We start from the raw sequence: 115,343 nt of genomic DNA on the forward strand, positions 1-115,343 counted from the left end.
GATGCGCCGGGTTCCTGCTGGAGACACGCAGGAACTACGGGCGGGGATTCGCTGGCCCGCCGGATTTCCGACGCACGCACGCGGGAACTGGGGGCGGGTTCGCTGGTCGTGATCAGGGGGAACTGGTTGCGGATTTCATCGGCGGATGCCGCAACCAGTTCCCGGTGATCGCTCTGCCGGGTTGAGGGTTGCCCGGTCAGAGACGGCGGAGGACCCGGTCTACCAGGTCGGGGGCGGCGCCCAGGTAGTTCTCGGGGCGGAGCAGGTCGGCGAGTTCCGGTTTGGACAGGTGAAAGGCGATGTCCGGGGATTCGGCCAGGATGTCGGCCAATGGGCGGGCGGTCGATTGGGCTTCGAAGGACGCCGATTGCAGGGTTTTCTTGGCGACCGGTTTGCCGAGCAGTGGACCCAGGCGGATCGAGAGGCGTTCGGAGACAATCTGGCCCGCGCTGAGGGCCAGGTTCGCGGTCATGCGGTCGGCGTCGGCGGTCAGGCCGTCGGCGAGTTCCACGGCGGTGTGGGCCGCACCGCCGACCAGGAGCAGGCAGTCCCGCAGCGGACGCCATTCGGCATGCCAGGCCCCGGCGGGGCGCTCGTCCTCGGCGAGCAGCGTCCCGAAGAGGGTGGACGCCAAACCGGGGACTTGCAGGGCCGCCGCGCGAATCATGGTGCTGAGCACCGGATTTCGCTTCTGCGGCATGGCCGAGGATTCACCGCGGCCGGCCGCGGCGGGTTCGGCGAGTTCGCCCACCTCGCTGCGGGATTGGGAGATCACGTCCACCGCGAGCTTGCCGAGCACACCCGAGGTGAGCGCCAGCGCCGAGGCCAGATCCGCGATGGGCGTCCGAGCGGTGTGCCAGGGCATGGGGCTGGTGGCGAGCGAGAGTTCCGCCGCGAATTCCGCGGTGAGCCGCTGGGCGATCTCGGCGGCCGGGGCCTGGGCGAGTTCGGACTCCGCGCACCGGGCGCACTCCACATAGGAGGCGAGAGTGCCTGCCGCGCCGCCCAATTGGACCGGCAGCGTGGCACGGACCCCGGTGAGCCGGTCACGGGCGTCGAGCAGACCCTGCATCCAGATCGCCACTTTGGCGCCGAAGGTGGTGGGGACCGCGTGCATGGCGAGGGTACGGCCCGCGATCGGCGTGCTGCGATGGTCGCGTGCCAGGTCGGCGAGCGAGGCCAGCACACAGTCCAGGTCGGCGATGATGACCGAGAGCACCCTCGAGGCGATCAGCATGGCGGCGGTGTCCAGGATGTCCTGACTGGTGGAGCCGTAATGCACGTAGTCGGCACTGACCGGATCCACCTCGGCGACCGCGCGATGCAGCCGCTCCACGAAGCACACCACCGGATTCGCCGCTCCCCGTGCGGCTTCGGCGATCTCGCGCGGATCGAACTCGTGCTCGCGCACCGCGATGGCGAGGTGTTCGGTGACGGCCGGCGGCACCATGCCCAGCCGCGCCTGGGCCCGCGCGAGCGCCAGCTCCACCTCCAGCATGGCCTCGATCCAGGCATCGTCGCCCAGCAGGGATTCCACCGGCGTGCCCACGCCCACCGGGGTGAGCAGGCCGCACTCGACCGTCATATCGTCTTGCCTTTCAAGGGAATTCGCTGATTCTTGGTAGCGGTGGGCGGTGAGGATCTCGCGGGCGATGGCATCGCCGTCGGCGAGGGTCACCGAATTGACGCCGGGGCGCGGCCCGGCGGCGGTCACCCAGCGCACCGCCTCGGTCGGGACGCCGAAAGCGAAGCGGCGCGGGTGAATCCGGCCACCCGCCTCCACCACGTGGTGGGTGCCGGGCGCGACGGCCAGCCCGCCGGTGCGGTAGGCGCTGCCGTCCGGGGAGCCGATGACGTAGTCGCGGGCCTGTTCGCGGCGGACCAGGTTGCGCAGCAGGGGATCCGCGGTGCGCCGCAGGTCCGGGGCAGGCAGCCAGGCGTCGATGAGGGTGCGGCCGGTCACGACCGAGCCCCCGACCTGCGGTGAGCGCGCCACGAATTCGGGCCCGTCGATACCGACCCGCATACCGGGGCCGACCACCCGCACCACCCCGGCCCGGATGAGCGCCGCCAGCTCGGCGATCCGCCCGGCCGGCGGGCCGATGGAGAGGAAGGCGTTCATCGGCGTGTACCAGCGGTCCAGATCATCCCGATACGACGACCCCGCGATACCGCCGTAGTCGACCACGAGCCGGACCTCGTTGCGCAGATCCCGCAGCACATCGAGGGCGGCCTTCACCGGGCCGCGCACATTCCCCAATCTCGCCTGGCGCACATCGGCGTCCAGGTAGGCCAGCAGCCAGTCCTGGAAGGCCGCCGGATCGGTGAAGCGCTGCCCGCCGGTGGGGTCCACCAGGCTGAACCAGTCCCAGCGCTGCCGATCGTGAATACCGAAGCGCCCCAGCAGTTCTCCCGCTTCGACGGCGGTGGGAGCGGCGAGATAGCGGGCCCGGAAGGATTCCAGCCGGAGCGGGCTGAGCCGGTCGGCCAGCAGTCCGGAGTAGTACACCGACTCCACCTCGCGGGCGATCAGCGGCCACACGTCCTTGCGGAACGACACATCACCGGATTGCCGTGCGCGGCGGCGTAATTCGGCTATCCGCTCCGCATCGAGCAGCACCGGCAGGTACCGCTCGGCCACTCCCTTCTGGTTCTCGCCCCGCGCGTGATGCGGCACGCCGCGCCGGCAGCCCGCTATGATCTGCGGTTCCCGGCCGGACGGGATGTACTCCATTCCGGCATCGCATTCCTTGAACCGGCCGCCGCGCCCGGCGGTGAGCAGCACCAGATAGTCGAAGAAGGTGAGCCCGAGGCCGCGGATGAGCAGCGGTTCGCGCTCCGGAATCCGGTCGAGGTCGATATCGGCGGCATTGGCGGGCGGCACGTAGCCGAGGCCGAGCCGCCGCGCCGAATCCGGCAGCGCGCCGGGCTGGTTCGCGCCGAGTTCGGCCAGATGCCCCTGGGCCAGCACCACCGCGTGCAGTCCGCGCAGGCGTTCGCCGGTGCTCAGCTCCAGTTCTTGCAGGCCGCCGGGTCCGTCCCGCAAATCGACGGCGGTTGCCGTGATTTCGCGTGCGTGCACCCATTCCGCATAGTGATCACGAGTGCGTTCGAATACCCAGCGCAGGTAATGGCCGTAGAAGTAGCGCGGCGGATAGCTTTCCGGGCGGATGCGCTGCGCTTCCCGATAGGCGGCGGCGGGCAATCCCGCGAAATTGCCTATCTTGGCCAGAAAGTTGGCCCATTCGTACAGACTGGGTCCGCGATCGACCGGTCCGGCCATATCCACGCTGTCGTCGGTGAAGGCCGTAACCTGCTCTGCCACCGTGTTCATCAGCAGGTGGGCGGGTTGACCGGTACGCCATACGGCTCCGGTGCCGACCCGCGCGGAGTCGATGAGCACCAGTTCCACGCCCGCGGAATTACCTAACTGCCGGGCATTGGCACAAATTCGTTCGAAGACATTAAGACCACGCGGCCCCATTCCTACGATGGCAATCCGCAATGCGTTGCCGAGCATGCACTCTCACCGATCACGCTGAGAAATCATGCCCGGTAGCGGGCACGTCGCCGAGGTTAGCAGCGCCCGAATTATCCCTCAAGAACGCGCGGTTTCGAATGTCGGAATAGTCCCGAAAAGTGCTAATTTCCAGTCTCTCTCACGGGGACGCCGGTTTACCATTGAGCGATGACGGTGACCCGGAAGGTCCTCTGGTGCCTCATCGCGGCGAGCGCGGTCACCGCCGGCTGCGCGCCGGAGGACACCTCCAGCCCGCCGCGGGCCACCGAGACCACCTTCTCCGACATCACCACCACCGCACCGAGCCCGACCGGGCAACCGGCCACCAGCTCGGCGACCACGGCGCCGAGCGCGACGATCACGACCACCACCGCACCCGGCGGGCTGTCCGCCTGCCGGACACAGCAATTGGCGATCACGCTCGGTAGCGGTCAGGGTGCGGCGGGGCATCAGTACTTCCCGATCGTGTTCACCAATACCGGTACCGAGCCGTGCTCGATCCAGGGCTATCCCGGGGTGTCCTACACCGGCGGACCCGACGGCGGGCCGATCGGCGACCCCGCCACCCGTGACGGTGGCGACACCCCGGCGGTGCGACTGGAACCGGGGGCGCGCGCCGCATCGACCCTGGGGACCGTCACCAGCGTCGATGTCTACCCGGTGGACCAATGCCTGCCGGTGAACGTCGCGGGATTGCGGATCTATCCGCCGAACAACACCGAATCCGCCTTCATCGCCCAGGCGCGGACCTGGTGCAGCAAAGGCGGGAGCATGACCGTCAAACCGGTCGCGGCGGACAAATAGCCTTCCGCGCTGACATACGAGCAGGCCCGCTCACCGGCAAAGGGCAAGCGGGCCTTCGGGTTTCAGGGGCGATCAGCCTCGTGCGACGGCGAGCTCCGCGGGTGCGGCCACCGGCTCCCCGGACCGCCCCCGGCGCTCCAGCGCCGCCGACAGCACCGCCAGCCCGAGCGCGGCGGCCGCCATCGCCGCACCCACCCAGTTCGGCGCGGTATAGCCGAACCCGCCCGCCAGCACCAATCCACCCAGCCACGCGGCCAAGGCATTACCGAGGTTGAAGGCGCCGATGTTCATGGCGGAGGCCAGCGTCGGCGCGGAGTGCGCGTGGTCCAGCACCCGCTTCTGCAAGGACGGCACGCTCGCGAAACCCAGTGCGCCGACCAGGAACAGGGTGACGGCGGCGAGCACCTTGACGTGCGCGGTGACGGTGAACAGCATCAGGGTCAGGCTCAGGGCGGCCAGCGAGCCGTACAGCATGGGCATCAGCGCGCGGTCGGCGAACCTGCCGCCCAACAGGTTTCCGGCCACCATGCCCAGGCCGAGCAGGATCAGCAGCCAGCTCACCGAGGTGTCGGCGAAGCCCGCGACGGTGGTCATCATCGGGGCGATATAGGTGATGGCGGCGAATACCGCGCCGAAGCCGAGCACGGTCATGCCCATGGCCAGCAGGACCTGAATATTGCTGAAGGCGGCCACTTCCTGGCGTACCCGTACGTCCTCGGGTTTGGGCAGCTCCGGGACCAGCTTGGCGATACCGACCAGTCCGGCCACGCCCAGCAGCGCGACGACGGCGAAGGTGACGCGCCAGCCCACATGCTGGCCGATCAGCGTACCCAGCGGCACGCCAACCACATTCGCGATGGTCAGGCCGGTGAACATGGTGGCGATCGCGCCCGCCTTCTGGTCCGGCGCGACCAGCTCCGCGGCCACCACCGCGCCGATGCCGAAGAACGCGCCGTGCGCCAACGAGGCCACGATCCGGCCCAGCAGCATGATGCCGAAGGCGGGGGCGACGGCGGAGAGCAGATTGCCGGCGATGAACAAACCCATGAGCAGCATCAGCATTCGCTTGCGCGGGACCTTGGTGCCCAGCACGGTCATGATCGGCGCGCCGAGCACGACGCCGAGCGCGTAACCGGTGACCAGCCAGCCGGCGGTGGGGATGGTGACCGCGAACTCCCCGGCGACCTCGGGCAGCAATCCCATGATGACGAACTCGGTGGTTCCGATTCCGAAGGCCCCGATGGCCAGGGCGATCAGTGCGAGCGGCATGAGCCGATCCTTCCCGAACGATTGCAAAAGCGCTTAACGTGCACTCACAATAATTGCAGGCGCGGGTTATTTGCAAGCGCTGGCTATTGCGGGCGAGTGGTATCGTGGTGACAGCCGCCCTGACCAGAGGAAACGCCGATGACCGCCACCGATCCCGCCATGACCGTGCTCGCCCAAGGCTGGTGCGCGCTCTCACTGCTGCACGGCAGGATCGAAGCCCACATCGAACGCGCCCTCGAAGCCGGGCACGACCTCAGCGTCCGCGAATACTCCCTGCTCGACGTGCTCTCCCGGCAGCACGACGGCGACGGCGGCATGCTGAACATGAAGCAGGTGGCCGATGCCATCGTGCTGTCCCAGTCGGCCACCACCCGACTGGTCACCCGCCTCGAAGACCGCGGCCTCTGCGAGCGCTACCTCTGCCCGCACGACCGCCGCGGCATCTACACCAAGGTCACCGACGCCGGGCACGCCCTGCTCGCCGCGGCCCGCCCCACCAACGACGCCGCGCTGCGCGAAGCCCTGGACGAAGCCGCCAAGAATCCGGAACTCGCCCCGCTGGTCCGCGTGGTCGAAACCGCCACCGTCCCAGCCTGATCCGGAACCTCGCCGGAACCGCTCCATGCCCAGTAGATTCCGGCCATGCCACTCGGACACCTCGGCATCAATGTCAGCGACCTGACCGCCGCTCGCGCCTACTACGACGAGCTGATGCCCCTGCTCGACTACGAACCGTTGCTCGCCGACGACACCCAGTTCGCCTACTGGCCCGCCGCCCGCAAAATCGGCACCTACGTGTTCTTCTACCCGGCGGAGCGGCCCGGCTACTCGCGCGCCCTGCCGGGCCTGCAACACCTGGCCTTCATGGTGCCCACCCACGCGGCCGTCGACGCCGTGCACGACTGGGCGAAACGGCGCGGCGACGAAATCCTGCACCCGCCACAGGAATTCCCCCAGTATCCGCCGCCGTACTACGCCACCTTCTGGACCGGATTCGACGGCGTCATGCTGGAAGCCGTCTGCCACAAACCGGTGTGAGGCCCGCGCGAACAAAAGGCCCGCTTCCGGAGTGGAAGCGGGCCTTGGACTTACGAGGGAAAGCTGATCAGCAGTAGTAGCAGACGCCGTTGGCGGGGAGCTCGGTGAAGCATTCGGCGCACATGGCCTTGCGGACCTGCTCGGGCTTGATCTCGACGGGGGCGGGGGCCGCGGGCGCCGACTGGATGCGGATATTGCCGCCGGTCTTGGGGATGAGCGGGGGGATGCCGGGCGGGACGTCGGTGCCGTAAGCCGAGTAGCAGGCCCAGCGGGCGTAGGCGGCGTGGATCTCGAGGTCCTCGGGGACGGGGAGGACATTCAATTCCAGGACGTACTTGTAGCTTTCGGTGACCTTGTGGTTCTGCTTCAGGCAGAGCGAGGTCAGCGGGGGTTCGCCGGCATTGTGGGCGCGGCGGGCCACCTTGCGCAGGATGGCGTCCATCCAGGTGCGGGTGGGAGCGTCGGTGCGGATACCGGACATCTCCTGGATGCGGTCCGCAAGATCGTTGACGGTGATGAAATGGCCGTAGCCGGAAGCGGTTTCGATGAGCACCTCGTGGGCGGCCAGAGCCCATGCGATCGATGCTTCGCGGAAAGTCACCGCGGTGTGGTCGTCGGTCCGCCAGGCCCCAGAAGTCATTGTCGCAGCATCCCTCATAGCTCATCAAAGATAGCGACTCGAGCCGCAATACCAAAGTCAACGCGGTCTGTTTCGGATGTGATGAATCCTGGTGTGTCGCAGTAAATCTCCGGGACTCGCGTCCCAGACGGAATGCGCCTATGGGCAGGCCCACAAAAGAAAGAACGGCCCGCTGCCCTGACGGGCAGCGGGCCGATCGCATCAGGAGGGGAAGCTCCGCCGATCGGCCCACAATGAATTGGGTCCGCCGCTACATAAGGCCAGGCAGTGGGTCATCGGGCAGCGGGCCAGGCCACCGAACAGTCGGCCACCGCGGCCCGCCGACAGCGGGCCGATGTCTCCTCCCCCAAAAACACCGGCCCGCTTCCCTACTGGGAAGCGGGCCGAAATGTTCTTACGACGATCAAGTCGTGGAGAGGCTTACTTGGCCTTCTCCAGGACCTCGACCAGACGCCACCGCTTGGTGGCGGACAGCGGACGGGTCTCCATCAGCTGCACGCGGTCGCCGATGCCGGCGATCTCGTTCTCGTCGTGCGCCTTCACCTTCGAGGTGGTGCGGATGATCTTGCCGTAAAGCTTGTGCTTCACGCGATCTTCCAGCTCGACCACGATGGTCTTGGTCATCTTGTCGGAGACGACGTAGCCGATGCGCACCTTGCGCTGGCCCCGCTCCTCCTGCTTGGCCGGCGTCTTGGCCGGGCCCTTTACGTCGCTCATGCGGCGTCTCCCTTGCCTTCAGGACCGGAGGCCAGGCCGAGCTCGCGCTCGCGCATGACCGTGTAGATGCGGGCGATCTCATGACGGACCACACGCAGGCGACGGTTGTTCTGCAACTGACCGGTCGCCATCTGGAAGCGCAGGTTGAACAGCTCTTCCTTGTTCTCGCGCAGTTTGGCCACGAGCGCGTCGTCGTCGAGCTCGCGGAGCTCTGCGGCCGGATTAGCGGTAGCCATCAGAACTGCTCCTCCCTGGTCACGATGCGGCACTTCATGGGGAGCTTGTGCATCGCGCGGCGCAGGGCCTCACGAGCGGTCTCCTCGTTCGGGTAGGACATCTCGAACATGACCCGACCGGGCTTCACGTTCGCGATCCACCACTCCGGCGAACCCTTACCGGAACCCATGCGGGTTTCGGCCGGCTTCTTGGTGAGCGGGCGATCGGGGTAGATGTTGATCCAGATCTTGCCGCCACGCTTGATGTGGCGGGTCATCGCGATACGCGCCGACTCGATCTGACGGTTGGTCACGTAAGCCGGCTCCAGAGCCTGGATGCCGTACTCACCGAACGACACCGCGGTGCCGCCCTTGGCCATACCGGAACGGCCCGGGTGATGCTGCTTACGGTGCTTGACCTTGCGAGGCATCAACATAGGTCAGCCCTCCTGGGTCGTCTCTGCCGGAGCGTCCGCGACGGCAGTCGCGGCACGGCCGGCCTCAGTGCTGGTAGCCGTGGTGCCCTGGGCACCGGAACGACGGGGACGGCTCGGCCGCTCACGACGCTCGCGACGATCGCCCGACGGAGCGGCGGTCGCGGTGACCTCACGCTTGCCACCGACGATGTCACCCTTGTAGATCCAGACCTTCACGCCGATACGGCCGAAGGTGGTCTTGGCCTCGTACAGGCCGTAGTCGATGTCCGCACGCAGGGTGTGCAGCGGCACGCGACCCTCACGGTAGAACTCCGAACGCGACATTTCCGCACCGCCGAGACGGCCGGAGCACTGCACCCGGATGCCCTTGACGTTCGGCGAACGCATGGCCGACTGGATCGCCTTACGCATCGCGCGACGGAACGCCACACGGTTCGACAGCTGCTCGGCCACACCCTGAGCAACCAGCTGCGCATCCGACTCGGGGTTCTTGACCTCGAGGATGTTCAGCTGAACCTGCTTCTTGGTGAGCTTCTCCAGCTCGGCGCGGATGCGGTCGGCCTCCGCGCCACGACGGCCGATCACGATGCCCGGACGCGCGGTGTGGATATCCACACGGACGCGATCACGGGTGCGCTCGATCTCGACCTTGGAGATGCCGGCCCGCTCCATGCCAGTGGCGAGGAGCTTACGGATCGCGACGTCTTCCTTCACGTAGTCCGCGTACTGCTTGTCCGCGTACCAACGCGACTTCCAGTCCGTGGTGATGCCGAGGCGGAAGCCATGGGGATTGATCTTCTGTCCCATTTACTTTGCCCCTCCCTTCCGGTTACGAGTGGTACCGGCAGTGGGCACGCTCTCGACCTCGATGGTGATGTGGCTGGTGCGCTTGCGGATCCGGAACGCACGGCCCTGGGCACGCGGCTGGAAACGCTTCATGGTGGCGCCCTCATCGACGAACGCGGTCGAGATGACCAGCGTCGCCGGGTTGAGGCCGAGGTTGTTCTCGGCGTTGGCCGCGGCCGAAGCCACCACCTTGGCGACCGGCTCGCTCGCGGCCTGCGGAGCGAACTTCAGGATGTTGAGGGCGTCCTGGACGGAACGGCCGCGGACCAGGTCCACGACACGGCGCGCCTTCATCGGCGTCACGCGAACGTGCTTGGCGGTCGCGCGCGCGGTCAGGTTCTGAGTTTCAGTGCTCATCGCCGCTTGCTCTTCCGATCTTCCTTGACGTGGCTCTTGAACGTACGAGTCGGCGCGAACTCACCGAGCTTGTGTCCAACCATGTTCTCGGACACGAACACCGGCACGTGCTTGCGGCCGTCGTGGACCGAGAACGTGTGGCCGATGAAATCCGGAATGATGGTGGAACGACGCGACCAGGTCTTGATGACCTGCTTCGTGCCCTTCTCGTTCTGAACGTCCACCTTCTTGAGGAGGTGTCCGTCGACGAACGGGCCCTTCTTCAGGCTACGTGGCATCTTTAACCTCCTCCTTAACGCTTCTTGCCGCGGCGGCGGACGATGAGCTTGTCGCTCGGACGGTTGGGCTTACGGGTGCGGCCCTCGGGCTTGCCCCACGGCGAGACCGGGTGGCGACCACCGGAGGTCTTACCTTCACCACCACCGTGCGGGTGGTCGACCGGGTTCATGACCACACCACGGACGGTCGGGCGAACGCCCTTCCACCGCATACGGCCGGCCTTGCCCCAGTTGATGTTCGACTGCTCGGCGTTGCCGACCTCGCCGATGGTGGCGCGGCAGCGCACATCGACACGACGGATTTCACCGGAGGGCATACGCAGGACGGCGTAGGCGCCTTCCTTACCCAGCAGCTGGATGGACATGCCCGCGGCACGAGCCAGCTTGGCGCCACCACCCGGACGCAGCTCCACGGCGTGCACCGTGGTACCGGTCGGGATCGAGCGCAGCGGCAGGTTGTTGCCGGGCTTGATGTCGGCGCCGGGGCCGGACTCGATCTTCGTGCCCTGGGCGATGCCCTTGGGCGCGATGATGTAGCGCTTCTCGCCGTCCGCGAAGTGCAGCAGCGCGATGTTCGCGGTGCGGTTCGGGTCGTACTCGATGTGCGCGACCTTGGCCGGGATGCCGTCCTTGTCCAAACGACGGAAGTCGATCAGACGGTAGGCACGCTTGTGGCCGCCACCCTTGTGACGAGTGGTGATGCGGCCCTGAGCGTTACGGCCACCGGTCTTGGTGAGCGGACGCAGCAGCGACTTCTCGGGGGTCGAGCGGGTGATCTCGGCGAAGTCCGAGACCGAGGCACCGCGGCGACCCGGGGTAGTCGGCTTGTATTTACGGATTGCCATGAGTTCTTCTCTACTTTCTGAAGTCCCAGACGCTTACGCGACCGGGCCTCCGAAGATCTCGATGGGCTTGCTGTCGGCCGAGATGGTCACGAGCGCGCGCTTGGTGCTCTTGCGCGTGCCGTAACCGAAGCGGGTCCGCTTGCGCTTGCCCTGACGGTTGGCGGTGTTGACGGAGGTCACCTTGACGCCGAAAACCTTCTCGACGGCAATCTTGATCTGCGTCTTGTTCGAGTCCGGGTGCACGATGAAGGTGTAGGTGCCTTCTTCGATCAGTCCGTAGGACTTCTCGGAGATCACCGGCGCGAGCAGAATGTCGCGGGGGTCGGCGATGGTGGTCACTTGCTCTCCTCCTGTGCAGCTTCGGCAGGGCCGTGCACGAAGGCGTTGAGCGCCTCGACGGAGAAGATGACCTCATCGGCCTTCAGCACGTCGTAGGTGTTCAGCTGATCGGGAGCGATCGGGTGCACGTTCTGCAGGTTCGCCACGGACTTCCACGTGGTGACGTCCTCGCGGCCCACCACAACCAGGAGCTGCTTGCGGGTCGAGAGCTCGGCCAGGAAGCTCTTGGCGGCCTTGGTCGACGGGGTCTGACCGGCAACCAGTTCGGTGATGACGTGGATGCGCTCGTTGCGGGCGCGATCCGACAGGGCGCCACGCAGTGCGGCGACCTTCATCTTCTTGGGCAGGCGCTGGGTGTAGTCACGCGGCTGCGGGCCGTGGACGGTGCCACCGCCGGCGAACTGCGGCGCACGGGTCGAACCCTGGCGCGCGCGGCCGGTGCCCTTCTGGCGGTACGGCTTCTTGCCACCACCGCGGACTTCACCGCGGGTCTTGGTGGCGTGCGTGCCCTGGCGAGCCGCGGCCTGCTGGGCCACGACGACCTGGTGCATCAGCGCGATGTTCGCGGTCACGTCGAAGATCTCCGCGGGGAGCTCGACGGTGCCCTCGGTCTTGCCGCCGGCGGCCTTGACCGTGAGGGTCAGGTTGGTCTTGGTCTCGGTGCTCATGCCCGGGCACCACCCTTCACTGCACTCTTGACGATCACGACGCCGCCGGTGCGGCCCGGGATCGCGCCCTTGATCAGCAGCAGGCCGTTCTCGGCATCCACCTTGTGGACCGAGAGGTTCTGCGTGGTGACGCGGTCGTTACCCATCCGGCCGGACATGCGCATGCCCTTGAACACGCGGCCCGGGGTGGAGCAACCACCGATGGAGCCGGGGCGACGGTGCACAGCCTGCGCACCGTGCGAGGCACCCTGGCCACGGAAACCGTGACGCTTCATGGTGCCCGCGAAGCCCTTGCCCTTGGAGGTGCCGGTCACGTCGACGTAGCTGCCCTCTTCGAAAGCGTCGGCGTTGATCTCCTGGCCGACCTCGAAGGCCGAGGCGTCAGCGACGCGCAGCTCGGCGATGTGGCGGCGCGGGGTGACACCGGCCTTGGAGAACTGGCCGGAGACCGGCTTGTTCACCTTGCGCGGGTCGATGGCGCCGAAAGCGACCTGGACGGCGGAGTAGCCGTCGCGCTCCACGGTGCGGATCTGGGTAACGACGTTCGGACCGGCCTTGACGACGGTCACGGGAACGACGCGGTTCTTTTCGTCGAAGACCTGGGTCATGCCGAGCTTGGTGCCCAGGATGCCCGCGGCCGGACGAGTCTTGTTGTCAGTCATATTCGAAGTCCCCGTCACTGAATGTTGACGTCGACGCTGGCCGGCAGGTCGATACGCATGAGAGCGTCAACCGTCTTCGGCGTCGGGTCGAGGATGTCGATAAGCCGCTTGTGCGTACGCATCTCGAAGTGCTCGCGCGAGTCCTTGTACTTGTGCGGCGACCGGATGACGCAGTAGATGTTCTTCTCGGTAGGCAACGGCACCGGGCCGACCACACGGGCGCCGGTACGGGTCACCGTCTCGACGATCTTGCGCGCAGACGCGTCGATCGCCTCATGGTCGTAGGCCTTGAGCCTGATGCGGATCTTCTGTCCCGCCACGCTGAGTGTCCTTTTCTCCGCTTACGTTGTGATCCAAGAGGTTTCCCTCTCGAACCACCCTCATTTGCACAGCCCGAACACACGAAGACGCATCAGCCACAACACACACGACCGGCCCCTCGGGACCCGTCCATCGCCGCTGTTCATCTGTCATGGTTCATCCGGTCCACGCGGTCGGGCGTGTCGCGCCGCCGCACATTCCTCAGCCCTGAGCAAATCTCCACGAGCCTCGGAACAGTGTCCCGGACGCACCCACGCCGCTTTCAGGCGGGGTGCAAAATTCGGTCTTGCTTGCCTGTCACCTGCGCTGATCCAACGGAAAAGACGCAACCCGGTGTGGGCAACCCGAATAGTATGCCTCGAGCCCCGGGGCGACTTCAAATCGCCCCTCCCCCGGACTCCGGGGCGATGGCCCTGGTCACACCGGGTCGTCAGGGTGACCGAAAACGATCGGCCCGCAGCACAATCGGTGCCGCGGGCCGAAGTTCGGGAGAGCCGATTACTGGTCGAGCACTTCCACGACCATGTACGGGTGGCCGTTGTTCCAGCTCGGGTTGACCCAGGCCAGACCGAACTCACCGAAGCGGGAGTGCGCGACCTCCGAGATGACGTCGGACGGGTCGGCGTACACATAGTCGTCGTCCTGCGGCAGCCGCGACGCCGGATCCAGAATGTAGGTCAGATTGTCGCCGAGGAAACCGTTCAGCATCCCGGGCAGCGGGCTGTTGTTCAGCGCCGCGGCCTCGTTGCGATCCAGCGAAACTCCGGCATAGATACCGATGCTGGGGTCGCTGAACGGAGTGATGGCGGCAGCCGAGCCGGCCGAGCAGGTGGCGGCGGCAGCAGCGCCGGTGAGCGCCAGTCCCAGGGTCGCCACGGCGGTGCGAATACGCATGTTTTTCGAGATCTCCAATCCCCAACCGACCGGTGAATCGGCACCGGGACCACCCGTGTCCCGAGACACGGCTGCTCAAGCTAGCAATCGCCGGGCGATTCCATATCCGTCAGCGAATCGGTCATTGTTCACATTTCACCCATGATTTACCGCGGCCGCCACCCGCCTCCGCCGACCGGCCGCCTGCCGGACAACCTGTTGTTCGTCGTGGACAGCGAAACCATGGAAAGCATCGACCGCGCGCTGCGACGGCTACTCGATCTCCCGTAGTGACCGCGTATCTTACTTCTGAGTAAGATACGCGGCATGACCAAAGAGACCGCCACCTACCGCGGCTGGAAGAAGCTCCCCGACAACCGCATCGGCCACACCCTTTTCTCGCTCGGCATGGTCGCGCGCGTCCCCTACTTCGGCACCGTCCTCCCCAGCGTCGTCCGCCTGGAACCCGGCCTCTGCGAGGTCACCGCCCCCAAGTGGTTCGGCATCCACAACCACTTGGGTACCTTCCACGCCATCGCCGCCTGCAACCTGGCCGAGGTCGCCATGGGCATGCTGTCGGAGGCCACCGTCCCGGGCACCCACCGCTGGATCCCCAAGGCCATGAATGTCCAGTACTTGGCCAAGGCCAACTCCAGCCTCCGCGCCGTCGCCAAACTCCCCGAGGTCCCCGACTTCGACAAGATCACCGAGGGCCAGGAGCTCGTCGTCCCGGTCTCCATCTACGACAAAACCGGCCTCGAGGTCGTGCACGCCGACATCACCACCTGGGTGACGCCGAAGTAGGGGAACTCGGCAAGTCTGTTGCGGCCCAACGGACTTGCCGTATTCACCGGGTGGTCGCGGTTCGCCGCGTCCAGCCCGTGACCGTTGTCGGCTAGCCCGCTTGCCAGTTGCCTCGAATTCGCGCGATCGCAAGTGGGTGCGGGGTGGGGCCGGATTGATGGGATGCGGTCTGGTCCGGGGGTGGGTGGGGCTGTTTGAATGCGGGTATGAGTGGGCTGGAGGTCGGCGGGGCGGCCGATGTTTGTGTGGTGGGGCTGGGGCCTACGGGGCGGGCGGTGGCGCATCGGGCGATGGTGGCCGGGTTGCGGGTGGTGGGGGTGGATCCGCGGCCGGAGCGGTTGTGGGGGCCTACTTATTCGTGCTGGGTGGATGAGTTGCCGGAGTGGTTGCCGGGGAGTGCGGTCGGGAGCCGGATCGAGCAGCCGACGGTTTGGACGGGGGCGGCGCATCGGATTCCGCGGGCTTATTGCGTGTTGTCCAAGCAGGGGTTGTGGGATGCGCTGGCCTTGGATGACGCGACGGTGATCGCGGGGCGGGCGCGGATCGTGCAGCCGCATCGGGTGGAGTTGTCCGATGGGCGGGAGATCCGGGCGGCGACGGTGATCGATACGCGGGGGCAGTCGGGGCCGGGGCGGCGGCGACTGGCCAGTGCGCACGGGATCTTCGTGGATGCGGAGCGGGCCGCGCCGATGGTGGGCGAAGGCGAAGGGCTGCTGCTGGATTGGCGGGACGAGAACGGGGCCGGCAAGGATGCGCCGCCGTCGTTCTTGTATTCGGTGCCGCTGGGGGACGGCACGGTGATCTTCGAGGAGACCAGTCTCGGGCTCCGGGGTGGGATGCCGCAGCACGAGTTGCGCAGGCGGACGTTGAATCGGTTGAAGGCGCACGGGATTCGACTACGAGGGGATGAACCTACCGAGGCGGCGCACTATCCGCTGGATTGGGTGCCGCCGAAAGCCGGTCGGGGGCAGGTGATTCCGTTCGGGTCGCGGGGCGGGATGATGCATCCGATCACGGGATATTGCGTGGCGGATTCGCTGGCGCTGGCGGATGTGGCGGTCGGCGCGATCTTGAACGGTGAGGATCCGATCGAAGCACTGTGGCCGTGGCAGGCGCGGCTGGTCTATTGGATGCGGATGCGGGGGGTGTACGGGCTGGGGCGCTTGACGACCCCGCAGTCCATCGCCATGTTCGACGCGTTCTTCACGCGACCGCCCCGCCAGCAGCGCGCCCTGCTGTCGGCGCATGACGACTACACCGCGCTGGGCACCGCCTTGTTCATGACGGTGGCCACCACCTGGCCGTTCCGGTGGCGGTACGACCTGGTGGGCTGGACGAACCGGAATCGCTGGGTGGATTGGGATTTCGGGGATCCGCGGGATCTGGCGGAGCAACTCGCCGATGAGCTGCCCGGGCAGCCCTAGACCCAGTTCTCGATCCAGTATTTCCAGATGACCGGCGCGTAGCCCGCGAGCGGCGGCACCTTGATATCGGTGCCCGCCAATGCGGCTTCGGCGTGCCGGGATTCGAAGCAGCAGCTGAGCTCGCTGTGTTCGATGACCTCCATCGGCATCCCGATCTGCCGCAGCGCCCAGCCCATGCCGGGCACGCGCAGGGTCATGTCGAGGGTCTGTTTGGGCATGACCTCGACCAGATGCGGTGCACCGGCTTCGTCGGCGAACAGGTTGAACACGTCGGCCACGCTCTGCCGCCGCGGATCGACCAGGTGATAGGTGGTGTCCTCGCCGCCGGTCCGGTGCGCGATGTGATCCAGCGCCCGAGCCACGAAATCGACCGGCACCATATTGGTTTCGCCGAGCCGCGGCGCGACCACCGGCAGAATGCGCGGCAGCTGAGCGGCCATGCGCAGCAGCCGGAAGAAGTAGTACGGCCCTTCGATGCGATCGATCTCGCCGGTCCGTGAGTGGCCGATGACGATGCCCGGCCGGTAGATCCGCCACGGCACCTTCGATTGTTCCCGCACCGCCTGCTCGGCCTTCAGCATGGCGCGCTGATACGGCGTGGTCAGCAGCTGCCCGACATCGAACATGTTCTCGGTGAAGAGCCCGTCCCACGCCCCGGCGACCTGCACCGTCGAAACATGGTGCAGCTGACCGGCTTCCACGCTCGCGGCGAAGTCGACCACCCGCCGGGTGCCGCCGCCGGGCGCCACCGCATCGAACCCGCCGGCCAGGTGGAACACCTGGTCGATGGAGCCGCGATGCGCCGCAACCCATCCCGGATCGATGCCCAGCCCCGGCGCGGTGAGATCGCCGCGCACCGGTTTGATGCGATCGCGGGCATCCCACGCGTGCATGCACCGATTGAAGCGCAGCACCGAATCCTCGCCGGGCCGCACCAGCACATGGATGTCCCCGTCGCGCTTCAGCAATTCGGGAAGTAGAAACCGACCGATGAACCCGGTTGCCCCGGTAACCAGGTAAGCCATGCCGCCACTTTAACGTGATGCGCGCCACACTTGCCGCGCGGATCGGTCAGCGCCGACAAACCGGGCGATCCATACAGCGTCCGAACGGCTATCCGATGGCATGCTGTCGCAGTGAATCCTCGACTGCTCGCGATTTCCCTGCCGGTGCTCGCCTGTCTGCTGATCACCGGATGTGGCGACAACGCCTCCCCTGCCTCCAGCGGCACCCCGAGCACCCCGCGCGAACAGCTACTACTCGCCGAGAGCGAATTTCCAGCGGGGGCAAAGCATATGGACATTCCCGCCGACAAACTGCGCGACGCCGCCTCGGATGTGGCGAGCCTGCAATCGGATGCGGTCGTCACCCCCGAGTCCTGCCGCGGCATCCAGATCGATGCGGCGAAATTGACCGAGCAGGCGCTGAAGGATTCGTCGGTGACGGCCGCGTCCCAGGACGCGACCGTCTACGTCGAATACGTGGCGAGCCGCAACACCGACCTGAAGCGGTTCGCCGCCAACAACGCGCAGTGCAAACAGCTGACGGGCAGCAATGTCATCGACGGCGACAAGGTCGAAACCAAGGTCGAGATCAAGGATCTGAGCGCGCCCGGCGACCTGAAGGGCGTGGACACCCTGGTCTACCTCTCGGACTCCTCGTCCACCGCGCCCGGCGTGACCGAGCCGATCAGCAGCACCGCCTACATGGGCTGGGCCACCCTGCGCGACACCACCGTCGCGGTGCGGGTGGCCTCGATGTCCGGCCCGGTCGACCGTGCCAAGGCCGAACGGTTCTTCGTCGACGCCGTGCGAAAGATCCAGGACGCCGAGTAGACCCGGGCCGGGTCACCGATCGGACCGGGGCTCAGGCCCCGGTCTCGGCCGCGCGCTGGTAACCGCGCACGGCCGGGTAGGCGAACACCACGATGATGCCGAGCGTCCAGGCCAGTGTTTTCAGCAGCGGCGTCGCGATCGGCCCGTCGTAGGCCAGCCCGCGCATGGCGTCGATGGCCGTGCTCATGGGCTGGTTCTCGACGGTCTTCTGCAACCACACCGGATACGCGTACACCGGCACGAATCCGGAGTTGAAGAACATCAGCAGGTTGGTGACCAGGCCGACCATGGAGACCAGCAGGATGCCTTCGGAGAAGGTGGCCAGCGCCGTGATCAGCACCGCGAACGCCATGCCGAACAGGATCGGGATGCCGAACATGGCGATGGAAGCCCAAGGCCCGTACCAGAATCGGAAGCCCAGCACGAGCCCGACGGCCACCACGAACAGCGAGGTGACCAGCACCCGGATGCCCTCGGCCAGCAGTCGCCCGGTGAGCCCGGCCGCCCGGTGCACCGGCATGGTGTGGAACCGCCCGAGCAGACCGGTCGCCTTCTCGGTCTTGAACCCGAGCGCACTGATCACCGAACCGGACATGGCGGCCACCAGCATGATCATCGGCACCGTGCCGTACACCGAGGGCACGCCGGTGACCGAGGTGATGGAATCGCCGAGCACGATCCGGAACATGATCAACGTCAGAGCCGGGTAGACCAGCGACTGAATGGTGGTCGCGGGATCGCGCATCCAGCCCAGCAGCAGTCGCTTGCACTGGATCCCGGTCTGCTCGATCCACACCGTGAACGCGCGCTCCGAACGCGGCGCGACGGCGGGCAGCGGCTGATGCCCCGCCCACGAATCCTGGACCGCTGCGGGCGAATCCGTCTCAATAACCGTCATGACCGCCTCACACTCGCCCACACGGCCACCGGGGTGAAGACGACGACGAAGCCGACGATCCACAACAGCGGCACCCAGAACACCGCCCAAGTCACCCCGTCCGCGGCCATATCGCGCATGGCATAGGACAGCTGTGAGATGGGCTGATTACGCACGAACGGCCGAATCCACGCCGGGAAGCCGGATTCCGGCACGAACCCGCAGGAGAGCATGCCGAAGATCAGCGTCGGCAAAGTCAGTGCCTGACTCAGCGATTCGGGGCTCTTGGTGATGGACCCGAGCGCGTCCGCGCCGATCGAGAGCGCCGTGCCGACGACGAGAGCGAAGCCGCAGAACAGGATCGCCTGATCCCAGCCCGCGTGGAACCGGAAGCCGATCATGTGACCCCAGCCGAGGGCCGCGATCAAGGACACCACCGAGCGCACCAGGCCCGCGCTGAGCCGCGACAGCAGCGGCACCAGCTTCCCGATCGGCATGGTCTGCATGCGGGTATTGAGTCCGGTGAGCGATTCGAACGCCGACAGCTGCGCGTTCGACATCATGGTGAAGGACATGGTCTGCAACACGATGATGGGCATGACGAACTGCGCGTAGTTCACGCCCTTGAACGCCATGACGTACTTCAGCGGCAGGAAGAACCCGAGCGTGAACACCAGCGGGGTGATGACCGCGACGATGAGCTCGCCCTTGGTCGCCATCACCCAGACGATGCGCCCGGTCAGGGCCCGCCACTGCGCGAAGCTGGATGGTTTTGCGGGCGGCAGTCCGGCGAAGAGATCGGTGCCGCCGGCCACGGCGGGGGCGCTCACGCTTCGACTTCCTTGCTGCCGGAATGCCCGGTGAGGGAAAGGAATACGTCGTCGAGGGAGGGCCGGCGCAGGCCGATGTCGGCGAGCTTGACCCCGGCGCTGTCGAGCCGGCGCAGCGCCTCGGAGAGGGTGGCGGCGCCTTCGGGGGCGGGAATGGAGAGCCGGTCGGTCTTGCCGATCTCGGCGCGCACCGCGTCGGGCACCAGGTCGCCGAGCGCGTCGGCGGCCGTGCTCACCTGACTGGGGTCCAGCGGCACCACCTCGCAGTAGCTGCCGCCGGTCTTCTCCTTGAGCGCGTCCGCGGTGCCCTCGGCGATGACGGTGCCCTTGTCGATGACGATGATGTTGTCGCTGAGCACGTCGGCCTCTTCGAGGTACTGCGTGGTCAGCAGGACGGTGATGCCCTGGGTCTTGAGCGCGCTGACCAGATCCCACACGCCCTGGCGGCTGCGCGGGTCCAGGCCGGTGGTGGGCTCGTCGAGGAACACCACCTCGGGTCGCACCACCAGACCGCAGGCGATGTCGACGCGGCGGCGCATACCGCCGGAGTAGCCGCGCACCGGCCGCCGGCCCGCGCTGGTGAGATCGAACTCCTCGAGCAGGGTGTCGGCGCGCTGCCGGGCGGCTTTGCGGGGCAGGCCCATCAGGCGGCCGAAGAGTTCCAGGTTCTCGCGGCCGGAGAGGTTCTCGTCCAGGGCGGCGTACTGGCCGGTCATCATGATGGAGCGGCGCACCGCGGGGGCATCGGTGCGCACATCGTGTCCGGCGACCCGGGCGATGCCGGAGTCGGGGCGCAGCAGGGTGGAGAGGATCTTGACGGTGGTGGTCTTGCCCGCGCCATTGGGCCCGAGAATGCCGAGCACCTGGCCGCGGGCCGCGGTGAAGCTGACCCCTTGCAGGGCGTGCACGTCGCCGAACGACTTGCGGATGTCTTCGACATACACCGCCGGATCGCTACTCGATTTCAGCGTTTCCGCTGGTTGCGTATCCGGTTTGTCCAAGGTCGGCATCAACTCTCCACTATCGGCAGTTCGGGCAATGGCGTCGCCCCGTGCGGCGGGTCCCCACACCCCCGCCGGGATGATCCACTCCACCGCCGGTGATGTTACCGGCGGACAAGTTACGAGGCCGTTGCTTCACCGAAGCATCTATCACCGGCTTGTGTGCTTGGTCACAAACCGTCAGGTAGGTGAATAGCCGCAGATCCAGGCGCAGACCGGGCGGTATGCCGAAATTTCGCTACCTTGTCGCAGCTGCGACCCGGACCCTACTCTGACGGGACGGGGAGACATTCAGATTGGCCCTGGAGAGGTGACCCATGGCCGAATCCGCACAGCGCAAGACGGCGGCGCACACCGGCGCACACCGGCCCAAGGTTCTGACGTCCTACGATCCACGCACCGGCGAGACCGTCGGCGACTTCGCCATCATGGGCGCGGGTGAACTGACCCGCACCGTGCGCTCCGCGCGTGCCGCCGAACAGTGGTGGGCCACAATCGGTTTCGACGGCCGCAAACGCTGGCTGCTGGATTGGAAACGCAGCATCGCGCGCGGCACCCGGGAACTGGTGGAGCTGATCAGCAACGAGACCGGCAAACCGCGCATGGACGCCGCCATCGAGGTGACACTCGCGGTGGAGCAATTGGATTGGGCGGCCCGCAAGGCCGAGCACGCCCTGCACCGCTCGCCGCGCACGGCCCGGTTCGCCCGAAATCCGCAGGGCGCCATCGGATATCTGCCGCTGGGCGTGGTCGGGGTGCTCGGCCCCTGGCACAATCCCGTTCTCACCCCGATGAATTCGATCGCCAGTGCGATGGCCGCCGGGAACGCGGTGGTCTTCAAGCCCAGCGAGCTGACCCCCGCCGTCGGCGTCTGGCTGGCCGATGCCTGGACTCGGCTGGCCCCGAATCAGCCTGTGCTGCAAGTGGTCACCGGCGACAGCTCGACCGCCGCCCTGCTCTGCAAATCGAAGCTGGACAAGATCTCCTACAGCGGTTCGGCCGCGGGGGCGCGGGAAGTCACCGCGCTCTGCGCGCAGTCCGGCACCCCGCTGACGCTGGAGCACGGCACGCGCGGCGCCATGGTGGTGCAGGTGGACGCCCGGCTGGACACCGCCGCCGCGGCCGCCGTCTACGGGTCGATGGCCAATGCCGGTCAGCATCCGGCTGGGGTGCACCGGGTCTATGTCGCCGATTCGGTCTACGAACCGTTCCTGGCCCTGGTCGCCGAGCAGGCCCGCCGCCTGCGTCCGGGCGCGGACCGCCGCGCCACCTACGGCCCGATGACCTTGGATACCTCCATTGACGTGGTGCGCCGGCAGGTGCGCGATGCGCTCAGCCGCGGCGGCCGGGCGGTGGTCGGCAGCCTGGAGTCGATTCGCGAGCCGTATATCGAGCCGATCGTGCTCACCGATGTGCCCGACGTGAGCACCGCCGTGACGGGCGAACCGGCCGGGCCGGTGCTCATCGTCGTGCGGGTGGCCGATATGGACGAGGCGGCCGAGCGCATAAATGCCGTCGAGCGGATCGGTGAGAAGCCCGGGCCGGTAGCGGTTTTCACCCGGGATGTGCGCAGCGTGCCCGAGTTCGCGCAGCAGTTGCGCACCGAGCTGGTGACGGTCAATGCCACACCGGTGTACGGCGTATCCGGTCCGGGGCGCATCCGCGATCCGCGGCAGCTGCGGGAATTCACTCGCGTCCAAGCCATTTCGGATGGCCGCTTCCGCGATCCGGTCTTCAGCAGCTTCGACAACAACCCGCGCCGGCTGCGCATGGCACGCGCACTGTTCCGCATGCGCCACCGCGTCTGGCGCTAGCACCCCGTCGCGTTCACTCGGCGGGTTCGTGGGTCGTCGCGCCCAGGAGGACGGCGTTCATCAGCGCCCCCACCCGGTCCAGGTTCTCCCGGCGGCCGTCGAAGCGGATGCGGCGGCCGACATCGATGACCTGGGCGATGGCGGCGTGCACCCGGAACCGCGCCTCCACCTGATCGCCGTCGAGCAGGTTCGCCCATTCCAGTACGTTCTGCCGCTGGATGGAGCGCAGCCGATGCTGTTCGGAGGCGGGCAGATTGGAGAATTCGGAGAAGTACACCGGCAGGATCTCGGGCATGGCGAAGGTCATGCGCGCGAATCGCGAGCCGATGCGCACGGCCGCGTCGGAGCGCCCGGTGGCCTCCGACAGCGCCTCGGCATTGGCGATGGCCACCCGCTCCCCGGTGCGGTGGAAGGCCGCCGCGAGCAGGTCGGCCTTGCTGCTGAAGTACCGGTACACGCTGGAGGCGTTGATGCCCGCGGCCGCGCCGATCTCCTCGATGCTGGCCTCGTGATAGCCCTGCCGCCCGAAGATCCGGATCGCCTCGGTGAGCAGCTGTTCGCGTTTCGAGATGACCGGCAGCCCACGCAGATTGGGTTCGCCGGTGACCGGCGGCGGGGCGGGCGGCAGCTCGGTGCGCAGCAGATCCCAGCAGATCTCGTCGATCAGGTTGAGCAGGCGGGTGGTGGAGAGCGCCGTCCGGTGCGCGGTGATGGAGCCGATGGCCGACAGCACCGCCGCCGAGCGCAGCATGACATCGGCCGGGTCGGCGTCGGGGTAGAGCTCGGCGATGGCCGCGGCCATGGTCTCGTGCAGTTCGGCGTAGATGACCCGGATGCGCTGGCGGTCCTCGCGCTCCAGGTAGCGCCGCTCCCACCGGTACAGGCCGCCTTCGCGGCGCACGTCCACGGTGTACTCGGCGATGCCGCGGATCAGCGTGGTGAGTCGCGGTTCCGGTTCCAGCTTCGGATCGTCGGCGGTCTTGGCGGCATCGAGGAGCTGCTGCGCGCCTCCTTCGGCGGCGGCCACCAGCAGTGCGTATTTATTGCGGAAGTGCCGGTACAGCGCGGGCCCGGAGATGCCGACCTCGGCGGCGATCTCGTCCACGCCGACCGGGTGATATCCCCGCTCGGCGAAGGCTCGAGCGGCTACCCTGACGATTTGCGCCTTGCGGTTCTTGGGCCGGCGGCGGGGTCCGGGTTCGCTCTCCGATCGCCCGGCCGGACTGTCGGATCGCACCGAAGCGAGTGCGGCCTCGCTGCGATCGACGACCATGCGGTTTCTCCTTCTCCGAGCGGCACCGGCTGTTGACAGTGCCGGACGAATCCCCCTAAGTTAACCACAATTCGCACAGTTGAACACATTCGCCGGCATCGCCGCCGCGCATTCACCGGGAGCACGCATGAGCAATACCGCGACCACGCCGGGCTACACCGCGATTCGGGACGGGCGGGTGCTGCGGATAACCATCACCAACCCCCGGCGTAAGAATGCCATCGATTACGACACCATGGCGGGTCTCGGCGATACCGTCCGCGCGGCGTACGACGATCCGGCGGTCCGGGTCATCGTTCTCACCGGTGCAGGCGGGGATTTCTGCACGGGCGCCGATCTCTCGGCCAGCCCCGGGGAGGCCGCGCGCGGCATCACGCCGGAAATGACCATGGTGGTGGCCAATCGGATGATCAAGGCGCTGGTGGACGCGCCGATCCCGGTGATCGCCCGGGTCAAGGGCGCGGCGGCCGGGGTGGGCGTGGCGTTCGCGCTCGCGGCGGATCTCACCTACGCCGCCGAGGACGCGTACCTGCTGCTGGCCTTCATCAATATCGGCCTGATGCCCGATGGTGGCGCGGCCGCCCTGGTGGCCGCAGCGGCCGGGCGTCCGCTCGCCGCCGAAATGGCGTTGCTGGGTGAGCGCCTGCCCGCGACCAAGGCGGTCGAGCACGGCCTGATCACCGGCGTCTACTCCGATGCGGAGCTCGACGCCAAGGTCGAGGCGGCCGCGGCGAAGCTTGCGAACGGACCGCGCCGCGCTCTGGAACTGACCAAGCGCGCTTTGAACGCCGCCACCCTCACCACTCTCGACGCGACGCTCGCGGCCGAGGCGAGCGGTCAGGCCGAACTGCTCCGCTCCCCCGATTTCGCCGAGGGCGCGGCGGCCATGCTCGCCAAGCGCAAGGCCGTATTCGCCGAGTAGCGAACGGGATTCACTTCCCGGTGACGGTCAGGTAGATGAGCGCGACATTGAGCGCGGAGATGATGGCCGCGACCAGCCAGGCCAGCCCGGTGGTGACGCGATGGTTGACGTCGGCGCCCATCAGCACCCGATCGCTGGTGAAGCGCACCAGCGGAATCAGCGCGAAGGGGATGCCGAAGGAGAGCACCACCTGCGAAATGATCAGTGCCCGAGTGGGATCGATGCCGATCGCCAGCACCACCAGCGCCGGGATCAGGGTGATGAGCCGGCGGACCAGTAACGAGACGTGCCGGTGCAGCAGGCCCTGCATGATCATCGCGCCGGCGTAAGCGCCGACCGAGGTGGAGGCCAGGCCGGAGGCGAGCAGGCCGACCGCGAGCAGCAGCCCGGCCACCGGGCCGAGCACGTCGGTGACGGCGGCGTGCGCGGACTCCAGCGAATCCACATCCTCGCGCCCGCGCAGGGTGTTCGCGGCCATCAGCAGCATGGCCAGGTTCACCGTGCCCGCGAGCAGCATGGCCAGGCCCACGTCGTAGCGGGTGATGCGCAGCAGCCGGGCGCGCGGCGCACCGGCCGCCGGATTGCCGTGCCGGTCGCGGGCCAGGCCGGAGTGCAGGTACACCGCGTGCGGCATGACGGTGGCGCCGATCATGGCGGCGGCCAGCAGCACGCTCTCGGTGCCGTCGAAGCGCGGCAGCAGCCCGCCGAGGGTGCCGGAGACCGAGGGCGGCGCAATGAACACCGACGCCAGGAAGCCGATGGCGATGATCGCCAGCAGGCCGACGATGACCCGCTCGAACGGCTGCTGCCCGCGATGGTTCTGGATCATCAGCAGGAACAGCGACACCACGCCGGTGATCACGCCGCCGAGCAGCAGCGGCAGCCCGAACAGCAGGTTCAAGGCGATGGCCCCGCCGACCACCTCGGCGAGATCGGTTGCCATGGCGACGGTTTCGGCCTGCGCCCAATAGGCCAGCCGCACCGGCCGGCTCGCCTTGTCCCGCACCGCCTCCGGCAGCGACATGCCGGTGACCAGCCCCAGCTTGGCCGATAGGAACTGCACCAGCCCCGCCATCACATTGGCCATGACGATGACCCACACGAGCAGATACCCGAACTGCGCGCCCGCGCTGATGTTCGAGGCGACGTTTCCCGGATCGACGTACGCGATGGCGGCGACGAAGGCGGGACCGAGCAGGGCCGAAGCCGATCTGACTCGCTGAAACTTGCTGCGCTCTTCAGCCAAGGTGGTCACAACAATAGTTTACGGCTAACCGAACTTTTTGTTCAGCCCCATCCCCAGAACAAAACCCCGAACCCACACAGCCTTCACAATCCGGTCAGTCGGTACGAAGGCCACCCACCCCGCACGAAGTCCACCCGCCCCACCAACAACCGCTCCCCCGCGACCGCCCCCACCAACCACCACGCCTCGGCAACCTCCCCCTTCAACGACCACGCCCCCGACCGCTTTTGCGGTCGGGGGCGTGTCTTTGCTCTTGAAGCGCCGGGCGCTACAGCCCGAGCCCGCGGGCCAGCACCGGCCACGAGTTCATGAACTCGTCGTTCCAGTAACCCCACGAGTGGGTGCCGGAGGGCCGGAAGTTGTAGGTGGCCGGAATGCCGAGGCCGTCCAGCTTCGACTTCAGGTTGGCGGTGCAGTAGTTGGTGCCCGCCTCGATCACGCCACCGATGATCAGCTGGTTGGCCAGGCCGTAGGCGCCGGGCAGCGCGTACGCACCGTTGAGGGTGTCGTACTGGCCGGGCAGACCGTTGCCGGAGGAGATGTAAAGCTCGGTGCCGCGCAGCTTTTCGGCGTTCACGACCGGATCGTGGGCGGCCCATTCCGGGGAGTCCTCGGCGCCGTACATGTTCTCCAGCTTGCCGCCGCCCCAGGTCTCGACGGTGAGCCGCATGAACTCACGGCCGACCGGATCGGCGAACTGGGCGCAGCCGGAGTAGGCGGCGGCGGCCTTGAACAGGCCCGGCTTCACCTCGGGCAGTTGGAGCACGGTGGTGCCGGAGGTGGAGATGCCGGCGACGGCGTTGACGCCGTTGGTGCCGAGCGCGGCCTCGATCAGCGGCGGCAGTTCCTCGGTGAAGAACGTCGTCCACTTGTTGCGGCCCAGCGTCGGGTCGTCGGTCTGCCAGTCGGTGTAGTAGCTCCACTTACCGCCGATGGGCTGCACGACATTGACGTCCTTGTCGCCCAGGAACCCGTTGACGATATTGGTCTTCTTCACCCAGGAGGCGTCGTCCTGACCGCCGCCCGCGCCATTGAGCAGGTACAGCACGGGGCGCGGCGCCGAGGCGTCGGCGGGGCGCTGTACATCGACGGGGTAGGTGGCGTCCATGGCCGCGGAGTAGACGTACAGCCGGATGTTCCGGCTGTCCTTCATCTCGGCCTTGGTGATCTTCGACCCGTCCGGGGCTACGGGATCGGCCAGCAGCTTCTTGCTGTCGATGATCGGGTCAGCGGACGCGGTGGTCCCACCGACACCGGACACCAGACCGGCGAGCACTGCTGTGGCGGCTACGAAGGCCGCGGCGCGGGCACCGCGCCGGCGGTTCGCGACGCCACTCCGGACATGTCGACGAATCAATGTTTCGCACCTTCATCTCGTGTCGTTTACTGGCCGACGAGCACTAACCGGGTTCTCCGGGCGGTAGCCGATCCCCGACAGACCATACGGCCTGACTCATCGCCGCGGTAGCGATGAATGTTACGGGTTGGTCGCGCGTCCGTGCTCGGCGAGTCCGCCCAAAGCCTGTACCCAGCCTTCGACGAGCTTCTTGACGTCATCCAGTTCCAGCACCGCGCCCGCGAAATCGAAGCGGGCGATGAGGCCGTCCTGGCTGGTGTCCACGGTCAGATCCAGGTAGAGGTCGTCGGCCACCGGTTCCGGGTACACCCGGGCCGGTCGCAGATCCCGGTACCGGAACCCGATGCGGCCCACCGGAAGTGCCGCGATATCGGCGACCGTGGCGGGGTTCAGATGCCGCAGCAGGCCGAACCCGACCCCGTGCGCCGGGACCGCGCGCACCGCGTCCCGCACCTGCTCGATGGCCTGGCCCGCATCCGTCCCGCCGCGCCGCACGTCATCCAGATCGATGCCGTCCAAACGCAGCGGGAACGGGTAGGCGGTGCTGAAGGCCCCGACGGTGCGCCGACCGGCGGCGTCACCGGCCAGTCGCCCGTCGGCGATCAACCGCACCACCGAACCCGTTGCCTTGCGGGCGGTTTCGCTGTCCCGGTCGAGCAGGGCGACCGCGAGGGCGGTCAGCAGCACATCGTCGATCTCGGCGTGATGGCGGCGCGCCACCGCGTCCACGGCCGCCGCGCCCTCCCCGGTGATGGAGACCGACACCCGGCCGCGCCCGGTGGGGCGGCCGTTCGCGCTGATCTCGTCCGGCGAGATGCCCGCGGTGGCGCTGGCCAAAGCGGTTCGCCACCAACCCAATTCACCGACCGTATCGGGAGCCGAAGCCTGTTCGGCCAGGGCGCGCGCGATACCGAGCGGATGCGCGTCCGCACTGGGCGGCGTGGCATGCCCGCCGGACCAGGAGGCGGTCAGGTCCTCGATGATGGTGCGCCACGAGGCGTCGTCCACCACCAGGCCGTTGGCGACCACGACCAGCACGGCGGCGGGCCGCAGGTCGGGTTCGACGGCCGGATCCTCGGGCAGGTTCTCGAGCAGCACGAACCGGACGTGGTAGCCCTTCTCCGGATCCAATTCCGCCGCGGCGGCCTGGATCACGGCCTCGATCGGGTTGCCGACGGCCTCCACGTTCGGGTCGATCTGCCAGACGGCGGCCGCCGCCGGAGCGGGCTGCGCCGGAATATCCAGCACCACCGAGTCGCCGGTGCGCCGCAACCGTCCCCACAGCGCCGGATGCCGATCCAGCAGGGTGGCCACCGAACGCCGCACCCGCGAACCCGACACGTCGGCCGCGATATCGAGGGTGATGGCGCGGACCCAGAGCCCGGACGGCTCGATCTCGAGCAGTCCGACGGCACCGGCCGGCAGCGGCGAGACCTGCCCGACGGCGGTCAGGCGCGGCCCCATATTCGGCACCGGGGTGGCCGGGCGTGCGGCCACCGGCTCGGGAGCGTCCTGCTCCACCGAATCCTGCTCGTCCGCAGCGGATTCCACGGATTCACCGGTATGCGGATCATCCAGCGAGGAATCACCGAGGCTGAAGTGATCCGGCGCCGACTCCGCCTCGTCCGCCGATTCGGCCGCCACCTCCACGGATGCGCCGACCTCGGACTCACGAACCTCGGACATATGCTCGTCGGCGTCGTCCGGCTCGTGCGGCTTCAACCCAGCGGCCAGATCCTCCGGCTTGATGACCGGCAGCACCTGCGTGATCGCCCAGTCCCCCCCGCCGTCCGAACCCGTCTCGGCCATGGATGCCCTGCCGGCTGCGCGCGCGGGCACATCCGGCCCGCCCGTACCCGCTGCCGCCGTACCGATCTCGTCCGAATCCGCATTCACGACACGATTCTCGGCCGCGATGTAGGTGGTCGCACCACTTCCGGGCACCGCCGGTTCGGCAGCGTCGCTGCCGCCGCCCGCGAGCAAGTGGGCCAGGCGCGGGCCGATTTCGGCGAACGCCTCCGCGCTGGTCATCTGCGGATGCCGCAGCGGGAGAACGTAATCGTCGACACCGGCGGAGAAGGGTTCCCATTCGGCGGGTGAGCCGACGCGTTCGCCTTCGTTGTGGATCGAGGCCCGGAACAGTTCCACGCGGCCGTCGAAGCGGGCCGGCTGGTAGGCGGCGGCGAGTTCTACGGTCCGCATGGCTCCGCGGTAGACCCGGCGCACGCGCTCGAAGGTGAGGGCGGCGAGCTCCGGGGGCAGTGCGGCGGTCAGGGCGGCGAGAGCGTCGTCGCCCATATCGCGCAGGTCCGCCGGGAAGGCGTCGGCGGGGACGCCGAGTTGCATGAACTCGTCGCGAACCGCCTTGCGGAAGTAGTCGACGTCGATTTCGGGGAAGGCGTCGAGGATGCCGAGCAGCTCGACTTCCTCACCGGCCGCGCGCAGTTCGGTGGCGATCGAGTGGGCGATCATGCCGCCGAGCGAGTAGCCGATGACCCGGTACGGCCCGTGCGGCTGTACCGAGCGGATGGCCTCCAGGTACTGCGCGACCAGGTCGCCGAAGCCGGCCGGGTCGTAGTCGTCGTCGGTGAGCGCGCGGGACTGCAAGCCGTAGATGGGCTGGTCGGCGGGCAGGTGCTCGGCGAGACCCGCGAACGGCCAGGCCAGGCCGGAGAGCGGCGGGGCGCAGAACAGCGGCGGCTGGTCGCCGGTCGCACGGATCGGCAGGATCGGTTGCAGTCCGGCGTCGGCATCGGAGTCGAGGCTCTCCCCCGCTGCGATGCGGGCGCTGAGCCCGGCCACCGTCGGATCGGTGAAGAACCAGGCGACAACGACATTCGCTCCGGTCAGGCGGCGCAGGCTGCTCACCACGCGGGTGGCCAGCAGCGAGTTGCCGCCGAGCGCGAAGAAGCTGTCGTGGATGCCGACCTGTTCCAGGCCGAGTACCTCCGCCACGGCGTCCGCGACGGTCTGCTCCAATTCGGTTCGCGGAGCCTGGAATTCGCGGCGGGTGAGCACCGGTTCCGGCAGCGCACGGCGATCGAGCTTGCCGACCGGGGTGAGCGGGATGGCGTCGAGCACCGTAATCGCGGTCGGCACCATGTATTCCGGCAGTCGCGCCGCGACGTGCTCGGTGAGCGCCGCGGTGTCGATCCGGCGCCCGGCCACCGGCAGCACATAGGAGGCCAGGATGGTGGCCCCGGCCTCGGTCCGGTGACCGACGGTGACCGCGAAGTCCACGCTCTCGTGCGAGGCCAGCGCGGTGTCGATCTCGCCGAGTTCGATACGGAAACCGCGCACCTTGACCTGGAAGTCCGAGCGCCCGATGTACTCGATGGTCCGCTCCGGCGTCCACCGCACCACGTCACCGGTCCGGTACATGCGATCACCGGCCGCGAACGGGTGCGCCACAAAGCGTTCCGCGTTCAGCCCCGGCCGCGCGTGGTAGCCGCGCGCCAGCTGGATGCCCGCCAGATACAGCTCGCCCGCGACCCCGACCGGCACCGGCCGCAACCGGTCGTCGAGGACCAGCGCCTGCACACCGCGGATGGGTCCGCCGATGGTGAGCGGGTCGCCCGGCAGCAGCGGTGCGCTCATGGTGGTCACGATGGTGGTCTCGGTGGGGCCGTACACATTGTGGAAGGCGCGAATACCGCCGCCCGCCAATGGCAGCGCCCACTTGTCGATCAGTTCGGCGGGCACCGCTTCGCCGCCGGCGGCCAGCATGCGCAGGCTGTCCAGCCCGGTGGGGTCGAGGGTCGAGAGCGCGGCCGTGGTGATGAACGCGTGCGTGACCTGCTCGCGCTTGATCACCTCGGCGAGCTCCTCACCGCCGTAGACGCCCGGCGGCACCACCACCAGCGAGCCGCCCGCCGCGATGGCGAACAGGTGCTCCATCATCGAGCCGTCGAACGAGGGCGTCGCGAAGTGCAGTGCGCGCGTGGAGGAGTCGAGCCCGTACCGGGCGATCTGCGCGGCATTGAAGTTGGCCAGGCCGGCGTGGGTGACCACCACGCCCTTGGGCACGCCGGTGGATCCGGAGGTGTACACCACGTAGGCCCCGTGCTGCGGCCGCAACGGGCGCAGCCGCTCCGCGTCCTCGATCGGGGTGTCGGGGTGCCGGTCGACGTCGAGCACGAAGCGCCGCTCGTCCAGGGCGATCCATTCGGTGCCGCCGGAGATCTCCCGCAGGGCCGGAATGTCCGTGCTCAGCGAAAGACCCAGTCGCACACCGGAGTCGGTGACCATATGCGCGATGCGGTCGGCCGGGTAGTCCGGATCGATCGGCACGAAGATGGCACCGGTCTTGAACACCGCCCAGGTGGTGAGCACCGATTCGATGGAGCGCCGAATAGCCACCGCCACCGGCACTTCCGGTCCCGCACCGGCGGCGATCAGGGCGCGCGCCAGCTTGGAGGAGGCCGCGTCCAGATCGGAGTAGTCGAAGGAACGACCGCGGTGCACCACGGCGGGGCCGGACGGATTCGCCAGCACCGCTTCGCGCATGAGCTCCGGCAGCGTGCGCGGCGGCACCGCCGGACCGCCATTGCGATCGATGAGATCGGCGTGCTCGGCTTCCGACAGCAGCGCCAGCTCCCCGACCGGCTGCCCCGGACGCGCGGCGATGTCCTCGAGCAGCCGCAGGAAGCGCTGCGCGAACACCTCCACCGTCGCCTCGTCGAACAGGTCACGCGCATAGGTGAAGACGGCGGTCGCGCCGGCGTCGGCACTGCCCGCGATGGTCAGCAGCAGATCGAATTTGGCGGTCGCATTGTCGAAATCGACCGCGCCGACCCGCAATCCGGGCAGTTCGAAGCCCGCGTCGGGCAGGTTCTCGAACGACAGCGCCACCTGGAACAGCGGATTGCGCGAGGTGGAGCGTTCCGGGTTGAGCAGTTCGACGAGCCGCTCGAAGGGCACGTCGGCGTGCGCGAACGCCTGGAGGTCGGCGTCCTTGACCGAGGCGAGCAGCTCCTGGAAGCTCTGCTGTCCCGAGACGCCGGTGCGCAGCACCAGGGTGTTGACGAACATGCCGATCACATCGTCGAGTTCGGCCTCGCCGCGGCCGGCGATCGGGGTGCCGATGGCAATGTCGTCGGTGCCCGAGAGCCGCGCCAGGAAGATCGCGAGCGCGGTGTGCATGACCATGAACTGGGTGGCGTTGCGTTCGCGCGCGAGGCGCTGGAGCGCACGCTGCAACTCCGCGCCGATCTCGAAAGCGACTGTGCCGCCGCGCATCGAGGCCACCGGCGGGCGCGGGCGATCGGACGGCAGGTTCAGCTCGTCCGGGATCCCGGCGAGCGTGCTGCGCCAGAAATCGGTCTGCGCGCTGATCAGGCTGTTCGGGTCGTCCTCGGCGCCGAGGACTTCGCGCTGCCACAGCGTGTAGTCCGCGTACTGGATCGGCAGCGGCGACCAGGCCGGCGCCTCCCCGTGCACGCGGGCGGCGTAGGCCAGCATGACGTCGCGGGTGAGCGGGCCCATGGACCAGCCGTCGGCGCTGATGTGATGCGCCACGAATACCAGCACGTGCTCGTGCTCCGCGCCTTCGACCCGGAACAGCTCGGCGCGCAAGGGAATCTCGCGGGTGACGTCGAAGCCGGCGGAGAGGATGCCGGCGATGCGCTGCGGCAGCGAGCCCGCGGTCACCAGCACCGGCGTCAGGTCCGGCACGGCCGCCGCGACGGGCTGCACGACCTGCCGGGCCGCGCCATCGACCTGCGGGTAGATGGTGCGCAGCGATTCGTGCCGTCCGATGGTGTCGGCGACGGCCTGCTGCAACGCCGCCACGTTCAGATCGCCGGTGAGGCGCACCGCGACCGGGATGTTGTAGGCGGCCGAATCGACATCGAACTGGTTGAGGAACCACATGCGCTGCTGCGCCAGCGAGAGCGGCAGCACCTCGGGGCGCGGCCCGGCGACGAGCGCCTTGCGTCCGCTGCCGGCCCGCTGCTCCACCTTGACCGCGAGCGCCGCGACGGTGGACGCCTCGAACAGCAGTCGCACCGGGACACGGGTATCCAGTGCCGCGCCCAACCGCGCCGCGACCTGGGTGGCGACCAGCGAGTTGCCGCCGAGCGCGAAGAAGTCGTCGTCCGCGCCGACGCGCTCGGCCCCGAGCACCTCGGCGAACACATTCGCCACGATCTCCTCGATCGGTGTCGACGGCGCGCGGAAGGCGGTGGTCTCGAACTCCGGCTCCGGCAACGCCTTTCGATCCAGCTTGCCGTTCACGTTCAACGGCAGGGCTTCCAGCACCACGAAGGCCGAGGGCACCATGTACGAGGGCAGGGCGGCGGTGAGCGCGGACTTCACCCGCGCCACATCGATTTCCGCGCCCGCGGGCACCAGGTAGGCAACCAGGCGGTCACCGGTGCGCGCGTCCGATTTGGCCAGCACCGCGACATTCGCGATTTCCGGCAGGGCCAGCAGCGCCGCCTCGATCTCACCGAGTTCGATACGGAAGCCGCGAATCTTCACCTGGAAGTCGGTGCGGCCCCGGTAGTCCAGCTCGCCGTCGGCGTTCCAAGCCACCAGGTCACCGGTGCGGTACATGCGCTCGCCGTCCCCAAAGGGGTTGGCCACGAACCGATCCGCCGTCAGATCCGGGCGGCCGAAGTACCCGCGCGCCAGCTGAGCACCGGCGAGGTACAGCTCACCGGACACACCCACCGGCACCGGCCGCAACCGGCCGTCGAGCACGTAGACGCGACTGTTCCACTCCGGCGCGCCGATCGATACGTTGAGCTGGTCGGCATCGGTGACCGTATGCGTGGTGATGGAGACCGCGGCCTCGGTCGGGCCGTACAGGTTGTACAGCGTCGCACCCGGATTGGCGGCGCGGAACCGCTGCGCCACCGAAGCGGGCAGCGCCTCACCGATGGCCAGCACCCGCCGCAGCGAATCCGGCAGCGGTCCATCGGATTCCGTCATCAGCGCGGCCAGCATCGAAGGCACCGCGTGCAGCGTGGTGACGCCTTCGCGCGCCATGAGCGCGTTCAGGTAGGCCGGATCGCGATGGCCGTCAGCACTCGCGATCACCAGTCGCCCACCGGAAACTGCGGCCGACCAGAACTCCCACACCGAGAGGTCGAAGGTCGCGGCCGTCTTCAACAACACCGCGTCATCCGCGCCGAGCCCGAATTCCGCCGTCTTCCACTGCAACTGGTTCGACACCGCCGCGTGCGGCAGCGCCACGCCCTTCGGCCGCCCGGTCGACCCGGACGTGAAGATCACGTACGCAGTGTTGTCCGCCCGCAGCGGCGACACCCGCTCGGCGTCGGTGAGGGGTGCGGCCGAGCGGCCCGACAGATCGAGCTCGTCGATACGCAGCACCGCGATCCCGGACACCCCCGCGTCCACACCGGCACCGGTCATCCCAGCGCCCGCACCGGTCGTTCCGGCTGCCCCGATCTGCGTCGGCGCGGCCGGCTTTCGGCCGGAAGCTCCCGCTGGCAAAGCGGTTTCCGAGGGCACGATCCCGGCCGCGAGCCCGTCGGAATCACGGGAGGATGCGAGCTCGAAGCCGTCGCCTGTGGTGGTCAGCACGCACAGCGGCGCGGCCGTCTCCAGGATGTAGCCGGTACGATCCGCGGGCTGATCCGGGTCCACCGGCACGTAGGCGCCACCCGCGACGGATACCGCGTACATGGCGATGACCAAGTCTGTCGATCGGCGCATGGCAAGCGCCACCCGCGACTCCGGGCCGACGCCCAGCGAGATCAGGTGCCGGGCGAGCGGATTCACCCGCTGCGCCAGTTCAGCGTAGGTCAGGATCTCGCCGTCGGGGCCGACGAGAGCCACCGCCTCCGGCGACTGCGCCACCGAGGCGTCGAGCAGCGACGCCAGCGTCGCGGCCGAATCCACCGGGTGCGCGGTCGCATTGCGCGCGTCGAGCAGCTCGGCGCGCTCGTCGGCGGCGAGCAGTTCGATATCACCGGCCCGGACGGAGCTGTCCGCGACCACCGCGGCGAGCAGGCGCGAAAGCCGTTCCAGCAGGCCCGTGACGGTTTCGGGGTCGAACAGGTCGGTGGCGTAGGTGATGAAGCCGCCGATGCCGGCCGGTGCCCCGGTTTCGTCGTAGGTGTCGGAGACGATCAGGTGCAGATCGAACTGGGAGACTTCGACTTCCGCGCTGAGCCCGGCGATGGTCAGGCCCGGGAGTTCCAGGGTCTGCTGCGCCATGTTCTGGAACGACAGACCCACCTGGAACAGCGGGTGGTGGGCGGTCGAACGCGGCGGGCTGAGCACCTCGACGAGGCGCTCGAACGGAATGTCGGCGTGCGAGAACGCCTGGAGGTCGGTTTCGCGCTGGCGCGCGAGGAGTTCGGTGAAGCTCGCATTGCCGTCGACCCGGGTGTGGAAGACGACGGTATTGACGAACATGCCGATGAGGTCGTCGAGCTCACGCTCACCACGACCCGCGACCGGGGTGCCGATGGCGATATCGCTGGTTCCGGACAACCGCGACAGCAGCAACGCGAACGCGGTGTGCACCACCATGAACAGGGTGGCGTTGTGCTCACGCGCCAGGCGCACCAGTCCGGCGTGGGTGTCGGCGTCGATGACCACGTTCAGGCGCGATCCGGCCAGCGATGCCACCGCGGGGCGGGGCCGGTCGGTGGGCAGTTCGAGCAGGTCGGGCAGGCCGTCGAGCTCCTGCCGCCAGTAGCTGATCTGCTGGGCGGCAATGGATTCCGCATCGGCTTCGTCACCGAGCACGGCGCGCTGCCACAGCGCGTAGTCGGCGTACTGCACGGCCAGGGGCGCCCAGCCGGGTTCGGCGCCGGCGGCGCGGGCGGCGTACGCGGTCATGATGTCGCGGGCCAGCGGCGCCATGGAGGAGCCGTCGGCGGCGATATGGTGCGCGACCACGGCCAGTACGTATTCCGGCGTGGAATCGGCCGCGCGATCGGCGATTTCGAGCAGGCGAACCCGGATCGGCACCTCACGGGTGACGTCGAACGGCGTCACCGCGAGTTCGTACACGGTCGAAGCGATCTCGGCCTCGGTGACGCGCACCTTTTCCAGCCGCGCGGCCTCGGTATCGGCTCCGGCGGGCAGCACGACCTGCACCGGGCCCGCGGGGGTCTCCGGGTACACGGTGCGCAGCACCTCGTGCCGCGCCACCACATCGTCGAGCGCGGTGGTCAGCGCCGCCACGTCCAGGCTGCCGGTGAGCCGCAGCGCGAACGGCAGGTTGTAGGCGGCCGATCCGGCCCCGATCGTCCCGTCGCCCTGATCCTCGAACCGGTTGAGGAACCACATGCGCTGCTGCGCCAGCGACAGCGGCAGCTGCTCGGGCCGCGCGATCGAACCCAGTTCGTGGGTGCGTCCCCGCCGCGTCTGCGATTCGATGGCGGTCGCGAGCGCGGTCACGGTCGGCGTCTCGAACAGGGCGCGCACCGGCACCCGGCCGCCGACGGCCGCGCCCAGCCGGGCCACCACCTGCGTTGCGACGAGGGAGTTTCCGCCGAGTTCGAAGAAGTCGTCGTCCGCGCCGACCCGTTCGACGCCGAGCACATCGGCGAAGACCCCGGCCACGATCTCCTCGACCGGGGTTGCCGGAGCCCGGAATTCGCGTCCCCTGAAGGTGGGCGCGGGCAGCGCCTTGCGGTCCAGCTTGCCGCTGGTGTTCAACGGGAACTCGTCGAGGGCGACGATGGTCGCCGGAATCATGTAGGCGGGCAGGTGATCCGCGAGCGCGGCCAGCAGCTCGACCTGTTCGATGGCGTACCCGGGCTTGGGCACCGCGTAGGCGACCAGCTGATCGCCGAGCTCGGAACCCATCACCAGCGCGACGGCCGCCGAAACGGACGGCTGCGCCAGCAGCGCGGTCTCGATCTCGCCCAGTTCGATGCGCTGACCCCGGAACTTGACCTGGAAGTCGGTGCGGCCGATGTAGTCGAGGCGCTGCGGGCGGTCGTCCGCGGCGGCCCGCCAGACCACCAGGTCACCGGTGCGGTACATGCGCTCGCCGTCCCCGAAGGGGTTGGCCACGAAGCGATCCGAGGTGAGGTCGGGCCGGCGCACATAGCCGCGCGCCAGCTGATCACCGGCGAGGTACAGCTCACCGGCGACGTTCGGCGGCACCGGGCGCAGCCGCGCGTCCAGCACGTAGACGCGAGTGTTCCACTGCGGCAAGCCGATCGGCACGGTCGGGCGTTCGTCGCCGCGCGCCTGCCAATAGGTTACCGAGACCGCGGCCTCGGTGGGCCCGTACAGGTTGTGCACCTTGGCATCCGAGACCGCGGCGAAGGCGGCGACGGTCTCCGGCGGCAGCGCCTCGCCGATGACGAACACATCGCGCAGGCTGCCGAGCCCCTCCGGTGTGGTGTGCGCGGCGAACACGGTGAGCATGGACGGCACGAAGTCGGTGACGGTGACCCGGTGCCGCGCAATGGCTTCCGCCACGTACTGCGGGTCGCGATGCCCGTCGTGGGTGGCGACCACCAGTTTCGCACCGGTGCGCAGCGGCATGAAGTAGCCCCACAGCGACACGTCGAAGGTGGTGGCGGTCTTCTGGAGGTAGACGTCGCCGGGGCCCATCGGGTATTCGGCGAGCATCCAGGCGGTCTGGTTGTGGATGGCCCCGTGCGAGACGGCGACGCCCTTGGGGCGGCCGGTGGAACCGGAGGTGAAGATGACGTAGGCCGGATGCTCCGGCCGCACCTTGCCCAGCAGTTCGTGCGCGGCCAGCGGCGCACCGTTGAACACGCTGTTGTCGAGGACGTCGAGGAAGACCACGCCGGTGTCGTCCGGTACGGGCACCGCGTCGGCGATGGTGGTGAGCACGCAAACCGGCTGTGCCGTATCGAGAATGTGGGCGATGCGCTCGGCCGGATGATCCGGGTCCAGCGGCACGTACGCGCCGCCCGCGGCGAGCACCGCGTACATGCCGATCACCAGTTCCGGCGACCGCCGCAGCGACAGCCCGACCAGCGATTCCGGGCCGACACCGTAGGCGATGAGCAGCCGGGCCAGCTTGTTCACCCGCTGATCGAATTCGCGATAGGTGAGTTCGGTGCCCTCGTAGTGCAGCGCGACCGCATCCGGATGCTCGGCGACGGCCCGGTGGTACCCGTCGAGCAGCAGCTCCGGCGCGACCGGGTAGCGAGTGTCGTTCCACTCCAGCAGGATTCGCTCCCGCTCACCGGCCGCGAGGAGATCGAAGTCACCGAGCCGGGTCTCGGGGGCCTCGGCGATGCCGGTCAGCAACCGCAGCAGCCGGTCGGCGAACCCCGCCACCGTGGCCGCGTCGAAAAGCTCGGTGGCGTAGGTGAACATGGCGGTCATCCCGGCCGCGACACCGTCGCGCTCCTGCGGGATCACCGACAGTTGCAGATCGAATTTCGCCACCGCGCCGTCGAGTTCGACCGATTCGGCGACCAGCCCCGGCAGTTCCATGCGCGGGGTCTCGATGTTGTGGAAGAACAGCGCCACCTGGAACAGCGGGTGATGCGCCTGCGAGCGGACCGGATCCAGGACCTCGACCAGCCGCTCGAAGGGCAGCTCGGCGTGCGAGAACGCCGCCAGGTCGGTCTCTTTGGCGGTTTCCAGCAGGTTCGCGAAGGTGTCGGCGGGATCGATGCGAGTCCGCAGCACCAGAGTGTTGACGAACATGCCGATCAGATCGTCGAGTTCGCGTTCCCCACGACCCGCGACCGGAGTACCGATCACGATGTCGTCGCTACCCGACAGCCGCGCCAGCAGGATGGCCAGGGCGCTGTGCATCACCATGAACGGCGAGGCCCCGCTGCGCTGGGCGAGTTCGTCCAAGCGGGCGTGCAGCGCCGCGTCGATCTCGAACCGGTGCACCGCGCCCGCGCCGCCGGCCACCGAGGGCCGCGGCCGGTCGGCGGGCAGGTCGAGGCGGTCCGGGATGCCCGCCAAAGTCTCACGCCAGTAGCCGATCTGCCCGGCCGCGGCCGAATCCGGGTCCCGCTCGTCACCGAGCAGGGCGCGCTGCCACAGCGTGTAGTCGGCGTACTGCACCGTCAGCGGAGTCCAGGCGGGCGCACCACCGTCGCGGCGAGCGAAGAAGGCCGTCAGCAGGTCTCGCATGAACGGGCCGACGGAACCACCGTCGGCGGCGATGTGGTGCGCGACGACCGCGATGACATGATCGTCCGTTCCCACCTCGGCCAGTTCGACGCGCAGCGGCACCTCCGTCGAGACGTCGAATCCGGTGAGCGCCAAACCGGTCAGCCACTCCGGAATTCGATCCGGGTCGATGTGCTGCGGGATGAGCCGCAGTGCCATCTGCTCGACCGGGAGCACCATCTGGTAGCCGGTTCCGTCCACCGCCGGATATACGGTGCGCAGTGATTCGTGTCGTTCGATGAGATCCCGGAAAGCCGCTTGCAATGCGGGGATATCCAGGGGCCCGGTCAGACGGATGGCGAACGGAATATTGTTGGCCGCCGAGTCGGGGTCGAACTGGTTGAGGAACCACATGCGCTGCTGCGCCAGCGACAGCGGAATGCGATCGGGCCGAGGCTGTGGGGTCAGCGGAGGTTGCCCGCCCGCACCGACCAGCGGCTCCAATTCCGCCGCCAGTTCGGCGACGGTCGGAGCGGTGAAGATCAGGCGGCCGGGAATGCGTGCCGAGATCGCCGCACCCAGCCGCGCCGCGACGCGGGTGGCGATCAACGAATTGCCGCCCAGGTCGAAGAGGCTGTCGTCGGCTCCGACCGGATCGGAAAGCCCGAGCACCTCACCGAAGACTTCGGCGACGAGTTTCTCGAGTGAGCCCGAGGGCGCGCGGAACTCGCGGCTGCGCAGCTCGGGCTTCGGCAGCGCACGCCGGTCCAGCTTCCCCGCGGGCGTGAGCGGCACCTCGGCGAGCACGGTGATGGCGGTGGGCACCATATGCGCGGGCAGACTTCGCGCCGCGTACGCGGCCAGTTCGTCCACATCGACCGGCACACCGTCGGCCGCATGCACGTAGGACGCCAGAATCGTTGCGCCGCTGTCGAGCTCGTGCCCGACCGTGACCGCGAAGTCGATGTCGTCGTGTGCGGCCAGGACCGCGTCGATCTCACCGAGTTCGATCCGGAACCCGCGGATCTTCACCTGGAAGTCGTTGCGCCCCTGGTAGACCAGCTCCCCGGTGGCGGTGCGCCGGACCAGGTCGCCGGTGCGGTACATACGAGATCCACTGGGATCGAACGGGTTGGCCACGAAACGGTCGGCGGTGAGCCCGGGGCGGTTGGCGTACCCCCGGGCCAGCAATGCGCCCGACACGTACAGCTCACCGACAACGCCGTCCACGACGGGCACCAGGCGCGCGTCGAGGATGTATTCGGTCACACCGCGAATGGGACCGCCGAGGCTGACGAAGGAGTCCGGCTCCAGCGGCGCGCTGATATTGGTGGCGACGGTGGCCTCGGTCGGACCGTACGCGTTGTAGAACTCGCGCCGGGACCCGTCGGGCAGGGGCACCGTCCAGCGGCGTACCAGATCGGGCGGGCACGAGTCACCGCCGACGATCACGACACCCAACTGATCCAATCCGGTGGGATCCACCGAGGCCAGCGCCGCCGGGGTGACGAAGGCGTGCGTCACCTGTTCGCGCTTCAGCAGCGCCGCCAACTCCTGCCCACCGAGCACATCCGTGGAGGCCACCACCATTGTCGAAGCGGCGCCGAGCGCGAGCAGCAGTTCCAGCACCGACGCGTCGAACGACGGGGAGGCGAAATGCAGAGTGCGGGAGGTACTGGTCGGCCGGTAGCGCTCGCGCTGCTCGTCGCAGAAGCCGGACAAGCCGGCCTGGGTGACCACCACGCCCTTGGGTTTACCGGTCGAGCCCGAGGTGTAGATGACGTACGCGGGATGCTCGGCCCGCAGCGGCCGCACCCGGTCCACGGAAGTGACGGCCTCCGCCGGGTATTCCGCCAACTCCTGGACGAAATCGTCGGCGTCGATCGCCAGCCATTCGACATCATCGGGCAGCACCGCGCGCACCGGCTCGACGGTGAGTCCGAGCACTGCCCGCGAATCGGTGACCATGTGCGTGACGCGATCGGCTGGATAGTTCGGATCCACCGGCACATAACCTGCGCCGGTCTTGGCGACACCCCATACGGCCACCACGGATTCCGGCGACCGCGGAATGCCCACGGCCACTACATCCTCGGGCCCGATGCCGCGATCGATGAGCAGCCGGGCCAGCCGGGTGGAGCGCTCGTCCAGTTCCGCGTAGGTCAGCGTGCCCAGCGTCGCAGCCGCATCGGCGTAGACGATGGCGGTGCCGCTCGGATTGGCCTCCACGGCCGAGGCCATCAGCTGGGGCAGCGTGGTGACGCGGGGGCGACGGGTGCGGGTGGGCCGCTGGCGAACCGGGCGGGTCATGCCGGCGCTCCCGCGTACATCGTGCTCCACTGTTCCCCGGCCACCCGAACCATGAACCGCTGCCTCATCCCTTGCCGTCGTACCCTGCGCGCGCTGAAGCACACATCCTGATCCATCGAATCGGCTTGCGCCAACCGTTACCTGATTACAAGGAACGGTCTCGGTGAATACGGTAGCTCGCCCGCCTCTCCGAGACTTCAGCGCGCGGCTCGGGTGCCGTTCACCGTCTTGTATGCGGGGCGGCGGTCAGGTGGGGGAACTATTTCGGGCGTGCCCGGTGAGTTACCCCGGTCGGCACGAGATCAGTCGTCGCTTTTGTAGTCGATCTCTCGGCCTGCGCCTTGGCCGGCGAAGCGGAGGCGGACGCGTAGGCCGGGGTGGCGGTTCGTGAGGTAGCGGATGGCGGAGTCGATGCGTTCGGTGGGGGTGCCGTCGGCGATGTCGAGGCCGATGGTGCGGATGGAGATGCCCGCGAGGTCGAGGGCGTCGGGGGCCCATTGCGGATCGAAGGGTGGGGTGTTCAGGTTGTCGAATGCTGCGGTGAGGATTGCGCCGATGTGGTCGAGGGCTTCCGGGGTGGTCAGTTGTTCGTGGGTGGCGGGGATGAGGTGGTTTTCGATCTCGCCGGAGACGAAGGGGGACCAGTCGGCGGCGCTGCGGCCCGCGTCGGCGTGGTCTGCGTCGGCGGCGGTGAAGAAGAGCAGGGGGCCGCGGTGGAGGCCGGGGCGGAAGTCGCGATCCAGCGTGACCGTGCGGATGACCGCATCGGACATGCGGCGGACCAGGGTGTGGGGGATGTCGCCGAAGTCTCGGGTGAGGTATTCGTGCAGGAGGTCGACTGCTTTTTCGCTCAGTTCGAGTCGGTCGTCGAGTTCGGCCATGGCGTCGGGGAGGCCGAGGCCGGCGAAGGTCTCCTGGAGGGCGTCGCGGAGCGGGGCCGCGGCGTTCACGGGGTGGGGGTAGGCGTCGAGCAGGGCGAGCAGTTCGACCGATTCGCCGCGGGCTTGCAGGTGCGTCGCCATCGCGTGGGCGAGCTTGCCGCCGACCGACCAGCCCAGTAGGCGGTAGGGGCCCGCGGGCTGGACGGCGCGCAGTTCGGTGACGTAGCGGCGGGCGATCTCGGCCAGGGCCTTCGGGGCGAAGTCCGATTCGGTCAGGGCGGGCGATTGCAGGCCGTAGATCGGCTGGTTCGGCGGGAGCACGCGGGCCAAACCCGAATAGCACCAGGCCAGTCCGGCCATCGGGTGGATGCAGAAGAGCGGGGTGGCGTCGCCTGCGGCGCGGATGGGCAACAGGATGCCGAGTGCGCCGGCCGGGTCGGGCGCCGCGGCGGGTTCGAGCGCGCCGAGCCGGCGGGCCAGGCCGGTGACGGTGGCGTCGCCGAAGAAGTCGGCGACGGTCAGACGCGCGCCGGTCTGGTCGCGCAGACGGCTCACGACCCGGGTGGCCAGCAGCGAGGTGCCGCCGATCGCGAAGAAGTCGTCCTCCGCGCCGACCCGTTCCAGTCCGAGCGCGGTGGCGAAGGCGTCGGCCACCAGGGTCTCGGCGCGGGTCGACGGCGCGCGGTAGGTCCGGGGGCGCAGTTCGGGGGCGGGCAGTGCGGCGCGATCCAGCTTGCCGACCGGGGTCAGCGGCAACTCGGCGAGCACGAGGATCGCTGCCGGGACCATGTAGGAGGGCAGGCGGGTGGCGGCGTGAGCGGTCAATCGATCGGTGTCGACCGTATGTCCCGGTGCGGCAAGCACATAGGAGACGAGCACGGTCTCTCCCGCGGCGGTCGCGTGGCCGAGGGTGACGGCGTGGTCGACATCGTCGTGTGCGGTCAGTACCGCGTCGATCTCGCCGAGTTCGATGCGGAAGCCGCGGATCTTCACCTGGAAATCGGATCGGCCCACGTACTCGACGGCACCGGTTCCGGTCCAGCGCACCACATCACCGGTGCGATACATGCGCTCACCGACCGCGAAGGGGTCGGCGACGAACCGGCCGGCGCTCAGGCCCGGGCGGGCGTGATAGCCGCGCGCCAGCTGGATACCCGATACATACAGCTCACCCGCGACACCCACCGGCACCGGCTGCAACCGATCGTCGAGGATCAGCGATCGCACGCCCCGGATGGGGCCGCCGATGGTGACCGGCCGGCCCGCCACCAGTGCGTCGCTGAGGTTGGTCATGATGGTGGCCTCGGTCGGGCCGTAAGCATTGTGGAAAGCACGAACAGTGCCGTCCGCCAACGGAACCGCCCACTTCTCCACCAGATCCGCCGACAGCGCTTCACCACCGGCGATCAAAACCCGCAAGCTGTCCAACCCCGCCGGATCCAGCGTGGACAGCACGGCCGGAGTGATCAGCGCATGAGTCACCCGCTCGCGACGGATCAGCTCGGAGAGCTCGTCACCGCCGTAGCTGTCGGGCGGGACGATGACCAGTGTGCCGCCCCGGCCGACTGCCAGCAGGAACTCGAGGATCGAAGCGTCGAAGGACGGCGACGCGAAATGCAGAGCACGCGAGCGGGAGTCGAGGTGGTACCGCTCGGCCTGCTCGGCGGTGAAGTTGGCCAGACCGGCGTGGGTGACCACGACGCCCTTGGGCAGACCGGTGGAACCGGAGGTGTAGATGACATAGGCCGGATGCTCGGGACGCAGCGGACGCACCCGCTCGGCATCGGCGATCTCGTTGTCCGCGAATGTGTTCGCGCCGTCACCGAGCGCCTGATCCAGATCGTCCAGCACCAGCCATTCGACCGAATCCGGGAGCTTCGCGCGCGCCGACGCCACGGTCAGACCGACCAGCGCACCGGAATCGGTCACCATGTGCGCGAGACGATCCGGCGGGTAGTCCGGGTCCACCGGCACGAACGCCGCACCGGTCTTGGCGACCGCCCACGCGGCGAGGTAGGAATCATCCGAGCGTGGCACCGCGATCGCCACCAGGTCCTCGGCCCCGAGGCCGCGCTCGATCAGCAAGCGCGCCAGCCGATTCGATCGGGTATCCAGCTCCAGGTAGGTGCGGCTCCGCCCGTCGAACACCAACGCGGATCCGGACGGATTCGCCGTGACGGCGGCGCTCATCAGCTCCGGCAGAGTGCGCGGCGGCTCGGCCGCCCCACCTCGGCGATCGATGAGATCGGCCCGCTCCGCAGGCGACAGCAACGCCAGCTCGCCGACCGGATGCCCCGGCCGCGCGGCGATATCGGCGAGCAGCCGCAGGAACCGCTGCGCGAACACCTCGACGGTCGCCGCGTCGAACAGATCGCGCGCGAAGGTGAACATCCCGGTCGCACCAGAATCGGAGGCGCCGGTAATGGTGAGCTGAAGATCGAACTTCGCGATCCCGGCGTCGAAATCGACTGCGCCGACCTGTAATCCGGGCAATTCGAAAGCGGTATCCGCGAGGTTCTCGAACGACAACGCCACCTGAAACAAGGGGTTGCGTGCCGTGGAGCGCTCCGGATTCAGCAGCTCGACCAGCCGCTCGAACGGAATATCCGCGTGCGCGAACGCCGCCAGATCGGTGTCTTTGACGGCGGCCAGCAGCTCTTCGAAGGTCTGCCGCCCCGATACGCGGGTGCGCAGTACCAGCGTATTGACGAACATGCCGATCACGTCGTCGAGTTCGGCCGCACCGCGACCCGCGATCGGGGTGCCGATAGCGAGGTCGGCACTGCCGGACAGCCGGGACAGGAAGACCGCCAGCGCGGTGTGCATCACCATGAACGGTGTCGCATTGCGTTCCCGCACAATCGCATTGAGGCCGCGCTGCGATTCGGCGCTGATCTCGAACGTCACCGTGCCGCCACGCAGCGACGCCACCGGCGGGCGCGGACGGTCCGAGGGCAGGTTCAGCTCGTCCGGCAATCCGGCGAGTGTGTTCCGCCAGTAATCGGACTGCGTCGCAAGCAGACTCGCGGGATCGTCCGGCTGGCCGAGCAATTCGCGCTGCCAGATGCTGAAGTCGGCGTACTGCACCGGAAGCGGTGCCCAGGCGGGCGCGTTCCCCGATACCCGAGCCGCATAGGCGATCATCACATCGCGGGTGAGCGGGCCCATGGACCAGCCGTCGGCGCTGATGTGATGCGCCACGAAAGCCAGCACGTATGCGCCGTCGTCGACCCGGAAGAGCGCGGCGCGCAACGGCAGTTCGGTGGTGACATCGAAGCCCGCACCGAGGAATTCGGCGATCCGATCGGGCAGCGCCCCGGCATCGACCGGTACCGGGGTCAGATCCGGAACCGACTGTGCCGCAGGCAGGATCAGCTGCACGGGGTCGCCGTCCACCTCCGGGTAGATCGTGCGCAGGATCTCGTGGCGTCCGATCAGATCGGCCACGGCCTCCTGCAAGGCGGTCACCTCCAGCTCGCCGGAGAGGCGGACCGCGACCGGGATGTTGTAGGCCGCCGAACCGGTGTCGAACTGGTTGAGGAACCACATGCGCTGCTGCGCCAGCGACAACGGAACCCGCTCCGGCCGCTGCCGCGCGGTCAGGGCCGGACGCCCGCCGGCCCCCGTGTGCTGTTCCACGGCGGCCGCGAGCGCACCGACGGTGGACGCCTCGAACAGCGTCCGTACCGGCACCCGGGTATCCAGGGCCGCGCCCAGCCGGGCCACCACCTGTGTAGCGAGCAGCGAATTGCCGCCCAGCGCGAAGAAGTCGTCGTGCACGCCGACCCGTTCCAGGCCGAGCACCGCCGCCATCACCTCGGCGACGGTCTGTTCCGAAGGCGTTCGCGGAGGCTGGAATTCACGGCGGACGAGCACGGGTTCCGGTAGCGCCCGCCGATCCAGCTTGCCGACGGGGGTCAGCGGAATCGCATCGAGGACGGTGATGGCCGCCGGCACCATGTAGTCCGGCAGCCGGGCCGCCACGTGCTCGGTGAGCGCCGCGATATCGAGTTCGCGGCCGGGCACCGGCACCACATAGGCGGCCAGGATGGTGGATCCGGAGTCGGTGCGATGACCAACGGTGGCGGCGTAATCCACCGACTCGTGCGCGGACAGCGCCGCGTCGATCTCGCCGAGTTCGATGCGGAAGCCGCGCACCTTGAGCTGGAAGTCGGACCGCCCGACGTATTCGATGGTGCGGGCGGCGCTCCAGCGCACCACATCACCGGTGCGATACATGCGCGCGCCGGGGGCGAACGGGTCGGCCACGAAACGATCGGCGGTCAGGCCCGCCCGCGCGTGATACCCGCGCGCCAGCTGAATACCCGCCAGATACAGCTCACCCGGTACACCCACCGGCACCGGTCGCAGGCGGTTGTCGAGGATCAGCGCCCGGGTGCCCCGGATCGGGCCGCCGATGGTGACCGGGTCGCCCGCTGCGAGGGGATCGCTGATGGTGGTGACGATGGTGGTCTCGGTCGGACCGTAGACGTCGTGGAAGGCCCGCACCGCGCCGTCCGCTCCGATGCGCACTGCCCATTTGGCGACCAGTTCGGCCGCGACCGCCTCACCGCCGACGATCAACTCCCGCAGCGTGTCCAGGCCCTCCGGCCCGAAGGTGGAGAGCGCGGCGGTGGTGATGAACGCGTGCGTGACCCGGCCGTCGCGGATGACCTCGGCCAGTTCCTCGCCGCCGTAGACGCCCGGCGGCACGACCACCAGGGTGCCGCCCCGGCCGAGGGCCATCAGGTACTCCATCATGGACCCGTCGAAGGACGGCGACGCGAATTGCAGTACGCGCGTGGCGGAATCGAGGCGGTAGCGCGCGACCTGCTCGGCGGTGAAGTTGGCCAGACCGGCATGGGTGACCACGACGCCCTTGGGCACGCCCGTGGAGCCCGAGGTGTAGACGACGTAGGCGGGATGCTCCGGGCGCAGCGGCCGCACCCGCTCGGCCGCGGCGATCGCGTTGTCCGCGAAGGCATTCAGGTCCAGGTCGTCCAGCACCAGCCATTCGACCGAGTCCGGCAGGTCCGTGCGCGCCGAGGCCACGGTGAGGCCGACGGGTGAACCGGAGTCGGTGAGCATGTGGGCGATGCGATCGGCCGGATAGTTCGGGTCCACCGGCACGAAGGCCGCACCGGTCTTGGTGACCGCCCATTCGACGAAGTAGGCGTCGTCCGAGCGCGGCACCGCCACCGCCACCAGATCCTCCGCGCCGATGCCGCGCTGGATGAGCAAGCGCGCCAGGCGATTCGACCGGGAATCGAGTGCACCGTAGGACAGACTCCGCCCCTGGAATTCGATGGCGGGCGCTTCGGGGTCGATCGCGACGGCGTCGGCGATCAGTTCGGGCAGGGTGCGGGCCGGTTCGGCCGCGCCGCCGTGCCGATCGGTGAGATCCTCGAACTCGCTGGGAGACAACAGCTCCAGGTCACCGACCGGCCGGCGCGGTCCGGCGGCGATATCGGTGAGCAGCCGCAGGAACCGCCGCGCGAACATCTCGACCGTCGCCTCGTCGAACAGATCCCGGGCGAAGGTGAAGACGCCGGTCGCGCCGGAATCGGAGCCGGGAGCGATGGACAACTGGAGGTCGAATTTCGCGGTATCGACCGCGAAATCCACTGCGCCGACCCGCAATCCGGGCAGTTCGAGCCCGGCATCAGGGAGGTTCTCGAAGGACAACGCGACTTGGAACAACGGATTGCGCGCGGTGGAGCGCTCCGGGTCGATCAGTTCGACGAGCCGCTCGAAGGGCAGATCCGCGTGCGCGAACGCCGCCAGGTCGGTGTCCGAGACCTCGGCCAGCAGATCCGCGAAGGTCTGCTGCGCCGAGATCCGGGTGCGCAGCACCAGGGTGTTGACGAACATGCCGATCACGTCGTCGAGTTCGGTCTCACCGCGACCAGCCACGGGGGTGCCGATCGCGATGTCGTCGCTACCCGAAAGCCGGGACAGGAAGACCGCCAACGCGGTGTGCACGACCATGAACAGCGTCGCATTGTGTTCCCGCGCAAGGTTTCGCAGGGCGCGCTGGATGTCGCCGCCGATCGCGAAGCTCACCGTGCCGCCGCGCAGCGACGCCACCGGCGGGCGCGGGCGATCCGAAGGCAGATTCAATTCGTCGGGCAGGCCCGCCAGCGCCTCGCGCCAGTAGCCGGCCTGCGCGGAGATGAGGCTGTCCGGATCATCCTCGGAGCCCAGGGTTTCACGCTGCCAGAGCGTGTAGTCCGCGTACTGCACGGGCAGCGGAGTCCACGCCGGTGCCGCATCATTCATGCGCGCCGCATAGGCCAGCATGAGGTCGCGGGTGAACGGACCCATCGACCAGCCGTCAGCACTGATGTGATGGATCGCGACGACCAGCACGTACTCGGCGGTGCCGCCGGTGAAGTCGGTGGCGGATTCGAGGCGGAACAGCTCGGCCCGCAACGGAACCTCGTGCGCCACGTCGAACCCGGCCGACAGCACCTCCGCGATGCGATCGAGCACCGACTCCGCCGACACGATCACCGGCGTCAGGTCGGGCACCACCTGCCCGGCGGGCCGGATCACCTGCCGCGCCACACCATCGATCTGCGGGTAGACAGTGCGCAATGACTCGTGCCGGTCGATGGTGTCGGCCACCGCCTGCTGAAGCGCGCCCACGTTCAGTTCACCGGTCAGGCGCACCGCGGCCGGAATGTTGTAGGCCGCGGAGGCGGTGTCGAACTGGTTGAGGAACCACATCCGCTGCTGCGCCAGCGACAACGGCACCAGTTCCGGACGCGGTCCAGCGGTCAGCGCCTTGCGCCCGCTACCCGCCTGCTGCTCGACCTCGACCGCGAGGGCGGCGACGGTCGGGGCCGCGAACAGGGCGCGGACGGGCACCCGGGTATCCAGGGCCGCACCGAGCCGGGCGGCCACCTGCGTGGCGAGCAGCGAATTGCCGCCCAAGGCGAAGAAGTTGTCCTGGACGCCGACCTGCTCCAGCCCGAGCACCGCCGCGAAGGTGGCGGCGACGGTCTGCTCGGAAGGCGTTCGTGGAGCCCGGTATTCCCGGCTGACCAGGACCGGTTCCGGCAGTGCCCGGCGATCCAGCTTGCCGGCCGGGGTCAGCGGGATCGCGTCGAGGACCGTCACGGCGGTCGGCACCATGTATTCCGGCAGGCGGGCCGCGGCATATTCGGTGAGCTGGGAGGGGTCGATGTGCTGTCCGGGGGCCGGCAGTACGTAGGCCGCGAGCATCGTGGTTCCGGCCGGGGTCCGGTGACCGACCGTCACCGCGAAGGCCACCGATTCGTGCGCGGCCAATGCGGCGTCGATCTCGCCGAGTTCGATGCGGAAACCGCGAATCTTCACCTGGAAATCGGAGCGGCCTACATACTCGACCGCACCGGTTCCGGTCCAGCGCACCACATCACCGGTGCGATACATGCGCTCGCCCGCGGCGTAGGGACTGGCCACGAACCGCTCGGCGCTCAAACCGGGGCGGGAGTGGTAGCCGCGCGCCAGCTGAAGGCCGGACACATACAGCTCGCCCGCGACACCCACCGGCACCGGCTGCAACCGGTCATCGAGAATCAATGCCTGCACGCCGCGAATCGGGCCGCCGATGGTGACCGGATCGCCGGCCGTCAACGGATCGCTGAGGTTGGTCATGATGGTGGCCTCGGTCGGACCATAAGCATTGTGGAAAGCACGAACAGTGCCATCCGCCAACACAACCGCCCACTTCCCCACCAAATCCGCCGACAACGCTTCACCACCGGCGATCAAAACCCGCAGACTGTCCAACCCGGCCGGATCCAGCGTGGACAACACCGCCGGAGTGATCAGCGCATGCGTCACCCGCTCACGACGGATCAGCTCGAAAAGGTCCGCGCCGCCATAGGTTCCGGGCGGGACGACCACGAGCGCGCCACCGCTACCGACTGCGAGCAGGAATTCCAGAATCGACGCGTCGAAGGACGGCGACGCGAAATGCAAAGCGCGCGAGCCGGAATCGAGTGCATAACGCTGGACTTGTTCGGTGGTGAAGTTCGCCAGGCCCGCATGGGTGACCACGACACCCTTGGGCAGACCGGTGGAACCGGAGGTGTAGATGACATAGGCCGGATGCTCCGGGCGCAGAGGACGCGCCCGTTCAGCGGGATCGATCGCGTTGTCCGCGAGAACTTTCGGGGCCGCCTCGTCCAGCACCAGCCACTCGACGGAGTCCGGCAGGTCCGCACGTATCGACGCCACGGTGAGCCCGAGCCTCGATCCGGAATCGGTGAGCATGTGCGCGATGCGGTCGGCCGGATAGTTCGGGTCCACCGGTACGAACGCCGCACCGGTCTTGGCGACCGCCCATGCGGCGAGGTAGGAGTCATCCGAGCGCGGGACGGCCACCGCGACCAGATCCTCGGCACCCATGCCGCGCTCGATCAGCAAGCGCGCCAATCGATTCGACCGCGCATCCAGCTCCCCATAGGACAGACTCCGCCCCCGGAACACCACGGCGGGGGCTTCCGGATCGATCGCGACGGCGGCGGCCAAGAGTTCGGGCAGGGTGCGAACCGGCACGGCGGGCAGCCCGAACCGCGCCGCCAGATCGGCTCGTTCGCGCTGATCCAGCAGGTCGATCGCGCCCACACCGATCTGCGGCCGGGCCGCGATCGCCGCCAGCAATCGCAGTAAACGCTGCGCGAACACCTCCACCGTCGCCTCGTCGAACAGATCCCGGGCGAAGGTGAACACGCCGGTCGCGCCGGAGTCGGAGGCACCCACGACCCGCAACTCCAGGTCGAATTTGGCGGTATCGACCGTGAAATCCACCGCGCCGACCCGCAATCCGGGCAGTTCGAACCCAGCGTCGGGCAGGTTCTCGAACGACAATGCCACCTGGAACAAGGGGTTCCGGGCCGTGGAGCGCTCCGGACTCAGCAGTTCGACCAGCCGCTCGAACGGCATATCCGCGTGGGCGAATGCCGCCAGATCCGAATCCTTGACCTCGGTCAGCAGGTCCGTGAACGGCTGCTGCCCGGAGACGCGGGTGCGCAGTACCACGGTGTTGACGAACATGCCGATCACGTCATCGAGTTCGGCCTCACCGCGTCCCGCGATCGGGGTGCCGATCGCGATGTCGCCCGTGCCGGACAACCGGGCCAAAAGCACCGCCAGCGCGGTGTGCATCACCATGAACGGCGTCGCATTGTGTTGCCGCGCAATAGCATTCAAGCCGCGCTGCAATACGGCATCGATCTCGAAGGTCACCGTCCCGCCACGCAGCGATGCCACCGGCGGGCGCGGACGGTCCGAGGGCAGCTGCAACTCGTCGGGCAACCCGGCCAGCGCATCGCGCCAGAACTCCGCCTGTGCCGAGATGAGGCTGTCCGGATCGTCCTCGGAACCGAGGACTTCACGCTGCCACAGCGTGTAATCCGCGTACTGCACGGGCAGCGGGGTCCACGCCGGGGCGTCGCCGTGCACCCGCGCCGCGTAGGCCAGCATGAGGTCGCGCGTGAACGGACCCATCGACCAGCCGTCAGCACTGATGTGGTGGACCACGAACACCAGCACGTACTCGGCGGTGCCGCCGGTGAATTCGGGGGCGGATTCGACGCGGAACAGCTTGGCACGCAACGGAATCTCACATGCCACGTCGAAACCGGACGACACCACCTCCGCGATGCGATCGAGCACCGACTCCGCCGACACGATCACCGGCGTCAGGTCGGGCACCGCCTGCCCGGCGGGCCGGATCACCTGCCGCGCGGCGCCATCGGCCTCCGGATACACCGTGCGCAACGATTCGTGCCGCCCGATCGTGTCGGCCACCGCCGATTGCAGGGCCGCCACATTCAGCTCGCCGGTCAAACGCACCGCGGCCGGGATGTTGTACGCCGCCGACCCCGGATCGAACCGGTTGAGGAACCACATCCGCTGCTGCGCCAGCGACAACGGCACCACCGCCGGACGCGGCCCGGCGCTCAACGCCTTACGCCAACGCCCCGCCTGCCGCTCCACCCGGACAGCGAGGCCCGCGACGGTCGGCGCCTCGAACAGCAACCGCACCGGAACCCGGGTATCCAGCGCCGCACCCAGCCGCGCGGCGACCTGCGTCGCCACCAGCGAATTCCCGCCCAAGGCGAAGAAGTCGTCATCCGCACCCACCCGCGCCGAACCCAGCACCCGCGCGTACACACCCGCGACGATCTCCTCGATCGGCGTGCACGGCGCCCGGAAGACCGTGGCCTCGAACTCCGGCTCCGGCAACGCGTTTCGATTCAGCTTGCCGTTGGCATTGAGCGGCATGGCATCCAGGACCACCAGCGCCGACGGCACCATATAGGACGGCAGTCGTGCGGCCAGGTGTGCGCGCAGGTCGTCGGTGTCCACCGCGGCGGCGACGGCGGCCGAATCCGTGGCAGCCGCGGCGACGGTGACCGAATCGGTCGCAGCCGCGACATCACCGGCCGCGGTCGCCGCACCAGTCGTGGCGGTCAAGGGCGCGCCAGCCGTCGCTGCGCCGGCAGGACGCACGGCTGTGTCACCGGCGGCGGCCAGCGCGGCGGCGGTCGGCACCACGTAACCCACGAGACGGTCACCGGTGCGCGCGCCGGAATTCATGACCACGACCGCCTGACCGACGGACTCGTACGCGGTCAGGGCGGATTCGATCTCACCCAGCTCGATGCGCAGACCACGCAACTTCACCTGGAAGTCGGTACGACCCAGGTACACGATGTCGCCGTTCGCGCTGCGACGCACCAGGTCACCGGTGCGGTACATACGCTCGCCATTGCCCAGCGGATCAGCCACGAAACGATCCGCGGTCAGATCCGCACGGCCGACATAGCCACGCGCGAGCTGATCACCGGCGAGGTAGAGCTCACCAGCAACGCCCGGGGCAACGGGATGCAGGCGCGAATCCAGGACGTACGCCTGCGCATTCCACACCGGACGGCCGATCGGCACCGCACCCTGCACATCCTGCGCGACCGGCGCATAGGTGGCGTGCACGGTGAACTCGGTCGGACCGTAGAGGTTGTGCAGCGCGGCATCACTGACGCGACGGAACGCGTGCACCACATCGGAGGTGAACGCCTCACCCGCGACCAGCACCGCGCGCAGCGAGGTCAGCTGTGCCGCTTCCACACTGGAGGCGAACACGCTGAGCATCGACGGCACGAACGAAGTGAGCGTGACGCCCTCGGCCTCGATCACATCCGCCAGGTACTGCGGGTCGCGGTGACCGTCCGGGGTCGCGATGACCATACGGCCACCGGTGGCGATCGGCCCGAACAGCTCCCACACCGACACATCGAAGGTCTGCGGGGTCTTGAACAACACCACATCGTCGGTGTCGAGACCGTACTCGTTGGTGATCCACGCGATCTGGTTCACCGCAGCCGCATGCGAGACCGCCACACCCTTCGGGCGGCCGGTCGAACCGGAGGTGAAGATCACGTACGCGACGTTCGAAGCCCGCAGCGGCGCAATACGATCCGCATCGGTCAACGGCGCGTCGGAGTAACCCGCCAGCTCCAGCTCATCGACGCGCAGCACCCCGCCCGTACGCAGCACCCCGTCCGTCCTTCCGGCGTGCTTTTGGCCGGAATCCATGACGCCGGCGTGTGGATCCCGGCTGAAAGCATGCCGGGATGACGAGCAGGACGAGGGGGCGGCGAGCTCGAAACCATCACGCGCCGTGGTCAGTACCACCACCGGCAGCGCGGTCTCGATCACATACGCGATGCGATCGGCGGGCTGGTCCAGATCCAGCGGCACGTACGCGCCACCGGCCGCCAGTACCGCGTACATCGCCACCACCAGGTCGGTGGAGCGGCGAATACCCAACGCCACCAGGGTGTCCGGGCCGACGCCCGCTTCGACGAGCTTGCGCGCCAGGCGATGCACCCGCGCGGCGAACTCGCCGTAGGTGAGTGTGACGCCGTCCGGCCCGGTGAGGGCGACCGAGGCCGGGCGGTTCGCGACGGTTCGGTCCAGCAGGGCGGCCAGGGTCGCTGCGGGGTCGAGCGGATGCCAGGTCGCATTGCGCACACCGAACAGCTCGGCTCGTTCCGAGGCGGCGAGCAGATCGATATCTCCCACGGGTGCTGACGGATTCGCGGTCACGGCCGCGAGGAGGCGGTTCAACCGGTCCACGAAGGTGGCGGCCGTGCCGGCGTCGAACAGGTCGGTGGCGTAGGTCAGATAGCCGCCGATGCCGGTCGGCGCACCGGCCGCGTCGTAGGTATCGGAGACGATCAGGTGTAGATCGAATTGCGAGACCGCGATGTCGGACTCGACGGGGGCGATCGTCAGCCCGGGCAGCTCCAAGGCGGAACGGGCCATGTTCTGGAACGACAGGCCCACCTGGAAGATCGGATGGTGAGCCGTGGTGCGAGGCGGGTTCAGGACCTCCACCAGGCGTTCGAAGGGAATGTCGCTGTGCGCGAACGCCTGGAGATCGGTTTCGCGTTGCGCGGCGAGCAGGCCGGCAAAGGTTTCGCCGCCGCGCACGCGGGTGCGGAGGACGACGGTGTTGACGAACATGCCGATCAAGTCGTCGAGTTCGCGTTCACCACGGCCCGCCACCGGCGTGCCGACGGCGATATCAGTGGCCCCGGAGAGCCGCGCCAGCAGGGCGGCGAACGCCGCGTGCACCACCATGAAGACGGTCGCCCGGTGCTCGCGGGCAAGGCGGGCCACGGCCGTGTGGATCTCGGGGTCGATCCGCACCGGAACCCGGGCGCCGATCGAGGAGGCCACCGGCGGGCGCGGACGATCGGCGGGCAGTTCCAGCAGATCCGGGAGTCCGGCCAGCTCCTGTCGCCAGTACGTGAGCTGCTGGGCGGCAAGCGATTCCGGATCGGATTCGGCTCCCAGCAGGTCACGCTGCCACAGCGCGTAGTCGGCGTATTGCACGCGCAGCGGCTTCCAGCCGGGCTCGGCTCCGGCCTGGCGGGCGGTATAGGCGGTCACGATGTCGCGCACCAGCGGGCCCAGGGACGAAGCGTCGGCGGCGATGTGGTGGGCCACCACGGCCAGCACGAACTGCGGTCCCGGCGTCGCGTCGGTGATCTCCAGCAGCCGCACCCGAACGGGTACGTCCCGGGTGACGTCGAAGGGCGTCATGGCCAGTTCGTAGACGGCGGCGGCGATTCCGGCCTCGGGAACGCGGGCGGTGACCAGGCGCGGGAGCGCATCGCCGCCGACGGCCGTCACGACCTGGACCGGACCGTCCGGGGTCTCCGGATATACCGTGCGCAGCACTTCGTGCCGGGCCACCACATCGTCGAGGGCGGCGCTGAGAGCGTCGATCTCGAGCCTGCCGGACAGGCGCAGTGCGAACGGCAGGTTGTAGGCGGCCGATCCGGCCGAGACGGTGCCGTCGCCGCGATCCTCGAACCGGTTGAGGAACCACATGCGCTGCTGGGCGGGTGAAAGCGGCAGGCGCTGCGGGCGTTCGATGCCGCCCAGTTCCCGGGTGCGGCCCGCGCGGATTCGTGATTGCACCGCCGCGGCCAGCGCGGCGACGGTCGGGGATTCGAACAGGGTGCGCACCGATACCCGGTCGCCGAGCGCCGCGCCGAGCCGGGCCGCCACGGCGGTCGCGATCAGCGAGTTGCCGCCGAGAGCAAAGAAATCGTCATCGGCGCCGACGCGGGCGATACCGAGCACCTCGGCGAACACACCGGCGACGATCTCTTCGAGCGGTGTTGCGGGAGCGCGGAATTCACGAACATCGAAGGCGGGGGCGGGCAGCGCTCTGCGGTCGAGCTTGCCGCTGGCGTTCAGCGGGAATTCGGCCATCACCTGGACGGCGGACGGGATCATGTAGCGAGGAAGCGAATCAGCCAGTGCGGCCAGCAATTCCGGCACGTCCACGGTCCGACCGGGAACCGGCGCCACATGGGCGACCAGTTGATCGCCGAGTTCGGAGGGCATGACCGACGCCACGGCCGCACTCACGGCAGCCTGTGCCAGCAATACGGTCTCGATCTCCCCCAGTTCGACCCGCTGGCCACGGAACTTGACCTGGAAATCGGTGCGCCCGATGTAGTCCAAGCGGGCGGGCCGGCCGTCCCCGAGGTCACGCCAGGCAACCAGGTCACCGGTGCGGTACATGCGTTCGCCGAATCGGAACGGATTGGCGACGAACCGATCCGAGGTCAGGTCGGGACGACCCACGTAACCCCGGGCCAGCTGATCACCGGCCAGATACAGTTCACCGGCCACACCCGCCGGGACCGGCCGCAATCGTGAATCCAGCACGTACACCCGCACATTCCATTGCGGCCCGCCGATCGGCACCGTGCTGCGTTCATCGCCGCGCACCTGCCACCCGGTCACCGAGACCGCGGCCTCGGTGGGGCCGTACAGATTGTGCACGCGGGCCGATGAGATCTGCGCGAACGCGGAAACCGTCTCCGGCGGCAGCGCCTCGCCGATCACGAACACATCGCGCAGGCTGGCCAGCCCGCCCGGCGCGGTGTGCGCGGCGAATACCGTGAGCATCGAGGGCACGAAGTCGGTCATCGTGACGCGATGCCGCGCAACGGTTTCGGCCACATAGGCCGGATCGCGATGTCCGTCGTGGGTGGCGACCACCAACAGTGCGCCCACCCGCAGCGGCATGAAGTAGCCCCACAGCGACACGTCGAAGGTCGTCGCGGTCTTCTGTAGGTAGACATCGGTCGGGGCCATGCCGTACTCGGCCACCATCCAGGTGATCTGGTTGTGGATGGCCGCATGCGAGACCGCGACACCCTTGGGGCGGCCGGTCGAACCGGAGGTGAAGATGACATAGGCCGGATGGTCCCGGTACACCGGCCGCAGGAGTTCGGTGTCCAGCACCGGCGACGGCGAATAGACGTTCAGATCGACCACATCCAGCTCCACCACGTCGGTCCCCTCCGGGACGGCGACGCCGTCGGAGGTGGTGGTCAGCACGCAGGCCGGATGCGCGGTATCGAGAATGTGCGCGATCCGCTCGGCCGGATGATCAGGATCCAGCGGCACGTACGCGCCACCCGCGGTGAGGACGGCGTACATGCCGACGACCAGGTCCGGCGAACGGCGAACAGCCAGGCCCACCAGCGTTTCCGCGCCGACGCCGCGGGCGATCAACAGCCGCGCGAGCCGGTTGACCCGCCAGTCGAACTGCCGATAGGTCAGCTCCGTGCCCTCGTAGTGCACGGCCACCGCATCGGGATGGGCGGCCACCGCGCGCCGGTAACCGTCGAGCAGCAACTCGTCCCGGATGTCGTGCCGGGTGTCGTTCCAGCCCAGCACTATTCGCGCCCGCTCCGCGCGATCGAGCAGCTCGAGATCGCCGATCGGCCGCGCAGTGTCGGCGATCGCGGCGGCGAGCAGCCGCACCAGCCGGTCCGCGACGCCCGCCACCGTCCGCTCATCGAAAAGATCGGTGGCATAGGTGAAGACGGCTCCCATGCCGTCGCGTTCGCGCGGCAACAGGGACAGTTGCAGATCGAATTTCGCTATCGCGCCGTGCGGTTCGACGGACGCCACCGCCAGTCCGGGCAGCTCGCCGTGTGGGGCGTCCAGATTCTGGAAGAACAGCGCCACCTGGAACACCGGATGATGTGCCTGTGTGCGGACCGGGTCCAGCACCTCGACGAGCCGCTCGAAGGGCAGCTCGGCATTCGAGAAGGCTGCCAGATCGACCTCTTTCGCGGCCGACAGCAGGTCTGCGAACGACGCGCCGGAATCCACGCGCAGGCGCAGCGCCAAGGTATTGACGAACATGCCGACGAGGTCGTCGAGTTCGGCCTCGCCACGACCCGCGACCGGGGTGCCGATCACGATGTCGCCGGTGCCGGACAGCCGGGCCAGCAGTGCGGCGAAGGCACTGTGCCACACCATGAACGGCGATGCTCCGGCGGCGTGCGCCAATTCGCCGATCCGCGCGTTCAGGTCCGCGTCGATCTCGAAGCCGTAGGTCGCGCCCCGCCCGGACGCCACGGCCGGGCGGGGACGCACGGCGGGCAGTTCGAGCCGGTCCGGAATTCCCGCCAGCGCCGCGCGCCAATACGCGAGCTGGGCGGCCGCGACAGACCCGGGTTCGTTCTCGTCGCCGAGCAGCGCGCGTTGCCACAGCGTGTAATCGGCGTACTGCACCGGCAATGGAGCCCAATCCGGAGCCGCTCCGGCGCGACGCGCCAGGAAGGCCGTCAGCAGGTCTCGCGCGAGCGGGCCGGTGGAGAAGCCGTCGGCGGCGATATGGTGCACGACGACGGCGAGGACGTGATCCTCGGCGCCCAGCCGGGCCAATTCCACCCGCAGCGGAACACTCGCCGACACGTCGAACCCGGTGCGCGCCCGCTGCGCCAGCCAGCCGGCGAGCTCGTCCGCCCGGACCGATTGCGCGGCAAGCTCCGGAAGCACCTGTGCCGCGGGCAGAATCACCTGCCGCCCGGTCCCGTCGTCCGCCGGGTAGACGGTGCGCAAGGTCTCGTGCCGCTCGATCACATCGCCGAACGCGGCCCGCAGCGCCGCGATGTCCAAAGCACCGGTCAGTCGCAGCGCGAAGGGAAGGTTCTCCGCCGCCGAGGCCGGATCGAACTGGTTCAGGAACCACATGCGCTGCTGCGCCGGGGAGAGCGGAATGCGCTCCGGACGCGGCCGCGCCCGCAGCGGCGCCCGCCCGCCCGCGCCTTCCAGCCCGGCCAGTTCGGCCGCGAGCGCGGCGACGGTCGGGGCGGCGAACAGCAGCCGGCCGGGCACCCGCGCCGAGATCAGCGCCCCCAGCCGCGCCGCGCCGCGGGCGGCGATCAGCGAATTGCCGCCGAGCTCGAAGAAGTTGTCATCCGCGCCGATCGGCTCCGCCGTCCCCAGCAACTGGGCGAACACCTCGGCGACCAGTATTTCCAGCCGTCCGGCCGGAGCCCGGAACTCGGCGACCCGCAGTCGCGGCGCGGGCAGCGCCCGGCGATCCAGCTTGCCGACCGGGGTGAGCGGGATCCGGTCCAGCACCGTGATCACGGCGGGCACCATATGGGCGGGCAGGCTGCGCTGAGCCAGCGCCGTCAGCTCGTCGACCTCGATCTCCGCCCCGGCGGCGGCATGCACGTAGGAGGCCAGAATGGTTGCGCCACCGGCGAGTTCGTGCCCGATGGTGACCGCGAAATCCACGCTCGGGTGGGCCGCGAGCAACCCGTCGATCTCGCCGAGTTCGATGCGAAAGCCGCGAATCTTGACCTGGAAGTCGTTGCGGCCCAGATACTCCAGGTCGCCGGTGGCCGTCTGGCGCACCAGGTCGCCGGTGCGATAGGCGCGGGATCCCGCCGGTCCGAACGGATTCGCGACGAACCGCTGCGCGGTGAGCCCGGGCCGATTGTGGTAGCCGCGGGCCAGCTGTTCCCCGGACAGGTACAGCTCACCCGCGACGCCGTCCAGGGCTCGCATCAGCCGCTCGTCGAGCACGTATTCGGTGACACTGCGCAGCGGGTGGCCGATGGTCACCGGAGCGTCCGGCGTCAGCTCGGCGGTATTGGCCAGAATGGTCGCCTCGGTCGGACCGTACCCGTTGACGAATCGACGCGGCACGCCGTCGGCGACCGGAGTCACCCAGCGCCGCACCAGTTCCGGTGGGCAGGCTTCCCCGGCGGCGACGATCACCCGCAGGGCGTCCAGGCCGCCCGGATCGACCGAGGTGAGCGCCGAGGGCGTGATCATCATGTGGGTGACCTGCTCGCGCCGCAACAGGGCCGCCAGTTCCGGACCGCCGTACACCTGGGGCGCGGCGATCACCAGGGTCGCGGAGGCCGCGACAGCCAACAGCAGTTCGCCCACCGACACGTCGAACGACGGCGAGATAACGTGCAGCACACGGGAATCCGGCGTGGCGCCCAACCGCTCGAGCTGGACCGCGCAGTACACCGAGACCGCGGCCTGGGTGATCACCACGCCTTTGGGCAGGCCGGTCGAGCCCGAGGTGTAGATGACGTACGCGGGATGGTGCGCGCGCAAGGGCCGCACCCGGTCGGCATTGGTGATCAGCTCGGGCGAACCGGATTCGAGCCGGGACCGCTCCGCGCCGGTATCGAGCACCAGCCACTGCACCGCGCCGGGTAGGCCGGAGCGCGCGGCGGCGACCGTGAGGCCCAGCACCGCACCGGAATCGGTGACCATATGCGCGACCCGATCGGCCGGATACTTCGGATCTACCGGCACGAATCCGGCGCCGGCCTTGGCCACGGCCCAGACCGCCAGGATCGATTCGATCGATCGCGGAATCCCGACCGCCACCAGATCGCCGGGCCCGATGCCCCGCTCGATCAGCAGCCGCGCCAGGCGGGTCGAACGCTCGTCGAGCTCGGCGTAGGTCATGGCCGCGCGGGTGGCGGTGTCGTCGGCGAGGACGAGAGCCACCGCGTCGGGATCGTTTTCGACCGCCGCCGCCAGCAATTGCGGGAGGGTGTGGATCCGCGGGCCCCGGGTCCGCACCGGACGGGTTCGAACCGGACGGGTCTTTTCCACTCCCCCACCGGAATCGGGAACCGCTGCGCCGACAGGCCGAACCATGAACTCTCCCCCAAGTCCTTCGCCGCTCGCGCGGACATATCGCACCGCGCATCATTGTTCGGCAATCATCCGGGCGCCGACAAATGACCATTCATGTCACGGGTGTGACTTATTGCGCCGAAACCCGGCAAATGCGAAAAGAATTCCACGCGGCCGCCGACGAGGACCGGGTATCACCAGCCGCGATGGGAGAGAACCCGCACCGAGCCCTCGCTACGCCATCTATCAGCGAAAACAGTCGAAGTGACGCACGGCACAACGGACTTCGCGCGGTATGGACACGGTTCCAATTCGGCGGAATAGGCAACTGTTCAGGTCGCTATTTGCGTCGTCGTATAGGCCCCTATATCGGTCACGGTATCGGTCGAGCCGCAACCGCGACCGGTCCGGAAAGTCGCCATTTCTCCGAGAGAGATAGCCCGAATTATGTTGCCCTAAACAAATATGGTTCTGCGCGACCACCAATGGTGATCGCACAGAACCACGTTCGTCGGCGGATACCCGCCCGCCGCTCGGTCCGGCGTACGTATCAGAGGGAAACGACGGTCCCGACCCACGGCACCCGGGCGGCGGCGGCATCCACCGGACCCTCGTCCACGATGACGGCCTGGAGATCCTCCAGCGGTTCCACGCCCACGCCGTCCAATCCCGCTGCGTCGGTGAACAAGTGGGTCACCCATTCATCGGCGAGCAGGTCGGCCGGCTCGGTCCCGGATTCGACCGCGGTGACCACGACCGAGGCCCCGCCCGCGCCCGCCGCGAGCACCTCGACCACGGCGGCGAGCGCGTCCGGGCGACCGAACCGCAGCGTGCGGGACTCGAAGGTCAGCTCGGTCCGGCTGCCGATCCGGCTCACCACCTCGGCAAGTTCGTCATAGCCGAGCGTCCGCGCACCGTGCACGAACGCGGTGTCCGCGCCCTGGAGCGCGCGGGTCCGGTTGGCGTAGGTGACCGGACGCGGTGAGGCGGCGGCGATCTCGGCGACCAGCGCCGGGTCGGACAGCACCAGCCAATCGACGCCGTCGGCCGACGCACCCGCGCCGGCCGTCAGCCCGACCTTGATCAGCAACTCGGCGGGCAGTTCGGTCTCGGTGCTCGCGACCGGCACCAGCGCCGCACCCGACTTGAGCACCGCCCAGGTGGCCACCACCAGATCGATGCCGCGATCCAGGCGCACCGCGACCCCGGTGCCCGGACCGCAACCGCGCCCGATCAGCACCCGCGCCAAACGCGAAGAGCGAGCATCGAGTTCGGCGTAGGACAGCGCCTCCTCGCCCCACACCAGCGCGGGGCCGTCCGGATCGTCCTCGACCGCGGCGGTCAGCAACTGCGGCAACTGGGTGCCGCGGGTGACGGCGGCGGTTTCGACGACCGGTGCGGCCGCCTGCGGACGAGCCTGCGTCCCACCGAATTCGATGGCGCCCACACTCTGGCGCGGATCGGCGGCCACCGCGGCCAGCAGCCGCTGCAACCGCTCCCCGAAGGTGCGGACGGTGGCCTCGTCGAAGATGTCCGAGGCATAGGTGATGGCGCCCGCGATCTCCCCGATCGGACCGTCCTCCCACTGCCGCGGGTCGATGGTGACCTGGAGATCGAACTTGGCCGCCATCGCGCCGGTATCGAGCGCGGTGATGTTCAGGCCGGGCAGCTCCAGGCTGGCCTGCTCGTTGTTCTGGAACGAGAGCACCACCTGGAACAGCGAATCCGAGCCCTGTGCCCGATCGGCGGCGACCGCCTCGACCACGCGCTCGAACGGGATGTCGGCATTGCCGTAGGCGGCCAGGTCGGCCTCGCGGGCCGCGTCCACCAGATCGCCGAAGGCGGCGGCGGAATCGACGGCGGTGCGCAGCGCCAAGGTGTTGACGAACATGCCGACCACATCGTCGAGCACCCGCTCGCCACGGCCCGCGATGGGCGTGCCGATGGTGACATCGCGGCTGCCGGACAGGCGCGAGAGCAGCGCGGCCAGCGCGGCGTGCACGACCATGAACAGCGAGGCATTGTGCTCGCGAGCGATACGCGCCAAGCCCTCGTGCACCTCGGCCGGCACCGTGAAGGTGGTGGCGCCGCCCTGCATGGTCCGCACCGCGGGCCGGGGGCGGTCCAGCGGCAGATCCAGGGAGCCGGCGGCTCCGTCGAGCTGATCCCGCCAGAACGCCAATTGCCCCGCGGCGACCGAGTTCTCGTCGTCGTCGGTGCCGATGACCTCGCGCTGCCAGAGCGCGAAGTCGGCGTACTGCACCGCGAGCGGCGCCCAGGCGGGCGAATCACCCTGGGTGCGAGCCACATACGCGGTGATGAGGTCGCGGGCCAGCGGCGGCAGCGACGCGGCGTCGGCGGTGATGTGATGCACCACCACGACCAGGTAATGCTCGGTCCCGGCGTCCCCGTCGGTGCAGAGCAGCGCCCGCACCGGCACCTCGGCGGTGACGTCGAAGCCACCGGCGAGCACCGCGGTCATGCGGTTCAGCGCATCGGCGCGCGGGCCGATCGCCAGACCGCCGGGCAGCGCCTGCTCGACGGGCAGGATCTCCTGGTACGCAATGCCATCCGCGTCCACCGGGTACCGGGTGCGCAGCGATTCGTGCCGCTCCAGCACATCCAGCACGGCCTGGCGCAGCGCGGCGATGTCCAGGGTGCCCGAAAGCCGCAGTGCCAGTGGGATGTTGTAGGCGGGCGACTCGGGATCGATCTGGTTGAGGATCCACATGCGCTGCTGAGCCAGCGACAGCGGCACCCGCTCGGGGCGTTCGCCGCGCACCAGCGCGGGCCGGTGCTCGGCCGCCCCGGCGACCACCTTGGCGGCCAGCCCGGCCACCGTCGACGCCTCGAACAGGTCGCGCACCGCGAGATTCGCGCCCAGCGCCTCGTTGATGCGGGCCAGCGCGCGGGTGGCGAGCAGCGAGTTGCCGCCGAGGCTGAAGAAGTCGTCGTCCACGCCGACCTCGGCCGCGCCGAGCAGCGCCGCGAATTCGGCGGCCACTACCCGTTCGGTCTCGGTGCGCGGTGCGCGGAACTCCGCCGAGCCGCCGAATTCCGGTGCCGGCAGCGCCTTGCGGTCCAGCTTGCCGTTCGGGGTGAGCGGCAGCGTCTCCAGCGCCACCAGGGCATCGGGAACCATGTAGCCGGTGAGGAATTCGCCCAGTGCCGACTTCATCGCGGCCTGATCGATGGCGAGATCGCCCTCGGGCACCACGTAGCCGACCAGCTGATCGACGCCGTTGTCGGTGCGCACCACGGCGACCGCCTGGCTGATGCCGGGCAGGCGCAGCAGCGCCGACTCGATCTCGCCGAGTTCGATGCGGAAGCCGCGCAACTGCACTTGCTGGTCGCTGCGGCCCGCGTACTCGAGGTTGGCCTCGCCGCCGAAACCGCACCAGCGGCCGACGTCACCGGCGCGGTACATGCGCGAGCCGGGCGGGCCGTACGGGTTGGCCACGAAGCGGGCGGCGGTCAGGCTCGGGCGGCCCAGGTAACCCCGGGACAGCTGGTTGCCGTCGACATAGATCTCACCCGCGACCCCGACCGGGGCCGGGTTCAGGCGCTGGTCCAGCACGCGCGCGCTCAGCCCCGGCAGCGCGCGGCCGATAATGCTGCTCGGCTGCTCGGCGAAGGCTTCGTCCAAAGCCACGAACGACACGTGCACCGTGGTCTCGGTGATGCCGTACATGTTCACCAGCACCGGCGCGTCGGCCGGATGCCGGTCGTACCAGCGGCGCAGCTGACGCAGATCCAATGCCTCGCCGCCGAATACGACGTAGCGCAGGGCGTAGTCGCGGTCCTCCGCGGCGGCGGCCCGGTCGGCCTCGGCCAGCTGGTAGAAGGCGGACGGGGTCTGGTTGAGCACCGTGACCCGTTCGCGAATCAGCAACTCGCGGAACTGTTCCGGCGAACGCGAGGTGAGGTGGTCGACCACCACGACAGCGCCGCCATTGGCCAGCGCGCACCACAGTTCCCACACCGAGAAGTCGAAGGCGAAGGAGTGGAACAGCGTCCACACGTCGTTCTCGTCGAAATCGAAGTGCGCCTGGGTGTTCGCGAACAGCTCCACCACATTGCGATGGGTGACGCCGACGCCCTTGGGCACACCGGTGGAGCCGGAGGTGTAGATGACGTAGGCCAGCTGATCCGAGCGCAGCGGGGCGCGGCGATCGGCATCGGTGACGGGGGCGTCGGAGAAGCCGGCGAGCTCATCGAGCAGCACCACCGGAATGTCCCCGGCGGGCACCGCATCCCGTTCGGCGGAGGTGGTCAGAATGCAGGCGGGCTTGGCATCGCCCAGCATGAATTCCAGCCGCTGCGCCGGGTAGGCGGTATCGATGGGTAGGTAGCCCGCGCCCGCGACCAGCACCGACAGTAGCGCCACCGGCAGTTGTCCGGTCCGCGGAACGGCAACCGCCACCAGCGATTCCGGGCCCGCGCCGTAGGCGATGAGCGCCCGCGCCACCCGGTTGGCCCGGCGCACCAGCTCATCGAAGCTCAGCGTCTCGCCGTCGAAGCGCACGGCCGGAGCGCCCGGCCGCTGCCGCGCCTGCGCGGTGATGAGGTCGACCAGGGTCACGTCCGGAATCGGCGCTCCCGGCGTATTCCATTCGTGCAGCACCAGATCCCGCTCGCCCGGGGCGTACAGGTCGATATCGCCGACCACCGCGCGTTCGTCGGCGGCCACCGCGGTGAGCAGCCGGGCCAGGCGATCGGCGAAGTCCTGCACGGTCGCCGGTTCGAACAGATCGGTGGCGTAGGTGAAGGTGAGTGCCATGCCCGCGGCCGCGGCCCGTTCGGTCACATCCAGTTGCAGGTCGACCTGCGCGATGCCATTGCTGTAGCCGGCTTTTCCGGCGGTGATGAGCACCTGGAACGGCGGCTGACCGGCCGCCCCGCGCACCGAATCGAGCACGTCGGCCAGGCGTTCGGAGCCGCCGTCGCCGCGGCCGAGCGCGACGGCATCGGCGTCGCGGACCAGGTCGAGCAGGTCGGCGAAGGCGACGCCCGGATCGATCTCGGTGCGCAGCACGACCGCGTCGGCGACCGAAACACCCGGCGCGGCAACGCTGTCCGCGGCCACCGCGCCCATGGCGATATCCCGCACGCCGCCCGACAGCCGCGACAGCAGCACCGTGAAGGCCGCGCGCACGACGGTGAACAGGCTCGAATCATGGCGTCGCGCCAGCCGATCCAGCGCCGAATGCACCTCGGGGTAGAGGTCCAGATGCAGTTCGTTGCCACGCCGCGAGGGCGCGGCCGGGCGCAGCCGATCGGCGGGCAGCTCCAGCTGGCCGGCGGGAGCCGTGGCCAGCCACCAGTTCGACTGCGCCGCAACGGTGTCCGACGGCAGCCCGGCGAATCGCCCGACCAGCGCGCGCAGCAGGTCCGCGAGGGCACGGGCCGCCGGTTCGGAAACGGTGTCGCGGCGGTGCCACACCTTGAAGTGCAGGCGCGCACCGGATTCCACGACCACGGTCACCGGGTAGTGGGTGAAGGTGACGCCCTTGACCCCGGCCACCTCCAGGCCGTCGATATTGCTGCCGGCCTGTTGCAAGCCCTCGGCATCGACCGGGTAGGACTCGTAGGCGACCAGCGAATCGAAGGCGCCGCCGGTACCGGCCGCGCTCTGGGTCTCGGCGAGGCCGAGGTAGTGGTGTTCGAGCAGGCCCGCCTGCTCGGACTGCACGCGGTTCAGCAGTTCCCGCACGGTCCATTCGGCGTCGAAGCGCACGCGCACCGGGATGGTGTTGACGAACAGGCCGATCATCTCGTCCACGCCGTCCAGTTGCGGCGGGCGGCCGGAGACGACCGCGCCGAAGACGACATCCTCGCGGTCGGTGAGCGCGGCCAGCAGCAGCGCCCAGGCCGACTGCACCACGGTGTTGACGGTGACCTCGGAGTTCGCCGCGAACGCGGTGACAGCGGCGGTCTCCGCCTCGGAGAGCTCGAATTCGATTTCGCCGTAACCGATCTCCGGTGCGGCGGGGCGCTCCAGCACGCCCGCGACCAGGGTCGGCTGCGCGCCGGTCAGGGTGGCGCGCCACTTCTCCAGCGTGGCCGCCCGGTCCTGGCGCGAGAGCCAGGTCAGGTAGTCGCGGTACGGGCGCACCGGCGGCAGCAGCGACGAATCACCGTGCGTCGCATAGGAGATCAGCAGATCCTTCATCAACAGCGGCAGCGACCAGCCGTCGAAGAGCAGATGGTGCGTGGTCAGCACGAAGTGGATGCGGCCGGTGACGGTGCGGTACACCGTGAAGCGCATGAGCGGCGCGACGGCCGGGTCGAAGCGGGTGCGCTGATCCTGCTCCAGCAGGGCCGGAATGTCCTCGTCGGCAACGTTTTCGACCAGCTGCCACGGCGTTTCGATGGCATCGACGACCACCTGCACCGGGGTGCCGTCGGCGGCGGTGACGAAGGCGGCGCGCAATGCGGCGTGCCGCTCCAGGATGGCGGCGGAGGCGCGGCGCATGCGGTCCAGATCGACCGTGCCCGCCAGCTCCAGCGCGAACTGGGTGACGTAATCGTCCGCGGCCCCGGCGGTCAGCTGGGCGTGGAAGTACAGACCGGCGGCCAGCGGCGAGAGCGGCAGCACGTCCGACAGCCCCGGGTATGCCTGCCGCCACGAGTCCAGCTCCACCTGGGTGGCCCGCACCAGCGGCACGTCCGACGGCGTCAAACCGCCTGCGGCCGGGTCCTTCACGTGTCGGGCGACCGCGGTCAGCGCCGCCACCCAGTCCTGCGCCAGTTCGCGTACGGCGGCCTCGTCGAGGATTTCGGCGGCGTACTGGAACGAGACCGACATGCGCGGTCCGGCCTCGCCGTCGGTGACGATGGCATTGATATCGACGACCGTGCTCGCGGGCATCGCGAGATCCTGATCGACCTCGAGCTCACCCAGCGCATCGGTCGGCAGCCAGGCGGCCCCGCCCGGCGCTTCGGTGATCTCGCTGGTGGAGATGCGGCCCAGGTAGTTGAAGCCGATCTGCGCGACCGGTCCGGCGAGCTCGCCCGCCGCCGCCGGATCGAGGTGCCGCAGCAGACCGAAGCCGATGCCCTTGTCCGGCAAGGCCAGCAGCTGTTCCTTGATCGCGCGCAGCACACCGGCGGTGGCCGCGCCGCCCTCCAGCGCGGCGGCGGTGTCCACCCCGGTCAGGTCCAGCGCGACCGGGTAGACGGTGGTGAACCAGCCGACCGTGCGGGTGATATCCGCGCCGGGGACGACGCTCTCCTCACGACCGTGGCCCTCCATGCGCACCCGGGTGACGGGTGCGTCGACGCCGCGGCGATCCCGCCAGGACCGCACCGCCAGCGCCAGCGCCGCCAGCAGGCCGTCGTTCACGCCGCCGCGATACAGCGCCGGGACCTCGGTCAGCACGGCCTCGGTGACCTCGGCCGGAATCTGAATGTTGAAGCGGCGCACCGTCGCATAGGTGTCGACGGCCGCGTCCAGCGCCCGCGCGCCCAGCAGCGGATCGGGCGCGGTGAGCGCCGCGCGCCAGTAGTCGAGTTCGCCGCGGCGCACGTCATCGGTCGCGGCGTCGGTGAGCGCGTGCGCCCAACGGCGGAACGAGGTGCCGACGCCGGGGAGCGACGGCCGCTGCCCGGCCGCGCGCTGCATCCAGGCCAGCACCAGATCGGAAATGAGAATGCGCCAGGAGACGCCGTCGATCACGTAGTGATGCGCCACCAGCAGCAGCAGGTCGGCGGCGTCGGGCCGCCGCACCCAGGTCGCGGTGACCATGCGGCCGGCCATCGGGTCCAGCGCGGCCATGGTGGAATCCATTGCGGCGCTGCCCAACCGGGCCAGCTCCGCGCCCTGCACACCGGCGGGCAGTTCGACCTCGGCGATCAACGCATCGGCATCGACGGCGGACTCCGGCGGCACCTGCAACGACCAGCCGTCGCCATCGCGCTGCAAACGGGACCGCAGCACATCGTGATGCGCCAGCACGGCGGAGAGCGTGTCCGCGATCCCGGCCCGGTCGATGCCCTCGGGCAGGGTCAGCACCATGCTCTGCGAGAACCGGTCCGACACACCGTCTTTCAGGTATTCGGCGAGCACCGGCGTCAGCGGGATCTCGCCCACGCCGCCGCCCGGCAGCTCCTCCAGCGCGGCGACCACGTTCTCGTCGCCGACCACGGCCACCTTGGCCAGCCCGGCCACGGTCCGCTGCTCGAACACGTCCTGCGGCGTGAACACGATGCCCAGCGCCCGCGCCCGCGACACCAGCTGGATCGACATGATCGAGTCGCCGCCGATGGCGAAGAACGAATCGTCCGCGCCGACCTCTTCGGTCCGCAGCAGCTGCGAGAACAATTCGGCCAGCTGGGTTTCCACCGGCCCGGACGGCGGCCGGGAGGTGGTGACCGGGAAGACCGGTTCCGGCAGCGCCGCGCGATCGAGCTTGCCGTTCGGGGTCAGCGGCAGCTCGCTCAGCACCATGATCGCCGAGGGCACCATGTGCGGCGGCAGGCTCTCGCCGACGAATTCGGCGAGCGCCGCGGTATCGACGGGCCGGCCCGCGGCCGGAAGTACGTACGCCACCAGGGCGGTCGCGCCCGAGGGCAGCGTCTTGCCCATGGTCGCCGCGAAATCGATGTCCGGGTGCGCGGTGAGGGCGTTGTCGATCTCGCCCAGCTCGATGCGGAAACCGCGGATCTTCACCTGGAAGTCCGAGCGGCCCAGGTATTCGATGACCCCGTCCTCGCGGTGGTACCGCACCAGGTCACCGGTCCGGTACAGCCGCGCACCCGGGTTCTCGTCACCACCGAAGGGGCTGGCCACGAAGCGTTCCGAGGTGAGCCCCGGCCGACCGAGGTAGCCCTGCGCGAGCGCGGGACCGGACAGGTACAGCTCGCCGATCACGCCCGCGGGCACCGGCCGCAGCCGGGTATCGAGCACGAAGGCCCCCACCCCCGGAATCGCGGAGCCGATGGTGATGGGTTCGCCCGGCACCATGGCCGCGCTGCTGGTCGCGAGGATGGTGGCCTCGGTCGGACCGTAGCCGTTGTAGAACGCGCGCCCCGGCGTCGCCCAGCGGGCCACCAGTTCCGGGCCGAACTTGTCACCGGCGACGACCACGACCTTCAGATCGTCCAGGTCCGCCGAGTCGACCGACTCCAGGGCGGCCGGGGTGATGAGCATGTGCGAGACGCGTTCGCGCCGCAGCAGATTCGCCAGATCCGGACCGCCGAAGACGGTCGGCGGGGAGACCACCAGGGTCGAACCGGAGGAGAAGGCGAGCAGCAGTTCCAGCACCGAGACGTCGAAGTTCGGCGAACAGACATGCAACACCCGCGAGCCCGGCTCGACGGCGTAGTGCTCGCGTTCGGCCGCGACCAGGCCGCCCAGGCCGGTGTGGGTGACGACGACGCCCTTGGGCTTGCCGGTCGAACCCGAGGTGTAGATGAGGTAGGCCGGATGCTGTTCGGTCAGCGGTCGCACCCGGTCCGCATACGAGATGGGGTGCGCGGGCCGCGCCGCGATGCGCGCCGCGTTCGCCGGATCGTCGAGTTGCAGCCACTCGACGGTGTCACCGAGTACGCCGCGATGCTCCGCGACGGTCACGCCCAGCACCGCGCGCGAGTCCGAGAGCAGGTATTCGATGCGATCGGCCGGATACTTCGGATCGACCGGAACGTAGGCCGCGCCCGCCTTGGCGATGGCCCAGACAGCCAGCACCGATTCGATGGACCGGCTGATCCCGATGCCGACCACGTCCCCCGGGCCGACCCCTCGTTCGATGAGTTCGCGAGCCAGCCGCGAGGAGGCTTCGTCGAGTTCGCGGTAGGTGAGTTCGCGCTGGTCGGAAGGGTCCCCGGTCGGATTGAACCGGATCGCCACCGAGTCGGCAGCCGACTCGACCGAGGCGGTCAGAAGCTGCCCGAAAAGCTGGCTGCCGGACCGCCGACGACGGTTACCACGAGCGGAACGGCGGGCAGTTTCCATTCGAGTGTATTCACCTCTCGCGTTCATCAGGTTCCGCCCGAAGCCGATGCGAATTCGGCCTCCGCCCCACGGTCGGTGCCGTGTCCGTGGGCAGTGCGAGCGGTCCGAGCAATCCTATACGGGCTCACCGGAGCGGTAGGACCGCCCGAGTTCTACTCACCCATCGGAACGGGAGTGCCGCGGCGTTGCAGCTTCACGAACACGAGTGAAATACACCACAATTCACAGCCAGCCGCGCCGGGTGGCCTGCACTCCCGCCTGAAAGCGGGTGCTCGCGCCGAGGCGTTCCAGCAGGCTGGCGGTGCGCCGCACCACGGTCCGGCGGGACAGTCCCAGACGGCGGGCGATGGTGTCGTCGGTGGCGCCCATGCTCATCAGCGTCAGGATGGCGCGGTCGCGTTCGTCGAGCGCCTCGGTCGGATTGACCGAGATCGGCGTCGCCATCGACCACAGCGCGTCGAAGGTCTTGACCAGCAGATCCAGCGTGGGCGACGGGCCGACCCGGATACCCATGGGGTCGCCGCGGCGTTCGTCGGTGTGCAGCACCAGCACCGCGCGGCGGTCGTCGGCGACGATCAGCTTCAACGGCGGATCGGGCAGGGTGCGGGCCAGCGCGCCGACGGCATTGGTGGCCAGCACATGTCGCAGCCGCTCCGGATCCTGGTAGATGGTCTCCTGATACAGCGTCCGGTAGTCGATGCCCGCGGTGATGCGTGAGGACTTGAGCTCGAACATCCGCTCTTCGGTCTCCACGTCGGACAGGAAAGGTCCGCGCTCGACGACTTTCACGCACTGATGCGCGGTGTGCTGGAGGTCCTCGAAATCGGCGAGCAGCTGGCGGCGTTCGTAGACGGCCACCACCGCGCCGTCGGCATCGGTGGTGCGGCGCACCGAACGGAAGGTCTCACCCAGGCGCGCGGCGGCCGACTGCATGCGCAGCAGATCGTGATTGCGGCGGCGAGATTCGGCCTCGGACAAGGCTTCCGGCGCGTGCGCGTCCCAGCGCACGGTACCGTTGCTCTCGGTGAGACGCACCGCTGCCTCGAGATGGCACAGCGCTTCGAGCGCGGCCTCGGCCACGCGGGGAGGGCAGCTCAGGCGCTCGGCTACTTCGATCGCCGTCGACCGGGGATGCTGCACCAGGATCGCGTAGGCGCGACCGTGCAGGGATGCCGGGTCGAAGAGATCATCGAGGGTAGTCACCGCACCTACCGGAACTCGACGGTCCGCGGGGAACCGCCCGTTCACCGGTGCCGGTGACCTGTCTACTGGTCCGGGCCCCACTGCTGCTGCATGATGACGCCCTTGCTGGCCAACCATGGCAGCGGATCCATCTTGTTTCCGGCGGCGTCCCAGATCTCGAGGTGCAGGTGAGGTCCGGTGGAGTTGCCGCGATTTCCGACGGTGGCGATCACGTCTCCGGTGTTGACCCGCTGTCCGGCCGAGACCAGCATGTCATTGACGTGACCGTAGACAGCGGTGGTGCCGTCGTCCTGTAGGACGCGGACCCAAAGGCCGAAACCGCTGGCGGGACCCGCCTCAACCACGGTGCCGCCCATGGCGGAGTGGATGGGGGCGCCGATGGTGTCGGCGAAGTCGAGCCCGTAGTGCATGGCGCCCCAGCGGGCGCCGAAACCGGAGCTGATGACGCCGGCCACCGGGCGGACCGCGGCCTGCGGAGAGAACTGCTGTTGCAGGTTCTTCAGCGTGGCCTCGGCCTGAGCCAGGGGGTTGGCGATCTCCGGGGGAAGGTTCTGCAAGCCGAACGGCGCGGAGGCGTTCGCATCGGCGATCGGGGCGGCCTGGGCGACCGGCGCGGCGTCCGCGACGGGTGCGGCCTCGGCGACGGCGCCCTTGGCCTGGCGGAGCTGGGTGGCCGAATCAGCCAGTGCCACATCCTCACCGATCGACTTCTCGTCGTGGCCCGGGAGCATCGGAGCGGCGTGTGCGAGGGCGGGAACCAGCTGGGCGCCGGTGCCGATGATGGCGCCCGCGGCGACCGCGACTCCGGCGACGGTCTTCACGCGATCGACGGTGGAGGCTTCGGCCCGGTGACGCCGGCGGCCCGCACGGCCGGCACCGGAATCACCAAGCAAGTCCATAACCGATACGGAGTTCGCGGTCTCTCGGTGGTGCGGCAAAGCTCGTCCTAGCGTTCGGGGATCCGGTAACGATTCGGCATCGCTGTGACGGAAACTGTACTCGCTCGTGACCATTCCGCAACCTTTTCTGCGAAACGCCCAGGTCGAGCAGTCGAACGCTTGATCACAAAGGGTAACCCGAGGGGCAGACTGGGGGAATGATTCTCGACGAACTGGGTACACCCGTCGTGCTGGCCCCCATGGCCGGCGGACCGTCCACTCCCGAACTCGCCGCGGCGGTCTCCGAGGCGGGCGGGCTGGGTTTCGTCGCGGCCGGGTATCTGAGCACGGCCGCGCTGGGTGAGCGGATCACCGCCACCCGGGCCGCGACCGGCAGAGCGTTCGGGGTGAATCTCTTCTATCCGTCCGCGCCGACGCCGACCGACCGGTTCGCCTCTTATATAGCGGAGATCGCGCGCGACTTCCCCGTCGGCGAACCGCGCCACGACACCGACCAGTGGGGGGCCAAGCTCGAGCTGCTGCTCGCCGATCCGGTGCCGGTGGTGTCCTGCACCTTCGGCTGCCCGACCGCCGCGGAGATCGGGTGGTTGCACGCGGTGGGGACCGAGGTGTGGGTGACGGTCACCTCGGTGGCCGAGGCGCAGCTCGCGATCGAGGCGGGCGCGGACGCGCTCATCGCCCAGGGCGCGGAGGCGGGCGGGCATCGCGGCAGTTTCGCCGACCGGCCCGAGGAGGACGTGACCGATCCGCTGGGTCTGCTCGCATTGCTGCAATTGCTGCGCGCCGCCGTCTCGGTGCCGCTGATCGCGGCGGGCGGCATCGCCACCGGCGCCGGGCTGGCCGCCGTGCTCGCCGCCGGCGCCGCGGCCGGGCAGATCGGCACCGCGTTCCTGCGCTGCCCCGAGGCCGGCACCGCGCCGCTGGTGCGCACCGCCGTCACCCTCGACACCCCCACCATGCTGACCCGTGCCTTCACCGGCCGCCGGGCCCGCGGGCTGGCCAACAAGTTCATGCTGGACCATCCCGGCGCGCCCGCCGCCTACCCCGAGATCCATTACGCCACCGGGCCTTTGCGCGCCGCCGCGCGAGCCGAGGGCAATGCCGACGCGGTGAATCTCTGGGCAGGTCAAGCGCATTCGCTCGCCCCCGAGCTAACGGCCGGCGAGCTGGTGCGGCAACTGTCCCGGGATGCGAAAACCGCTCTGAACCGCGCACTTTCGTGGTGAATCCAGGGTTATTGACAACCTTTGTCATCTAGAATCGGCTGACACCATTTCCGCCATCCCATGAGGAGAGCGATATGTCACTCGACGTCCCTACCGCACTACTGGAACGTGCTGAACGCGGTGAAGTCAGCGACGACGAATTCGTCGAATGTGTGAAGACCTCACTGCCTTACGCCTACGAGGTAGTCAGCCGGGTGGCCGCCGATCTGCGTTCCGGCACAGCCGAATACGCCGACAATGTCATCCCCCCGCCGGACGAGACGGCCCGCGGCCAGCTGCTGCGCGCCATGGCCTCGGATGCCATCCGAGGCGGCCTGGAACGCCATTTCGGCGTCAAGCTCGCCTTCCAGAACTGCCACCGGGTAGCGGCCTTCCCGCTCACCTCGGTCGGCGGTGACACCTACAGCACCTTCATCTCCACCCGCGCCCAGCTGCTCAACCAGAGCCCCGAGCTCCGCAACTGCTGACGCACGCTGAAACGGCGCGACCGAAACCCGGTCGCGCCGTTCGGTTTGCGGGCCCACCGCTACTAGCGCCGAAACTTTCGCCACTGCCGATAGGCGACGAAACCGAAGATCACCGACGGGGCGTTGAAGAACAAGTTCGCGCCGATGTTGTCACCGGTGGAGCCGAAGCCGTCGCCGGACAAGGTCGTAACGATGGCGCCCAGCGTCAGGAACGCGGAGCATCCCAGGAGCAGTCCCAGAACGACCCACCACACGATCCGACCGGTGCTGATCGGCCGCGCATTTTGCGGCAGGGCCACGGCGACGTTGTAGCCGGGTGCCCCTACAGGGTGAGCCGGCACGGATCGATAGTGCTGTGGTGGTTGGCCATTCGGCGCGAAGAGACCGCTCGACACCGGCATCGGCCGTGGCGTATATCCCGGCGTCGCGGTCCGGCTCGGCGGTGGCGTCAGCGGGTAGCTCGGCGGGTACGACAGCGGGGACGAGACACTCCGCGCTCCGGAGCGGTCCGGAACATCTACTCCTCCGCCCCATTTCACAGTGGGCGGGGTAGTGGCAGCCGGCGGCGGGCGTCCTTCCATCGCGGCCTGCGCGGCACCCGCGAGTTCACCCGCACTGGCGAACCGCTGCGCCGGGTCCTTCGCCATCCCGCGCCCGATTACCGCATCGAGCGCAGCGGGCAGTTGCGGATGCCGGTCACTCAGCCGAGGCGGCGGGGTGGTCAGATGTGCCGCCATCTGCTGCGCGGGATTGGTCTGGCCGAAAGGTCGCTCGCCCGTGAGGCATTCGAAAAGCAGGCAGGCCAGCGAGTAAACGTCCGAGCGCAAGTCCTCGCCTCCGGAAAACCGTTCCGGAGCCATGTATGCCCAGGTCCCGACCGCCATCCCGGTGGAGGTTATTGCGGTCTGGCCGCCGCCCCGGGCGATGCCGAAATCGATGAGATACGCGAAGCCGCTCGAGAGTGTCAGCACATTCGAAGGTTTCACATCGCGATGCACCAGCCCCGCCGCGTGCGCGACATCGAGTGCCGCCGCGACCTGGGCCACCAGGTCGACCGCACGACGCGGCGTCAGTGCGCCTTGCGAGTCCAGTATCTTGCCGAGATCGGATCCCTCGACGAACTCCATCTCGATGAAGAGCCGCCCATCCAGCTCACCGAACGAATGGATAGGCACCACGTGCGGGCCGCGCAGCTTCGCGGCCAGTCGCGCTTCCCGCTCGAACCTACGCCGGTACTCGGAATCGGTAGCCAGTTCCGGCGGCAGCACCTTGAGCGCGACCTCCCGGCCCAACCGGGTGTCCTCGGCCAGCCATACCTGCCCCATTCCGCCGCGACCGAGCAGCCTCACGAGCCGATAGTGGCCGAGTATGTCTTCCCCCGGCACGTCCCCTCCCAGTCTCGACGTGGTTCGAGGAGCTCAGCATACGACTCAGATGACACCCGCGTACCCATTCGGTGAGGCGGTCCCGGCTCGCTCCCAGTCAGAATTCACCGAGAATTCGCGGCTACGCCGGTGGTGTCGGGTTGCCCATGACGCATGGGTAGACCAGCATCCGAACTCATGCCGTCGAACCAACTGAATCCCGCCGGCGATATCCCCGATACCGGGATTCCGGCCGAGATCGCCGCCCGCACCACCATGGATGAACAGCATGAATGGCATCGGTCGTTCCTGCGCCGGCATCCGGTGTCGCGGCGGAACTTCCTGCGCGGGTCGGCGGTGACGGCTGCTGTCACGGCGGTCGGGTGTTCGCCGTTCGCCACCGGGGCATATGCCGAGGAGGGGCAGCTGGCGGTTGCCGGGCGGCATGTGGGGTTCGGTGGTGATGCGGCCGGCCAGCTGCGGTTTTCGGCGCAATTATCGCGAAATCCGCATGATGGCAAGGTTTTCCTGGATCACGGGCCGACGCCCGCACTGGGCGGGACCATCGAGGCCGAGGTGCGGAACCTGGTGACCCAGATCCCGTCCAGTGACGGCGGGATCCTGGCGGCGGAACAGTTCTATGTGCACGCGCCGCTGGACGGCCTGCCCGGGCGGGTGCCGCACTTCTACCGCTGGCGCACCTCGGACGGGTTCGCCGGGGACATCCGGGCCGCGGCTCCGGCCATGCCGACGGCCCGAAATGCCTTGCTGCCCTTCCGTTTCACCATGATGGGTGATCAGGGCGCGGACGAGACGCCGACCCAGCCCGCCGGTGTGGTCCGGGGCGATTACGACGACTGGTACTACAAGCCGGACAACGATCCCACCGTCCCGCACGCCGCGAACGTGATGCGGCAGATCGTGGAGAGCCGCCCCGATTTCCATGTGCTGGCCGGCGACATCGCGTACGCCGACCCGTCCGGCGGCGGCAAGAATCCCCAATTCGTGCCCGCCGGCGGCACTCTCGCGGGCGGCTTCGACAAGTTCAATCCGTACGTCTGGGATGTCTACTTCGGTGCGATCGAACCCAGCGCCTCGGTCACCCCGTGGATGTTCGCGACCGGCAATCACGATATGGAGGCCGCCTACGACACCCGCGGCTACGGCGGCCATCTCGCGCGGCTGGACTTCCCCGGCAACGGACCGACCGGCTGCCCCTCGGCCTACTCCTTCACCTACGGCAATCTCGCGGTCCTGTCACTGGACGCCAATGACGTCTCCTACGAGATCCGCGCCAACTTCGGCTACTCCGGCGGCGCCCAGAACACCTGGGTGGAGCGCACTCTCGCCGCCTACCGCGGCGACCCGAACATCGACTTCATCGTCTGCTTCTTCCACCACTGCGCCTACTCCACCACCGATTCGCACGCCAGCGACGGCGGCGTCCGCGAAGCCTGGTGCGCCCTGTTCGACCGCTACCAGGTGGATCTGGTGCTGCAAGGCCACAACCACATCTTCGAACGCACCGACCCCATCCGCGCCGGCAGCCCCACCCGCGCGGCCTCCGACAACGCCATCGTCTACCCCGAGACCGACGGCACCGTCTACTACACGGTCGGCGGCGGCGGCCGCCCCCGCTACGGCTTCCAGCCCGGCTCGCCGGAAACCTATCGCGGCCACGAGGTTCCCGACACCGCCGTCCCCAACAGCTACGTCTGGCTCTCCGGCGGCAAGAAACAGGACGAAGCCGCCCCCTGGTCCCGAGTCCGCTTCCGCAACTACTCCTTCCTGCGCGTAGACGTCCGCCCCGGCTTCTTCTCCTCGGAGATGGACGTGGTCGCGGTCGACGAATACGGCCGCGAATTCGACAAACTCACCTACCGCCGCCAGGTCCGCGGCTGACACCCACCCTTGACCCCACCACCCCCGGTACTGTCGAATTCCCCAGGTACGAACCACATTCCCACCCCCGAGGAGCGCCCCGTGGCGACCGACCACCCCGCCGACACCTTCGCCCTCTGGGACCGCGACGGCGACGGCCAGATCTCCGCCGAGGACATCCTGGCCGGCATCACCGCCCTCGGCCTCGAAATCGACGCCGAAGCCGTGGAACGCCTGGTAGCCGCCGCCGACACCGACGGCGACTTCCTCATCTCCCGAGCCGAATTCGAAGCCGCCCGCCTCGGCCGCGACCCCGAAATCACCGATCCGAACGCCGCTTTCGACACCTTCGACGTCAACCAGAACGAACTGATCGAGCTGGAAGAACTGGAATCCCTGCTCCGCACCTGCCCCGACCTGACCGACGCCTCCGCCGAATCCCTGCTCACCGCAGCCGATCTCGACGGCGACGGCTTCCTCTCCCGCGCCGAATTCGCCGCCCTGCTGGCCAAGCTCGCCGGTTGACACCGGATCGGCCTTCAGAACGGCGAAAAGGCCCCGATCCATTATGGATCGGGGCCTTTTACGGTTCCTGATTACAAATCGCGGGCGGTGATCGAATCGATCCCGTAGCCGTAGGTGGTGCTGCCCGCGAAGTTGGTCTGGCTGCTCGCGTACACACCCCAGAACCGGTTCGTGTCCCCGATTCCGATCACGCCGCCGGTGTCGGTCCAGGTCACCGCCGGTGTCGCCGAGCCATTGACATACACGGTGTAGACGTTCCCGATAGCGGTCATCCGCACGGTGCTCGGCGTCGAAGACGTCACGCTCCCACGATCGGTCCAGGTGCCGCCGCTGTAGGTCACGATGGCCACCTTGTCGCTCGTGATCCCGACCGCGACCCGATCACCGCTGGCGGAACAGCGCAGGAACGGCCCGGATCCGAGGACGTTCGAGTAGGTCCCGCTGGGATTCGCCACGGTGCAGACGACTTCCTGGGCATCACCGCTCAGTGGCGTGACATGACGGGCGTCGCAGACCCGCGACGTATTCACCCCCGCCGCGGTGGCCTGCGCCTTCCCACCGACGAGCTGCGGCGCGCTGACCAATGTCACGTAGTTCGCGCCGAGTCCACCATCAGCGCGGTTGAAATCGTCGAAGACTTCCACCATGGGCGCTCCGCCGACGATGATGAGCGACATCAGATCGTCACTCCCTTCAAGCTGGCTTGCAGCCCCTTGCCGGCAGCGGTATCGAGCGTCGTGATCTGCACGGTGAGGCGATCGTTCGCATTGAACGTCCACGGCGTGCCCGGTGTGACGGTGGTGTCGGTGGTGTGACTACCGGCCGCGATCGTCGCGGACGAGCCGGCCACCGCGGTCCCGTTCAAACGCAGTTCCACGACGAGATTGCCGGTACCGGCGGTCTCACAGCGGTAGGTCACCGACGAGACGGAGATCTTGCGCTCCATCCGCAGTCCCTCGGGCATCACATTGCCCGCGCCCACGGTTCGAGTTCCGTTGTGGGACTTGAACGCGATGTCGTAGAGCTGACCGGTCGCGGTCGGCGTACGGGCATTGGTCAGCCGCGAATCACTGTCGGCGATCGTGCCGATCGCGGTTCGTGTCGCCGCCGCGTCCGCCACCGTGAGCAAGGTGCGCCCGAACGCGGTCGCGTCGGAGATCTGGGCGACCGTATGGGTATGGGTGGTCGGGGTGCGCGCGTCGGTCAGCCGCGGATCGTTACCCGCCACCGCGGTGGTGGAGGTGGATCCGATCACCGGCGCGAAAGTGGCCGGCTTACCGGTGATTCCGGCCCAATCGGTGGTACCGGCGGGTCCGCGGATGACAATGCCCTGTCCGTTCGGAGTCCAACCGCCCGCGGCGGCATGGAACACGTACAGCAGGCCATCGGCCTTGACCACGTACTGCGCGCCTTCCTTCGGCGCGGCGGGCAGGGCACCGTAGGTGGCGACCTGGCCGTCCACCTGGAGACCCGCACCGCGCTCACCGCGCACGATCCCGCTTCCCGTGGTGGCGGGAACGGGCGAGACCAGGGTGAGATCGACCAAGCCGGTCGAGCCGGCATCCGGGTTGTTCACATCAGCACCCGGAACGTATTCCGGCACAGCGAAACTGAACGATTCCATCGGAATCCGGTCGCCGTCGTAGGACAGATCGAACGACACCCGCCAGGTCCAATCCTTCGGATTGGTGGCCTCGCTCGGAGCGACCAGGCGCACGCCGCGCTGGCCACGCCAAGTGAGGTATCCGAACTCGTCGAGCTGGCATTCATAGTGTTGCGGGAGCTGCACGTAGGTGGCCGGGCTCGGTTGGGCCTGGGCCACCAGGATTTTCGGAGCGTCGGCGCTGAACGTGACGGTTCCGGTCATGGGCAGGAACTCGGGAAGATCACCGAGATCGGGGCCGTCGGCGATATTGGCGAGGAATCGCCCGACCACCTTTCCATATTTCAACGGGGGCAGATCGGCCATGGATCAATGCCTTTCGAGCAACGGGCAGCCGAAATCGGCATACCGGATCGATTGGGGAGGTCGGCCCCGCACCGCGAGGCCGACGAGGAGGTGAATGCCACCGCTATACGGGCTGGGCGTAGACGATGAGTTGAGCGCCCTGGGTGATAACGGTGTAGCCCGCGCTGCCCACCACCCGTCGCACGATCACATACAGGGTGACGGTGCGATTCTCGGGCACCACACCCACGGTCGAATCCGGGCTGACCGGATGTTCGAACTTCGGCGAGATCTGTTCGCGGATCACGTTCGCCGCCCCGTGGGCATAGCCGTAGCCGACCAGTTCACCATCCGGGCTGCCGAGTCGAACCTCGATATCGCATCGCGTTGCTTCGAGCGTGGCCGTGTGCGTCTGGACGATAAGCCCGCCCTCGACCACGGGACGCCATTTCACCGGCTGGGCCGGAATGGTGATGGTCGCGACGACACGCTTGGCCTCGGAGGTATTCGAGACACCGGTGAACTGCCCGGCGGCGATCGCCCACGGCCCGCTCACTCGCGGGCTCGGGCGCGGCTGGAATTTTCCCGCCGCGCTGTTCCACGCCAGCACATAGTCCTGGCCGAGCGGATGAGCATCGTCGATCTGCACGTCGCCGGCATCCTGGATACGTCCCGGCCCACCGGGATCGCCCGGGTCACCGGTCTCCCCGCGCGGGAAGGTGATCTCCAACTGCTGGCCGGGGCTGGTTCCGACCACACGTGCGGAGGCCGCCGATCCCGGTGCGCCCGCGACGGCCGTGCCGGTGAGGGCATTCGGTGCGCCCTTGCGGCCCGCCGCCCGGAACGCGTCGGACAGCCCGACCAGCTCGAGCCCGGTCCAGTAGTAGATCGCGTTCTCGGATACCACCCGCCACGCCTTACGCGCATCCGCGATGGTCAGATTCAACGCGGCCAGTGCCGCCGGACTCGCGATATCGCCCTGCCACAGCCACGGCCAGGCGGCGTCGCCGTCGGGTCCGGGCGGTCCGGGTGGACCTTCGCGGAGTTCGATCAGCGCTTGCCGATCGATCAATTCGATCGGGTTCACGGTGTACGGCAGACCGATCGAGTCGGAGACACCGCGCATGGTGATCATGATGTCGTCGTCGTAGACGGTGTTCTGTGTGTCGGTCATGGAGTCACCACGGGTTGTGCGAAGCAGACGATATGGGATCCGCCTTGGGAATAGGTGTAATTGGAGTCGCCCTGATTCCGGCGCAACACGACGTACAGCGTGACCGGCTGCCCCTTCGGCACCACGCCCACCGAGCTGTTCGGAGTGAGACCGTTGACGCCGAAGAACGGCTGGAGCTTGTTGAAGTGGAACATGCCGAAAGGCATTCCGGAGCCCAGCGCGACAATCTGACCGGTGGCCGAGCCGATGCGCACCTCGGTATCGATACGTGTGGTGAAGCTCTGTCCGCCTTCGGTTGTCCGCACCACCGTTCCACCGCTGATGACCGGCCGCCAGTTGGCGTCCTGCGCGGGAATCTTCAACTGCGCGACCACATTCGGGGAGGTACCGACATTCGTCTGCGATGCCGCGAAACCGGCCCCGCCGTCCCAAGCGTTGTTCTCGACGATGGACCAGGGTCCACGCACGCCGGGGAAGGGTCGCGGAGTCCATTTGCCCGCCACCGCATCCCACATGGGAACCGCACGATCATCGTGCACCCCGTCCGCGTAATCGGTGGCCTGCCGGATCGGGCCGGGCGGGCCCGGCTCCCCTTTGCGGCCCTTCACACCACGGGGCACGGTCAGGTTCAAGGTCAGCGTGGGCGGAGTTCCGGTCACGGTGACCGCCAGCGGGCTGCCGACCGGACCGGTTTGCACAGTTCCGATTGCCACCGTGCAGCTCGGGCCGTCCGGTCCCATGGCGCCGAACGCCTCGGCGAACGATTCGAAACCGGTTCCATTCCAATACATCAACGCATTCGTCGAGCGAATACGCCACGTCTTGCCGGCATGCGCGAGCCCGAGCATCGGGGTCAGCGCGGTGAGCGCCGCCGGGTCGGCGATATCGCCTTCCCATCGAAACGCCGGGGCGGCTGTGCCTTTCGGCCCGGCCGCACCCTGCGTGCCGGTCATGAGCTCCAGGGCCCCGTCCCGCGGGGTGCCATGCATCGACTGCACAAGACCCGGGGCGCCGATGCCCTCATCGATGCCGTGGATCAGAGTCGATTCGAAATACTCACCAACAGTAGACATTTCACCTCCTTGATCAGATGGGTTGAGCGAATACGACCAGCGATGCACGGCTGCGCTTGTAACCGATCGCACCGGTGCTGGAGCTGTCGACGCGAAGCCGGTCGACGGTGACCACGAGGTTGACCGCTTGGCCGACCGGGACCGTGCCGTAGGTGGAGGTCGGCGACAGGGTCTTGGTGACATCCGAATCGCTGTACGCCGGCGCGAACGGCGCGTACAGATATCCGGTGACCATGTCGTACCCGGACATGGCCACGATTTCGCCCTCGCCGTGGAGCAGGCGCGCCGTGATCCGAGCGTGCTGACCGCCGTCGCCCTGCGAGTAGTACGTCATGTTGCCGTAGACGATCGGCCGCCAGGCGAACGGCAGCGCGGGCAATTGGAAGGTCCCCGCCATGAGTTGCGCGACTCCGGCCTCCTGATCCGCCGCGAAATCGGTTTCGTACCACGCCCAGGGACCGAATCCATTGGGCGCCGGCGCCGGCCGGAACTTTCGCGAACCCCGTTGATAGGCGAACAACCCGCCCTGCGACGGCGCGATCGACGGGTCGAAATCCGGTGCCTGATTGATTGCTCCGGACGTCCCTACCGGTCCTCTCGGGCCGACGGCCCCGGCCGGCGCGGTAACCTCGAGCCGCTGATCCGCTCCCTGGCCCTTGAATACGACCGCCGGGTTCGTCAACTGCTCCTGGTGCACGGTCTTGACGACGGTGATGGAGTTGCCGTCGCTCGCGCCGCCGCGCGGTCCGACGGCGTCCGGTGAATGCCGCCAATCGGCGCCGGTCCAGACATCCATACCGTTGGTGTCGAGCCGATGCCACCATTTACCGCGATCCTCGGCGCCGAGACCGACGGGGCGCGCGGCCGCATCGGCGATCGCCCCCATCTTGCGAAAAGTGGCACGCGGTCGCCCGCGCTGCCCCTGCTCCCCGGTCGGCCCCGGCGGCAGCGGCAGATTCGCCGCGTCATCCGATACGGTGACTTTCGTTGTCAGGACCGGCAACCCATCGATATCGGGCGCCCGATCCACGGTGATATGGGCGGGAAAACTGATGTCCGCCATAGGTTTTCTCCTCTTCTCGCGAGGTCAGAAGATGAGCAGATCGAGGTCGGCGCCGACATCGGTGGACAGGTCCTTGACCGCCGATGCGACGCGGGCGAGCCGCTGCCACGCCTTGACGATCGAGTCCTCTTCATCCGCGCCGTCGCCGACGGTGATCTGCCATGTCGCCGACTTCTCGCGATCGTCGACGAAGGTGAGTTCGGTGACGTAGTCGGTGAATACGTGCTTGTCGATGGCGAACCCGATCTGGTCGCCGAGCTGGAAATCCTTACCGAGGATGTAGGGCGCGCCGTCCTCCACGGTCACCTTGTGGCTGGTGTAGCCGCGGGTCAGGTGCAGGCCCTGCCGGGCCGCCACCAGGCCGTCGAGATTGAATGCCTTGTCGCTGCCGGTGATATAGATTTCCCGGAACGCGTACGGCCCGGCCCGGCCGACCCGCTTCATATCGCGGTACACCATCCAGGCCAGGAACACATTGTCGAGCTGGCCGCGATACAGCCAGTCCATCCCGATCAGGCGCAACAGGCTCTTGATGGCGATATCGATGGCCGCGTTCACCCAGCCCGGTGATTTGCCGCCGATGATGATGTCGGTAGCGGTCGGCTTGTGCAGTGCCACTTCCGAAGCGCCGATGCCGGAGTACTCGCCGTCGAAGTACCACACCCACGGGAAGTTCTTGAAGGTGCCGAACTTACCGGGCTGGCCGTAGACAGCCTCGTACTCGGTGGTCGATTCGAAGTTCGGATACCGCACCGGAGTGGTGCCGTCGTCGGCGAATTCCTCGATCCACGAGACGATTCCGTCCAGCAGGGTGCCGGTCGGGCCGGTGACGCCGGACTTGTCCACGGTGTCCAGGACGACGGTCGGGCGGTCCAGATAGAACCATTCCGGCGCCGGCTGCTCGTCCTCACCGGGAATGAAGAACCGGGCCGTCAGCATGACGCCGGAATCCTCCAGCATCGGCGCGAACAGCTTGTCCGCCATATCGAATCGCGCCGACGCCGCCGACCAGCGGCTGGTATCGGTCTGCGGATCCACCGGGACCACCGCGATCGGGAACAGCGCGTTGCCGACACTGCCCCAGTTCGGGACGTCCTTGTCGGTATCCGGCGGCGTCCAGCCGTCGGCCTGCAATCGCATCAGGTTCATCGTCAGATAGGTGGTGACGAGCGTGCGAACCGGGCCGAACAAGATATGGTGGCGCGGGAACTGCGCCAGCACCGGTGCGAACGGGCTCGCCCAGCAGCAGATGGTGGCGACATGGTTCCAGGCGTGGATGGCCTCGATATCGACCGACTCGACACCGTTCTCGTCCCGCACGATGGACGCCTTGGTGATGTAGCCGTCCCACCGGAATCCCTTGGTGTTCACCGTGATCGGGATGGTGGCGTCTTCGCCGTCGGGATTGTTGAACAGGTGATCGAAGTGCACCATGTCGCGCGGACAGGTCATCTTCAACCCGCCCGCGGCATTGCGCGGGTAGGTGAACTGCAAGGACAGGTAGGAGTGTTCCTCACCGACCTCGCGCATGTACTTATCCCAATAGCGCACCAGCACATCGGGATTGCGCACCTGCTGCTGTTCGGTCTTGAACGCTTCGTCCATGCGCCGGGATTCGGCGTGCGGATCCCAGGCCGCGGGCGCGCTCATCAGAACGGCCTCGAGGATCGGGGCGTGACCGCGACGATCAGGCTCGACTTACTGTTGCCGCCTTCGACTTTCACCGTGATGTCGGTAGCGCTCCACGGTGGCAGAGAGGCCAGCCAGCGCCGGCCCGCCATCTGCGACCACACATTCCGGCCGTTCGGGGTGGCGGGCGTGTACACGCGTGCGGTGCGATGCCGCGGATGGGTGTCGATGCGCAGCGTCTCGCCTTCGGCGAGCAGCGGGGTCTGCACCAGCCGCGGGGTATCGCCGCCGGTCGGGTCCAGGATCGACCAGCGGCCGGGCCCGTTCATGGTGTAGCGGGGCCAGGCCGGCTGGTCGGCGGCATTGCGCGCCCGCACCACACCTTCGCCGTTGCCGCCGGTATCGGTCCACACGTCGGTCTCGTCGAAGTGCCGTTCCAGCGGATCCATCGCCGATGTCGACATCTTGTAGATCGCGAAACCGTTGCGCGCCGGATCCATATCGCCCACCGATTCGGGCGCCTCGTCCAACTGGGCCTGCTGGAAACGCCAGCCCTGATGCCGGGTGAAGTATCCGACGGTCACCGGCTTATCGGTAGACCAACCCCGGAACCACGCGTCGTGCACCGCGTAGAAGTCCCGAACCGGGTTCGTCCCACCGGTTTTCGCGCCGGTGATGGTGATGACGAAGTCCCATTCCTTCTTCGATCGCACCGATCGCAGGAAGGTAGCACCGTCCTGTCGCGCCCCTTCCGAGATGAGCAGCTTGGTCGGCGCGAACATGTAGCCCTGCTGTTTCGACAGCGCCACACCTTCCCGGCCGCCGTTCACACCCGACAGATGCCACACGCGCCCGTTGACATCCCACACGACCACCTTCGTGTCGTGTCTTTCCAATAGATGATGGGTCACCGTCCGAGACCTCCTCCGCGTTGCTGCGCCAGACTCCGGCGCCGGCGAACCCGCTCGACCGAGATCGCGGCGCTCTTCGGGTCCATGCCGTTGAAGTTGTAGATGTCCTGCCGAGCGGTGCGCCCGCCCGAGCCTTTCGCGAGATCGGTGAGCCCGAAACCGGTTCCGATCGTTTCCTTGGCCGTATCACCGGCCCATTTGGCAACGTCCTCAACCGGTTTCAGCACCATGTCGGCGCCGGTCGACGCGATGGTCGAACCGAGCACGGAACCGATGGCCGCACCGATAGGCGCGCCCACTCCGCCCATGGCCGCACCGACCGCGCCACCGAGCGCACTGCCGATCTGGCTGCCCGCCGATGAGGCGAGCGAGGAGAGACCGCCGGTAATGCCCTTGATCAGCCCGCCGCTCTTCGCACCGGAGATCGCACCCGAGAGCGCGTTGCTGATCAACGAGGACTGGTCGAACTGGAAACCGTTGGAGGATCCGCCCTTACCGCTCCCGTTCGCCGCGGCCAGCGCCTGCTGCCCCTTACCGAGGTAGTCGCTGATCGACTTGCCGATATCGAAGCTGGGCAGCTGTGGGAGGGTCAAGCTCGGAATCTGAGAGGCCAGCGCGCCGACGGCATTCGATGCGCCTTCGACATTCCCGAGCAGCGACTTCAGGAAATCGTCACTGCCACCGCCGATTCCAGTAGGACCGAGCAAACTCCCCAACCACGCCGCCGCCGACTCATTGTCATGCTGCGCCAATTTCGTCACTCTTTCTTGAATAGACAAGCGCTCCGAAACTCATTGCCAGCCAAGGAGACTGTTCAGTTGTTCGGCGCTTGCGGTAGAACCGATGCGCTCCTTGTTCGACTTCACGCCGGGCCGCTCGATCGGCTCCGGGCGATTCCGGCCGTGCTGAGCGTCGGTGGTCTTGGACCACACCAACCAGCGCAGCGAATCCGCCATATCGGCCAGCAGTTGCTGACTCAGCTGCCACTGCTGCTCGGCCGGGTACTTCGCACGGGTGAGCGCCGAGTCCAGCGGCGAACACCGCACGATGACTCGTAGATCACGCCAGGTCAAAGCCTCCGTGCCGAGCTGCCGCAGCCGGATCCCGAGTCGGATCAAGTCGTATTCGATTGCCTCGCACTGCTCTTCGAGAAGAGAGTCGAGGCTCAGGATTCCCCCAGGCTCACGCCCGAGTGGATTCGCCATTCTTCGAGCAGACGCTGGAAGTCGGCGGGCGCCATATCGTCGAGCACAGCGAGTGCTTCGGCCGACAAGGACAGCTCGAGCAAGGTGTAGATCGCGTCGGTATTGCTCAGCCGGCGGATCCGTCGAACCAGTCCCGGCTTGAGGTAGGACAGCGAGGGCAGCCGGAACTCGACTCCCTCGATAGTGCGCACGAAGTCGTGCTCATTTTGGCCGCCGGTCCGCTCGATATCAGGTGCATCGGTGGAAGTCATTGTCGCGCAAACCCTTTCAAAGTCGATTATGTATGCAGGCGTTCGAGAAAAGAGAAGGGCCCAGCGGTGACGGGCGGGCCTGCGCATAGGTGAATTTCCCGCCACCACTGGGGGTCTTTATCAGGCGGTCTTGATGCCGTCGTCGAGGTAGCGGTAAGCCTTCACGCCGGCGTCGTCCTTGAACGCCTCGACGGAGATCGAGAAGCCGGCCAGTTCCTTGGACACGAACTTCTTCTCCTGCACCGCGGTGATCTTCGCGTTCGGCAGGACGATCCGCAGCTTCTTCGACTCGTGCAGCATGTCGAAAACCCAGGCCCGGCGCGGCAGCACCGAACCGGTCTCCTTCACCTGCACCAGCGTGCCGCTGGTAGCGGTAGCCGGGGTGACGGTCAGGTTCTCGGGCCCGAAAACCTCACCGAGAACATCCTTGTCCCACACCGCATACAGGGTCAGGCCGAACCGCACCGAGTGCTCCGACTGCAACGCGGCAATGATGTCCGCATTCCAATCCTTGACGGTCTCGACCTTCCGCTCACCCCGCGACTCGATGCCATCCTCGGAGACATAACCAAGCGGCTTGAACGCGGCATTCAGAGCATCAGAAGCCGAAACCGGTAGAGAGGTAGAAACCGGGGCGACCAGAACGCCACCGGTAACAGCAATGTTCGGAGTAACCGAACCAATGAACTTGCTGGAGGGCAGAGCCATTTCAGTTGTTCCCTTCGGGATTGTTGCGCAGGCCCGTCGGAATCGTTATTCAGTTGTCGCAAGCCACTTTTGGAAGTGGAAGCTTGTTAGAGGACAGTCCCTCGCACATAGAGGTCAGCGGTAACCACATACCGAGGTGCCGCAGTCACCGGATCCGTATCGTTCTCAACCCCGGCGTCCTCGATGTCGTCAACCCACATCGCCCCGATATACCGCGGGAACGACCCGGTCAGAATCGACCGCACAGTCCGAGCCAACACAGCCGCGGTCCCGTCGTCAGCCTGACACTCCAAGACCATCCGGGGTCGATCCAAAATCAAGAAGGTCCCTCGATGCCCTTCTCGATCCTCCACATCCTGGCGCCGCCTCCGATCGTCACGGAAGACACGAACAACCCGGGCAGGTTTGGGATCAGGCATTTTGGCGACCACCAAAGCCGAGTCGCCCAGAGCAGTCAATTCTGATTTCAAATAGTCAATAAGATTCTTCTCCACATCCGGAAAAGAAATACGTTCGAGCGGCACGGAACCATCCTCGCTATCATTGATGCGGACGCAAGCCCTGGTAAGAATCTAGGCAGGCTTGTACGGAACGTTCCCCTTGGAGACATCCTCGTCCACTAGTGTGTATCGCAGTAGAGTTCGAGAAGGTGCGAACGGATTTAGGCCCCACCGGTCCCGCCAGCGATCGTCCTCTCGATCGACGCCCATGTCAGCGATGAAGCGATCCCAATCGGCCGGATCCATCGTCTGACAGCCAGCACTTACCACATTGCCATCTTTGCCTCGATGCCACCACATGGTCTCGGCCCCCTCGCCCAAGAAATTCTCGTAAAAGAATCCGTCGTGGTCGACATCATACTGAGCATTCTTCTTGGGGCCATCCCCTTGTGTGAAAACATTTCCGTCGCCTACGCTGCCCTCCTTGTTCTTGTCCCAGTGATGTTCCATCACGTATGTTCCCGCAGGGAGACGCGCTACTTCACCCTTTCCGTCATGATTCATATCAGGATTGTTTTTATCAGGCTTTTCTTTGACATATTGAGAAGTAGGCTCTGTATTCGCTCGATATCGACTTACGTGTTTCTTGCCGTCCCCGTCAATCCAGAGCAGTACCGCGGTATCGTCGTAGAGGCCCTTTCCGCCATTCTCATTCGTATTCGTCGGATGGCGGATAGCGACAAGGTTCTTCATATCCGCACTGCCATCCAGAACGATGCCTTGCCTTTGCAGAAGAGCTTTATAGTAGTCATACTCAGCATCGGTATCATTCTGCCCACCAGCGTTCCCTCCGGCCGAGCCGTCGGGTCCCGCAATATCCTTCAATCCATTTGGCGAGCGCGTTTCCCCTATCACCGATTCGACCATACTTTCCTGATCGTTCAGGCGCTTAACGCACTGATAAGCTTCAGCCTGGTCCAACCCATTGAAGTTGTAGACTGTAGATCGTTCACCTTCGGACTCGAGACCGAGACGCGGTGCCGGCGAGAGAGCGCCACTCACCATTGGCAACCAAGGCTGAACCTGCGACGTCACACCCGCAACCAGACGACTAGCCTCATCAGTGACGCGGTCTACTTCAGGCCGTAGAACATTCTTGATATCAGAGAGGCTCTGAAAGACCTCATCCAGTATTGATTTCGACAAGTCAGGCTCGATTCATGCACAAGATCCGGGGATTCTCACTTATACGCCCCGCTGCCATACAGAATTTGATCAGCAACGTCGAGCACCTGCCCAATTGTGGCCTGGCCGTGCTCGGTCTCATCCGACCCGTCTTTCGCTGGGTTCTGCGGCGTGCCTGTGAACCATGCTTTCCCCATAGCCACTTCCTGCGAACGTTCCCATGTGCCACCGGCGTTGTAGCTGGAGCTCAGGAACTGGTTGAATGGCATATTTCTCACCTCCGCCGTCGCAAAGGGAACCGCCCTGTCCTTGAACATTCTCAGATTGAAGGCGGTCGCCTTGATGGCCAGTTCGTCACTGCCGACCAGGTCCCAAAATGAAACACCTTCAAAATGATCAGGATATGCCCGGACGGTATCTCGCAGCGCCTGCAATTTCAGATTGGTCAGGCCGATGGAATTGCTGATGTCGGGGTCTTCAGGGTGTTTGGTTTCGCCAGCCCACCAGGCCGCCATACGGATTAGGTCGTATGTCGTTCCCGCGAGAGGCCCGACAGTATCGTGAGGGTCATAGGTTTCCGGATGCTCCAGAGCGTTGAGGAGATTGCGATCCGAACCACGCCCACCTCGATACCCGGTGCGAAGCGGTGCGCCCTCTTGCAGCACCATGGCGAGCACCATGTCCGCATCCACACCCGCTTCATTTGCGTATTCGACCGACCACATAGCCCATTTCTTCATTTGTGGCCCGTACAAATCCAAATTGTCGGCATTGAGGGTATAAGTGGGTGTCGTCGGGGTATTCCAGTCAGCTTTGGGATGGTGTCCCCGAGGGTTCCACGGGCCCGGGACCGGGTCCGGAAGGTCGATCGCTTTAGCCTGTACCGGCCCCGATACGACCGGAGCTGGGGCAAGCACGTCAAGGACGCTCGTGACCAACTGTTCTGACGAACGCAACCGGGCAATTTTGGCGACCGCGGACAGCGGAGTCATTCCGGAGAAGTCCTGAGCGCTTCCGCCATCCGACAGTCCCGGGAGCAACGCGCGGCCGGTGGTCATCATCGACAGCTCGGCAGCCCGAGCGCCGGCCCACGCAGCGACGGAATTCACCAGGTTGGGGGCGAGGTCGGTTCGACGCTCGGTGAAGGTGCTGGTCATTCCGGCCAGGAACGAGTCTGCGGCTTCGCCGATCAGCTGGCCCAGTGGATCATTCTGTGCCATCAGTCATTTCCCGATCCGCGCGCGTCACTGATGCGTCGGCGCAGTTGGTCGACCACACCCGCGTATGCCTCGGTTTTGGTGGCGGATTCATGGGCCAGACCGCGGGGATGAGTGGCGATCCAGATGCCGTCGTCGCTTTGCTGGACTTCGATGTCGTCGAGGTCGTAGAAGTCTTCGGGGTCCGGGGCGGGCCAGTCACCGTTTTCGTCCTTGGTGATGTGCATACCGACGTCGAATGCTCCGGGCGGGCCGCCGGGGGTGGCGGTCCAGCGGATCTCCTCGAGTTCGGGATGCATTCGGACGCCGCGTTTTACGAGATATTCGGCGATTCGGGTGGCTTGTTTGATGCTGGTGACCGTGGGGTCGGCGAGTTTGCGGCCGACCTTGCTCTCCCATTCCGGGAGGTGGATGACCGTCAGTTCGTCGGCCAGGGCCTTCACCTGGGGGTCGAGTTCGTCGGTTTCCTCGCGAGCCGGGAGCTTGCCGCTCAAGGTCTGCTGGAGGAACTGGAGGAACTCGGGGGTGACCAGTTGCCCGGTATCGGTTTTCACGTAGTCCGAAGGCGGCTGGTAGCCGCCGAAGTGGACGGATTCGACGACTTCGTTATCGGGCATGGGGCATCAAGACCTTCCGGGCATCGGATGACGTGGATGGGACGGTCCCGCCCCCGGTCAGGGGGACATCCGGGGGCGGGACCGGTGACGCCCCTCGCGCTGCGGCCGAGGTCTCTACCGCGTTTCCACCAGCGGGAGACGGGCGCGCGAGGGGCGGGCATGCGGCGAGCTCTGAACCCGCGCTTGACCTTTCGGGAGGTGTTCGGGGGCGTGCCGCATGGGTTGGACCGGCGAAGGACTTTCAGATCTCTTCTTCGAGAGTGGTGGGGATCTGGTACTTCGCCGGTGGGGGTTCCTGGCCTGGAACGTGCAGACGCAGGAAGCTGAGGAGTTCGTCGATGTGACGTTGCAGGGCGCGAATGAGGCGGATGGCGTCGCGGAAGCGGCGTTGATCGCTGAGGGCTTGATCTTCCAGGGCCGCAACGCGTTCGCGGAGTTTCGCTACCTCACGCGCCTGCCAGGCGGTGACCGCGCCGATCACGGTGGCGATCGCCATGCCGACCGCTTGCACCAGGTCCGCGTTGAGCATGGATTGCATTCAGGCTTCACCGTCCGCGGTGCGCGCCGGAGTCACCGCCGGGCGGATGAGCACGCCGGCGATGACCGGGGTGAGCAGGCCGTAGAGGGTGAGAACGGCTTCGATCCAGTCGGTGTTCACCTGGTGGCCGAGCAGGTAGGCGGCCACTCCGGTAATGGCGACGAGCACGGAACGCACCAGGGCCGGTTCGGGGGGAACCTTGTTGATTCGCACGATGATTCCTTCCAAGAGGCCCGCGGGCGGGCTAGGCGATGATCGCGACCACGGCTGCCAGCACCTTGACGATGATGCCGCCGATTGCGATCCACTGGTCGACGGTCAGTCCGAGAACCATTGGGATTCCTTTCGTTTCGAAACCCTCGACGGTGCGCCAACGAGAAAACCCCCGGTCCGCGAGAGCGGAACGAGGGTTCTGACACGAAGAGGGACAGGACGCGAGTCGAATTCGCTTGCCTGAGAGTTGATTTCCCGGGGAGTTCGGGATGAAGGCGCAACTGTGGCGCTGCACATAGCTTCACTTAAGCGAAGCGCAATGTCAACACCCAGGCTGAAGATTCATGAAAACCGCAGGTAGATCACGGTCCGCTCGGTCAATCGATCGGCTACACCTCTTGCAGCTTGCGCTTGAGGACCTTGCCCGTGGGGTTGCGCGGGAGTTCGTCCAGGAAGACGATCTCGCGGGGGACCTTGTAGCGGGCCAGGTTGGATTTCACGAAGTCCTTGAGCTCTTCGGCGGAGAAGGATTTGTCCTCGTGGATGACGACGAAGGCTTTCAGGCGTGCGCCGAATTGTTCGTCGGGGACACCGATTACGGCCGCTTCGCGCACGGCGGGGTGGGTGTAGAGGAGTTCCTCGACCTCCACGGGGAAGACGTTCTCGCCGCCGGAGACGATCATGTCGTCGTCGCGGCCGTCGATGAAAAGCCGGCCGCCGCGGTCGAAGTGGCCGACGTCGCCGGAGGACATCAGGCCGCGAATGACCTCTTTGTGGCCGCCGCCGGTGTAGCCCTCGAACTGGATGACATTGCCGACGAAGATGCGGCCGGTCTTGCCGGCGGGGAGCTTACGGCCCGCGTCGTCGAGGATTTCGACGCGCGCGCCCAGGACGGGGCGGCCGACGCAGCCGGGTTCCTTCGCCAGATCCTCGGGGGTGGCGATGGTGGCGTAGGCGACTTCGGTCGAGCCGTAGAGGTTGTAGACGACCGGGCCGAAGGCCGCCGTCACGTCACGGCACAATTGCGCGCCCAGCTGGGAGCCCGCCACGAAGATGATGCGCAGGGCGGACAGGTCGCGGCCGGTGAGCGCCTTGCCGCCGAGATCCATCATGCGGGCCAGCATGACCGGCACCACGATCATGGTGGTGGCGTGGTGTTCGGCGGCGCTGTCGATGGCGACCTGGGGATCGAAGCGGCGGCGGATCACCAGGGTGGAGCCGAAGCCGATGGTCAGCATGGCGCAGGCGAAGCCGAGGGTGTGGAACATGGGGGCGCAGCATTCGGTCACCTCGTTCACGCGGAACGGGACCTTGGAGAGCAGACCGCCCAGCGCGGCAAGGGATTTCGGTTCGGGGCGGGGCGCGCCCTTCGGGGTGCCGGTGGTGCCGCTGGTCAAGAGGATGATCTTGGGTTCGGCGCCGGGCGCGGGCGGTGCGTCGGGCGAGCCCGAAATGATCAGCGCCTCCAGGCTGTCCGCCCGCTGCTGCTCGGTCCAGGCCCGGTAGCTGCCGCGGCGGGGCGACACCTCGTCGAGCATGTGCGCGTACTCGTCGTCGTAGACGAGCAGGTCGGTGCCTTCGCGGGTGGCCACATCGCGAATCTGCGGACCGGCGAAATCGGTGTTCAGCAGGATGATTCGCGCACCACACTTGGCGGCGGCGAAGGTGGCGTCCAGCAGACCGCGATGATTGCGCGCCAGAATCGCCACGCCCTCACGCGGTTTCAGGCCGCGCTCACGCCAGGCGTTGGCGAGCCGGTTGGACCGGTCCTCCAACTCGCCGAAGGTCAGCGACCCCAGCTCGTCGATGAGGGCTACCCGGTCCGGATAGCGCGCCGCGGAGAGCCCTAGCCCCGCCGCGAGGGTCCCGTACCGCAGCATCGAGGTGGCGGCGGTGAGCAGCGGGAGCGGCGACTCCACCCGCACCAGCCCGGTATCCATGCACAGCCGCGCCGATTCGAGTTCGATCATGGCCCGCTCCCCCAGCGAGCGAATCAGTCCGAGTGTCATGCGCCCACCCCGAACCCACTCAAAACGGACAGCGACTTCCCTTGTGCGCGTGTCGATTCCACCCGGACCTCCTCGTCCACCCCTGCTGGGCCTCTGCCCTCAAACTAACGGTAAGACCCGGCCCCCGCGAGCGGAAGCATCCGGCCCTCCTCGCGCACGACACACGGAGCAGGGCCGGACAAGCCGCCGAATCAGGACAGCGTGGTGACGGTCAGCGCGCCGTCCGCGTACTGCGCCCGCAGCCGCTTCTTGTCGAACTTGCCGACGCTGGTCTTGGGCACCTCGTCGATGAAGGCCCAGCGCTCGGGCAGCTGCCACTTGGCGAACTTGTCGGCCAGGAAGTCGCGCAGCTCTTCCGGCTTGGCCTCCGCGCCCGCCGCCAGCACCACGGCCACCAGCGGCCGCTCGTCCCACTTCTCGTCCGGGACACCGATGACGGCCGCTTCGGCCACCGCCGGATGACCCACGACCGCGTTCTCCAGATCCACCGAGGAGATCCATTCACCGCCGGACTTGATGACGTCCTTGGAGCGATCCACCAGCGTCAGGAACCCGTTCGGGCTGATCTTGCCGACATCGCCGGTGCGCAGCCAGCCGTCGTCGAACTTGTCGGCATCGATGACCCCGCCCTCCGGCGAGTAGTAGGAGCCGGTGATCCACGGCCCCTTCACCTCCAGCTCACCCAGCGACACACCGTCATTGGGCACCACCGACCCGTCGTCGCCGACCAGCCGCGCCTGCACGCCGGCCGGGAATCGGCCCTGGGTGTAGCGGTAGGCCCACTGCTCGTCACCCTCGGTGCCGGTCGGCGCGTGCGCCACCGAACCGAGCGGGGAGGTCTCGGTCATACCCCACGCGTGCAGCAGCTTCACGCCGTGCCGCTCCTCGAAGGCGCGCATCATCGACGGCGGGACGGCCGCGCCACCCACCACACAGGTGCGCAGATGCGAAATGTCCTGCGGCGCGGCCTGCAAACCGGCCAGCACGCCACCCCAGATGGTCGGCACCGCGGCCGCGAAGGTCGGCTTGACCGCGGCCATCATCTCCAGCAGCGGCGCGGGCTGGAGGAAGCGGTCGGGCATGAGCAGGTTCGCGCCGGACATCAGCGCCGCGTACGGCAGGCCCCAGGCATTGGCGTGGAACAGCGGCACGATGGCGAGCACATTGTCGGCGGCGGTGAAGCCCATGCCGTTGGGCTGGCACACCTGCATGGCGTGCAGCCAGTTGGAGCGGTGCGAGTAGACGACGCCCTTGGGATCGCCGGTGGTGCCGGAGGTGTAGCACATGCCGGCGGCCGACCGCTCGTCGATGACCGGGTAGTCGTAGGTGTCGGGCTGGGCGGCAAGCAGTTCCGCGTAGGAGTGCACGGTGACGCCCTCGGGAGCCTGAAGCGCGGCCGCGTCGCCATTGGCGACGATCACGTGGCGAACGGTCTTCAGGTTCGGCAGGTACTGGGCGAACATCGGCAGCAGGGTGCCGTCGACGATGACGACCTGATCCTCGGCGTGGTTGGCCACGTACACCAGCTGCTCGGGGAACAACCGGATGTTCAGCGCGTGCAGTACGGCGCCCATCGCGGGCACGGCCACGTAGGCGACCATGTGCTCGTTGTTGTTCCACATGAAGGTGCCGACGCGATCGCCGACGCCGATGCCCAGGTCACGCAGGGCATTGGCGAGCCGGGCGGCATCCGCGCCGATCTCCCGGAAAGTCTGGGTCCGAAGCCCGTCCCCGGTCCAGGTGGAGACAGTGCTGTCGCCCTGGAAGGTGGAGGCGTAGCGCAGCAGTGTCGCAAGCGACAACTGCTCGTCCTGCATGGTGCTCAACATTTCCCAACCGCTCCTTGCATGTAACTACTGGAGAGTGAACTGAGTCACTAGCGGCGAGGATAACTGAAATCGGACATCGGAACGGCCGGGGGTGCAAAAGGCTGTGGGCGGCGGACCCCACCTCCGCCGCCCACAGCCTGTACGCCAACCGGCCACCGCCCAACACGATGACCCGCCGGCTTCGAAGTCCTGACCAGCGTCGGGCTTGCAACGACACCCCCTGCGGTGCCGCAGAATAGCCAATCACTAACCAGGACAAGCAAATTGGAGCAATATCTTCCGTGAATATATTCAGTGGGATACGAGGCTGTCCAGTCGAGGACGGCGGCGCAGGTCAGACCGGGTTCACGGGCGCGCTTACCAGTCTGTGAGGCAGATTTTCGCCGCTCACGGCAAACCTTGCTACCGGAACCTTCGCAAAACTTGGCCGAAAATACCGATTCGATGACCGGCGATGTCTGCCTGACCAGCGCGAACGCGATCTACCGTCTAGACATGAAGCGAGAGCCGTCAATCCTGATCATCGGCGCCGGATTCGCCGGGCTCGGCATAGCGCTGGAGTTGCGCCGGCACGGGCTGAGCAACTTCACCATCCTGGAGAAGGCCGCCGATCTCGGTGGCGTGTGGCGCGAGAACACCTATCCGGGCGCGGCCTGCGATGTGCCGTCACCGCTGTACTCGTGGTCGTTCGAGCCGAAATCGGATTGGCCGCGCCGGTTCTCGCAGCAGCGCGACATCCACGCCTATATGCGGACGGTGGCGGACAAGTACGACCTGCCCGTCGCCATCCAATTCGGCGTCGAGGTGACCGACGCGGAATTCGATGAACGCGAAGGTGTTTGGCGGGTGCGCAGCGCCGACGGCCAGGTTCGTATCGCCGATATCCTGATTCCCGCCGTGGGGCAGCTCTCGCGACCCGCGCTGCCGAACCTGCCCGGCATCGACAGTTTCCAGGGCGCGGCCTTCCACTCCGCCGAATGGGATCACTCGGTCGATCTCACCGGTAAGCGGGTGGCGTGCATCGGCACGGGAGCCAGTGCCATCCAATACATTCCGGCGATTCAGCCGCAGGTCGCACACCTGACGCTGTTCCAGCGTTCGGCCGCGTGGGTGCTGCCCAAATTCGACACCGAATACACCGCACTGCATCACACGCTGTTCAAGCACGTGCCGGTCACCCGGCTCGCCGAGCGCTTCGCCATCTGGAGCTTCTTCGAGGTGATGGCCTTGGCGCTCACCGACATTCCGGCCATCAAGACCCCGGTGATCGCCATCGCGGACCGGCATCGGGAGAAGCAGGTGCCGGATGCGGCCTTGCGCGCCAAGCTGACTCCCGATTACGCGGCGGGCTGCAAGCGCGGGCTCTTCTCCAACGAGTACTTCCCGGCACTGGCCCAGCCCAATGTGCGGGTGGAGACCACCGCCATCGAAGCCGTGACGCCCAATGGGATTCGCACCGCCGACGGCGTGGAGCATCCGGTCGACGTCATCGTCTACGGCACCGGGTTCAAGGGCACCGAATTCCTCGCGCCCATGAATATCTATGGCGCCAACGGCCGCAAGCTCGCCGACGAATGGTCGGCCGAAGGCGCGCGCGCCTTCCTGGGCATGGCGGTGCCGGGGTTCCCCAACCTGTTCATGATGTACGGCCCGAACACCAATGTCGGCTCGGGTTCCATCATCTACATGCTGGAGGCGCAGGCCCGCTACATCCGCCAGGTGATCGAGTACCTGAGCACGCATCCCGGCCGCTCGCTCTCCGCACGGCCGGATGCCGAACAGTCCTGGGACGACTGGTTGCAGGCGCGCTTGAAGGACACCCCCTGGAACTTCTGCTCCAGCTGGTACCGCAATGCCTCGGGCCGCATCACCAACAACTGGCCCGGCGCGACCGCCCTGTTCCGCTGGAAGACAAGGCGATTCGATCCGGCTGACTACGAGCAGGGCAGTACCACCTAGACTGTCTCAGACAGGAGCGGTAGCCTCGTGGGAGTTCCGGAAACCATCGGAGGGTCCCAATGCCGCCGACCACCGCCGCCGTCCCCGTCGAAACCCTGCCCGAACGCACCGGTCGCTGGGCGCGAGAATGCCTCGAATGGGCGAAAGTCCCGTTCCTCCCGCCCGGCCGCCGCGTCGGCCGCGTCTACGACATAGTCGGCCCGCAGAACCTCTTCGGTGAGAACTCTCTCTTCATCAACCTCGGCTACTGGCACGAACACCCCGTCACCCTCGACGAAGCCAGCCGCGACCTCGCCCGCCTGGTGGCCCGCACCGCCGAACTCAACCCCTCCGACATCCAGGTCGACGTCGGATTCGGTTACGGCGACCAGGATTTCCTCTGGGCCACCGAATTCGCCCCCGAGCGGATCATCGGCCTCAATATCGCCCCCGAGCAGATAGCCATCGCCACCCGCCGCGCCGCCGAACTCGGCCTCGCGGACCGCATCCACTTCCAATTCGGTTCCGCGGATGCCATTCCCCTGGACGACGCCTCCTGCACCAAGGTCACCGCCCTCGAATCAGCCTTCCACTTCCCCTCCTACCCCAAATTCTTCGCCGAGGCCCACCGCATCCTCCAGCCCGGCGGCAAGCTCGTCACCGCCGACATCACCCCCCGCAACACCCGCGACCACTACCGAAAACTATTGCAGCGAGCCGGTTTCCAAGACGTGACCGTCCACTCCATCCGCGACGACGTCTACCCCGCCCTGGCCCGCCACCTGGGCAAACGCTTCCGCGCCCCCGACATGCACCGCGTCAACCCCGTCCTGCGCGCCACCTTCAGCCGCCCCGGCCTCACCCTGTGGGGCCCCTGGGCCGACTACATCATCGCCGTCGGCACCAAACCCTGACCAACACCCCTCTCCCCCGTGCATGCTGTCCATTCACACCCAACCCGGTAGACTCCCCCGCGTCCCGGTTGACCGCGCATCCAGCACACCACCGGTCCAGCCCTCGTAGCTCAGGGGATAGAGCACCGCTCTCCTAAAGCGGGTGTCGCAGGTTCGAATCCTGCCGAGGGCACTTCCGGGAAACCCTTTTCCGCAGGTCATCCTGTTCCCCTGAGCCGAATCATCGAGGCGGCGGCCTTGCTCGCAACGGTGTCAGTTGCGGAGTTGTCGGAAGAAGCCGCGGATGTCGTCGACGAACAGGTCTGGGATTTCGAAAGCGGGGAAATGGCCGCCTTCGGCGTGGTCGCGGAAGAAGGTGAGACTGTCGCCGGCACCGAGAACCTTGCGCACGAGGGGGTCGCTGTAGAACAGCGATTGTCCTTGTGGCACTGGGGAGGAGCCGCCCCAACCGGTGTTCTCGGCGTGGGCCATTTCCCAGTAGAAGTCGGCCGCTGCGGGTCCGGTGCGGGTGAACCAGTACAGGCTCGCGGTGAGCAGGATGTTCTCGCGGCTGATCGGGGTCGCCGGGTTGGCCCACTCCACGAATTTCTCCGCGATCCAGGCCAGTTGCAGGATCGGGGAATCGGCCAGGCCCGCCGACAGGGCGTTGGGTTCGGTCGAGTGCAGGATCCGATAGCCCTTCATCTGTGCCCAACTGTGTTGTGCGGCTTCTAGTTGCTTGCGTTCGTCGGCGTCGAGATCCGGCGGCATCGGGAGGTCTTCGCCGACCATGCCGAGCTGGAGCCGGTCGCCGTGGGTGTGCGCGCCGATCACTCGCTCGGGCAGCAGTGCCGCCACCCGGCCGGTGACACCGGCGCCGATGTCGCCGCCTTCGACGCCGAAGCGGTGATACCCCAGCCGGGTCATCAGTTCCCCGAACGCCAGCGCGGTCCGGTCGAGGTTCCACCCGCGTGCCGAGAGCGGGCTCGAGAACACGAAACCCGGCAGCGACGGGATCACCAGATGGAACGCATCGGCCGGATCTCCGCCGTGGGCGCGGGGATCGGTCAGCGGCCCGGCGGCGGCGAGGAACTCCACGAACGAGGTCGGGTAGCTGTGGTTCAGCAGCAACGGGGTCGCATCGGGTTCGGGCGAGCGCAGGTGCAGGAAATGAATGGTCTGCCCGTCGATCTCGGTCACGAAGTGCGGCAACGTGTTCAGCTCGGCTTCATGGGCACGCCAATCGAATCCGTCGGCCCAATAGGCGGCCAGCTCCCGCAGATAGTCGGGGGCGATGCCGTGATCCCACTCCGAGCCGGTGCCGGGCACCGAGTACGGCAAGCGGGTACGGGACAGTCGGTCACGCAGATCATCGAGCTCGACCTGCGGAATCTGGATCCGGAAGGGAATGATGTCAGCGTTCATGCAGATCAACCTAGGCGCCGTCAGGCCAGAATCTGTCCTAGTTCGCGCCACCCGCGATCGTGTCACAGGCACTGGGCGACTGATCGGAAGCCGGCGTGCCGAGCGCGCGGGCGCCGAGCGCGGCGAGCAGCGCTATGGCGACGGGTACCGCGAGACCGGCGCTCAATCCCCAGTGGTGGGCCAGGAAACCGATCAGCACCGGTCCGGTGAAGAAGCCGCAGTATCCGAGGATCGAGACATTGGCGATGGCCCGGGCGACCGGAATGCCCGGGATGTCCCCGCTGGCGGCGAAGGTCAGCGGGAGGGTGTAGGAGATGCCGAATCCCAGCAGGGCCAATCCGATCAGCGCGGGAACCGTGCCGCCGAGGAGCAATGCCGCACCGAAACCGACGCCCGCGGTGACCGTGCCGGCCAGGAATGGACGCACCCGGCCGAAGCGAGCCACGAGCCGGTCACCGGCCAGCCTGCCGAGCGTCATGCCCGCGGCGAAGATCGCGAATCCGACAGCGGCGGTGGTGCCGCCGGCGTGGGTTTCGTCCCGCAGATAGACCGCCGACCAGTCGTTCGCGGCGCCCTCGACCAGCGCGACGGCGAAGGCCAGCAAGCCCAGGACGAGCAACCGGACGGGCCACCGGCGGCCGGCGGCGGGCGCGGCATTCGCGTCGGCGGGGCCGTCGGCGGCTGCGGGCAGCAGTCGGCCCGAGCGCGCCACGGCGGCCGCGATCGCGAGCAATGCCACCACCCAGAAATGCGCCACCAGCGACACTCCCAGCCGCTCGGCCAACGCGCCGGCTAGCGAACCGCCGATCAGGCCCATGCTGAAGTAGGCATGGATGCCGGAGAGCAGCGAACGCCCGCTCACCTTCTCGACGAGGACGCCGTGCGCGTTCATCGCGACATCCACCACACTGTTCGCCATCGCGAAACCACAGCGGCAGCGGTCAATCCGATCCGATCGGGCACCAGCAGCAGGCCGGGCAGGCACACCGCGAACACCGGCACCGCGACCCGAAGCGTGGACCTGCTCCCGAATCGCAGCGCGGTGAACTTGCCCAGTTGCAGCCCGGCGATCGCTCCGATATTCAATCCGGCGAAAACCACGGCGAGCCCCGCGTCGTCGAGCCCGAGGCTCTCCTCGACCGTCGGTATTCGCGCGGCCCAGGTGGCGAAGAGCAGGCCGGAGAGCAAGAAGATCAGCCGCACGGACCACAGTGCCGGCCGATACCCGGCCGCCGGATGCACACCGCTGTGGATCGTCACGAGGGCTCCTCTCGATACTCCCGCGCGCCCGAAACGCCCCTTCGAGGCAATCACGAGATCAGCAACGCCCGCAAGGCTTTTGGCGTAGGGTCGAGCCGACGAGGCCGTCGAGGCCTTCCGAACAAAGGACCAACCGGTTGTCCGACAAATCTCCGCGTAGCAAAATGTCCAAGGCTCAGGGCAAATCCCTGAAGGAGAAACGAGCGGAGAAGAAGTCCAAATCAGCCAACCCGCAAGCCGGAGAAGGCTCCGACAATAAGAGCGGGAAACGACACTGACCTGGAGTTTCAGCGATATCTCGCACCCCGGTCCGCCACCCGATGCGAGGTATCGCGGTCATTTGTGGCATGATTGGTGATCGAGGACGGGCTTCACACCAAGTTTTTGCCCGGCTCGCAACAGAAAAGAAGTTGTTACAACATGGCTCAAGGCAGTGTGAAGTGGTTCAACGGTGAAAAAGGCTTCGGCTTTATCGCCCAAGACGGAGGCGGCCCGGACGTCTTCGTGCATTACTCGGCCGTAAGCGGCTCGGGCTACAAGTCCCTCGACGAGGGTCAGCGTGTCGAGTTCTCGGTGGAGCAGGGCCAGAAGGGCCCGCAGGCCCAGGACGTCCGCGCCATCTGATTCCGCGCAAAAGTTTCAATGAAGAGCTTCGCACCGAGACCGGTGTGAAGCTCTTTTCATTTGGGCCGGACCCCCTGCGGCGCTTCGCATTTCGCGGCGGTCACCACTGGCCCGGCACGTACTCCCCGCCCGCCATGCCGGCGATCACATTGAGACGGTTCCAGGCGTTGATGGTGGCGATCAAGGAGATCAGCGCACCGATCTGGTCGTCGTCGTAGTTCTTGCGAACCTCGGCCCAGGTGTCCTCGGAGATGCCGCGGCCGTTGTCGGCCAGCCGGGTGCCCTCGTCGGTCAGCGCCAGCGCGGCACGCTCGGCGTCGGTGAAGACGCTGGTTTCGCGCCAGGCCGCGACCAAGGCCAAGCGCACCGCGGTCTCCCCCGCGTGAGCCGCATCCTTGGTGTGCATGTCCAGGCACATACCGCACCCGTTGATCTGGGAGGAACGGATCTTGACCAGTTCCTGCGTGGCCTTCGGCAGCGTCGAATCGTCGATGACCCGTGCGGCGGTGGCGAATCGCTTGCTGAACTTGGCGGCGACATCGTTGGCGTAGAGGTTGAAACGCGGTTCCATGATCTGCTCTTCTCTCGATCGGTGCGGCGCCTGTGCGTCGGCTTCGTCAAGGTGACGACGCAGCCCGGCGAGGTGTGACACGGGGTCGCGAGCAGGTTTTCATCGGTCGGGCGGAGCGGTCGGAGCCGCACGCTCAGGCACGAAACCGGCGGTTACAGCTCCGGGCGGTCGAGATCCGGGAACATGTCCAGCAGATCCGCCAGTGCATGTTGTTCCGCGCGGCGGACGGCGTCCTCGGCGCGTGCCGGGTCGCCGGCTATGACGGCCTCGGCGATCTCGGAAAGCTTTGCGTGCCAGCGGATACCGGTCTGCCGATGCCATTCGGCCGGTGGCAGTTCGGCCCCGGGGGCGTTGAGCATCAGCTGGTAGACCTCGGTGAGCAGAGGATTGTCCGCGATGCGGGCGAGCGCGGTGAAGAGTTCCGCCGCGACCGCCGTGAAGTCGGCCAGTGTGGCCGCGTGCTCGACGGCATGCTCGATGCGGGCGAGCACGGCCCGCAGATCATCCGCATCGTCCGGGGTGCGGCGTACGGCCGCCAGCCGCGCCGCCCGCTGTTCGAGCATGGCGCGCAGTTCCATGGCCTCGCGCGGGCGGGCGCCGGCGACCCGTTCGAGCAGCGGGAACTCGAGGTTGCTGGCCGAGCGGACATAGGTGCCGTCGCCGGGGCGCGGCTCCAGCATGCGGGTGTGGACCAGCGAACGCACCGCCTCGCGGATGGTGGAACGGCTGACTCCGAGCGCGGCCATGAGTTCCGGTTCGGACGGGATCTTGGTCCCGACCGGCCAGTCACCGGCGGCGATCCGGGCCGCGAATTCATCGGCCACCTGCTGGGACAGGTTGGCTACCCGCTTGGGTTTGGCCAATTCGGCCATCGGTCGAGATCCCCTTCCAACTGAACGTGAGCCGATATTCGGCAACCGACCGGCAGCCATCCCGCAGACCACCTGCGATTCAGCGCGTTACGGGAGTTCATCTGCGAATACATCACACCGGCCAGCGTTGACAAACATCTGATGTTTCCACTCTACTGAACAAATCGCCGAGTTGAGCAATTGAACAGTTACCGGATCGGCGAGCCGTTCACGAGAGAGGATCGAGCATGCGAAAGCTAGTCTGGGCCACCCTGGCCGGCACCACATTGATTGCGGGAGTCGCCGTTTCGGCCGGTGCCGCCGAAGCCTCTCCCCCGCCGCCGGGACCGCTCTGCTCCATCGTCACCTGGCCCGCGGTCTTCCTCATCGAGGCCACCGGTGGCAAGGACAGCCCGCTGCTGCCCCTGGCCACCTCGATCCAGTCCCAGGTCTGTCCCTGACCGGCATCGCTGATCAGGCCGAGAAAGGTGGAACGATGAAGCGCTCATTGACAGTGCTGGCCGGTGTGGTCCTGGTCTTCGGCGCCGCGGCGTGCTCGAACGATTCCACGCCCGCACCCGCGCCCAGCAGCACCACCGTGCAGGCCACCACGACAGCGGCCCAGTCGAGCACCACCGCCGCGCCGGCCCCCGCGCCGGTGGAGCCGCCGATCGTCGATCCGGGCACACCGGCCCCGGGCCCGGAGACCGCACCGCGCGTCATTCCGACCACCCCGGTCGTCGTGCCCACCACCACCGATCCGGTCGTGGCGCCGACCACCACCGTGCCGCCCGACCCCAGCCCGATTCAGGACCGGGTCGAGGGCGGCCCGTGCGAGGGCGACGGCACCTGGGTGCATCTCGAGGGCGGCAATGCCGGCCACTACGGCACCGAATGGCTTTGCCGGCACTGACTTTCCCGCGCTACGGCACCAGATCGGGCGTCGCTTTGCCGCTCACCACATCGAACGGCACCGACGCCTGATCGTGGGTGATCAACCAGTCGCCGTCGATCTTGCGGCAGCAGATGGTGTAACGAACCCACATGCCATCGGTGGTGACCCCGTTCTCCAGGGTGCCGCTGAGCCGGCCGAAACCGTGGGCGAAGGCCACGTCGTCGCCCGCGGTGACGGCCCGGTCGCGAATCTCGTATTTCACGTCGCGGAAGAAGGTGAAGACCTTGGCCCAGTTGGCCAGTTTCGCGTCGATGCCCGCGTGTTGCAGGGGCGGTTCGACGTCGAAGGACACCACGTCGGTGGCGTAGAGCCGCCGGAGGGCATCCAGATCCTTGGTTTCGATGCCCTCGATGAGCTGGTCGATGTGCCGGGCGACGGCGGTTTCGTTCGAAGTCATTGCGTTCTCCTGTGATTCGATGCTTCAGGCGACCGGCACGGCGCGCAGCGGTGCGAGGGCGGTGCTCCAGGCGACGACCTGATCGACGGTCGCGGCGAGGGTCGTGGCGTGGCGTTCGCCGGGGGTGAAGACGGTGTTGTTCTCGAAATCGGTGTGCAGCGAGAGAGCGACCTGCCTGCCCACTACCGCCATACCCAGCAGGCTGCATATCGAGCGCAGTTGCTGCACCGCGCAGACGCCGCCGTGCACGCCGTAGGAGACGAATCCGACGGCCTTGTCGCCCCATTCGGCGAATACGTGGTCGAGGGCGTTCTTCAGCACGCCGGGAATCGAGCTGTTGTATTCGGGCGTCACGATGATGAAACCGTCGCAGCCGCCGATCTTTTCGGCCCAGGCCCGGGTGTGCTCGTGGACCGACGGCCCGAACATCGGCGGCACCGCCTCGTCCAGGTGCGGGAGCGGATGCTCGCGCAGGTCGAGCAGTTCGAACTCGATGTCCGGGCGCTGCGATGCGGTCTCCAGCACCCATTGCGCGACCTGCGGGCCGTTGCGGGCGGGTCGGGTACTGCCGAGAATGATGCCGATTCTGGTCACGGTCGGTCCTCCTGCTCTGCGGGGTGGGTACGACCTTCCGACGACACAGCCGGCCGGAATGTCAGGCCGCCTCACGAATCGGCGCGCTGTTTCGTCGGTTGGGTACAAGGGCAGCATCGATCGAAGGAGCCGACACCATGACAGATCCGGACCTGAGCGCGGTGATCGGCGAGCGTCGCCAGCTGATCAACCTCACCTATCGGCTGCTCGGTTCACTGGCCGAGGCCGAGGATGTGGTGCAGGAGACCTATACGCGCTGGTACGCGCTGCCGGAGGCGCAGCGGCGGGAGGTGGCGAAGCCGGGCGCCTGGCTGACCACGGTGGCCGGGCGCATCTGCCTGGATCTGCTCGGTTCGGCGCGGGCCCGGCGGGAACGCTATGTGGGCGAATGGATTCCGGAGCCGGTGCCGGGCCGCGACGAATGGCTCGGCGGTTCGGTCCCCGCCGATCCCGCCGATCGGGTCACCCTCGACGAGTCGATCAGCATGGCTTTTCTGGTCGTGCTCGATTCCCTCACGCCCGCCGAGCGGGTGGCGTTCGTGCTGCACGATGTGTTCCGCTACTCCTTCGCCGAGGTCGCCGAGATCGTCGGGCGCACCCCGGGGGCCTGCCGTCAGCTGGCCTCCGCGGCCCGCCGCCGCATCGGCACGGCGCGCGAACCCATCGCTCCCCGGCGCGACGAAGTGGTCAGCGACTTCAAGAAGGCTTGGGAGACAAAGGATATCGAGGCGCTGATCGGGTTGCTCGATCCGAACGCGACCGCGACCGCGGACAGCGGCGGCCTGGCCCCGGCCTTCCGGGAGCCGATCATCGGCGGCGCGGAGATCGCCCGCGCCTGGATCGAGATCGCCACCCGGGGACCGGCGGTGACGCTGCTGGAGCGCACGGTCAACGGCCGGCCCGGTCTGGTGGCGCAGCTCGGCGACGCCGTCGTCTCGGTCTACGCCTTCGATATCGACGGCGACCGCATCACCCGCATTTGGGCCATCCGCAATCCGGAGAAGCTGCGCCCCTGGATCGCGGGCTGAACCGGCGGGGCGGGCGTAGTGTCGCGAACATGGCATGCAAGATCACCGAACTTGTCATCGATTGCGCCGAACCCCAACGGCTGGCGGACTTCTGGTGCGAGGTGCTGGGCTACGTCGAGCTCGATCGGGACACGGACGCCATCGAGATCGGCCCGGAATCCGGCTTCGGCGGGCCGGCGCCCACGCTGATCTTCAGCCGCAGCGCCGATCCCCGGCGCGGGAAGCTGCCGATGCATCTGGACGTCAATGCCACCGATCGCGAGCAGGACGCCGAGTTGGAGCGGCTGCTCGCGGTGGGCGCACGCAAGATCGATATCGGTCAGACCGGCGATGAGTCCTGGCATGTGCTGGCCGATCCGGAGGGCAACGAGTTCTGTCTGCTCCGCAAGCGGGTCGAGCCGTAGGCCACCCGGGTTGACCTTGACCGTGCGTCAGGGTCGGAGGGTGGTCGCATGACGAACGACAACCCCTCCCCGACCCGGTTCGCGCCGCCGATCGGCGGGCTCCGGAAGATCGACGGCCACGATGTTTTCGTGCATCGGGCGGGCAGCGGCGGACCGGCCGTCGTGTTCCTGCCGGGCGCGAGCGCGGTCGGGCTCGACTATTTCGGTGTGCAGCAGCTGGTTTCGCGGTTCACCACGGCGGTGGTGTACGACCGTGGCGGCACCGGCTACAGCGATCCGCGACCGCTCACCCGGACCGCCGCCCAGGTCGCGAAGGAGCTGCGGCAACTGCTGCGAGCCGAGAACATCCCCGGCCCATACGTTCTCGCCGCGCACTCGGTCGGCGCGTTCTACGCGCATCGATTCGCACAGCTGTATCCGCGGGACGTGGCCGGGCTGGTCTGGTTGGACGGGCTGAACCGCGACTGGGACCAATTCATGCCGCCCGCGGCGAGCCTGGCCGCGATGGAGCGAATGACACCCGGTCCGGAGCAGCTCGGCGAACTCCGCACGGCCCTGGGCGAAATGAATGCCGAATTGCTCGCCGTCTACCCCGCGGACCTGCGGGAACCGCTGCTGGCAGCCAAGGCGAGCGACGACTGGATCCGCGTCGGCCTCACCGAGCGCACCATGCTCGCCGGGCTCGCCGCCGAACTGCGGGCCGGGCCGGGATTGCCCGACGTGCCGCTGATCGCGCTCAGCGTGGTGGGCGTCGACCCGCAACTGCCGGAACAGCTTTCGAGGCAGATGAACGACGCCCGCGGGCGCATGGACGCGGCGCTGGTCGCCACCGTCGCGCGCGGGGAACAGCGCATCCTGTCCGATACCTTCCACCACAGGCTCTGCTTCGATCGCCCCGATGCCGTGGCCCAGGCGATCCGCGATGTCATCGCGCGGGCGGCACATCCCTAGACTCGGCAGGATCTGGTTTCCGGCGGATCCGAGGAGGACGGTGCTCACCATCGGTCAGCTCGCGGCGACCGCCGGCGTGACCGTGCGCACCGTGCGCCACTATCACCACGTCGGCCTGTTGCCCGAGCCCGAGCGCGATGCCTCCGGCTACCGGCGCTACCCCGCGCAGGCGGCGGTGGATCTGATCCGGATCCGGACGCTGGCCGAATCCGGTGTGCCGCTGACCCGTATCGACGCGCTGCTGCATGCCCGGCCCGCCGAATTCGCGGCGGCCATCAGGGATATCGATGCCGAATTGCGCAGCCGGATCGCGCGACTCGATGCCAACCGCCGCCGCCTCGCCGAATTGGCGAGCGGGGAAAGCCTGGTGCTGCCGCCCGAAGTGGTCGCGGTCCTGAACCGGATGCGTGAACTCGGCATCGGTGAGCAGCGGGTGCGGCTGGAGCGCGATTCGTGGATTCTGTTGCGGGCGTTGGATCCGGACCTGGTGGCGCGGCGGGTGCGGGAGAAACAGGCCGCGCTCGACGATCCGGAGACGACGCGACTGTTCCTGGCCGTCGACGAGTCGATCGATTGGGATCCGCGGGATCCGCGCCTGGACCGGCTCATCGACGACCTGGATGCCTGGGAGATCGAGCACGAGCGCAGCGACCGGCCGCAGAGCCTGCGGCTGATCGCGTCCCGCATCTCCGAGACCTCCCCGGCCTGGCAGCGCATCGTCGAAGTGCTCGACCATCGCGCCGCACGGCGCCGGACCATCGGACACTGACTTACGCCGCGTGCCGGATCACGATATTGCCGTAGCTGTTTCGCGCGATCACCTCGACGGTCTCTCCCTGCGCGGCGGCGACCGGACCCAGCTGGTTGGCGATATTGCCTTGCTGCGCATTGGTTTCCACCCGCACCGCGCTGCCCGGATGGATGCCGACCTCCAACTCGCCCATCGAGGTGTCCAGACGCAGCACGCCGCGGATGGCCGAGCCGATGCGGATATCGCCCTTGGCGACCTTGGCGGTGACCGAGTCCAAGGGGCGTTCGACGCTGATGTCACCGGCGGCGATCTCCAGATCGCAGCGGCCCAGTTCGCCGATGCCCACGATGCGGCCGACCCCGGCGCTGCCCTTCAGGGTGGACCCGGTCGGCACCTCGATGGTCACCTCGATCGTCGGATTGCCGCCGAAGGGGGTGTAGGTGCGCAGGTTCTTCGGGGTGCGCACGGTCAGCTCACCGCCCGTGAAATCGACCTTGGTCTGCGCGGCGGCCCGCACGTCGCCCTTCTTGTGCGGGTCCGCCGGGCGGACCTGGACCACGGTGTCGGTGCGATCGGCGGCGATGACGGTGACGGTCGCGGACAGCACGTCGACGGTGACGGCGATGGGGGCGGGAGTGGCGAACTCGAACATGATGGGGCTCCTTCAGCGGGTGAATCGTCGGTTTCGGGGCGGGTCGTTGCCGTCCCGTTCCGGCTCCCGGGCCTGGTGGCCGGGGGCCGTGCTGTTCATGTGGACTACTTTCACCGGTCCGGCTGACAGCGGGCTGACGCCCGCCTGACACGGCCGCTGACACCTGTCGCGGCCACCCGGCAGAATGGCCGGGTGCGTATCGGGATTCTTGGGCCGCTTCAGATCCGAGCAGAGGATGGAGGATCGATCGCGGTACCGGGTGCCCGCTTGCGGGGGCTGTTGATCGCTCTCGCCTTGGATCCCGGGCGGGCGGTGCCGAAACACAAGCTGGTCGACTGGGTGTGGGGCGAGCAGCCGCCCGCCGATGCGGCGAACGCCTTGCAGGCGCTGGTGTCCCGGCTGCGGAAGCTGCTGCCGGAGGGGTCGATCGATGTGCAGGCGGGCGGTTATCGCCTGGCCGTGTCACCCGACGCGGTGGATGCCGTGCGCTTCGAACGCCTCGTCGATCAGGCTCGGGGCGGGACCGATATGCAGGCCGCACCGCTGCTGCGCGAGGCCGTCGAATTGTGGCGCGGGGCGCTCATGCAGGATGCCGGGCTGCCGGACAGCGCCGATGCCGACGCGGTGATCGCGCGGTTCGAGGGTTTGCGGCTGGCCGCGCTGGAAGACCTGTACGAAGCCGAGATCCGGCTCGGCCGGGGCGCGGACCTGGTCGCCGAGTTGACCGAGCTGGTCGGGCAGCATCCGGTCCGGGAACGCCTGGCCGCGGCGCTCATGCGCGCGCTCGCCGAGGCGGGCCGCGGGACCGAAGCCCTCGGTGTCTATCAGCAGACCCGGGAAGCGCTCGCCGACGAACTGGGCGCGGACCCCTCCCCCGCGCTGTCGGCGCTGCACGTCTCGCTGCTGCGCGGTGAGGTCGGGGTGCAGGCCGCCGAGGAGCGCAAGACCAACCTGCGCGCCGAACTCACCAGCTTCGTCGGCAAACAAGGCGAGATCGCCGCGGTGCGCGAACTCGTTGCGGCGCACCGGCTCACCACCTTGACCGGGCCCGGCGGATCGGGCAAGACCCGGCTGGCCTCGGAGACCGCGCGGACGCTGCTCGACGATCTGCCGGACGGAGCCTGGCTGGTGGAGCTGGCGTCGCTCGGGGCGGGCGGTGATATCGCGCAATCGGCGCTCGCCGCCTTCGGGCTGCGTGACGCCCTGCTCGGCAGCGCACCCCAGGCGGAGCCGATGGACCGGCTGATCGCGGCGCTGCGCGAACGCGAAACCCTGCTGGTCCTGGACAATTGCGAGCATGTGATCGAGGCCGCAGCCGCCTTCGCGCACCGGCTGCTCGGCGAATGCCGCAAGGTGCGTATCCTCGCCACCAGCCGCGAACCCCTCGGCATCACCGGCGAAGCCCTCTGGCAGGTCGAGCCGCTGACCCTGCCCGCACCCGACGCCGGCACCGCCGCGATCGAATCCTCGGCCGCCGTACAACTCCTGCGCGACCGGGCGAGCGCGGTACGCAAAGACCTGGCCGCCGACCCGAATTCGCTGGCCACCATGGCGCGCGTCTGCCGCGCACTGGACGGCATCCCCCTCGCGATCGAATTGGCCGCGGCCCGACTGCGAACCATGTCCCTCGAACAACTCGCCACCCGCCTCGATGACCGATTCCGCCTGCTCACCGGCGGCAGCCGCACCGCCATCCCCCAGCACCGCACCCTGCGCGCGGTGGTGGACTGGAGCTGGGAGCTGCTCACCGACGCCGAACGCACGGTCCTGCGCCGCCTCGCCGTCTTCGCCGGCGGCGCGAGTCTGGAAGCGGCCGAACAGATTTGCGCCGACGCGGAGTGGAAGCAAACGGTCAGCGCGATGCCGAGCGGGGGCGCGGTGATGGAGCAGTGGGAGGTGCTGGAGCTGCTGACCGCGCTGACCGAGAAATCGCTGCTGCTCGTCACCGAGGTGGACAGCGGGTCGCGGTACCGCATGCTGGGCACTATCGGGCAGTATGCGCGGGACCGGCTGGTCGAGGCGGGGGAAGCGGAACTGGTTCAGCGGGTGCATCTTTCGTACTTCACCGAGCTGGCCGCGACCGCCGAACCGGAATTGCGGCGGGCCGGTCAGCTGAAATGGCTGGCGACGCTCGACGCCGAACACGGCAATCTGGTGATGGCCATGCGCGGCGCGCTGGCGGCCGGTGACGCGCCCGGGGCCATGCGGCTCGCGGCGGCGGCGGGCTGGTACTGGTGGCTGAGCGGCCACAAGGTCGAGGGTCTGGAGCTGGTCACCGCCGCCGCCGCGCTGCCCGGCGAGGTCGATGACGAGACCCGGGCCCTGGTGTACGGGCTGGTCGTGCACTTCATGTCGTCCGGGCCGAATGACGAGAACCAGCTCCGGGATTGGATTCACAAAGCCTCCGACCTGCACCAGCCCGGCCGGGAACAGCATCCGGCGCTGCGGTTCATCGGCGCGCTGGAACGCCTGCTGCAAGGCCCGGACGCCTTCCTCACCGCGTTCGAACCGCTGCTCGCCGACGAGGACCCGTGGGTGCGCGCACTGGCCCGGTTGCAACAGGGCAAGATGCGGGTCATGCTCGGCCGTCCCGGGCGCGAGGCGGACGAGTACCTCGAGGCGGCGGTCGCCGAATTCCGCGCTATCGGTGAACGCTGGGGGCTGTCGTTCGCGCTCACCGAGCTGGCGGACCGCATCGCCATGCGCGGCGAATTCACCTCCGCCTGTGAGCTGCTGGACGAGGCGATCGCGGTGGTCACCGCCGTGGGGACTCTCGAGGACGCGGTCCGGGTGGGCGCACGGCAAGCCCAATTGTTGTGGCTGCTGGGCGATTCCGCGGCGAGCACGGCCGCGATGGAGCAGGCCCAGCGGAACGCCGACCGGGCCGCCTGGCCGAACGCCTTGGCCGACTTGGCTTTACAACGCGCCGAACTGGCCCGCTGGAACGGCGACATCTCGCAGGTGCATCAGCAGATCGAGATCGCCCGCACCATGCTGGGCAGCGACGCGAACCTGTCGAACGTCGATGCCGTATTCCACAACCTGCTCGGTTACATCGCCACCGATCCGGCCGCCGCCCGCACCTACCACGCCACGGCTTTCCGTTCGGCCCTCGAAGCCGGCTACGCCCCGCTGATCGCCCGAATCCTGGTCGGCATAGCGGATTTGGCGCTGCGCGACGGACAGGACGCCCAGGCCGCGCGGCTGCTCGCCGCGAGCGACGCGGTGCGCGGCCTGCCGGATCGTTCGCTGCCCGATGCCGTCCGCATCGAGGAGACGACGCGAAATCGCCTCGGCGAAGCGAACTTCACCGAGGCGATGGGGGCGGGAGCGGCAGCGGACTGGACCGAACTGGCCGAGCTCACGCTCGCTTGTTGAAAGTGGCACGCGACCACAGGTATCCGACGATGGCGAACCCGGCGCTCCAGGCCAGCGCCGCGGCGGTGTAGCCGCCCGACGGATGCCCCTCGAGGAAGCCGCGAATGGATTCGATGATGGGCGTGAAGGGCTGGTACTGGGCGAACTGCCGCACGCCCTGACCCATCTTGTCGGCGGGCACCACCGCGCTGCTCAGGAAGGGCAGCATGATCAGCGGCACTACCGACATGCCCGCGGCCTCAGGGGTTTTCGCCGCCATACCGAGCGCGACCGTCAGCCAGGAGGCCGCGAAGGCCGTCGCCGCCATGACGCCGATCGCGCCCAGCCACTCCAGCGGGCTCGCGTCGGGCCGGAAGCCCAGGGCGAACGCGACCCCGATGACCGCCGCGATGGCGATGGCATTGGTGAGCATGGTGGCCACCACGTGCCCGGTCAGCACCGCGCCCCGCGAGACGTCCATGACCTTGAACCGGTTGATGATGCCCTTGGCCATATCGGAGCTGACCGAGACCGCGGTGCCCGAGAGCCCGTAGCTGATGGCCAGCAGGATCATGCCCGGCGTGGCGTAGTCGATGTAGTGCCCGCCCACGTCGAACGCGCTACCGAAGACGTACACGAAGATCAGCAGCATGACGACCGGCATGAGCGCGGCGTTGAAGATGGTGACGGGGTTGCGCGCGGTGTGTTTGAAGTTGCGGCGCAACATGATCGAGGAGTCGGCCATGGTGGCGGTGAGGGTGGACATTATGCTTCGGCCTCCGTGGTGGCGTGCCCGGTCAGGGCGAGGAACACATCATCGAGATCAGGGGTGTGGACGGTGACTTCGGCGGCTTCCACCGAGTATTCGGCGAGCCGGTTCAGCAGGCCGCGCAGGAATTTGGAGTCGCCGTCGCCGGGGACGCGCAGGCTCAGCGCCTCGTCGTCGCGGATGGCGTCGGGCAGGATGCGCGCCGCCGCGTCGAGTTCTCCGGTGTGCGCGAAGCGGAGTCCGATGTAGCTGCCGGGGATCTGCCGCTTCAGATCGGCGGCGGTGCCCTCGGCGACGATGCGGCCCTGGTCCAGTACCGCGATGTGATCGGCCAGCTGGTCGGCTTCCTCGAGGTACTGGGTGGTGAGGAAGATGGTCGCGCCGTCACCGACCAGTTCCCGCACGATCTCCCACATGGTGCGCCGGCTGCGCGGATCGAGACCGGTGGTCGGCTCGTCCAGGAAGATGATCTGCGGCTTGGTGACCAGGGTCATGGCCAGGTCGAGCTTGCGGCGCATACCGCCGGAGTAGGTCGCGGCCCGCTTACCGGCCGCCTCGGTCAGCTCGAAGCGTTCGAGCAGTCCGCCGACCACCTGCTTGCGCTGCTGGCCCCGCAACCGGTGGATATCGGCCATGAGCTCGAGGTTCTCGGCTCCGGTCAGCAGATCGTCCACCGCCGCGAACTGACCGGTCACGCCGATCGCCTTGCGCACCGCTTCCGGCTCGCTCATCAGGTCGTGCCCGGCAATGCTGGCCGTGCCGCCGTCCGCCTGGAGCAGCGTGGTGAGCACATTGACCGTGGTGGTCTTGCCCGCGCCGTTCGGGCCGAGCAGCGAGAAGATCGTTCCGGTGCCGATATTCAGGTCGATGCCGTCCAGGACCGTCTTGTCCTTGTAGGCCTTCCGCAACCCGGAGGCCGCGATTGCTGTGCTGTTCATGTGGACTACTTTGGGCAGCCCGCCTGATACCGGCCTGACACCGACCTGACACGACCGCTGATGCGATGTCGTGCCAGGTCGGAGGGTGAAAATGTCAGCCGAGCTTGCGGCAGTAGAGGGCGTCCGGATGCCCCTTGCGGTACCAGACCCGGGAGAATCCGATGCCCGCCGCGTATTCGTCGGCCTCGCATTGGGCCTTGTAGAAGCCCTGGGCGTAATCCCCGCCCTCACCGGAGGCGGGGCGGTTGTCCCCCTTGTCATCCCAGACCGTGCGCCCCGCTCCGGCGAGCGGAATGCGGCCCTGGACGCAGAGGATCGCGGACATGCCGTCGCCGCGCTGGCTGTAACCGATCATGAATTGCCCTTCGGCGCACTGATATTTGGTGAAGCCGGACGCCCAGTCGGTGCGCACCTGTTCGGTCTTCACCACCACGGCCGCGCTGCCGGACTGCCACAGATCGCCCTGGGTGGCATCGGTGCACAGCCCGCGCTGATCACCGGAGCTGATGCCGATC

The 115,343-nt window shown here is 67.9% G+C and carries 82 protein-coding genes and 1 tRNA gene (1 of these 83 running past the window's edge); 25 read left to right on the forward strand and 58 right to left on the reverse strand.

Annotated features, from left to right (window positions below; translation table 11 throughout):
• Nucleotides 1-185, forward strand: a 185-nt coding sequence (locus NI1_RS38805) for a hypothetical protein (protein WP_218026742.1), incomplete at its 5' end; no start/stop codon positions are given.
• 11 nt (nucleotides 186-196) lie between these two features.
• On the opposite strand, the gene NI1_RS39270 is transcribed toward NI1_RS38805, so the two are convergent.
• Entirely contained in the window at nucleotides 197-3,520 is a 3,324-nt protein-coding gene (locus NI1_RS39270; protein WP_369690137.1) for an FAD/NAD(P)-binding protein, read from the reverse strand.
• A 168-nt stretch (nucleotides 3,521-3,688) separates the two neighbouring features.
• On the opposite strand from NI1_RS39270, the gene NI1_RS13385 reads away from it, so the two are divergent.
• Entirely contained in the window at nucleotides 3,689-4,324 is a 636-nt protein-coding gene (locus NI1_RS13385) for a DUF4232 domain-containing protein (protein ID WP_067819380.1), read from the forward strand.
• Nucleotides 4,325-4,396: 72 nt separating this feature from the next.
• Here NI1_RS13385 and NI1_RS13390 read toward each other — a convergent pair whose 3' ends face one another.
• Complete coding sequence (locus NI1_RS13390) at nucleotides 4,397-5,593, reverse strand: MFS transporter (protein ID WP_067819383.1); 1,197 nt, start codon at nucleotides 5,591-5,593, stop codon at nucleotides 4,397-4,399.
• Nucleotides 5,594-5,731: 138 nt separating this feature from the next.
• Between NI1_RS13390 and NI1_RS13395 the strand changes: the two genes are divergently transcribed.
• Together NI1_RS13395 and NI1_RS13400 are read left to right on the forward strand one after the other, a co-directional pair.
• On the forward strand, nucleotides 5,732-6,190 hold the full coding sequence (locus NI1_RS13395; protein ID WP_067819386.1) for a MarR family winged helix-turn-helix transcriptional regulator: 459 nt from the start codon (nucleotides 5,732-5,734) through the stop codon (nucleotides 6,188-6,190).
• A gap of 45 nt (nucleotides 6,191-6,235) precedes the next feature.
• Nucleotides 6,236-6,631, forward strand: a complete 396-nt coding sequence (locus NI1_RS13400; RefSeq protein ID WP_067819389.1) for a VOC family protein — start codon at nucleotides 6,236-6,238, stop codon at nucleotides 6,629-6,631.
• Nucleotides 6,632-6,698: 67 nt separating this feature from the next.
• Here the strand turns inward: NI1_RS13400 and NI1_RS13405 are convergent, their stop codons facing one another.
• The 13 genes from NI1_RS13405 to NI1_RS13465 form a co-directional block, all read right to left on the reverse strand.
• Nucleotides 6,699-7,271, reverse strand: coding sequence for a hypothetical protein (locus NI1_RS13405; protein WP_067819392.1), 573 nt, complete (start codon nucleotides 7,269-7,271; stop codon nucleotides 6,699-6,701).
• A gap of 420 nt (nucleotides 7,272-7,691) precedes the next feature.
• Nucleotides 7,692-7,988, reverse strand: a complete 297-nt coding sequence (rpsQ, locus tag NI1_RS13410) for a 30S ribosomal protein S17 (protein ID WP_067819396.1) — start codon at nucleotides 7,986-7,988, stop codon at nucleotides 7,692-7,694.
• Nucleotides 7,985-8,224 (reverse strand): 50S ribosomal protein L29, encoded by a 240-nt coding sequence (gene rpmC, locus NI1_RS13415; protein ID WP_067819399.1) that lies wholly within the window; start codon nucleotides 8,222-8,224, stop codon nucleotides 7,985-7,987. The genes rpsQ and rpmC overlap by 4 nt, the downstream gene beginning before the upstream one ends.
• Entirely contained in the window at nucleotides 8,224-8,640 is a 417-nt protein-coding gene (rplP, locus tag NI1_RS13420) for a 50S ribosomal protein L16 (RefSeq protein WP_067819402.1), read from the reverse strand. The genes rpmC and rplP overlap by 1 nt, the downstream gene beginning before the upstream one ends.
• A gap of 3 nt (nucleotides 8,641-8,643) precedes the next feature.
• Nucleotides 8,644-9,447 (reverse strand): 30S ribosomal protein S3, encoded by an 804-nt coding sequence (gene rpsC, locus NI1_RS13425; RefSeq protein WP_067712152.1) that lies wholly within the window; start codon nucleotides 9,445-9,447, stop codon nucleotides 8,644-8,646.
• Nucleotides 9,448-9,843, reverse strand: a complete 396-nt coding sequence (rplV, locus tag NI1_RS13430) for a 50S ribosomal protein L22 (RefSeq protein ID WP_067819405.1) — start codon at nucleotides 9,841-9,843, stop codon at nucleotides 9,448-9,450. It lies immediately after the preceding gene.
• Nucleotides 9,840-10,121, reverse strand: coding sequence for a 30S ribosomal protein S19 (gene rpsS / locus NI1_RS13435; RefSeq protein WP_040804204.1), 282 nt, complete (start codon nucleotides 10,119-10,121; stop codon nucleotides 9,840-9,842). The genes rplV and rpsS overlap by 4 nt, the downstream gene beginning before the upstream one ends.
• A gap of 14 nt (nucleotides 10,122-10,135) precedes the next feature.
• A complete protein-coding gene (gene rplB / locus NI1_RS13440) occupies nucleotides 10,136-10,966 on the reverse strand; it encodes a 50S ribosomal protein L2 (protein ID WP_067712165.1) in 831 nt (276 codons plus the stop codon).
• Nucleotides 10,967-10,999: 33 nt separating this feature from the next.
• A complete protein-coding gene (gene rplW, locus NI1_RS13445; protein WP_067712168.1) occupies nucleotides 11,000-11,305 on the reverse strand; it encodes a 50S ribosomal protein L23 in 306 nt (101 codons plus the stop codon).
• Nucleotides 11,302-11,973 (reverse strand): 50S ribosomal protein L4, encoded by a 672-nt coding sequence (rplD, locus tag NI1_RS13450; protein WP_067819408.1) that lies wholly within the window; start codon nucleotides 11,971-11,973, stop codon nucleotides 11,302-11,304. Before rplD ends, rplW begins: the two co-directional genes overlap by 4 nt.
• The gene (gene rplC / locus NI1_RS13455; protein ID WP_067819411.1) at nucleotides 11,970-12,635 is read right to left on the reverse strand and encodes a 50S ribosomal protein L3; all 666 of its coding nucleotides are present in this window, start codon (nucleotides 12,633-12,635) and stop codon (nucleotides 11,970-11,972) included. Before rplC ends, rplD begins: the two co-directional genes overlap by 4 nt.
• Before the next feature lie 14 nt (nucleotides 12,636-12,649).
• Nucleotides 12,650-12,955: a 30S ribosomal protein S10 gene (gene rpsJ, locus NI1_RS13460; RefSeq protein ID WP_040804197.1), complete on the reverse strand. Its 306-nt coding sequence runs from the start codon at nucleotides 12,953-12,955 to the stop codon at nucleotides 12,650-12,652.
• A gap of 499 nt (nucleotides 12,956-13,454) precedes the next feature.
• The gene (locus NI1_RS13465) at nucleotides 13,455-13,850 is read right to left on the reverse strand and encodes a hypothetical protein (RefSeq protein WP_157535111.1); all 396 of its coding nucleotides are present in this window, start codon (nucleotides 13,848-13,850) and stop codon (nucleotides 13,455-13,457) included.
• A 141-nt stretch (nucleotides 13,851-13,991) separates the two neighbouring features.
• On the opposite strand from NI1_RS13465, the gene NI1_RS39850 reads away from it, so the two are divergent.
• From NI1_RS39850 to NI1_RS13475, 3 genes are all read left to right on the forward strand, one after another.
• Entirely contained in the window at nucleotides 13,992-14,120 is a 129-nt protein-coding gene (locus NI1_RS39850; protein WP_281179492.1) for a hypothetical protein, read from the forward strand.
• A 36-nt stretch (nucleotides 14,121-14,156) separates the two neighbouring features.
• Nucleotides 14,157-14,633, forward strand: coding sequence for a hotdog fold domain-containing protein (locus tag NI1_RS13470; RefSeq protein WP_067819416.1), 477 nt, complete (start codon nucleotides 14,157-14,159; stop codon nucleotides 14,631-14,633).
• A 206-nt stretch (nucleotides 14,634-14,839) separates the two neighbouring features.
• Complete coding sequence (locus NI1_RS13475; RefSeq protein WP_067819420.1) at nucleotides 14,840-16,057, forward strand: lycopene cyclase family protein; 1,218 nt, start codon at nucleotides 14,840-14,842, stop codon at nucleotides 16,055-16,057.
• Here NI1_RS13475 and NI1_RS13480 read toward each other — a convergent pair.
• Entirely contained in the window at nucleotides 16,054-17,082 is a 1,029-nt protein-coding gene (locus NI1_RS13480; RefSeq protein WP_067819424.1) for an SDR family oxidoreductase, read from the reverse strand. The two genes, NI1_RS13475 and NI1_RS13480, sit on opposite strands and share 4 nt — an antisense overlap.
• Nucleotides 17,083-17,193: 111 nt before the next feature.
• Between NI1_RS13480 and NI1_RS13485 the strand changes: the two genes are divergently transcribed.
• Entirely contained in the window at nucleotides 17,194-17,892 is a 699-nt protein-coding gene (locus tag NI1_RS13485) for a hypothetical protein (RefSeq protein WP_067819426.1), read from the forward strand.
• A gap of 31 nt (nucleotides 17,893-17,923) precedes the next feature.
• Here NI1_RS13485 and NI1_RS13490 read toward each other — a convergent pair whose 3' ends face one another.
• The 3 genes from NI1_RS13490 to NI1_RS13500 are packed head-to-tail and all read right to left on the reverse strand — an operon-like array spanning nucleotide 17,924 to nucleotide 20,609.
• Entirely contained in the window at nucleotides 17,924-18,790 is an 867-nt protein-coding gene (locus tag NI1_RS13490) for an ABC transporter permease (RefSeq protein ID WP_067819687.1), read from the reverse strand.
• On the reverse strand, nucleotides 18,787-19,599 hold the full coding sequence (locus NI1_RS13495) for an ABC transporter permease (RefSeq protein ID WP_067819428.1): 813 nt from the start codon (nucleotides 19,597-19,599) through the stop codon (nucleotides 18,787-18,789). Before NI1_RS13495 ends, NI1_RS13490 begins: the two co-directional genes overlap by 4 nt.
• The gene (locus tag NI1_RS13500) at nucleotides 19,596-20,609 is read right to left on the reverse strand and encodes a daunorubicin/doxorubicin resistance ABC transporter ATP-binding protein DrrA (protein WP_067819431.1); all 1,014 of its coding nucleotides are present in this window, start codon (nucleotides 20,607-20,609) and stop codon (nucleotides 19,596-19,598) included. Before NI1_RS13500 ends, NI1_RS13495 begins: the two co-directional genes overlap by 4 nt.
• Before the next feature lie 308 nt (nucleotides 20,610-20,917).
• Here NI1_RS13500 and NI1_RS13505 point away from each other — a divergent pair, with 308 nt between their 5' ends.
• Complete coding sequence (locus NI1_RS13505; protein WP_084523142.1) at nucleotides 20,918-22,414, forward strand: aldehyde dehydrogenase family protein; 1,497 nt, start codon at nucleotides 20,918-20,920, stop codon at nucleotides 22,412-22,414.
• A 13-nt stretch (nucleotides 22,415-22,427) separates the two neighbouring features.
• Here the strand turns inward: NI1_RS13505 and NI1_RS13510 are convergent, their stop codons facing one another.
• Nucleotides 22,428-23,687, reverse strand: coding sequence for a TetR/AcrR family transcriptional regulator (locus NI1_RS13510; RefSeq protein ID WP_067819434.1), 1,260 nt, complete (start codon nucleotides 23,685-23,687; stop codon nucleotides 22,428-22,430).
• 127 nt (nucleotides 23,688-23,814) lie between these two features.
• Between NI1_RS13510 and NI1_RS13515 the strand changes: the two genes are divergently transcribed.
• A complete protein-coding gene (locus NI1_RS13515) occupies nucleotides 23,815-24,609 on the forward strand; it encodes an enoyl-CoA hydratase-related protein (RefSeq protein WP_067819699.1) in 795 nt (264 codons plus the stop codon).
• Between the two features lie 10 nt (nucleotides 24,610-24,619).
• Here the strand turns inward: NI1_RS13515 and NI1_RS13520 are convergent, their stop codons facing one another.
• From NI1_RS13520 to NI1_RS13555, 7 genes are all read right to left on the reverse strand, one after another.
• Entirely contained in the window at nucleotides 24,620-25,864 is a 1,245-nt protein-coding gene (locus NI1_RS13520) for an Nramp family divalent metal transporter (RefSeq protein ID WP_439957255.1), read from the reverse strand.
• A 259-nt stretch (nucleotides 25,865-26,123) separates the two neighbouring features.
• Nucleotides 26,124-27,116, reverse strand: coding sequence for an alpha/beta hydrolase (locus NI1_RS13525; RefSeq protein ID WP_067819703.1), 993 nt, complete (start codon nucleotides 27,114-27,116; stop codon nucleotides 26,124-26,126).
• Nucleotides 27,117-27,332: 216 nt separating this feature from the next.
• Nucleotides 27,333-41,564, reverse strand: a complete 14,232-nt coding sequence (locus tag NI1_RS13530; protein WP_157535112.1) for a non-ribosomal peptide synthetase — start codon at nucleotides 41,562-41,564, stop codon at nucleotides 27,333-27,335.
• A gap of 302 nt (nucleotides 41,565-41,866) precedes the next feature.
• A complete protein-coding gene (locus tag NI1_RS13535; RefSeq protein WP_084523144.1) occupies nucleotides 41,867-60,961 on the reverse strand; it encodes a non-ribosomal peptide synthetase in 19,095 nt (6,364 codons plus the stop codon).
• A 529-nt stretch (nucleotides 60,962-61,490) separates the two neighbouring features.
• Entirely contained in the window at nucleotides 61,491-70,895 is a 9,405-nt protein-coding gene (locus NI1_RS38475; protein WP_245663205.1) for a non-ribosomal peptide synthetase, read from the reverse strand.
• Nucleotides 70,896-71,117: 222 nt separating this feature from the next.
• On the reverse strand, nucleotides 71,118-72,098 hold the full coding sequence (locus NI1_RS13550; RefSeq protein WP_067819450.1) for a helix-turn-helix transcriptional regulator: 981 nt from the start codon (nucleotides 72,096-72,098) through the stop codon (nucleotides 71,118-71,120).
• Nucleotides 72,099-72,160: 62 nt separating this feature from the next.
• A complete protein-coding gene (locus NI1_RS13555) occupies nucleotides 72,161-72,997 on the reverse strand; it encodes a M23 family metallopeptidase (protein WP_067819453.1) in 837 nt (278 codons plus the stop codon).
• Nucleotides 72,998-73,194: 197 nt separating this feature from the next.
• Here NI1_RS13555 and NI1_RS13560 point away from each other — a divergent pair, with 197 nt between their 5' ends.
• Nucleotides 73,195-74,223: a nitronate monooxygenase gene (locus tag NI1_RS13560; protein WP_067819456.1), complete on the forward strand. Its 1,029-nt coding sequence runs from the start codon at nucleotides 73,195-73,197 to the stop codon at nucleotides 74,221-74,223.
• Nucleotides 74,224-74,297: 74 nt separating this feature from the next.
• Nucleotides 74,298-74,690, forward strand: a complete 393-nt coding sequence (locus NI1_RS13565) for an SCO5389 family protein (protein WP_067819459.1) — start codon at nucleotides 74,298-74,300, stop codon at nucleotides 74,688-74,690.
• A 62-nt stretch (nucleotides 74,691-74,752) separates the two neighbouring features.
• Here NI1_RS13565 and NI1_RS13570 read toward each other — a convergent pair whose 3' ends face one another.
• Nucleotides 74,753-76,075, reverse strand: coding sequence for a serine/threonine-protein kinase (locus NI1_RS13570; protein ID WP_245663206.1), 1,323 nt, complete (start codon nucleotides 76,073-76,075; stop codon nucleotides 74,753-74,755).
• A gap of 177 nt (nucleotides 76,076-76,252) precedes the next feature.
• On the opposite strand from NI1_RS13570, the gene NI1_RS13575 reads away from it, so the two are divergent.
• Nucleotides 76,253-77,956 carry a metallophosphoesterase gene (locus NI1_RS13575; RefSeq protein WP_067819465.1) on the forward strand — a complete coding sequence of 568 codons (1,704 nt, stop codon included), beginning with the start codon at nucleotides 76,253-76,255 and terminating at the stop codon, nucleotides 77,954-77,956.
• Between the two features lie 81 nt (nucleotides 77,957-78,037).
• A complete protein-coding gene (locus NI1_RS13580) occupies nucleotides 78,038-78,460 on the forward strand; it encodes an EF-hand domain-containing protein (RefSeq protein WP_067819468.1) in 423 nt (140 codons plus the stop codon).
• A 71-nt stretch (nucleotides 78,461-78,531) separates the two neighbouring features.
• On the opposite strand, the gene NI1_RS13585 is transcribed toward NI1_RS13580, so the two are convergent.
• The 19 genes from NI1_RS13585 to NI1_RS13675 all read right to left on the reverse strand — a co-directional run bounded on the left by NI1_RS13585 (nucleotide 78,532) and on the right by NI1_RS13675 (nucleotide 96,470).
• Entirely contained in the window at nucleotides 78,532-79,137 is a 606-nt protein-coding gene (locus tag NI1_RS13585; RefSeq protein WP_067819471.1) for a DUF7257 domain-containing protein, read from the reverse strand.
• Nucleotides 79,137-80,429 (reverse strand): hypothetical protein, encoded by a 1,293-nt coding sequence (locus tag NI1_RS13590; RefSeq protein WP_067819474.1) that lies wholly within the window; start codon nucleotides 80,427-80,429, stop codon nucleotides 79,137-79,139. Before NI1_RS13590 ends, NI1_RS13585 begins: the two co-directional genes overlap by 1 nt.
• 103 nt (nucleotides 80,430-80,532) lie before the next feature.
• Nucleotides 80,533-81,582 (reverse strand): hypothetical protein, encoded by a 1,050-nt coding sequence (locus tag NI1_RS13595; protein ID WP_067819477.1) that lies wholly within the window; start codon nucleotides 81,580-81,582, stop codon nucleotides 80,533-80,535.
• Complete coding sequence (locus tag NI1_RS13600; protein WP_067819480.1) at nucleotides 81,579-82,655, reverse strand: hypothetical protein; 1,077 nt, start codon at nucleotides 82,653-82,655, stop codon at nucleotides 81,579-81,581. Before NI1_RS13600 ends, NI1_RS13595 begins: the two co-directional genes overlap by 4 nt.
• A 13-nt stretch (nucleotides 82,656-82,668) precedes the next feature.
• Complete coding sequence (locus tag NI1_RS13605; protein WP_067819483.1) at nucleotides 82,669-83,718, reverse strand: hypothetical protein; 1,050 nt, start codon at nucleotides 83,716-83,718, stop codon at nucleotides 82,669-82,671.
• 24 nt (nucleotides 83,719-83,742) lie between these two features.
• A complete protein-coding gene (locus tag NI1_RS13610; RefSeq protein ID WP_067819486.1) occupies nucleotides 83,743-85,368 on the reverse strand; it encodes a Gp37-like protein in 1,626 nt (541 codons plus the stop codon).
• Nucleotides 85,368-86,258 (reverse strand): phage tail protein, encoded by an 891-nt coding sequence (locus tag NI1_RS13615; protein ID WP_067819489.1) that lies wholly within the window; start codon nucleotides 86,256-86,258, stop codon nucleotides 85,368-85,370. Before NI1_RS13615 ends, NI1_RS13610 begins: the two co-directional genes overlap by 1 nt.
• The gene (locus tag NI1_RS13620; RefSeq protein WP_067819492.1) at nucleotides 86,255-87,019 is read right to left on the reverse strand and encodes a hypothetical protein; all 765 of its coding nucleotides are present in this window, start codon (nucleotides 87,017-87,019) and stop codon (nucleotides 86,255-86,257) included. Before NI1_RS13620 ends, NI1_RS13615 begins: the two co-directional genes overlap by 4 nt.
• 30 nt (nucleotides 87,020-87,049) lie before the next feature.
• Nucleotides 87,050-87,463 (reverse strand): DUF5361 domain-containing protein, encoded by a 414-nt coding sequence (locus NI1_RS13625; RefSeq protein ID WP_169815577.1) that lies wholly within the window; start codon nucleotides 87,461-87,463, stop codon nucleotides 87,050-87,052.
• Nucleotides 87,424-87,714 (reverse strand): hypothetical protein, encoded by a 291-nt coding sequence (locus NI1_RS13630; RefSeq protein ID WP_067819498.1) that lies wholly within the window; start codon nucleotides 87,712-87,714, stop codon nucleotides 87,424-87,426. Before NI1_RS13630 ends, NI1_RS13625 begins: the two co-directional genes overlap by 40 nt.
• Nucleotides 87,715-87,834: 120 nt before the next feature.
• Entirely contained in the window at nucleotides 87,835-88,422 is a 588-nt protein-coding gene (locus tag NI1_RS13635) for a phage tail tube protein (protein ID WP_067819501.1), read from the reverse strand.
• 86 nt (nucleotides 88,423-88,508) lie between these two features.
• Nucleotides 88,509-88,946, reverse strand: coding sequence for a hypothetical protein (locus NI1_RS37910; protein WP_157535113.1), 438 nt, complete (start codon nucleotides 88,944-88,946; stop codon nucleotides 88,509-88,511).
• Between the two features lie 48 nt (nucleotides 88,947-88,994).
• Nucleotides 88,995-89,957: a hypothetical protein gene (locus NI1_RS37915; RefSeq protein WP_169815578.1), complete on the reverse strand. Its 963-nt coding sequence runs from the start codon at nucleotides 89,955-89,957 to the stop codon at nucleotides 88,995-88,997.
• A gap of 146 nt (nucleotides 89,958-90,103) precedes the next feature.
• Nucleotides 90,104-91,267 (reverse strand): hypothetical protein, encoded by a 1,164-nt coding sequence (locus tag NI1_RS13650; protein ID WP_067819509.1) that lies wholly within the window; start codon nucleotides 91,265-91,267, stop codon nucleotides 90,104-90,106.
• Nucleotides 91,267-91,881: a hypothetical protein gene (locus NI1_RS13655; protein ID WP_067819511.1), complete on the reverse strand. Its 615-nt coding sequence runs from the start codon at nucleotides 91,879-91,881 to the stop codon at nucleotides 91,267-91,269. The genes NI1_RS13650 and NI1_RS13655 overlap by 1 nt, the downstream gene beginning before the upstream one ends.
• Before the next feature lie 241 nt (nucleotides 91,882-92,122).
• A complete protein-coding gene (locus NI1_RS13660) occupies nucleotides 92,123-92,419 on the reverse strand; it encodes a hypothetical protein (protein ID WP_067819514.1) in 297 nt (98 codons plus the stop codon).
• The gene (locus NI1_RS13665) at nucleotides 92,420-92,632 is read right to left on the reverse strand and encodes a hypothetical protein (RefSeq protein WP_157535115.1); all 213 of its coding nucleotides are present in this window, start codon (nucleotides 92,630-92,632) and stop codon (nucleotides 92,420-92,422) included.
• A gap of 389 nt (nucleotides 92,633-93,021) precedes the next feature.
• Nucleotides 93,022-94,641 carry an acyl-CoA synthetase gene (locus tag NI1_RS13670; protein WP_067819518.1) on the reverse strand — a complete coding sequence of 540 codons (1,620 nt, stop codon included), beginning with the start codon at nucleotides 94,639-94,641 and terminating at the stop codon, nucleotides 93,022-93,024.
• A gap of 191 nt (nucleotides 94,642-94,832) precedes the next feature.
• The gene (locus NI1_RS13675; protein ID WP_067819521.1) at nucleotides 94,833-96,470 is read right to left on the reverse strand and encodes a long-chain fatty acid--CoA ligase; all 1,638 of its coding nucleotides are present in this window, start codon (nucleotides 96,468-96,470) and stop codon (nucleotides 94,833-94,835) included.
• A gap of 495 nt (nucleotides 96,471-96,965) precedes the next feature.
• On the opposite strand from NI1_RS13675, the gene NI1_RS13680 reads away from it, so the two are divergent.
• The 3 genes from NI1_RS13680 (at nucleotide 96,966) to NI1_RS13690 (ending at nucleotide 99,494) form a co-directional block, all read left to right on the forward strand.
• The gene (locus NI1_RS13680; protein ID WP_067819704.1) at nucleotides 96,966-98,429 is read left to right on the forward strand and encodes a flavin-containing monooxygenase; all 1,464 of its coding nucleotides are present in this window, start codon (nucleotides 96,966-96,968) and stop codon (nucleotides 98,427-98,429) included.
• 59 nt (nucleotides 98,430-98,488) lie between these two features.
• Entirely contained in the window at nucleotides 98,489-99,322 is an 834-nt protein-coding gene (locus NI1_RS13685; protein WP_067819525.1) for an SAM-dependent methyltransferase, read from the forward strand.
• Between the two features lie 99 nt (nucleotides 99,323-99,421).
• Nucleotides 99,422-99,494: transfer RNA gene (locus tag NI1_RS13690), tRNA-Arg, on the forward strand.
• 80 nt (nucleotides 99,495-99,574) lie between these two features.
• Here NI1_RS13690 and NI1_RS13695 read toward each other — a convergent pair.
• From NI1_RS13695 to NI1_RS37170, 3 genes are read right to left on the reverse strand one after another with little or no spacing between them, the layout of a single operon-like run.
• The gene (locus tag NI1_RS13695) at nucleotides 99,575-100,726 is read right to left on the reverse strand and encodes an epoxide hydrolase family protein (RefSeq protein WP_067819527.1); all 1,152 of its coding nucleotides are present in this window, start codon (nucleotides 100,724-100,726) and stop codon (nucleotides 99,575-99,577) included.
• Nucleotides 100,727-100,763: 37 nt separating this feature from the next.
• Nucleotides 100,764-101,645, reverse strand: a complete 882-nt coding sequence (locus tag NI1_RS13700; protein ID WP_157535116.1) for an MFS transporter — start codon at nucleotides 101,643-101,645, stop codon at nucleotides 100,764-100,766.
• The gene (locus tag NI1_RS37170) at nucleotides 101,615-101,986 is read right to left on the reverse strand and encodes an MFS transporter (protein WP_084523150.1); all 372 of its coding nucleotides are present in this window, start codon (nucleotides 101,984-101,986) and stop codon (nucleotides 101,615-101,617) included. Before NI1_RS37170 ends, NI1_RS13700 begins: the two co-directional genes overlap by 31 nt.
• Before the next feature lie 420 nt (nucleotides 101,987-102,406).
• Between NI1_RS37170 and NI1_RS13705 the strand changes: the two genes are divergently transcribed.
• Nucleotides 102,407-102,610 (forward strand): cold-shock protein, encoded by a 204-nt coding sequence (locus NI1_RS13705; protein ID WP_067806012.1) that lies wholly within the window; start codon nucleotides 102,407-102,409, stop codon nucleotides 102,608-102,610.
• Between the two features lie 100 nt (nucleotides 102,611-102,710).
• On the opposite strand, the gene NI1_RS13710 is transcribed toward NI1_RS13705, so the two are convergent.
• Nucleotides 102,711-103,181: a carboxymuconolactone decarboxylase family protein gene (locus NI1_RS13710; protein WP_067819529.1), complete on the reverse strand. Its 471-nt coding sequence runs from the start codon at nucleotides 103,179-103,181 to the stop codon at nucleotides 102,711-102,713.
• 152 nt (nucleotides 103,182-103,333) lie between these two features.
• The gene (locus tag NI1_RS13715; RefSeq protein WP_067819531.1) at nucleotides 103,334-104,053 is read right to left on the reverse strand and encodes a FadR/GntR family transcriptional regulator; all 720 of its coding nucleotides are present in this window, start codon (nucleotides 104,051-104,053) and stop codon (nucleotides 103,334-103,336) included.
• Nucleotides 104,054-104,280: 227 nt separating this feature from the next.
• On the opposite strand from NI1_RS13715, the gene NI1_RS13720 reads away from it, so the two are divergent.
• Both NI1_RS13720 and NI1_RS13725 read left to right on the forward strand, forming a co-directional pair.
• Complete coding sequence (locus NI1_RS13720) at nucleotides 104,281-104,493, forward strand: hypothetical protein (RefSeq protein ID WP_067819533.1); 213 nt, start codon at nucleotides 104,281-104,283, stop codon at nucleotides 104,491-104,493.
• A 35-nt stretch (nucleotides 104,494-104,528) separates the two neighbouring features.
• Nucleotides 104,529-104,945 (forward strand): hypothetical protein, encoded by a 417-nt coding sequence (locus NI1_RS13725; RefSeq protein ID WP_067819535.1) that lies wholly within the window; start codon nucleotides 104,529-104,531, stop codon nucleotides 104,943-104,945.
• A 10-nt stretch (nucleotides 104,946-104,955) separates the two neighbouring features.
• Here the strand turns inward: NI1_RS13725 and NI1_RS13730 are convergent, their stop codons facing one another.
• Nucleotides 104,956-105,384, reverse strand: a complete 429-nt coding sequence (locus tag NI1_RS13730) for a YybH family protein (RefSeq protein WP_067819537.1) — start codon at nucleotides 105,382-105,384, stop codon at nucleotides 104,956-104,958.
• A gap of 24 nt (nucleotides 105,385-105,408) precedes the next feature.
• A complete protein-coding gene (locus NI1_RS13735; RefSeq protein WP_067819541.1) occupies nucleotides 105,409-105,978 on the reverse strand; it encodes an NADPH-dependent FMN reductase in 570 nt (189 codons plus the stop codon).
• A 137-nt stretch (nucleotides 105,979-106,115) separates the two neighbouring features.
• Between NI1_RS13735 and sigJ the strand changes: the two genes are divergently transcribed.
• Genes sigJ through NI1_RS13755 form a run of 4 tightly spaced genes read left to right on the forward strand, consistent with a single transcriptional unit; the run spans nucleotide 106,116 to nucleotide 109,130 of the window.
• A complete protein-coding gene (gene sigJ, locus NI1_RS13740; RefSeq protein WP_067819543.1) occupies nucleotides 106,116-107,006 on the forward strand; it encodes an RNA polymerase sigma factor SigJ in 891 nt (296 codons plus the stop codon).
• A 29-nt stretch (nucleotides 107,007-107,035) separates the two neighbouring features.
• Nucleotides 107,036-107,410 (forward strand): VOC family protein, encoded by a 375-nt coding sequence (locus NI1_RS13745; protein ID WP_067819546.1) that lies wholly within the window; start codon nucleotides 107,036-107,038, stop codon nucleotides 107,408-107,410.
• A gap of 48 nt (nucleotides 107,411-107,458) precedes the next feature.
• A complete protein-coding gene (locus NI1_RS13750; protein WP_067819549.1) occupies nucleotides 107,459-108,361 on the forward strand; it encodes an alpha/beta fold hydrolase in 903 nt (300 codons plus the stop codon).
• A 40-nt stretch (nucleotides 108,362-108,401) separates the two neighbouring features.
• Complete coding sequence (locus tag NI1_RS13755) at nucleotides 108,402-109,130, forward strand: MerR family transcriptional regulator (protein WP_067819552.1); 729 nt, start codon at nucleotides 108,402-108,404, stop codon at nucleotides 109,128-109,130.
• Nucleotide 109,131: 1 nt separating this feature from the next.
• On the opposite strand, the gene NI1_RS13760 is transcribed toward NI1_RS13755, so the two are convergent.
• Nucleotides 109,132-109,764, reverse strand: a complete 633-nt coding sequence (locus tag NI1_RS13760; RefSeq protein WP_067819554.1) for a DUF4097 family beta strand repeat-containing protein — start codon at nucleotides 109,762-109,764, stop codon at nucleotides 109,132-109,134.
• 267 nt (nucleotides 109,765-110,031) lie between these two features.
• Between NI1_RS13760 and NI1_RS13765 the strand changes: the two genes are divergently transcribed.
• Nucleotides 110,032-113,142, forward strand: a complete 3,111-nt coding sequence (locus NI1_RS13765; protein WP_245663207.1) for an AfsR/SARP family transcriptional regulator — start codon at nucleotides 110,032-110,034, stop codon at nucleotides 113,140-113,142.
• Here NI1_RS13765 and NI1_RS13770 read toward each other — a convergent pair.
• The 3 genes from NI1_RS13770 to NI1_RS13780 all read right to left on the reverse strand — a co-directional run.
• The gene (locus NI1_RS13770; protein WP_067819560.1) at nucleotides 113,126-113,887 is read right to left on the reverse strand and encodes an ABC transporter permease; all 762 of its coding nucleotides are present in this window, start codon (nucleotides 113,885-113,887) and stop codon (nucleotides 113,126-113,128) included. The two genes, NI1_RS13765 and NI1_RS13770, sit on opposite strands and share 17 nt — an antisense overlap.
• Nucleotides 113,887-114,828: an ATP-binding cassette domain-containing protein gene (locus tag NI1_RS13775; protein WP_067819563.1), complete on the reverse strand. Its 942-nt coding sequence runs from the start codon at nucleotides 114,826-114,828 to the stop codon at nucleotides 113,887-113,889. The genes NI1_RS13770 and NI1_RS13775 overlap by 1 nt, the downstream gene beginning before the upstream one ends.
• A gap of 94 nt (nucleotides 114,829-114,922) precedes the next feature.
• Nucleotides 114,923-115,343: the end of a glycoside hydrolase family 5 protein gene (locus NI1_RS13780; protein WP_084523154.1), read on the reverse strand. It continues 1,481 nt past the right edge of the window; 421 of the gene's 1,902 nt are visible here — the last part of the coding sequence; the start codon falls outside the window, past its right edge — the gene reads right to left on this strand; it ends in the stop codon at nucleotides 114,923-114,925.

This window comes from Nocardia inohanensis NBRC 100128 (assembly GCF_001612945.1).
Lineage (GTDB): Bacteria > Actinomycetota > Actinomycetes > Mycobacteriales > Mycobacteriaceae > Nocardia > Nocardia inohanensis.

Excerpts from the sequence above, each read along its gene's own strand:
- NI1_RS13555 (WP_067819453.1), bottom strand. The coding sequence starts at position 72,997 with ATGGACTTGCTTGGTGATTCCGGTGCCGGCCGTGCGGGCCGCCGGCGT.
- NI1_RS13585 (WP_067819471.1), bottom strand. The coding sequence starts at position 79,137 with ATGTCGCTCATCATCGTCGGCGGAGCGCCCATGGTGGAAGTCTTCGAC.
- rplP (WP_067819402.1), bottom strand. The coding sequence starts at position 8,640 with ATGTTGATGCCTCGCAAGGTCAAGCACCGTAAGCAGCATCACCCGGGC.
- rpmC (WP_067819399.1), bottom strand. The coding sequence starts at position 8,224 with ATGGCTACCGCTAATCCGGCCGCAGAGCTCCGCGAGCTCGACGACGAC.
- NI1_RS13530 (WP_157535112.1), bottom strand. The coding sequence starts at position 41,564 with ATGACCCGCCCGGTTCGCCAGCGGCCCACCCGCACCCGTCGCCCCCGC.
- NI1_RS13590 (WP_067819474.1), bottom strand. The coding sequence starts at position 80,429 with ATGGCCGATCTGCCCCCGTTGAAATATGGAAAGGTGGTCGGGCGATTC.
- NI1_RS13480 (WP_067819424.1), bottom strand. The coding sequence starts at position 17,082 with ATGGCTTACCTGGTTACCGGGGCAACCGGGTTCATCGGTCGGTTTCTA.
- NI1_RS38475 (WP_245663205.1), bottom strand. The coding sequence starts at position 70,895 with ATGGAAACTGCCCGCCGTTCCGCTCGTGGTAACCGTCGTCGGCGGTCC.
- rpsQ (WP_067819396.1), bottom strand. The coding sequence starts at position 7,988 with ATGAGCGACGTAAAGGGCCCGGCCAAGACGCCGGCCAAGCAGGAGGAG.
- NI1_RS13465 (WP_157535111.1), bottom strand. The coding sequence starts at position 13,850 with ATGCGTATTCGCACCGCCGTGGCGACCCTGGGACTGGCGCTCACCGGC.
- rplD (WP_067819408.1), bottom strand. The coding sequence starts at position 11,973 with ATGAGCACCGAGACCAAGACCAACCTGACCCTCACGGTCAAGGCCGCC.
- NI1_RS13395 (WP_067819386.1), top strand. The coding sequence starts at position 5,732 with ATGACCGCCACCGATCCCGCCATGACCGTGCTCGCCCAAGGCTGGTGC.
- NI1_RS13745 (WP_067819546.1), top strand. The coding sequence starts at position 107,036 with ATGGCATGCAAGATCACCGAACTTGTCATCGATTGCGCCGAACCCCAA.
- NI1_RS13760 (WP_067819554.1), bottom strand. The coding sequence starts at position 109,764 with ATGTTCGAGTTCGCCACTCCCGCCCCCATCGCCGTCACCGTCGACGTG.
- NI1_RS39850 (WP_281179492.1), top strand. The coding sequence starts at position 13,992 with ATGATTTACCGCGGCCGCCACCCGCCTCCGCCGACCGGCCGCCTGCCG.
- NI1_RS13515 (WP_067819699.1), top strand. The coding sequence starts at position 23,815 with ATGAGCAATACCGCGACCACGCCGGGCTACACCGCGATTCGGGACGGG.
- NI1_RS13700 (WP_157535116.1), bottom strand. The coding sequence starts at position 101,645 with ATGGCGAACAGTGTGGTGGATGTCGCGATGAACGCGCACGGCGTCCTC.
- NI1_RS13770 (WP_067819560.1), bottom strand. The coding sequence starts at position 113,887 with ATGTCCACCCTCACCGCCACCATGGCCGACTCCTCGATCATGTTGCGC.
- NI1_RS13705 (WP_067806012.1), top strand. The coding sequence starts at position 102,407 with ATGGCTCAAGGCAGTGTGAAGTGGTTCAACGGTGAAAAAGGCTTCGGC.
- NI1_RS13510 (WP_067819434.1), bottom strand. The coding sequence starts at position 23,687 with ATGGTCGTCGATCGCAGCGAGGCCGCACTCGCTTCGGTGCGATCCGAC.
- NI1_RS13605 (WP_067819483.1), bottom strand. The coding sequence starts at position 83,718 with ATGGCGGACATCAGTTTTCCCGCCCATATCACCGTGGATCGGGCGCCC.
- NI1_RS13500 (WP_067819431.1), bottom strand. The coding sequence starts at position 20,609 with ATGCCGACCTTGGACAAACCGGATACGCAACCAGCGGAAACGCTGAAA.
- rplB (WP_067712165.1), bottom strand. The coding sequence starts at position 10,966 with ATGGCAATCCGTAAATACAAGCCGACTACCCCGGGTCGCCGCGGTGCC.
- NI1_RS13695 (WP_067819527.1), bottom strand. The coding sequence starts at position 100,726 with ATGAACGCTGACATCATTCCCTTCCGGATCCAGATTCCGCAGGTCGAG.
- NI1_RS13630 (WP_067819498.1), bottom strand. The coding sequence starts at position 87,714 with ATGACTTCCACCGATGCACCTGATATCGAGCGGACCGGCGGCCAAAAT.
- NI1_RS39270 (WP_369690137.1), bottom strand. The coding sequence starts at position 3,520 with ATGCTCGGCAACGCATTGCGGATTGCCATCGTAGGAATGGGGCCGCGT.
- NI1_RS13775 (WP_067819563.1), bottom strand. The coding sequence starts at position 114,828 with ATGAACAGCACAGCAATCGCGGCCTCCGGGTTGCGGAAGGCCTACAAG.
- NI1_RS13715 (WP_067819531.1), bottom strand. The coding sequence starts at position 104,053 with ATGGCCGAATTGGCCAAACCCAAGCGGGTAGCCAACCTGTCCCAGCAG.
- NI1_RS13750 (WP_067819549.1), top strand. The coding sequence starts at position 107,459 with ATGACGAACGACAACCCCTCCCCGACCCGGTTCGCGCCGCCGATCGGC.
- NI1_RS13560 (WP_067819456.1), top strand. The coding sequence starts at position 73,195 with ATGATTCTCGACGAACTGGGTACACCCGTCGTGCTGGCCCCCATGGCC.
- rplC (WP_067819411.1), bottom strand. The coding sequence starts at position 12,635 with ATGACTGACAACAAGACTCGTCCGGCCGCGGGCATCCTGGGCACCAAG.
- NI1_RS13720 (WP_067819533.1), top strand. The coding sequence starts at position 104,281 with ATGCGAAAGCTAGTCTGGGCCACCCTGGCCGGCACCACATTGATTGCG.
- NI1_RS13505 (WP_084523142.1), top strand. The coding sequence starts at position 20,918 with ATGGCCGAATCCGCACAGCGCAAGACGGCGGCGCACACCGGCGCACAC.
- NI1_RS13730 (WP_067819537.1), bottom strand. The coding sequence starts at position 105,384 with ATGACTTCGAACGAAACCGCCGTCGCCCGGCACATCGACCAGCTCATC.
- NI1_RS13535 (WP_084523144.1), bottom strand. The coding sequence starts at position 60,961 with ATGGTTCGGCCTGTCGGCGCAGCGGTTCCCGATTCCGGTGGGGGAGTG.
- NI1_RS13650 (WP_067819509.1), bottom strand. The coding sequence starts at position 91,267 with ATGGCACAGAATGATCCACTGGGCCAGCTGATCGGCGAAGCCGCAGAC.
- NI1_RS13405 (WP_067819392.1), bottom strand. The coding sequence starts at position 7,271 with ATGACTTCTGGGGCCTGGCGGACCGACGACCACACCGCGGTGACTTTC.
- NI1_RS13595 (WP_067819477.1), bottom strand. The coding sequence starts at position 81,582 with ATGACCGACACACAGAACACCGTCTACGACGACGACATCATGATCACC.
- NI1_RS13625 (WP_169815577.1), bottom strand. The coding sequence starts at position 87,463 with ATGGCGAATCCACTCGGGCGTGAGCCTGGGGGAATCCTGAGCCTCGAC.
- NI1_RS13610 (WP_067819486.1), bottom strand. The coding sequence starts at position 85,368 with ATGAGCGCGCCCGCGGCCTGGGATCCGCACGCCGAATCCCGGCGCATG.
- NI1_RS13490 (WP_067819687.1), bottom strand. The coding sequence starts at position 18,790 with ATGACGGTTATTGAGACGGATTCGCCCGCAGCGGTCCAGGATTCGTGG.
- NI1_RS13475 (WP_067819420.1), top strand. The coding sequence starts at position 14,840 with ATGAGTGGGCTGGAGGTCGGCGGGGCGGCCGATGTTTGTGTGGTGGGG.
- NI1_RS13675 (WP_067819521.1), bottom strand. The coding sequence starts at position 96,470 with ATGTTGAGCACCATGCAGGACGAGCAGTTGTCGCTTGCGACACTGCTG.
- NI1_RS13685 (WP_067819525.1), top strand. The coding sequence starts at position 98,489 with ATGCCGCCGACCACCGCCGCCGTCCCCGTCGAAACCCTGCCCGAACGC.
- NI1_RS13725 (WP_067819535.1), top strand. The coding sequence starts at position 104,529 with ATGAAGCGCTCATTGACAGTGCTGGCCGGTGTGGTCCTGGTCTTCGGC.
- sigJ (WP_067819543.1), top strand. The coding sequence starts at position 106,116 with ATGACAGATCCGGACCTGAGCGCGGTGATCGGCGAGCGTCGCCAGCTG.
- NI1_RS13400 (WP_067819389.1), top strand. The coding sequence starts at position 6,236 with ATGCCACTCGGACACCTCGGCATCAATGTCAGCGACCTGACCGCCGCT.
- rpsS (WP_040804204.1), bottom strand. The coding sequence starts at position 10,121 with ATGCCACGTAGCCTGAAGAAGGGCCCGTTCGTCGACGGACACCTCCTC.
- NI1_RS13575 (WP_067819465.1), top strand. The coding sequence starts at position 76,253 with ATGCCGTCGAACCAACTGAATCCCGCCGGCGATATCCCCGATACCGGG.
- NI1_RS13385 (WP_067819380.1), top strand. The coding sequence starts at position 3,689 with ATGACGGTGACCCGGAAGGTCCTCTGGTGCCTCATCGCGGCGAGCGCG.
- rplV (WP_067819405.1), bottom strand. The coding sequence starts at position 9,843 with ATGAGCACTGAAACTCAGAACCTGACCGCGCGCGCGACCGCCAAGCAC.
- NI1_RS13470 (WP_067819416.1), top strand. The coding sequence starts at position 14,157 with ATGACCAAAGAGACCGCCACCTACCGCGGCTGGAAGAAGCTCCCCGAC.
- NI1_RS13670 (WP_067819518.1), bottom strand. The coding sequence starts at position 94,641 with ATGACACTCGGACTGATTCGCTCGCTGGGGGAGCGGGCCATGATCGAA.
- NI1_RS13565 (WP_067819459.1), top strand. The coding sequence starts at position 74,298 with ATGTCACTCGACGTCCCTACCGCACTACTGGAACGTGCTGAACGCGGT.
- NI1_RS13655 (WP_067819511.1), bottom strand. The coding sequence starts at position 91,881 with ATGCCCGATAACGAAGTCGTCGAATCCGTCCACTTCGGCGGCTACCAG.
- NI1_RS13600 (WP_067819480.1), bottom strand. The coding sequence starts at position 82,655 with ATGTCTACTGTTGGTGAGTATTTCGAATCGACTCTGATCCACGGCATC.
- NI1_RS13680 (WP_067819704.1), top strand. The coding sequence starts at position 96,966 with ATGAAGCGAGAGCCGTCAATCCTGATCATCGGCGCCGGATTCGCCGGG.
- NI1_RS13660 (WP_067819514.1), bottom strand. The coding sequence starts at position 92,419 with ATGCAATCCATGCTCAACGCGGACCTGGTGCAAGCGGTCGGCATGGCG.
- rpsC (WP_067712152.1), bottom strand. The coding sequence starts at position 9,447 with ATGGGACAGAAGATCAATCCCCATGGCTTCCGCCTCGGCATCACCACG.
- NI1_RS13390 (WP_067819383.1), bottom strand. The coding sequence starts at position 5,593 with ATGCCGCTCGCACTGATCGCCCTGGCCATCGGGGCCTTCGGAATCGGA.
- NI1_RS13635 (WP_067819501.1), bottom strand. The coding sequence starts at position 88,422 with ATGGCTCTGCCCTCCAGCAAGTTCATTGGTTCGGTTACTCCGAACATT.
- NI1_RS13710 (WP_067819529.1), bottom strand. The coding sequence starts at position 103,181 with ATGGAACCGCGTTTCAACCTCTACGCCAACGATGTCGCCGCCAAGTTC.